We start from the raw sequence: 112,746 nt of genomic DNA on the forward strand, positions 1-112,746 counted from the left end.
GCGATGCAGCGGGCAGACGATGTTGGACTTGGTGTTGCCGCGCCCGCGCAGCATGACCGCCTGGCGGTGGCGGCAGACATTGGAGATCAGCTCGATGCCTTGCTTCCCTTCAGCCGAACGCACCAGCGCACGGCCTTCACCCTCCTGGGGGAGCGCGTAGTGGTCACCCACCTCAGGCACGGCCAGTGCATGGCCGACATAGCGGGGCCCTCGCTGAAAGATGCTGGCCTGTTCACGCTGGAACAGATCGGGATCGAAGTAGGCGCTCACCGGGAGCTGGGTCTGGCTGCGTTGGAGCGCCGAGACAGGGAGGCTCAGGTCGGACATGATCCAGGCGGGTCTTTCAGGCGGGTAGGGGTGCTGCGTCCCTCCGGCGCATCTCGGGAATGCCGAGTCGGCCAGGTTGCGGTGGATGAAGGGGGCGGAGCGCGGGTGGCGTCCGCAAGGGCGGCTCCTCGCACGCGCGCAGCGCGCCAGGAGGTTGGGGATTCTACCCAGGCCGTCGGTCAGGGGCTACAGCCGGGGCTTCGTTGTGCGGCGAGCCCAGGTCGGCTGTCTACAATCGGCGTTTCGCGTTTTGAAATGACAAAGTCTTCCCCCCGCGCCAAGGCTGCCGCATCCGACGGCGGCGAACTCAGCTACGAGCAGGCGCTCGATGAGCTGGAACGTCTGGTGGCGGCCATGGAAGGCCAGCAACTGCCCTTGGACCAGCTGCTGCAGAGCTACCAGCGCGGGTCGGCGCTGCTGGCCTTGTGCCGTGGTCGCCTGCAGGCTGTGGAGCAGCAGGTCAAGCTGCTGGATGGGGCAGAGCTGAAGGCCTGGGAGGGCTCTTGAACATGGAAGCAAAAGACTTCGATCGCTGGGTGGACCAGTCGCTGCTCGCCTTCGAGGCGACGCTGGACGACCTGGTGCCGGCCGGCGCCCCCGCTGGCCTCGGTGAGGCGATGCGCTATGCGTCGCTGGGCGGCGGCAAGCGTTTGCGTCCCTTGCTGGTGCTGGCCAGCTGCGCAGCCGTCAACGGCGACCGCTTCGCGGCGATGCGTGCGGCCTGCGCCGTAGAGCTGATTCACGCTTACTCGCTGGTGCATGACGACATGCCCTGCATGGACAACGATGTGCTGCGTCGGGGCAAGCCGACCACCCATGTCGCGTTCGGCGAGGCCCAGGCCATGCTGGCGGGCGACGCGATGCAGGCGCTGGCCTTCGAGGTGCTGACGCCCGACAGCGGCATCGCCCCGGCCCTGCAGGCGCGGCTGTGCGCGCTGCTGGCGCGTTCGGCCGGTCATGACGGCATGGCCGGTGGCCAGGCCATCGACCTGGCCAGCATCGGCAGGCAGCTGGATGAATGCACCTTGCGTGACATGCATCGGCGCAAGACTGGCGTGCTGCTGCAGGCCAGCGTGGTCATGGGCGCGGCGTGCGGCGACGTGTCGGCCGGCGCCGCGCAGTCGCTGTCGGCCTATGGGGCGGCGCTCGGGCTGGCCTTCCAGGTCGTTGACGACATTCTCGATGTCACGCAGGATTCCGTCGTGCTGGGCAAGACGGCCGGCAAGGATCAGGACGCCAACAAACCCACCTACGTCAGCGTGCTGGGGCTGGAGCCGGCCAAGGGGCTGGCGCAGCAACTGCGCGCCGAGGCCAAGGCGGCGTTGGTGGCCAGCGGGCTGGCCGATGTCAGCCACCTCAGCCTGTTGGCCGACTCGGTCGTCGAGCGTGTGAACTGAAAGGTTTCGCCCCATGGACTACACGCTGCTGAACGGCATTTCCAGCCCGGCCGACCTGCGCCGGCTTCCGCGCACCGAGCTGCAGCGCGTGGCCGACGAGTTGCGCGCCTACGTGCTGGAGAGTGTCTCCAAGACCGGCGGCCACCTGGGGTCCAACCTGGGCACCGTCGAGCTGACGGTGGCGTTGCATTACGTGTTCAACACGCCGGAGGACCGGCTGGTGTGGGACGTCGGCCACCAGACCTATCCGCACAAGGTGCTGACCGGCCGCCGCGACCGCATGCCGACGTTGCGCCAAATCGGCGGCATCAGCGGCTTCCCGCGCCGCGACGAAAGCGAGTACGACACCTTCGGCACCGGGCACTCCTCCACCTCCATCTCGGCGGCGCACGGCATGGCCATGGCGGCCAAGCTCAAGGGCGAGAACCGCAAGGCCGTGGCCATCATCGGCGACGGCTCGATGACGGCCGGCATGGCTTTCGAGGCGCTGAACAACGCCGGCGTGGCCCACGGCGGCTTGCTGGGTGACGTGCTGGTCATCCTGAACGACAACGACATGTCGATCAGCCCGCCGGTCGGTGCGCTGAACAAATACCTGGCGCGCCTCATGAGCGGCAGCTTCTACACGGCGGCCCGCGAGGGCGCCAAGAGCGTGTTGAAGAACACGCCGCTGTACGAGTTCGCGCGCAAGTTCGAGGAACACACCAAGGGCATGGTCGTGCCGGGCACGATCTTCGAGGAGTTCGGCTTCAACTACGTCGGCCCCATCGACGGTCACGACCTCGATACGCTGGTGCCGATGCTGGAGAACCTGCGCGACAAGAAGGGGCCGCAGTTCCTGCACATCGTCACGAAGAAGGGGGCGGGCTACAAGCTGGCCGAGGCTGACCCGGTCAAGTACCACGCCGCGTCGGGCAAGTTCGACCCGGCCGTGGGCTTCGTCAAGCCGGCAACGCCCCCGAAGACGACCTTCACGCAGGTGTTCGGCGAATGGCTGTGCGACATGGCCGAGCAGGACGAGCGGCTGGTCGGCATCACGCCGGCCATGCGCGAGGGCTCCGGCATGGTGGAGTTCCATCAGCGCTTTCCGCAGCGCTATCACGACGTGGGCATCGCCGAGCAGCATTCGGTGACCTTCGCCGCCGGTCTGGCCTGCGAAGGCATCAAGCCGGTCGTCGCCATCTATTCCACCTTCCTGCAGCGCGCCTACGACCAGATGGTTCACGACGTGGCCATCCAGAATTTGCCGGTGCTGTTTGCGCTGGACCGTGCCGGCCTTGTCGGGGCGGATGGCGCCACGCATGCCGGCAACTACGACATCGCCTTCACGCGCTGCATTCCCAACATGGCGGTGCTGACGCCCGCCGACGAGAACGAATGCCGTCAGGCGCTCTACACCGGCTTCATGCATGACGGCCCGGTGACCGTGCGCTACCCGCGTGGTGCGGGCGCGGGCGTCACGCCGGTGAAGGCCATGACGGCCCAGCCCTGGGGCAAGGGCGAGGTGCGCCGCAAAGGGCAGCGCATTGCCATCCTCGCGTTTGGCACGTTGCTGTACCCGTCGTTGGAGGTGGCCGAGCGCCTGGACGCGACGGTGGCCAACATGCGCTTCGTCAAGCCACTGGACGCCGACCTGGTGGCCGAGCTGGCCCGCACGCATGACGCGCTGGTGACCGTCGAGGACGGCTGCGTGATGGGGGGCGCGGGCAGTGCGGTCACCGAGGCGCTGAGCGCCGCCGGCATCAGCATTCCGGTGCTGCAACTGGGTCTGCCCGACGAGTTCGTCGAGCATGGCGACCCGGCCAAGCTGATGAGCCTGTGCGGGCTGGACGCCGCCGGCATCGAGGCCAGCATCGTCAAGCGCTTTGGCGTGAAGCCTAGCGTCGTCCGCGCGGCGAACGAGCGGGGCTGATCGCCTGCACTGTCAGCAAGCAGCGACCGCTATCTTGCCGAGTTGCAGTCAGGCCATCTGACTGGCTCACCGGGAGCGCTTCGGGAAAATGAAGCTCATCACCAGAATCGCGATGCCGCCCAGCAGTACGTAGCGCCCGAGGTCCCTCTCGGCATCGGAAAAGTCTTCCTTGTTGACGTCGTCAAGTGTGTGCGGATCTTCAGGAAGATAGCGAACCGTCAGCACCGCTGGGCCCGATTTGCTTCGCAAAGCCCGACCCAACTCGGTGGAAACGCCGACTTCGTCGCGGATCTCTTGACCGGCTTCGGTCGTGAAACGGATATGGGCGGTGTAGTCGCTGTCCTCGTGGTTTCGCTTCTTTTCCCGCCAATCCAACTTGACGATCTGCGCATCGGCCGTCTTGCCATGTGCGCTTAAGGCAGCTGTCCTCGCCGCATGCTTGTGGCCCAAGAACATAAAGAGGGCGCCGAGGCCGATAAGGCAAACCGCCGCATTGGGGCTGCGAAGAAGTCCGAACATGTGCTTGATCTCCCTGACCGCTGATCAGTCCCTGGCCTGTTATACGGCGCAGGGCTTTGTTTGTCGGCTTGATTGTGCGTCAGTCCTGAAGGGCGGCTAGCAGCGCGCGAACCAGCGGCTGCGCCGGCCGGTGCAGTGGGATCAGCGCGAACACGCGGTAGGGAATCGACACCGACAGCGGGCGCACGACGAGGCTGTCGCTGGCGCAGGCCGCAGCCGTCAGCGGGTTGACGATGGCGACGCCCAGGCCGGCTCGCACTAGTTCGCACACCGCCACTGCGCTGTGGGTCTGCAGCCGCAGCCGGCGCTGCACGCCGGCCGCCTCGAACCGGCCGTCGATCTCGCGGCGGTAGGGGTCGTCCTCGGCCAGGCTGATGAAGTGCTGGCCGGCAAAGTCCTGCAGGTCTAGTCGCGGCCGTGACGTGAGGGCGTGCCCGGCCGGCAGCAAGGCGACTTCGTCGGCCTCCAGCACCGGCTCGACCCGCACGCCTGGCGGTGCCGTCGCCTGCTCGGCCAGCCCGAGGTCGAAGCGCTGTTCGCTCATCCAGCCGTCCAGCAATGGTGGCTCGGCGGGCGTGATCGAGACCTGCGCCGCCGGGTGGTCGGCCAGCAGCGCGCCCAGAGCGCCCGGCAGCAGCGCGTGGCTGAGGGCCGGCAGGCTCAGCACGCTGAGTTCCGTGTCCTCCGATCTACCCAGGGCCTCGGCGCGTTCGATGACGCGGGCCAGGCCCTGGAAGCTGCGCTCCACTTCGTCGAACAAGGCGCGCGCCCGCGCCGTGGCCTTCAGGCGGCCGCGCTCGCGCTCGAACAAGGCGTAGCCGAGGAGTTGCTCCAGGCGGGCAAGGTCGCGGCTGAGCGTCGGCTGCGAGGTGTGCAACAGCGCCGCGGCGGCGGTGACGCTGCCGGCCGTCATGACGGCGCGGAAGACTTCGATGTGGCGGTGCTGGATATCCATATCAAAAATCGATTGTCCGCCGACAAATTGCAATTTGATTGAATGGCTGGCGGCGGGCATGCTGCAAGACATGACCAAGCCCCTGCCGACCGCCCTGACGCCCTCCCGCCTGCAAGCCCTGGCTGCCGAACACGGCACGCCGCTGTGGGTCTACGACGCCGCCACCATCCGCGCCCGTGCCGCGTCGCTGAAGCGTTTCGACGTTGTCCGCTTCGCGCAGAAAGCCTGTTCCAACATCCACGTGCTGAAGCTGCTGCGCGAGGCCGGTGTGAAGGTGGATTCGGTGTCGCGCGGTGAGTTGTTGCGCGCGCTCGCCGCCGGCTACGCGGTAGGCGGCGATGACATCGTCTTCACCGCCGACCTGCTGGACCACGCGACGCTGGCCACCGTCGTCGAGCACCGCATTCCCGTCAACGCCGGCTCCATCGACATGCTGCACCAGCTGGGCACCGCGTCGGCCGGCCACCCGGTCTGGCTGCGCATCAACCCCGGCTTCGGCCACGGCCACAGCCACAAGACCAACACCGGTGGCGAGCACAGCAAGCATGGCATCTGGCACGCCGACCTGCCGGAGGCGCTGGCTGCCATCCGCCAGCACGGGCTGAAGCTCGCCGGCCTGCACATGCACATCGGCTCGGGCGTGGACTACGGCCACCTGGCGCAGGTCGGCCAGGCCATGGTGGGCCTGGTGAAGCAGACCGTCGCGGCCGGCCACGACCTGCACGCCATCTCGGCTGGCGGCGGCCTGTCGATTCCCTACCGCGACGGCGATGCCGGCATCGACGTCGACCACTACTTCGACCTGTGGGACACGGCCCGCCGCGAGGCCGAGGCGCTGGTGGGCCACCAGCTGACGCTGGAACTGGAGCCCGGCCGCTATCTCGTCGCCGAAAGCGCCGTGCTGCTGGCCGAGGTGAGGGCGGTGAAGAACGCGGGCGCCAACCGCTTCGTGCTGGTGGATGCCGGCTTCAACGAATTGATGCGGCCGGCGATGTACGGCAGCTTCCATGCGATGACGCTGTTGCCCCAGGACGGCGTGGCGCGGCCGCTGCGGGAGTCGGTGGTGGCCGGGCCGCTGTGCGAGTCTGGCGACGTGTTCACGCAAGGCGCCGGTGGCGAGGTGCTGACGCGGGCGCTGCCCGACGCGCGCGTCGGCGACCTGCTCGTCATCCACGATGCCGGGGCCTACGGCGCCTCCATGTCCAGCAACTACAACAGCCGACCGCTCGCGGCCGAGGTGCTGGTGGACGGTGAGGCCAGCCGCCTCATCCGCCGCCGCCAGACGGTCGAGGAACTGCTGGCGCTCGAGCGCTGACCGCGCTGCCGCCGCGGGCGGCGCGCGGGGCGGCCATGCCCTCAGCGCCCGCGCGGTGATGCACGGACACGGAGATGCACTAGGCTTGGTGTTGCGGCGTGATGGCGGGGCGGCGGGTGCAGGATGCTGCGGCCCCGCGCCAACGCCGCTTTCGCGTGTGAGGCTGGGTGATGTGGGGCTGTCCTGCGCCGCTGGCCGCCGCCGCGATAGGTTGAATCAATAACGTCGATTTGATAAATGTTTTCAACCGAAAACAGTTCGTCGATATAGTTCTACCCATTCCTTCAACCCGCCCCCTTTGGAGCTCTACATGTCCCTGATCAACAGCCAAGTCCAACCCTTCAAGACCGAAGCCTTCCACAACGGCAAGTTCGTGACCGTCAGCGACGAGACGCTGAAGGGCAAGTGGTCCGTGCTGATCTTCATGCCGGCTGCCTTCACGTTCAACTGCCCGACGGAAGTCGAGGACGCTGCCGACAACTACGCCGAGTTCCAGAAGCTGGGCGCCGAGGTCTACATCATCACGACCGACACGCACTTCTCGCACAAGGTCTGGCATGAAACCTCGCCGGCCGTCGGCAAGGCCAAGTTCCCGCTGGTGGGCGACCCGACCCACACGCTGACCAACGCTTTCGGCGTGCACATCCCCGAAGAAGGCCTGGCGCTGCGCGGCACCTTCATCATCAATCCGGAAGGTCAGATCAAGACCGCCGAAGTGCACTCCAACGAAATCGCCCGTGACGTCAAGGAAACGCTGCGCAAGCTGAAGGCGGCCCAGTACACCGCCGCTCACCCCGGCGAAGTCTGCCCGGCCAAGTGGAACGACGGCGCCAAGACCATCGCCCCGTCGCTGGACCTGGTCGGCAAGATCTGATCCTCGTTCCATGACGAACACCAGGAGCCCGGGAGGGTTCCTGTCTTTCGCAGAGCCAAACCGGTTCTGCTGAAAGGGCCTCCACCCCATCATCGGTGCGGGGACCCTTTCAGCAGTGGCCCGTCTCGCCACGCCTTACTGAAAGGAAGTACCCCATGTTGGATGCCGCACTGAAGACCCAGCTCCAGGGCTACCTGGACCACGTCAAGCTCCCCTTCGAGATTATCGCCTCGCTGGACAACTCGGCCAGCAGCGACGAGATGCGCGAGCTGCTGGAAGAAATCGCCGGCATGAACGACAAGATCTCGTTCCGTGCCGACGGCGTCGACACCCGCACGCCCTCGTTCCTGCTGCGCCGCACGGGCACCGAGCAAAGCCTGCGTTTCGCCGCCATCCCGCTGGGCCATGAGTTCACGTCGCTGGTGCTGGCGCTGCTGTGGACCGGCGGCCACCCGCCCAAGGTCGAGGCCGCGCAGATCGACGCGGTCAAGGCGCTGGAGGTGGATCTCGACTTCGAGATCTACATGAGCCTGACCTGCCACAACTGCCCGGACGTCGTGCAGGCCCTGTCGCTCATGTCGGTGCTCAACCCGCGCATCCGCACGACCGTCATCGACGGCGGCCTGTTCCAGGCGGAGGTGGAAGCGCGCGAGATCATGGCCGTGCCCAGCGTCTACCTGAACGGCGAGCACTTCGTGTCCGGCCGCATCAGCCTGGAAGAGCTGATCGCCAAGCTCGACACCGGTTCGGCCGCGCGTGACGCGAAGAAGCTCGACGCCGAGGAGCCCTACGACATGCTCATCGTCGGCGGCGGCCCGGCGGGCGCGGCGGCGGCCGTGTATGCGGCCCGCAAGGGCATCCGCACCGGCGTCGCGGCCGAGCGCTTCGGCGGCCAGGTCAACGACACCTTGGGCATCGAGAACTACATCTCCGTCTCGATGACCGATGGCCCGAAGTTCGCGGCCGCGCTGGAAGGCCACGTCAAGGACTACAAGGTCGACATCCACAACCTGCAGCGCGCCGAGAAGCTGATCCCGGCCGCGCAGCCCGGTGGCCTCATCGAGGTGGAACTGGCCAACGGCGCCACGCTCAAGGGCAAGACGGTCATCCTGTCGACGGGCGCGCGCTGGCGCAACGTGGGCGTGCCCGGTGAAGCCGAGTACAAGAACAAGGGCGTGGCCTACTGCCCGCACTGCGACGGCCCGCTGTTCAAGGGCAAGCCGGTGGCCGTCATCGGTGGTGGCAACTCGGGCGTCGAGGCCGCCATCGACCTGGCCGGCATCGTCAAGCACGTGACGCTGATCGAGTTCGGCGCCGAACTGCGTGCCGACGCGGTGCTGGTGAAGAAGGCGCGTAGCCTGCCCAACGTCACCATCATCACCAACGCGCAGACGACCGAGTTCACCGGCACCAACGGCAAGCTCGACGGCCTGAACTACACGGACCGCGTCACGGGTGAGGCCAAGCGCGTGGAAGTCGATGGCTGCTTCGTGCAGATCGGCCTGGTGCCCAACACGGAATGGCTGCGCGGCACGGTGGAGCTCAGCAAGCACGGCGAGATCATCGTGGACACCAAGGGCGCGACGTCCGTGCCCGGCGTGTTCGCGGCGGGCGACGTCACGACGGTGCCGTTCAAGCAGATCATCATTGCCGCTGGCGACGGTGCGAAGGCCGCTCTGGGCGCTTTCGATCACCTGATGCGCAGCTGAACGGCCCAGCGCTCGGCCTGCTAGCAGTGGCGGGTCGGGCGGCTCTGGCGGTTGCGCGGGCAGACGGCGGCGCCCTCGGCGGCACTACAGCTTCAGCTGTGCGAGCGCCGCCTGCAGGCCAGCGACGCCGCCGACGCGCTGGTCGTTGATGAAGACCTGCGGCATCTGCCGCACCGCCGGCCCGCACTTCTCATAGAAGGCCAGGCGCTGGGCCTCGTCGTCGATCTTGATCTCCTCGAACGCGAGGCCCTTGGCCTTGAGCAGGCTCTTGACGATGTCGCACTGCGGGCAGGCGGACTTGGAAAAGACGACGATGTTCAGTGGCATGAGGCAATTTTAAAAGAGCCCTTCGGCAGCGGTGGTGCGGGTTGTCATGCGGGCCGGGCGGCGAGGCTGCGCCGCGTCTGCCACAACCCCTCGGCGCTGTAGACGGCCAGCGCGCCCCAGATGCAGCCGAAGGCGACCAGCCGGGATGCGTCCATGGGCTCCCTGAACAGAAACACGCCCAGAAGGAACTGCAGTGACGGCGACACGTACTGGACGATGCCCAGTGTCGCCAGCGGCAGGCGGCGAGCGCCGGCCGCGAACATCAGCAGCGCGCCGGCCGTGAGCGGCCCGGTGCCGATCAGCCAGGCCCAGTCCACCACGGTCTGGCCGGCGAACCCGCCGCCCGTGCCCCAGAACGCGAAGCCGGCCACGCCCAGCGGCGCGAGGATCAGGGTCTCCAGCGACAGACCCTCCAGCGCGCCCAGCGGTGCCGTCTTGCGCATCAGCCCGTAGAAGCCGAAGCTGACCGCCAGCACCAGCGCCACCCAGGGCAGCTGGCCGCCGGCCACCGTCAGCCACAGCACGCCGAACGCCGCCAGCCCCACGGCAAACCACTGTGCCGGCCGCGGCCGCTCGTGCAGCAGCGCAAAGCCCAGCGCCACGTTGACCAGCGGGTTGATGAAGTAGCCCAGGCTGGCGTCGATGACATGCCCGTGGCTCACCGCCCACACATAGACCAGCCAGTTGATGGCGATCAGCGCGGCGGACACGGTGAAGCGACGCCAGGTCGCGGCGCTGACCTGCTTCAGCCACGCGAGGTGCCGCGTCAGCACCAGCACGAGGGCGACGCAGGCCAGCGACCAAAGCGTTCGGTGGGCCACGATCTGCAGCGCCGGGATGGCGGTGATCTGACGGAAATAGAGCGGGAACAGCCCCCAGCTCAGGTAGGCGCCGAGGGCGAAGAGGATGCCGGGGTTCATGGCGCGGATTGTCGTTAAGGGTAAGTCCGGGTGCTCTCGTGGGGGTGTGGACGTCGAATGCGGCCGACCTCAAACGTCGTCCTCGCATGCCGCTCGTCGAGTTCACCCCGCAACTGCACCGCTTCGTCGATGCGCCCGCCTGCCGCTGCGAGGCGACCACACTGCGCGACGCGCTCGAGGCGGCGTTCGCCGCCCAGCCGCGGCTGCGCGGCTACATCGTCGACGAGCAGGGGCATCTGCGCGTGAACGTCGTCGTCTTCATCGACGGCCGGCGGGCACGCGACCTGCGCGGCCTCAGCGACCCGCTAGTGCCCGACAGCCGCATCCACGTCCTGCAAGCATTGTCCGGAGGCTGACACCATGACTGACCGCGCCTGGGCCGCAACCCGCAAAGGCCTGTTCGAACTGCGGCGCCGCCGCACCGGCTGGGAGATCGAACGGCTGAGCTTCGTGGCCGACCCGGTCACCATGCTGCTGCCGCCCGATGCCGCCGGCCACATGCTGGCCGGCCTGAACCTGGGCCATTTCGGCACCAAGCTGCATGCCAGCGACGACGCCGGCCAGACCTGGCGCGAGGTCACGGCACCCAGCTTCCCGCCGCAGCCGGCCGACGCAGCGGGGCCCGAATGGAAGCTGCAGCAGGTGTTCGCGCTGGAGCGCTCGGGCGACGCCATCTGGTGCGGCAGCGTGCCGGGCGGGCTGTTCGTCAGCCGAGATCTGGGCGAGTCCTGGCAGCTCGACGAGACCTTGTGGCGCGACCCGCGGCGCGAGCAGTGGATGGGCGGTGGCAACCCGGCGCCGGCGCTGCATTCCATCTGCCCGCACCCGACGCGGCCGGACGAGTTGCTCGTCGGCGTGTCCTGCGGCGGGGCCTGGCGCACGACGGACGGCGGCCGCACCTGGGGCCTGCGCGCCAGGGGCATGCGGGCCGACTTCATGCCGCCCGACCTCGCCGGCGACGAGAACTCGCAAGACCCCCACCTCATCGCCCGCTGCCGCGCCGTGCCCGAGGTGCTCTGGTGCCAGCATCACTGCGGCATCTACCGGTCCACGGACAACGGCGCAACGTGGGTGCAGACGCAGGCGCAGCCGTCGAGCTTCGGCTTCGCCGTGGCCGCGCATCCCGGTGACCCCGACACGGCCTGGTTCGCGCCGGCGATCAAGGACGAGCGGCGCATTCCCGTCGACGGCGCGTTGTGCGTGACGCGCACGCGTGACGGCGGCCGCTCGTTCGAGGCACTGCGCACCGGGTTGCCGCAGCGCCATTGCTACGACCTCATCTACCGCCACGGCCTGGCCGTGGACGACAGCGGCGAGCGACTGCTCATGGGCTCCACCACCGGCGGGCTGTGGGCCAGCGGCGACGCCGGTGACAGCTGGCAGACCATCTCCTCTCACCTGCCGCCGATCTACGCCGTGAAGTTCGGCTGACTTGCCGCGCGGTGGCCGACTAACATCGCCGCACCAGCATCGAGAGGAGACTCGACATGGGCAACGACGCTTGGGGTGAACGTGGGCGTGTTGAGGGCGGGGCGGCGCGGGCCATCGCGCTTGCGGCGGATCGGCTGATGCTGGTCTGCCTGGGGCTGCACCTGCTGATCGCGCTGGTGCTGGGGCTGTACTTCGGTGGCATCGGCCTGGCGGTCGGGGTGGGCGTGGTGGTCATGGCTGTGGCCGTCGGGCTGCATCTCGGGGCTGGTGGCACCACGCTGTCTGCCAACACGATGGCGGTCGCCGCGATGGCCATGGTGGCGCTGGAGATCCAGCTCGCGCGCGGCATGCTGGAGTTCCACTTCGGCGTCTTCGTCACGCTGGCTTTCCTGCTGACCTACCGGCACTGGGCGCCGGTGCTGACGGGGGCGCTCACCATCGCCGTGCATCACGTGCTGTTCGACCGCCTGCAGGCCGCAGGCGTGGGCGTGTACTGCCTGACGGACCCGGGCTTCTCGCGGGTGCTCATCCATGCCGGCTATGTCGTGGGGCAGACGGCCTTCGAGCTGCTGATCGCCGTGCAGATGCAGCGGCGCCAGGTGGAGCAGGTCGCGCTGGTCAATCTCGTCGAGCACCTGACGGCGCACGAGCGCATCAACCTGGACACCGGCCAGGTCGTGGCTGCCGCCGGCACCGCCGGCTTGCTGCGCGGTGCGGTGGACCGCATCCATGGCGCCGTGCACCAGGTGCAGACCGCCGCGAAGAGCATCGACGGCGCCAGCGCCGAGATCGCCTCGGGCAACCAGGACCTGTCGGTGCGCACCGAGAAGATGGCGGCCAGCCTGCAGTCCACGGCATCGTCGATGGACGCGTTGACGCTGGCGGTGCGGCAGACCGCCGAGTCGGCCCGGCAGGCGCATGGCCTGGCCAGCGGTGCGGCGGGGTCGGCGTCGCGCGGTTCCGGCGTCGTGCAGCAGGTGGTGACGACCATGCAGGCCATCGATGCCAGCGCGGCGCGCATCGCCGACATCACGGGGCTGATCGACTCCATCGCCTTCCAGACCAACATCCTCGCGCTCAACGCGGCGGTGGAAGCCGCCCGCGCCGGCGAGGAGGGGCGCGGCTTCGCCGTCGTGGCCTCCGAGGTGCGCAGCCTCGCGCAGCGCAGCGCGGCGGCGGCGCGTGACATCAAGGGCCTCATCGCGCAGTCCACCGAACAGGTGGCGGCCGGCTCGGGGCTGGTGGCCTCGGCGGGCGAGGCGATGCGCGAGATCGAGGCGGCCGCGCAGCAGGTTGCGGAGCTGATCGGCGACATCGCACGCTCGGCGTCGGAGCAGAGCGAAGGCATCGGCCGCGTGAACCAGGCCGTGGGTCAGCTCGATCAGGTGACGCAGCAGAACGCGGCGTTGGTGGAGCAGTCCGCCGCTGCGGCGGAAAGCCTGCGTGACCAGGCGCAGCGCCTGGCGGACGAGGTTCGTGTGTTCAACACCCGGGCCGCCTGAGCCTATCCGCCGCGCGGGCCGGGCCCGCTCATGAAAATCGTCAGGCCTCGGCGAGCCGCTTGCGGATGCGCTTGAGCGCGGCGGCATCCAGCGTGGGCTCGGGGTAGCTCATCTTCAGCCCGGCGAGCGTGTCGGCGATGACTTGCGACACGATGAGCCGCGCGTTGCGCTTGTCGTCGGCCGGCACGGCGTACCAGGGCGCGTGGGTGCTGCTGGTGGCGGCCAGCATCTCGCCGTAGGCCTTCATGTAGTTGGGCCAGTGCTCGCGTTCGGCGAGGTCATCGGCAGTGAACTTCCAGTTCTTGGCCGGGTCGTCCAGCCGTGCCAGGAAACGCCGGCGCTGCTCCTCGCGGGAGAGGTGCAGGAAGAACTTGATGACCCGCGTGCCGTTGCGGTGCAGGTGCCGCTCCAGCCCATTGATGGATGCGAAGCGCTCGTCCCACAGCTTGGGTGGCCGCGCCGTGGACTTCGGCAGCCCCTGCGCCGCCAGGATCTCGGGATGCACGCGCACGATCAGCACTTCCTCGTAATAGGAGCGGTTGAAGATGCCGATGCGCCCGCGCTCGGGCAGGCATTGCGCGGTGCGCCACAGGAAGTCGTGCTCGAGCTCCTGCGTGCTGGGGTGCTTGAAGCTGAACACCTGGCAGCCCTGGGGGTTCACGCCCGACATCACGTGCTTGATGACGCCGTCCTTGCCCGCCGCATCCATGGCCTGGAAAACCAGCAGCAGCGCGTAGCGGTTGTGGGCGTACAGCAGATCCTGCAGTTCGCTCAGGCGGGTGACTTGCGTTGCCAGTTGGCGTTCGTAGTCGGCGTCGTCGACGTACAGCGGATCGACGGCCGTGGGCCAGTGCTTGAGCTTGACCTTGTGGCCGGGAGCGATGCGAAAGGGCGTGGTGTCGATGGGCATGTCGGGGCCTCCTGCCCGCGAGCGTAGCGGAGCGTCGCAAAGGCGCACCCCTGGCGAACGGCATGGGTGCCGCGTGGTGGCAGACTCGCCGTCTTTGCTCATCGGCGCCCTCCTCCCATGACCCGTTTGCATGCCTTGCTCCTGCTGTTGACGAGCCTCGCCGGCGGCTTCGCCCGCGCGGCCGATGACGACGCACCGGCCGCCAAGTACGAGCCGCGCGAGCACTACACCAAGTACGAGTACCGCGTCGCGGCGCGCGATGGCAAGAAGCTGTTCACGGTGGTGTACATGCCCAAGGACGCAGGGCAGGGCGGCAAGACCTACCCGATGCTGATGACGCGTACGCCCTACAGCTGCGGCCCCTACGGCGTCGATAACTTCGCCGTCCGGCGGCTGGCGCCCAGCGAGGCCTTCCTCAAGGCGGGCTACATCTTCGTCTGCCAGGACGTGCGCGGCCGCTTCATGTCCGAGGGGACCTGGCGCACCATGACGCCGCATCTGGACGTCAAGCGAACGCCGCAGGACGTGGACGAGAGCAGTGACACGCACGACACGGTGCAGTGGCTGCTCGACCACGTGGCGGGCAACAACGGCAAGGTGGGGCTGTGGGGCATCTCCTACCCGGGCTTCTACGCCATCGCGTCGGTGATCGACTCGCACCCGGCCATCAAGGCCGCCTCGCCGCAGGCGCCCATCGCCGACTACTACCAGCGCGATGACGGCTATCACGGCGGGGCGCTGATGCTGGCGCACAACTACGGCTTCTACACGGGTTACCGCCCACAGCAGACGCCCACCGTCGAGCCCAGGAAGTGGCACAGCTTCGACTACCGCGACCGCGACGCCTACAACTACTTCCTCAAGCTCGGCAACCTCGATGCCATTGCGGCGAGCCTGGCCGGCCCGGATGGCAGCCAGCCCGCGCACAACCCGTATTTCGACGAGCTGGTGCAGCATGACAGCTTCGACGACTACTGGCGTTCGCGCCGGCTGCCCGAGCACCTGAAGAACATCCGCGCGGCCGTGCTGACCGTGGGCGGCTGGTACGACGCCGAGGACCTGGCCGGCCCGCTGTCCATCTACCGTGCCGTCGAGCAGCAGAACCCCGGCGTGCCGAACCGGCTCGTCATGGGGCCCTGGGTGCACGGCGGCTGGATGCGCGGCATCGGCCAGCAGCTGGGGGCCATCGGCTTTGACGGCAAGCACAGCGAGTGGTTCCAGAAGCAACTGCTGCTGCCGTTCTTCGAGCAGCACCTTCGCGGCGCCGCCGACGCGAAGATCGCCGAGGCCACCGTGTTCGAGACCGGCACCAACGTCTGGCGCCGCTACGACGCCTGGCCGCCCCGGCAGGCCAAGGTGCAGAGCTTCTACCTGCAGGCCGGCGGCAAGCTGGGCTCTTCAGCGCCCACCGCAGCGGATGCGGCCGACCGTTACGTCAGCGACACCAACCGCCCCGTGCCCTTCATTGCCTACACGGCGCTGGGCATGCCCAAGGACTACATGGTGGGTGACCAGCGCTTCGCCGCCACACGGCCCGACGTGCTGGTCTACGAGACCGAGCCGCTGGAGGACGACCTGACCGTGGCCGGCCCCGTGGGGGTGGAGCTCTTCGTGGCCAGCACCGGCACCGACGCCGATTTCGTCGTCAAGCTCATCGACGTGTGGCCGCAGGACGCTGGGCCGGAGCCGGCGCAGCCGCCGCGCGACAAGGCCGTCGATGTCGAGCCGCCGACGCCCGCGTTCGGCGGCTACCAGCAACTGGTGCGCGGCGACCCGCTGCGCGCGCGCTTTCGCCATGGCTTCGACAAGCCCGAGGCACTGGTGCCCGGCCAGGTCGAGAAGCTGCAGTTCGAGCTGCCGGACCTGAACCACAGCTTCCGCCGCGGCCACCGGCTGATGATCCAGGTGCAGAGCAGCTGGTTCCCGCTGATCGACCGCAACCCGCAGCGCTTCGTGCGCATCCGCAGCGCCAAGCCCGAAGACTTCCAGGTCGCCACGCAAACGGTCTATCGCAGCGGCGCGCAGGCCTCGCGCGTGCAGCTCATGGTCGTCGACCCCGCCCGTGCCGAGCTGCCGCCGGCCAAGTGATCCCCCTGATCTTCTCGAACCGATTGCCCCCACGATGCGCATCCACCTCGCCTGCGGCCTCGCCGCCCTGATGACCCTGACCCCCCTGGCAAGCGCCCTCGCGGCGCCTGCTGACGGTGCTGCCGACGCGCCGCCCAAGTACGAGCCGCGCGAGCACTACACCAAGTACGAGTACCGCATCCCGGCACGCGACGGTAAGAAGCTCTTCACCGCCGTTTACCTGCCCAAGGACCAGAGCAAGCGTTACCCCTTCCTGATGGTGCGCACACCTTACGGTTGCGGGCCGTACGGCGTGGACCGTGGCGAGAGCGTGCGTCATCTGGCGCCGAGCGAGGCCTTCCTGAAGGCGGGCTACATCTTCGTGTGCCAGGACGTGCGCGGCCGCTTCATGTCAGAAGGCAGCTTCGTCGAGATGACGCCGCACAAGGCCGTCAAGACAAGGCCCGCCGACATCGACGAGAGCAGCGATACGCACGACACCGTGCAGTGGCTCATCGACCACGTCGCGGGCAACAATGGCCGCGTCGGCCTCTGGGGCATTTCCTACCCGGGCTTCTACACGGCGGCGTCCATCGTCGATTCGCACCCGGCCATCAAGGCCGCCTCGCCGCAGGCGCCCATCGCCGACCTGTTCATGGGCGACGACAGCTACCACGGCGGTGCGTTCATGCTGGCGGCCAACTTCGGCTTCTACACCTTCTTCAAGCCCCAGCAGACGCCCGTGCTGCCGCCCAAGCAGTGGCCGCAGTTCGACTGGGGCACGCAGGACGGCTACGAGTTCTTCCTGCAGTTCACCAACCTCGACGCGATGTCTGCCCGCATGGCGCGTGACGGCGGGCCGAACCCGTATTTCGACGCCCAGCTCGAGCATGCGAGCTACGACGATTTCTGGAAGCCGCGCGGCCTGACGCCGCACCTGAAGAACATCGGCGCGGCGGTGCTGACGGTCGGCGGCTGGTTCGACGCCGAGGACCTGGCCGGCCCGCTGGCCATCCACCGCGCCATCGGCGCGCAGAGCCCGAAGACGGACAACCGTCTGGTCATGGGCCCGTGGGTGCACGGCGGCTGGGTGGGCGCGCCGGGCCGGCAGCTGGGCCGCGTGCAGTTCCAGCAGCCCACGGCCGAGCAGTTCCAGCGCGACGTGTTGCTGCCGTTCTTCGAGCAGCAGTTGCGTGATGTTGCGCCGGCGACGCCGATCGCCAAGGCCACCGTGTTCGAGACTGGCACCAACGTCTGGCGCCGTTACGACGCCTGGCCGCCCAAGGAAGCCAAGCCCCGCACGCTGTACTTCGCACCCGGCGGCAGGCTCAGCTTCACGCCGCCCTCGGCCGCGCAGCCGGAGTTCGACAGCTGGGTCAGCGACCCGGCCAAGCCCGTGCCTTTCGTCGGCTACACGGCGCTCGGCATGCCGCAGGAATACATGGTAAGCGACCAGCGCTTCGCGTCCACGCGGCCCGATGTGCTGACCTTCCGCAGCGACGTGCTGGAAGAAGACGTGACGGTGGCCGGCCCCATCACCGCGCGCCTGTTCGCCTCCACCTCCGGCACAGACGCGGATTGGGTGGTCAAGCTGATCGACGTCTATCCCAGCGAGTTGGAGGACAGCCCGACGGCCAAGCGCCGAGCGCGCACCGAGGACGTCGAGCCGCAGGAGAGCCCGCTGGCCGGCTACCAGCAACTCGTGCGTGGCGACCCGCTGCGCGGCCGGTTCCGTAAGAGCTTCGAGACGCCGCAGGCCATGGTGCCCGGCCAGGTGGAGGAACTGCGCGTGACGCTGCAAGACGTGAACCACAGCTTCCGGCGCGGCCATCGCATCATGGTGCAGGTGCAGAGCAGCTGGTTCCCGTTGATCGACCGCAATCCGCAGACCTTCGTGCCCATCCGCAGCGCCCGCCCCGAGGATTTCCAGCCGGCGACGCAGAAGCTCTACCGCTGGAAAGGCCAGGCATCGGGCCTGGCGCTGACGGTCATCGAGCCGCGGTGACGCCATCGCGGCGCAGGCCGCGACGGCGGGTGGGTCAAGCCATCACTTCGCGGCGCTGCGCGCGAGGTGCTGGGTGATGCTTTGCATCACCAGCCCCTCCACCGTGGCCTGGCGCAGGCCGAGCTCACGCGAGCCGTTGGCCGTGGTGAACGCGGGGATCTTGGCGTAGCCACAGGTCTGGCCATTGCCGTCACGTTCGGCGGCTGCTTTCACCGTGAGGCTGGTGTCACCGAGCACGGCCACCGGCGCGTCGGCCTGCATCCGTTGGAAGACGCTGCCCTCGTAGCCGGTGCCGTACAGGTAGGCTGACGTCACCGGCGGAGCGCCGGCAGGCGTTGTCCAGCTGAGCGATGCGCTGTCGAGTGCGATGGTCAGCGCGGCGCTGGTCGGCTTGACGTATTGCAGCGCATCGGCCGTCGGTTCAGCCCAAGGGAGCTTGGCCGCGAACTCGGCCGACACGGGCCTGGCGACGGTACGCACGGCGAAGGTGTCGGCTGGCGTGCTGGAGCCGGCCTTGAACACCTCGAACACGTAGCGCGCCAACATCGGGATCGCCGCGAGGTCGACGCCCGGGGCCGGCGCGATCATGTTGGACTTGGCCGTGCTGGGCGTGCCGTCCGCATTGCGGCCGCGCCACTCGTTGTAGAAGTCCGAGCCGGTGTAGGCGGTGCCGTTCTGCGCGACGCCCAGCGTGTAGCGGTTGCTCGTTGCGCTGCTGACCAGGGGCAGCACCGCCGTGCCGGCGGCCGGTGTCGCCGGCAGGCTGCCGTCGTTGGAATAGGTCGCCAGGTAGTCGCTCGTGCCGCAAGCGGAAGAGCGCGCCAGCACGATGCCAGCGTCGGGCAGGCCCGGGCCCTTGACGCGCACGGCGTAGACGGCAGCGCCATTGGGGCCAGCCTGGTTGAACTGCAGGTGGATGCGCGGCGAGTAGGCGTTGAACCAGCCGACGCTCTTGCCGGCATCCGGCCCGCTGGGCGGCGTGTACGGATTGGTGCTGATGTCGGTCGAGCGCAGCATGCGGACGCTGATGCCGGCGTCGTACTTCTGCTGATTGCCTTCGAGTGCCCATCCGGCGGTGAGCTTGCGAGTCGGCTGCACATAGCTGCCGCCGCCTTTGGGGCTCCTGTACGGGAAGCGCACGATGGCGGTGTCGGCGCCGGCATCGGTCTTGAAAAAGCCCAGCACTTCCGGTCGGCCCATCACGGCGCCGTCGGGGATGACGTCATGCAGCTGCTTGCCCCAGTACTGCAGCAGCGTGAAGCCGTTGTGCAGGTAGTTGGTCGTGAAGCCGCTGATCTTGGCGCAGTCGCCCAAAAAGGCGGTGGGGGCTCCGCTGGTGTCGGTGCTCACGCGCTGGGCGGCAGGCAGCGCCAGGCATTTGTTGACGCTCGCCACCCACGGGTCGAAAGCGGTGATGCCGTCGGTGACGGTAGGCGCGGGCAGCGCGGCGGGTGCGGTGGCGCTTGCGTCCTTGACGGTGACCACCGTGCTGCTGGCGGCACCGTCGCCGCCGGTGGCTGCGGGCACGCCCACGACGCGCAGCGTGACGCCGCGCTGGTCGATGGTCGCCTTCACCATGTCCAGCACCTTGTCGGCGCTGCTGGCGCCGTCAGCGGTGAAGGTTGCCGTCAAGGGGTCGTAGCCGGCGGCGCCCAGCGAGGTCGCCACATCCTTGACGATGGTCTTGACCAAGTCCTGGGCCTTCTGCACGCGGGCCGGGTCCAGGGCCTTGAGCTTGTCGGTGCTGGCGAATTCGCCGGGCGTGCTGCCGTCACTGGAGGCGAGCGAGACGATGGCGTCGGTCAACGGCGTGACGTTGGCGTGGCCGGTCGACCCGGCCGCCACGTCGCTGGCGACCAGTGCGCGATAGAGGCGCACCGCTTCGCCGGACGCTGCGGTGGCCGTCACGAGCAGCGGGGCCTTCAGGCCGGTCACGTCGGCCTTGTAGCTGCCGTTGTCGGCGGCGGTGACGGTGACCGTCTTGCCGTTCGCGTCGGCGATGGTGATCTTCGCCTGTGCCAGCGGCGCGCCGTAAGCGGCGGTGCCGTCGAGGAAGGTGCTCGTGGCGACGGGCGGGGCGGTGTTGGGCGAAGAGCTGGCAGGGGCGGGGGTGGTGGTGGTGGTGGAAGCGGGGGTGCTGCTGTCGCCGCCGCCGCCGCAGGCCGCCAAGGTGGCAGCCGCCAGGATGGCCAGTGCCGGGCCATGTCGTTGATTCATCGCGATCTCCCTGAGATGACGTGTTGTTGTGAACGCGATGTTATGTGAGGCGGACGCCACGACTGGCCGTCGACCGATGAGCGTGCGCAGGATGTCACGCCATTTTGGGGTGGCGCGTTGTCAGATGGTTAGCGGCCAGCCTGGTTCCGGCGGCGCTTCCAGCCGCAGTGCCGCGCCGCTCACCGGGTGGGTCAGCTGCAGTTGCCAGGCATGCAGCCACAGCCGGTTCTGGCCGAGGTGGGCCGCGACGGCACGGTTCAGCGGGCCCTTGCCATGCGTGGCGTCGCCCAAAATGGGGTGGGCGATGTGCTTGAGGTGCCGGCGGATCTGGTGGCGACGGCCTTGCAGCGGCTCCACCTCCAGCAGCGCAACCCGTGTGGTCGCAAAGCCAGGCTGCGTGGCGATGGGCCATTCGTGGCGCTGCAGCACGCGCCAGCGTGTCTGTGCGGCCAGCATCACCTGCCCGGCCGACGCCTGCTCCGGGTCGCGGGCCAGCGGGTGGTCGACCAGCCCTGCATCCTCGGCCGGCCAGCCGCGCACCAGCGCCCGATAGCGCTTGTCCATGCCGCCCCGCTCGAACATCGTGCCCAGCCGCGAGGCGACCTCGGCCGATAGCGCGAACAGCAGCACGCCGGAGGTGCCACGGTCCAGCCGGTGCACGGGCCACACCGGCCGGCCGAGCTGGTCGCGCAGGCGTTGCAGCGCGGCCTCATCCTCGTGCGCGGCGAGCTGGGTGCGGTGCACCAGCAGCCCGGCGGGCTTGTCGATGGCGACGAGATGGTCGTCGAGGTGCAGCAGGCGCAAGGTCAAGGCAGGGGGGGGGCGGGCAAACGCGGGCGCTGATGGGGCGGCGAATGATGCCTGAGCCGGTGCGCCGGCGGTGCTGTGCGGCCCGCGCTGTCGCTGTCGTGCCCCGGTTGTCGTCCGTTGCTACCCGGGCCCACGCAAGGCAGAACTGGCATGACGACAGAGGCATCCGCGACGCTGACGAGGCAAGGCCGTTCCCGGGCGGCCTCTGACGTGGACGACGTCCCAGCACAGGCACATGGCGCGCCAGCGAGGTGAAGCCCAACGTCGCGGTGCCCTGGCCGCGCCCGGCGATCGCTCAAACAAACGCGTTGACGATGTTCTCCAGGCGCTCCTGGCGGCCGGAGCGCGGGGCCGGCGAGATGCCTTGCGTGTGGACCAGTGAAGCCAGATCGTCCAGCGATGCGCCGCCGGTGATCTTCTGGCCCAGCTCGCCGTTCCAGCCGGCGTAGCGATCCGCCACGGCCTGCTCCAGCTGGCCGCTCTCGAACAGCGCAGCGGCGGCCAGGAAGGCGCGGGCCATGGTGTCCATGCCGCCGATGTGGCCCTCCAGCTGGTCGATCGGGGCTATGGACTGGCGGCGCACCTTGGCGTCGAAATTGGTGCCGCCGGTGGTGTAGCCGCCGTGGCGAATCATCTCCAGCATGGCGGGGACGAGCTGCACGTGGTTGTTGGGGAACTGGTCGGTGTCCCAGCCCAGCTGTTCGTCGCCACGGTTGGCGTCCAGCGAGCCGAAGATGCCTAAAGCGCAGGCGGTGGCCACTTCGTGCTCGAAGCTGTGGCCCGCCAGCGTGGCGTGGTTCACCTCGATGTTCACCTTGACTTCGTTCTCCAGGCCGTAGGTCTTCAGGAAGCCGTAGACCGTGGCGCTGTCGTAGTCGTACTGGTGCTTGGTGGGCTCTTGCGGCTTGGGCTCGATGAGGATGGTGCCCTTGAAGCCGATCTTGTGCTTGTGCTCGACGACGCTGCTCAGGAAGCGGCCGTACTGCGCCAGCTCGCGCTTGAGGTCGGTGTTGAGCAGCGTCTCGTAGCCCTCGCGGCCGCCCCACAGCACGTAGTTGGCGCCACCCAGGCGGTGCGTCCACTCCAGCACATGCTTCACCTGGGCCGCGGCGTAGGCGTAGACCTCGGGGTCGGGGTTGGTGGCGGCGCCGCTCATGAAGCGCCCGTGGGAGAACAGGTTGGCCGTGCCCCACAGCAGGCCGACCTTGCCGTCCTGCATCTTCCTGGCGGCGGCTTCCAGCAGGCCGTCCAGGATGCGGTTGGACTCGGCCAGCGTGGCGCCCTCAGGGGCCACGTCGCGGTCATGGAAGCACCAGTAGGGCAGGCCCAGCTTGCCGAAGAAGTCGAACGCGGCGTCGAGCTTCAGGTGGGCGGCCTTGATGGGATCGGCCTCGGCGAACCAGGGGCGCTGGAACACGGTGTTGCCGAGGCCGAAGATGTCCTCGCCCTTCCAGCAGAAGTTGTGCCAGTAGCAGACGGCTGGGCGCAGGTGCTCGGCCAGCGTCTTGCCGAGCACGACGCGCTGCGCGTCGTACCAGCGGTAGGCCAGCGGGTTGGTGGAGGAGGGGCCTTCGTACTTGACGGTGGGGAGGTCGGAATAGACGGTGCTCATGGCGGGTCCTTACTGCGGGAGCGGGGTGATGAAGGAGGCGGTGGGCGCGTTAGAGGGTGAGAGGGATTTCGGGCCGCAAGGCGGGCATGCGGATGGCTTCCTCACCCGCTCAGGCCGCGACGGCGCTGAGGCCGGCCTGGCGGCGGCGCTGCGCGAGTTCTTCGGACATGCGCAGCGTGGTCTGCTTGTCGAGCTTGTTGGCCAGCAGGCTCAGCGTGCAGCCGGCGAACAGCAGGCCCACGACCAGGCTGGACGTGACGCGGTAGCCCTCCACGGCGTTGGGCGCCGAGGGCTGGGCCGTGTCGTAGCCGAAGAAGCCGGCCAGCAGCCACAGGAAGCTGGCCGAGCCCAGCGCCAGGCCGGCCTTCAGCGAGAAGCCGATGGTGGCGAACACCATGCCGGTGAAGCGGCGGCCGGTCTGCCACTCGGAGTAGTCGGCCGCGTCGGCGTACATGGCCCACATGACGGCGATGGTCGGCGCGTAGAAGACGGCGCCCAGCATGTGCAGGCCCAGCATGCCCCACACGGCCGTGGGCGGCATCAGGTAGAGCGCGCAGGACTGCAGCGCCGACAGCGCGAAGCCGGTGGCGGCCACGCTGCGCCGCCCGAAGCGCGCCGACAGCCCGGCGGTCAGCATGATGACGACGATGGTCGTGCCGAAGCCGGCCATGTTGACGATGCTGTTGAACACGTCGGCCACGTTGGAGCTGGCGAGCTGGTCGCGCGTGCCGTGGACGATGTAGCCCAGCGCATCGGCCACGCTGCCGGTGCCGGCGGGGTCGGGTGTGGTCAGGCCCAGCGCGGCGACGAAGTCGAACATCGCGGCCTTGTCCACGTAGTGGTGGTAGTAGTTGTAGTGGGCGCCGCCGCGCAGCGACAGCATGCCGAAGTTGAAGACCGTGTAGCAGACCAGCGCCAGCCATGGCGAGTTCTTCAGCAGGTCGCTGAAGTCCTGGCGCGGTGTGGCGTGCACCTCGACGATGGGCTTGATGCGCTCCTTCGTCGTGAAGAAGGTGACGAGGAAGAGCACCAGGCACAGCACGGCCCAGATCGTCATCGTGACCTGCCAGCCGTGCGCGCGGCCATGGCCTTGCGCGAACTTGGCCACCAGCGGCAGCGTGAAGCCGCCGACGATGAACTGCGCGACGTTGACCGACACGAAGCGGTAGGCGTTGAGCTTGGTGCGTTCGTTGAGGTCGCCCGTCATGACGCCGCCCAGCGCCGAGTAGGGCATGTTGTTCATCGAGTAGAGCGTCATCAGCAGCGTGTTGGTGATGCCGGCGTACGCGATGACCATGCCGGTGCTCCAGCCCCAGCTCGGGTCGGGCGTCGTGTAGGCCAGGATCATGACGACCGCCCAGGGCACCGACGTCCACAGCACCCAGGGGCGGAACCGGCCCCAGCGGGTGGTGGTGCGGTCGGCCAGCACGCCCATGACGGGGTCGAAGATGGCGTCCCACAGGCGCGGCCACAGCAGGATGGCCGCCGCCGTGCTGGCGGACAGGCCGAAGACGTCCGTGTAGAAGTTCAGTTGGAACAGCACCATGGACATGAAGACGAAGTTGGCGGCGGCATCACCGCAGCTGTACCCCGCCTTTTCCATGAAGGAAAGTGGTTGGCTCATTTGTCTCCTCGTGTGTCTTGAGGTCGTCGCTGCCCGTTGAGGGTCTGTGCGCGTCAGGGTTTGGCTTCGTAGCTCAGATAGTCGAAGTCTGCCGTCTTGCGGGTGCCGGCCAGGTCCTGGCAGGCGATGCCGATGAAATTGCCCGTGAAGCCGAAGCTGTTCGCGAAGCCGTTCAGGAAGCGCGTGGCGAACTCGTCGCTGAGCATGGCCGTGTCCAGCGCCGGGCCCAGCGGCTGCCAGGGGCTCGGCGCCTGGCGGAACTGGAACTGGTAGGTGGCGTGGCTGAACTCGACGGCCAGGTCCACCGGCCCGGCGGCCAGCGGCACCGGGGCGGCTGGCCCGGCGATCTGGCCGTCGCGGTTGACCGTGAGATAGACGACGCGCCGGCCGCTGTCGGGCTCACACGTGACGTGCAGGTAGGCATGGTTGCGGGTGTTGTAGTAGGCCACCAGGCCGGCCATCTGATGGAAGCTGTCAGGCGCGAAGTCCACGCGGGTTTCGACGCGGCAATTGAAGTGCTGCTGGCGGCGGGCGACGAGGCTTTGGTCGAACAGGCTCATCAGCGACTCGCGGCCCGTCAGCCGCAGGTGGCCCGGCCGCGCCGTCAGCGATGCCCAGCTCTCGTCGAATGGGCGGCGCAGCGAGTTCAGGTGGCCGTTGAGCACCGGGCTGTCGAAGTCGTCGCGTGCGGCCTCGGCCGGGAAGGGGTGGGGCGGCAGGTCGGGCGCGGCGGCCTGCATGCAGGGCTGCTGGCTGGCCTGGCCGCCGGGGGCGACGATTTCGGGCCAATCGTCGTCGCGCCAGCGCAGGCGCTGCAGCGCCGTTTCGCGGCCCAGCGGGCAGTGCAGGCCGGCGTAGCCGTGCTCGGGCTTGTTGTTGGCGGCGTTGGGGCCGCTCCACTCCAGCGGGCGGCCGCACAGATGGGCCATGAACCACTCGCCGCTGGCTGTCTCGACCAGGCTGGCGTGGCCGCTGCGCTGCAGGCCGTCGGTGGGCTTTTGCCAGGCGGTCAGCAGCGGATTGCCGGGCAACGTCTCGTAAGGGCCGTCGAGCTGGCGCGAGCGTGCCAGCGTCACGGCGTGTTCGTAGAAGGTGCCGCCCTCGGCCGTCAGCAGGTAGTACCAGCCGTTGCGCCGGTACAGGTGCGGGCCCTCCACGACACCCAGCTCGGTGCCGCGGTAGATGTTCTTCACGGGGCCGACGAGGCGCTTCGCTGCGTGGTCGTACTGCTGCAGCAGGATGCCGTTGAAGTGGTGTTTGCCGGGCCAGTGCGTCCACTGCTGGTTGAGTAGCCAGTGGCGGCCGTCCTCGTCGTGGAAGAGGCTGGGGTCGAAGCCAGAGCTGTTCAGGTAGACGGGTTCGCTCCAGGGGCCGTCGATGCTGGGCGCCGTGATGAGGTAGTTGTGCGTGTCCTTGAAGGCGCCGATGGTGGAGCGGACATCGGTGTAGATGAGCCAGAACAGCCCTTGCGAATAGCTCAGGCAGGGCGCCCAGACGCCGGCGGAATCGGGGTGGCCGGTCAGGTCGAGCTGGCTGGTGCGCGTGACGGCATAGCTGTGGTGGCGCCAGTGAACGAGGTCGCGCGAGTGGTGGATGCGCACGCCTGGCCACCACTCGAAGGTGGAGGTGGCGATGTAGTAGTCGTCACCGCCGGCACCGGGCACGCGGCAGATGGAGGGGTCGGCGTGGAAGCCCGGCAGGATGGGGTTGGCAATCATCGTGAGGTGAGGCGGTCAGGCGTCGCGTGGGCGCAAGGCGTGTGGGTCTGGGCGGGGCGATCGACAGCGGATGTTGGGTGGTATTGGTAGCGCTAGCGAAGAGATCCCCGGCGCAACTGCTCGCCGCGAATAGGGCGGCGGGTGCACCGCATGAAAGGGTGGAATCAGGAGAAGGCCTCTTGGAAAAAGCCGCCACGCTCAGGGTAGGGCGCGGCTTGTGCGAATGAAATGTAGCGCTACCATTTGGCATCGCGCAAGCCGGGAAATCGCCCATGCAGGCGGGCCGGGCGCCAGGAGATGGAATGAACGACAGGTTTCGAGCGCTGGTGCTGGCCCTGTGCCTGGCGCTGCTGCCGGCGTGGGCGCTGGCCGAGGACGGCCATGAACTCTGGCTGCGCTACCGACCGCTGACCGGCGCGGCGCAGGCCCGCCTGCTGGCCGAGGCGAGAGAGGTCGTGCCGCTCGCGGCGCCGTCGCCGACGCTGCAGGCGGCCGTGCAGGAATTGCGGCGCGGCATTGCCGGGTTGGCGGGCCGCGAGCCGGCGCTCACGTCACGTCTGCGCGCGGGTGCCTTGGTGTTGGTGACGCGCAGCCAGGCGCCGCCCGGGCTGGTGCTGCCCTGGAGCGAGCTGGGGGCGGAGGGCTATGTGCTGCGCCGCGTGCACCTGCGGGGCCAGGCGGTGACAGTCATCGCCGCCAACGGCGATCTGGGCCTGCTGTACGGCAGCTTCGCGTGGCTGCGGGCGGTGCAGACGGGGGCGCACCCCGCTCATGTCGACACGCAGTCGGCGCCTCGCATCGGCCTGCGCCTCTTGAACCACTGGGACAACCTGGATCGCCATGTCGAGCGCGGCTATGCGGGCGCGTCGCTGTGGGACTGGTGGAAGCTGCCGGACATCCTGGACCCGCGTTACGTGGACTACGCGCGCGCCAACGCGTCGCTGGGGCTGAACGGCGCGGTGCTGAACAACGTCAACGCCAAGGCCGACTCGCTGACCGCGCCCTTCATCGCCAAGGCAGCCGCACTCGCGGCCGTGTTCCGCCCGTATGGCGTGCGCGTCTATCTGTCGGCGCGGTTCTCGGCGCCGGTGGAGCTGGGCGGCCTGCCGACGGCCGACCCGCTGGACCCGGCCGTGCGGGCCTGGTGGCAGGTCAAGGCGGACGAGATCTACCGCGCCATGCCGGACTTCGGTGGCTTTCTCGTCAAGGCCAACTCCGAGGGCCAGCCCGGCCCGCAGGACTACGGCCGCAGCCACGCCGATGGCGCCAACATGCTGGCGCAAGCCCTGGCACCACATGGCGGCGTCGTGCTGTGGCGAGCCTTCGTCTATGCGGCCGACGCGAGCGACCGCGCCGGGCAGGCGTTCGCGGAGTTCCAGCCGCTGGACGGTCGCTTCGCGCCCAACGTCATCGTGCAGGTGAAGAACGGCCCCATCGACTTCCAGCCGCGCGAGCCCTTTCACCCGCTGTTCGGTGCCATGCCGCGCACGCCGCTGGCGCTGGAACTGCAGATCACCAAGGAGTACCTCGGCTTCTCCACGCATCTGGTGCACCTCGGCCCGCTGTTCCAGGAGGTGCTGCGCGCCGACACGGGGCAGGGCGGCACGGTGGCACGGGTCGTCGACGGTACCTTGCACGGCCAGCGCGTGACGGCCATCGCGGGTGTGGCCAACACGGGAGCGGACCGCAACTGGTGCGGCTCGCACTTCGACCAGGCCAACTGGTATGCCTTCGGCCGCCTGGCCTGGGACCCCGACCAGGACGCCCGCACCGTCGCTCGCGACTGGGTGGCGCAGACCTTCACCGCGCAGCCAGCGGCGCGCGACGCCATCGTGCAGATGATGCTGGCGTCGCGTGAGGCAGTGGTGGACTACATGACGCCGCTGGGCCTGCACCACCTGATGGCCACCGGGCACCACCACGGCCCCGGCCCCTGGGTCGACGATCTGGCGCGCGCCGACTGGAACCCGACCTACTTCCACCGGGCCGGGCGTGACGGCATCGGCTTCGACCGCACGGCCACGGGCAGCAACGCCGTGGCGCAGTACGCCGCGCCGGTGGCGCAGCGCTGGGCCGACCCGCGCACGACGCCGCCCGAGCTGCTGCTGTGGTTTCACCACCTGCCGTGGGATTACGGCATGCCGTCGGGCCGCACGCTGTGGGCGGAACTCATCGCGCGCTACGACCGTGGCGTCGCGACGGTGGAAGACATGGCGCGGCGCTGGCAGGCGCTGAAGCCTGACGTCGACGCGGAGCGGCATGCCGACGTGGCCGCCCACCTGGCCGTGCAGCTGCGCGAGGCGCGCTGGTGGCGCGATGCTTGCATTGCCTACTTTCAGTCGGTCTCGGGCCTGCCTTTGCCGGCGGGCACGCGACCGCCGGGGCTGGACTTGGCGGCCTACAAAGCTTTGCACTTCGGCTTCGCGCCGGGGCGTTGAACGACAGGGCACGCCATGACCATGATGGACAATGAACAGAGCGGTGGCGCTGCGCGCGCCGGCCGCCTAAGAACAATGAAGATTCGAGGTGCAGATTGAAGCCAAACGTGCGCAAGGGGCGTAGCACCAAGGCCGCAACCATCGCCGATGTGGCCAGTCTGGCGGGGGTTTCGCCGATGACGGTGTCTCGCGTCGTCAACGGCGAACAGAACGTGCGCCACGGCACCCGAGACAAGGTTCAGGCCGCGATCACCGCGTTGAACTACATGCCGAATCAGGCGGCACGCCGGCTGGCGGGCTCCGAGCCCATCCGCATCGGCATGCTCTACATCGACCCGACGGCGGGTTATCTCAACGAGTTCCTCATCGGCCTGCTGAACAAGGCCAGCCTGCGCCATGTGCAACTGGTCGTGCAGCGCTGCGACGCGGCGCGCGCGGGCGAGGAGGCCCCGGTGGCCGAGATGATCGCCAACGGCATCGACGGCCTCATCCTGCCGCCGCCGTTCTGCGACTCGCAGCCGCTGCTCACGCTCGTCGCCGAGACCGACACGCCGGCCGTCGTCGTCTCCAGCGGCGTGCCGCCCGAACAGGTCTGCGCCGTCGGCATCGACGACTACCAGGCCGCCTACGAGATGACGCGCCACCTGTTGACGCTGGGCCACCACCGCCTGGGCTTCATCATCGGCGACCCCTACCAGAGCAGCAGCGCGCGCCGCCTCGCCGGCTTTCGCGCCGCGATGCGCGACGCGGGGCTGAACATCGCCGACGAGGAGGTCGTCGCCCAGGGCATGTTCACCTACCGTTCGGGGCTGGACGCTGCGGAGGGCTTGCTGTCGCAGGAGCAGCGCCCGACGGCCATCTTTGCCAGCAACGACGACATGGCGGCGGCCACCGTGGCCATTGCCCATCGGCTGGGCCTGGATGTGCCCAGCGACCTCACCGTCGTTGGCTTCGACGATGCGCCGCTGGCCACGACAATCTGGCCTGAACTGACCACCGTGCGCCAGCCCATCATGGAGATGGCTGGGGCTGCGGTGGACCTGCTGGTGCGACACATCCGTGCGCGCCGCAGTGGCGAGCCATTGCCCTGCGAGCATGAGCTCAAGGATTTCGAACTGGTCCGACGCCAGTCCGACGCGGCACCCCGTCTTCGCCCGCCCTTGCGCAAGGGCGGCTGACGCGCGACAAAACTTCTATTTCGAGGCCCGACGCCGGGCCACAGACCCTATGGAACAACTGACTGGATTGCATTTCAACCGGCTGCTGCTGACGGGCGCCGCTGGCACCCTGGGGCGCATGCTGCGCCCGCGGCTGAAGCGTTATTGCCAGACGCTGCGCGTCTCGGACATCGCGGCCATGGACCCCGCCGCCGAGGGCGAGGAAGTGGTCGTCGCGCGGCTCGAGGACGAGGCCGCGATGTACGAGCTGCTGCGCGGCGTGGACGCCGTGCTGCACTTCGGCGGCGTCTCCATCGAGAAGCCGTTCAGCACCGTGCTGCCAGCCAACATCGTCGGCGCGTACAACCTGTATGAAGCCGCGCGCCGGCACGGGACGAAGCGCATCATCGTCGCCAGTTCCAACCACGTGACGGGCTTCTATGGCCAGGGCGAGACCATTCCGGCCCATGTCGTGCCGCGCCCCGACAGCTACTACGGCCTGTCCAAGGCGTTCGGCGAGAACCTCGCGCAGTTCTATTTCGACCGTCACGGGCTGGAGACCGTCAGCGTGCGCATCGGCTCCTGCGTGCCCGCGCCCGAAGATCGCCGCCACCTGTCGAGCTGGCTGAGCCACGACGACCTGGAGCGGCTGCTCGTCGCCGCGTTGAGTGCGCCGGTGGTCGGCCACAGCATCGTGTACGGCGTCAGCGATAACCGCACGACCTGGTGGCACAACGACCAGAGCCGGCACGTGGGCTACCGCCCGCAGGACAGTTCCGAGCCGTGGCGTGCGGCCATCGAGGCCAAGCAGCCGCTGGTCAACCCGAAGCGCCCCGAGGCGCGCTACCAGGGCGGCGCCTTCGTCACGCTGGGCCCGTTCCCGTTCGCCGGGCAGGAATGAGCATGAGCCACGAGCGCGGTCCCCGCATCCCCTTCCAGCCTGCGGCGCGGTTGCCCGATGCCGCCTTCGAAATCCTCGCGCCCGAGGGGCGCGAGCTGCGGCTGTTCTCGGCCTGTGTGGAGCAACTCGCCACCGGCCTGCAGTGGGCCGAAGGCCCGGTGTGGTTCGGTGACGGCCGTTATCTGCTGGTGTCTGACATCCCCAATGACCGCATCCTGCGTTGGGACGATTGCAGCGGCGCGGTGAGCGTGTTCCGCCAGCCCAGCGGCAACGCCAACGGCCATGCACGCGATGCGCAGGGCCGGCTGGTCAGCTGCGAGCACCTGGGCCGGCGCGTGACGCGCACGGAGTTCGACGGCCGTGTGACCGTGCTGGCTGACCGTTATGACGGCAAGCCGTTGAACTCGCCCAATGACATCACCTGCGGGCCCGACGGCGGCATCTGGTTCACGGACCCCGACTTCGGTATCCATGGCGACTGGGAAGGTGCGCCGGCGACTCGTGAGCAGCTGCACGGCGTCTACCGGATTGCCCCGGACACCGGTGAGCTCACGCGTGTGCTCGACGACCTCGCCGGCCCCAACGGGCTGGCCTTCACACCCGACGGCAAGCGGCTGCTGGTGGTGGAGAGCCGCGCGCAGCCGCATCGGCTGATCTGGAGCTACGCGGTGGATGGCGCGACGCTCAGCGACAAGCGCCTGCTCATCGACGCGCAAGGGTATGGCGCGCTGGACGGCATCGCGCTGGACACGCAGGGCCGCATCTGGTGTGGCTTCGGCGGTGGTGGCCAGCCGGACGCCGACCCGGCGCAGCTCGACGGCGTGCGCGTCTACAGCGCCGAGGGCAAGCCGTTGGCCCACATCCACCTGCCTGAACGCTGCGCGAACCTGTGCTTCGGCGGCGCCAAGGGCAACCGGCTCTTCATGGCGAGCAGCCACTCGCTGTATGCGCTGTACGTGAACGCGCGGGGCGCCGTGCGGTGACGGACTTGCAGGGCCCGGGCTGGCGGCAGCATCAGCATGCCGCCGCGCGTGGGCCCGGGATGGCCCCGGCTCAGGGCGTGTAGGTGCCGTACACCGTGGTGACGCTGGCGGCTGGCAGGCTCACGCTGCTCAGCGTGGCGCCGGCGCTGAGGCTGCCGGCCGCGGTGAGGCTTTCCGTCGCCGAGGTGCGCCACTGCGCCAGCGACGCGAACGCCGTGGCACCCGAGAGCTTGAGGCTCACCTGCGCGGCGCTGCTGCCCGCATTGATCAGCACCACTGCGATTTCCTGGCTGGCCGGGTTGCGGTAGACGCTGCTGTAGACATTGGTCAGCGGTGAGGTCTCGGCATTCAGGCGCACCCAGCCCGGGCGCACGAAGCGGCTGAACTGGCCCAGCGTGTAGAGGCGCTTGTTCTCGGTGATTTGCGTGCCGGCAGCGTTCAGGTTGACCAGGCTGCCCTTGGTGGGCGAGGACGAACTCGTCCACAGCCACCAGTAGCAGAAGGCATTGACCTCGGCGGTCGTCATGTCGGCGTGCACGGTGCGGGCCCAGACCAGGCCGTCGGTGATGGACGCGTCGTTGCTCGCACCCGAGGACACCTCCGTCATCCACAGCCGCTTGCCCTTGGACTTCGTGGTGGTCAACCACTTGGCGGTGTTGTAGACGGTGTTCATGTCGCTGGCGTACTGGTGGGTGCCGACGATGGACACCAGTGGCGCCAGCGTGCTGTCGTTCAGCGCCGGGGCAATGAGGTCGTCATTGAAGTTCATGCCCTCCGGCGCGATCACCGGCGTGGCCACGCCCTTGGCCGTCCAGGCCTTGGACAGCGATGGCAGGAAGGCGCTGAATTGCGCTGAAGTCCAGGAGGCCGACTCGTAGGTCTTGGGCAGGTAGTTGGGCTCGTTCTGCAGCGAGATCGCCATCAGCGGGTAGCCCATGTTGGCCTTGAAGTTTCGGGCGTAGTCGGCGAGCACATCGGCGTAGTCCTGGTAGTGCGTGGGCGACAGCACGCCGCCGATGTCGGGCCAGGTGGTGATGTTGCCCATCGTGCCGCCGATGGTGTTGCCGTTGGCGGCGTCGTCGATCTTCCAGCGGTCGTACTGGTTGTTGGGCGGGGTCCATGGCGTGCTGAAGCCGCGGATGTCGCTGCTGTAGCTGGCGGCCAGGCCGTACAGCGTCTTGGTGTTCTGCAGGTCCCAGTTGGACCAGTTCAGGTTGAAGCTCTTGTGGCCCGTGCTGTCCAGCGTGTAGGTGTAGCGGCCACTGCTGTCCTTCGCCATGAAGGCGTCGTTGTAGGTGGTGGACTCGCGGAACGGGATGCGGTTGCGGATCAGCGTCAGGCCGATGCCCTCGGTCGGTGAGAACAGCAGCTTCACCAGGCGCGCCCGGGTCGTGACGTCAGAGGGCAGGCCCGTCCAGGCGTTGGAGCCGCCGAAGCCTTCGATGGTCTGCCGCACGAGCGTCGGGTTGACGGTGACCACGCCGGTGCCGCTGGTGATGACTGGTGGCGGCGCCGTCGGCACGAGCACTGCGCCGCTGGGCGTCGGCGCCGGGGTGGGTGCAGGTGTCGGTGCTGGCGTGGGGGCAGGTGTGGGCGCGGGAGTAGGGGCAGGCGTGGGCGCTGGCGTGGGAGCCGGTGTGGGCGCCGGTGTGGGCGCGGGAGTAGGGGCGGGAGTAGGTGCAGGCGTGGGAGCAGGAGTGGGTGCCGGCGTAGGCGCTGGGGTTGGTGCCGGCGCGGTGCTCGCGGCGCAGAAGCCCACCGACTCCAGCGTTGCCTGGGCGGCGAGGGTCTTGTTCCATTCCACGCCGCTGAGCGACAGCGTGCTGCCGCTCTGGCTGTACACCGCGTTCCAGACGTTGTTGACGGTGCCGGGCACGGTCAGCGTGCCGTTCCACACCACGGCCGTGGCGTTGGGGTTCTGCACCTTCACCGTCGCGCAGTAGCCGCCGTTCCACTGGCTGTTGACCTTGTAGCTGAGGCTGACGGGCGTGGCGGCGTGCGTGAGAGTGGCGGTCAGGCCGGCGAGGGCCAGGCCGAAGGTCAGGCGTTTGAGTTGATGCACGGAAGGCCTCCAGGAGGATGGGTTGGCTGCGCCGTGCGCAGCGACAGAGGGGTCTTTCTGGCGTGCCAGTGGGCGTGCTGCTCGTGCTCGACCGGCCGATCCACTTCCGCCGAAATGGGCGGACCTGCAAAGGCAGGCCCCGACATGCGCTGGGCGCGCCAACGGCAGGTCAGCCGCGCCTGGCTTCTGGCCGGTCAAGCCGGTCGGGAAAGCGCCCGGATCATCCCTGCATGTCCACCCGCCTGGCAATGCGGATGTGCGAGCGGCTTGTAACGGTTGTGCGCAGGGCCTGCGGCGCTGAACATCTGCCGCCGAAATCTGCGTTCGGCCTCGATCACGCCGGGTAATTGCTTGCGCCTGACAAACTGGGCCTACCGCGACGGCTGAGCGTGCAGTTGGCCGTCGGCCCCGGCGGGAAACTGGCTCTGCCGGCGCTCAAAAGAAAAGGCCTCGCGTGTGCGAGGCCCGTGCGTGGCGCGCGTCGGGGCGCGCTGAGGGGGGATCAGGCTTGGTCGACGGTCTTGCGGCGGCGCTTGGCCAGCGTCAGGCCACCGAGGGCCAGGCCTGCCAGGGCCAGCGAGCCCGGCTCCGGCACGTTGTTGGTCGGCGGCGCGGCGCCGGCCGGCAGGTCGATGGCGATCAGCACGCAGGACAGGCAGTCGGAGTTCACCGAAGAGCTGATGTTCAGGTTGTTCAGGCCTGGGTTCAGCAGGCTGGTCACGCTGAAGTCACGGATGTCCCACAGGCTGCCGTTGCCCGCGCCGCCCGCGCCTGCCGGCACGGTGCTGCCATCGAACACGGCACCGGCCGGCGCGATGGTCTGGCCATTGCCGATGACGGCGGCGTCAGGGAACTGCTGGCCGTCGGAGACATGGAACTGGGCCGACGCGTTGCCGGCCGTGTAGTCGATGCCAGCAAGCGTGATGTTCCAGCCGTCGGCGTCGTAGGCGTTGTTGATGTTGGAGTCGTTGCCGTTGAACATCACGACGTCACGGTTGTTGGCAGTGTTGCCGTCGTCGTAGAAGACGACCAGCGAGACGCCGTTCACGTCGATGCCGTTGGGCTTGACGAAGTTGTCCAGCGAGTAGGTGCCGTCGCCGGTCACGAGGCTGGTGACGTTGGCGCGGTAGGCAATGCTGTTCGCGAAGCCCCAGCAGTTGTCAGACGAGATACCGAGGAAGGTGCCCGTGATGGCCGTGCCGTTGAACGTCACGTTCGCGTTTGCGGTGGGGGCGGCGGTTGCGGCCGCGTTGCTCGGGCCGTGCCAGAACAGATAGGCCTCGCTGACAGTGCCCGAGCCAGTGCCCGTCACGTCCAGCGAACCGGTGCCCAGGTCGCGCATGCCACCGTAGCCGAAGGACTTGAAGTCGGTGTCATAGACGGTCTTGAACATCGTCAGGTCCGTCGCGGAGGCTGTTCCGGCCATCCCGATCGCCAGCATGGCGCCGACAACGAGGCCTGCAATTCGTGGTGATTTGTTCATCGCTGATATCCAGTTTTGAAATAGCGGGCCAAGCCCGGCGACGCTGGCGAGCACGAGCTGTGCCACCGGATCTTTCTGTTTGATATCAACTGCTTGCGAGATACCCCCAATTCGTTGCGTCTTCAACTGTAAGAAATGTCGACACTTCAGATTTGGGGGGTGAGGCCGCTCCGATGTCGGCTTCAATGGCGACCTTTGCGAAGAACACACACGCACCATTCGTTATGTCTGCAGCTCTGCCCAGAAAAGCCCTGTTGTTATTGCCCGCCCTCTGGCTAACGGCCACGTGCCATGCCGGTCCGGTGGATCAGCGGGGGCGTGTCGGTGTCGCGGCGAGTGCGGTCTCCGACCCACAGGAGGGGCCGCTGGGGCAGGGGTTCGGTGCGCTGCAGAAAGGCCGCTGGGTCGACGCGGAGCGCGATTTCGGCGCCGTGTTGGCGCAGCAGCCCGGGCATCCCCGTGCGCTTGCAGGGCTGGCCCAGGCGCTGCTCAAGCTCAACCGTGCCGAGGAGGCGGGACAGCGGCTCGAGCAGGCCCGCAAGGCCGCGCCCGAAGACCCGGTCGTGATGCTGGCGGCGGCACGCTACGAGGCCTTCCGTGGCCGCGGCGAGGCGGCGATGGCGCTTTATCGGCAGGCGGCGGCCCAGGCGCCGAAGGACGAGACGGCTCACCGTGACATGGGTGACCTGCTGCTCAACCGGCTCAACCGGCCGGCCGAGGCCGTCAAGGCCTACTCGCGTGCCATCGAGCTGGCGTCGCAGGACGGCGCCGCTCGCTTCGGGCTGGCGATGGCCTTGCTGGCGACCGATCGCAAGGCCGAAGCGTTGAAGTCTCTGGCCGAGGCCGAGCGCCTGACGCTGAACGACCCCAATCCTGCCTACATGTCTGGGCGCATCCATGCGTCGGAGAAACGCTTCGACGCGGCGATTGCCGCGATGGGGCGCGCGCTGGAGTGCGCGCCCGCGTTCGTCCCCGCGCTGAGCGATCGGGCTGATCTGCAGGCCGAGGCGGGGCAACCGGCGGCAGCAGTGGCGGACTATGAACGGCTCATGAAGCTGCAACCGGGCAACCCGACGACGCAGCTCAAGCTCGGCATGCTCTACCAGCGCGTCGGCCGGTTTGCCGAGGCGCGCAACGCCTACCTGGCTGCCCTGCAGCGCAATGACCAACTGGCCGTGGCGTACAACAATCTGGCGATGATGGGGCTTCGTCAGGGCAAGGACGAGGCGCAGATCGAGCCCTGGGCGCGCAAGGCTGTGGCATTGGGCGGGGCCGTGCCGCACTTCCACGACACGCTGGGCCAGGTGCTGGCCGCCAAGGGAGACGCCCAGGGGGCGCTCGCGGCGTATCGCGAAGCGGTGAAGCTGGCGCCGGGTGAGCCCGAACTGCAGTTCCACCTGGCCCAGGCCTACGAGGCCGCCGGCCAGCGCGGCGAGGCGAAAGCCGCCTATCAGCGTGCGCTGGCGGCCAAGGGGGGCTTCGAGCAGGCGCCACAGGCACGCCAGCGGTTGCAAGCGCTGCGCTGACCGGACCGGCCCGACGAGACGGCCGCCGGCTCGCGCAGCGGCCGGTCGGCGACGGGGTGGCCCGCCGCTGGCATGTCCATGCGACCGGAAGGCCAGGTCGCACCGGCCTGGCGGACCTGTGCACGCCTATTTTTGTCCGCAGCGCCGGTTCAGCCACTCGACCGGGAAGGCCTCGGCCATGGCCTGGTACCCGGCCAATGACGGGTGCAGGCCGTCGTTGTCGAATTCGCGCCGGAGGTGCGAGGGCCGCGCGGGGTCGCGGGCGAGGGCGTCGAAATCCACGACGCCATCGAAGCGGCCGGGCGTGCGAATCCAGTCGTTCAACGCCTGCCGGTCCGTCTCGTTCTCGGGGGCTGGCCGGTAGTAATCGCTGCCGCCGTAGGGCATGACCGTGGCCGCGAACAGGCAGACACCGCGCTCGCGGGCCTGGCTGGCAAGGGTCGTCAGGCCTTGTTGCAACTCGGCCAGCAGCGCCGCCCGCGAGGCCGGCGTCGTGGCGCGCTGGCGGTGGCTGGTGCCGAGGTCGTTGACTCCTTCCAGCAGCACGACATGTGTGACGCCGCTGCGGGCCAGTGCGTCGCGGTCGAAGCGGGCCATGAGCTTCGGGCCAAGGCCATCCTGCAGGATGCGGTTGCCGCCGATGCCCGTGTTGACGACGGCCGCGGGCCGGCCCAGGGCCGCAAGCCGGCGGGCGAGGGCGTCCGTCCAGCGCTGGTAGCTGCCTGCCGGGACGCCATAGCCGTCGGTGATGGAGTCGCCGATCGCCACCAGCACCGGCTGCGGCGCCGCGCCGCCTACATCCAGTGCAGCGAGCTGCCACCAGCCGTCGCGCGCCACGGCGTCGGGCCAGTCGGTGGCATCGGCGCGGTCCCCCGGCGCTGTCCAGCTGTTGATGCGTGATCCGGGGTGAGCGGTTGCGGCGGCCGGTGCCGAGACGATGTGCATCTGCACGGCGAGGTCGGCCCCGCGCGGCACCGCCAGCGCCACGGGGTCGCTCCAGGCTTCGGCGCCGGGCGGGAGGTTCAGGGCCCGCATGCCATCGAATCTGAGTGTTACAAGGCTACCTTCTCGCAACAGCGGGGTGGCCGGGCCGGCCGGCGCGGCGAGCAGTGCAACGCTGGCCGAACCGAGCTGCAGGGGCTCGCGGCCAAACAGATTGGTGAAGCGCACACGCAGCGTCGTGCCGGCGGCCGTTGCGCGTATCACCTGGCGAAAACTGACGTCGCGCAGGGGGGCTGCCCCAGGGGACGAGGGCTGTTCAAGTTGCGCGCTGCCCCACGCGGCGATCCAGCGCGAGTGGTCGGCTGGCTGCACCGTTGTGGCGCATCCGGCCAGCAGGCTGCAGGCCACGACGGCCGCCGAGCGCAGCAGATGGAGGTTCTTCATCGCCGTGGCGCGCGTGGCGCAAGTAGTTGCAAATGACATCGCCAGGAAACTGCCCCCTAATCCGAGAATACGTTCGGTTAGATGGCCAAAGACAGTGTGTTAACGAACAGCACCAAACAGCGAGGTTATGCCATGTACAGCCAATACCGCCAAAACTATGTTCCCAGCCAGCCGTTGCCGCGCTGGATTCAGCGTCTGATCGCCTGGCTGTGAAGGGCTGGGCGCTGCGCGCCTGGCCGCGTGGCGCATGTCGTTACTGATTGCCTGAGCGCCGCGTCTGCTGGCGCGGCACCGTGCAATCAGGCCGCCTGCAGTTCCGCCGACTCCATGACAGGGCGGCCGGGTGCGGCGAAAGCGGGACCATAGGGCGCCGTGGCGAATTCCTTGTGCAGGCGTTGCAGCAGATCCTCGCGATCGGGCTGCGGTGCGCCGCACGAGGTGCGCGAGGCGATGGCGCGGTCCAGTGCGCCTTCGATGCCGTTGCATTGCACCGAGTAGGACGTGTGGTGCGGTTGGCCCTGGCGATCGGTCCAGGTGGCCACCACGCGCAGCACGGGGCCGCAGCTGCGCATCGCCCATTCGAAGCGGATGCCGGCCGTGCGTGTGCGGCTGCGGCGCATCAGGCGGCCCATGGCGCTGCCGCCGGGCCGGCGCTGCCGCGGTGCTTGCTCATCGCCGGTGGCGGGGGTGGCCGCAGCGTCCGGGGTCACGGCCGGCTGCGTCGGCTCGACGCGGTGCAGGGGCGTGGCTTGGACGGAGGCGGCGAGTTGAGCGTCGAAATCCATGTCAATGACTCCTTGGCAGCGGGTGAAGGTGAAACCTGTCTGCCATGGGCAAGCGGTGTGCCCGCGGCGCGTCAGAGCAGCGGTTCGATGACGCGCGCCAGCCCTTCCAGCAGGCGCTGACCCAGCCCGCGCTGGGCCCAGCGGCGGGCCTCGATCGGCGTGGACGTGGCGAGATCGCGCGAAAACAGGGCCTGCATCTGTTCGCCGAAGTCGTCGCCCAGCACGATGACGTCCATCTCGTTGTTGCCGACGATGCTGCGCCAGTCGAGGTTGCTGGAGCCGACACTGGAGAACACGCCGTCGATGACGGCCGTCTTGGCGTGCATCACCGCGTGGGACATCTCGTGGATCTGCACGCCGGCTTCCAGCAGTTGCGCGTAGCGGGAGCGCGCGGCGTGCAACACCATCGTCACGTCGCTGCGCCCCGGCAGCACCAGGCTGACGGCCACGCCGCGGCGGGCGGCGGCGCACAGCGCGTCGATCAGTTCGGACCCCGGCGCGAAGTACGCCATCGTCAGCTGCACGCTGCGCTGCGACGCGTTGATCGCGTGCAGCAGCGCCGTGTACGTGGGATTGATGCCGTTGGCGGGGTCGCCGGCCACAAGCTTGACGACGCGCTGCCCCGGTGCCGGCACGCGCGGCGCCGGAGCCGTTGGCAGTTCGCCCTTGCAGCCCTGGCGCTCCCAGGACTCGCGAAAGACGGTGGCTAGCGCGGTGACCACCGGCCCGTGCAGCGCTACCTGCGTGTCGCGCCAGCCCTGCCGGTCAGCGTCTTCCGGCGGGCGCTTGCGCCGGGCGCTGCCGAAGGAACCTTCGGCGTAGACGTTGCTCAGGTTGATGCCGCCCGTGAAGGCGACGTCGCTGTCCACCGCCAACATCTTGCGGTGGTTGCGTTGCAGCAGGCCCCAGTGCCCGGGCCGCTCCAGCGGATTGACCGGGTTGAAGGCGCAGACGGCCACGCCGTCGTCGCGCAGCTTGTCGAAAAAGGCGCGCTCGGTGCCCATCGATCCGACGCTGTCGTACATCAGCGCGACGCTCACGCCCGCGCTGGCCTTGGCCTTCAGCAGCTCGGCGACTTCGGCCGCCACACCCTCGTCCTCGACGATGTAGAACTCCACGAGGATGCGGTGTTTGGCGGCGGCGATGGCCGCCTTCATCGCGGCAAACGTGGCCGGGCCGTCGACCAGCAGCCGCGCGGTGTTGCCGCGCAGCAGGCGGTTGTCGCCGTTCTCGGCGAGCACCGCGAGGTGGCGCTCGAACAGCGCTGCGTTGCCTTCCGCGCGCACGCGGGCCAGGTCATGCGCCTCGGCCGCCGCCGAGACCGGGCCGGCATGGCCGACCAGCGTCACGCGGTCCGCCACGGCGGGCGCCGAAGCCGGGGGGGATGGGGACGGTGCGGCGCGCGCAGGCAGCCGGCCGCAGGCGGCTGTCGCCGCGAGCACGCCGAGCGCCAGCAGCAGTCCTAACCACCCGGCGCGTCGCCGGGCGCGTGCTTGGTTCATGTCGAGGGCCAGATCGGTTGGCAGCACCCATCGCTGCAACCCGCAACGAGCAAGCCACGTGCCGATGGGTCAGTGCGGGCGTTGGTCGATGTGCGCAACCGCACCCGGTGGGGCGGGCGGCGGCGTCGCGGGCGCGAGTTCTTCCAGGCTGGCGCCCGGGTCCTCCTCGCCGGCAGCGGAGGTGCTGTCGGCGTCGGCGATGGCGGCATCGTTCGGCGAAGGCGGGGGAGGACGCGGGGTCATCGGAGGGCCCTGAACAAGGCGTGGCGAGCACGGCTGGGAAAAGCTGCTGCAAATCCTGCCGACCGAAGGGCGCGATGCGTCGTTTTGAACGGCACCCGGGCTGACAGTTGCAAACGGCGTGCCGTCCTACGAGCGATCGACCTGCTGGGCGAGAATCCACGCGATCGTTTTCGACGAATCTCTCACCCATGGCCCGCAGCCCCATCGATAGGCTGACAACTTTAGGAACCAACCCCGATGCCCCATGCCCTGGTGGTGGATGACGACCCCGATTCGGCCGCTTCGCTGCGTGCGCTGATCGCGGGCGAGCAGTTCACCGTCTCCGTTGCCCACACGCTGCGCGACGCGCGGCGGCAGATCTCGCTGCAGCAGCCGGACATCATCCTGCTGGACCTGCGCCTGCCCGACGGCAATGGCATGGACCTGCTGGCCGACCCCAAGCTCGTGGCCAATTCCGAGGTGGTGCTGTGCACCGGCCACGCCAACCTCGAAACCTCCATCCAGGCGCTGCGTCTGGGGGCGGCCGACTATCTCATCAAGCCCGTCAACCTCACGCAGCTGCAAGGCGTGCTGTCGCGCATCATGAAGCCGGCGGCGCTGCAGGCCGAGGTGGAAGACCTGACCGCCAACCTGGCGCAGTCGGGTCACTTCGGCCACCTGTGGGGCCGCAGCGCGCCCATGCAGCGCATCTACCAGCAGATCTCGCGCGTGGCGGGCACCAGCGTGTCGGTGTTCATCACCGGCGAGTCGGGCACCGGCAAGGAGGTGGTGGCGCAGACCGTGCACGACCTCAGCCGCCGCCGCAAGCGGCCCTTCCTGGGCGTGAACTGCGGGGCCATCAGCCCCAACCTCATCGAGAGCGAGATCTTCGGCCACGAGAAGGGCAGCTTCACCGGCGCCGAGCGCCAGCACCAGGGCTTCTTCGAGCGCGCCAGCGGCGGCACCCTGTTCCTGGACGAAATCACCGAGATGCCGCTGGAGCTGCAGGTCAAACTGCTGCGCGTGCTGGAAACCGGTCGCTTCATGCGCGTGGGCTCCACGACCAGCCAGGAGACCGACGTGCGCATCATCGCCGCGACGAACCGGCAGCCCTACCAGGCCGTGTCCACCGGCAAGCTGCGCGAGGACCTGCTGTACCGGCTCAACATCTTCCCCATCGACCTGCCCCCCCTGCGCGACCGCGCGGCGGACATCCCGCTGCTGGCCAACCACTTCCTGGCCGGCATCAGCGAGAAGGAAGGGACGGTGCGACGCTTCACGCCGGCCGCGCTGGCGGCGCTTGTGGAATACCCCTGGCCCGGCAATGTGCGCGAACTGCGCAACGCCGTGCAACGCGCCTACGTGATGGCGCAGGACGAATTCGTCGACGAGGCCTGGCTGCCGACGGTGCAGAGTGTCGGCCTCGCATCGGGCTGGGGCTCGATCGACAGCGCAGCGCCCGCGCGCGCGAGGGCACCGGAGCCCGATGCCGTGCCCAGCATCACGCTGCCCATCGGCTCCAGCGTCGCCGAGGCCGAGCGCGCGCTGATGCTCGCGACCTTGCGTCATTTCAACCATCACAAGGAGCGCACGGCCGCCGCGCTCGGCATCAGCCTGAAGACGCTCTACAACCGGCTCAAGGAATACGCGGCCGAAGGGACGGCGACCGACGGGCCGGTGCGCGAGTGAGGCGGGGCCGGCGGCGCGGGTTCGCAGCGTCGCCGGCCACGGCCCACGCCGGCACGTGGCTTGCCGTGAAGCGGCGCTGACCACTTCCTGCAGAGGCCTGACCGTGCGCATCGCCATTGCCCCTCACATCGCTGTCGCTGATTCGCGCATCGCGCGGGGCCGGTCCTTGCCGGCGGCGCCCAATGGGAGCGCGCAGACATGACGCCGGCTTCTTCGACGGCCCGGCGCGCCGTGCCTCAGCCCACCACGCCGCGTGCCTTTGCCTGCCTCTGTGGCCGGCCAGTGTTCTTTCGCAACAGCCAGTGCCTGGCCTGCGGGCGGCCATTGGGTTATGCGGCCGAGCGCGGTGCGCTGCTGGCGCTGGAGCCCGCGCCGCAGCGGGCAGGCAGGGGCGGCTGGCGCGAGGCCGGCCGGCCGGCGCGCGGCGCGCCGCGTTACGCGCGTTGTGCCAATCTCGATTCGGCAGCCGCCTGCAACTGGCTGCTCGGCGCCGACGAGGCGGCTGCCGGCTTCACCTTGTGCCGCTGCTGTCGCCTGACGCGCACGGTACCGGACCTGACCCGGCCGGACGCCGGCCTGTGGTGGTGCCGCATCGAGCAGGCCAAGCGTCGGCTGGTGTCGTCGCTGCTGGGCCTGTCGCTGCCGGTGCGGGCCCAGGCCGAGGTGCCCGACGGGCTGGGTCTGGCGTTCGATCTGTTGATCGCGCCGCCCGAAGGGCCGGGCGTCATCACCGGCCATGCCGACGGCGTCATCACGCTGGACGCTTCCGAAGCCGACGACGCGCGCCGCGAGGCCCGGCGGGACAGCCTGGGTGAGCCTTACCGCACGCTGCTGGGCCATCTGCGTCACGAGATCGGCCATTACTACTGGCAATTGCTGGTGGCGCCGAGCGCGTGGCTGGCGCCGGTGCGCGAGGTCTTTGGCGACGACCGGGAGGACTACGCCGCCGCGCTGCAGCGGCATTACACGCAAGGCCAGCCGCCGGACTGGGGCCAGCGCTTCGTCAGTGCCTATGCGAGCTGCCACCCGTGGGAGGACTGGGCCGAGACCTGGGCGCATTACCTGCACCTGGTGGACACGCTGGACACGGCGCGCAGCTTCGGCCTGGACGGGGAGCGCGTGGAGTTGAGCTATGAGCGCTTCGGCGCCGAGGTGCTGGCCGGCATCCCTGTCGCGGCGCCAGACGACAGCGCGGCGGAGTTTCTTCACCTCATCAACAGCTGGATGGAGCTGACCGGCGTGCTCAACGAGCTGTCGCGCAGCATGGGCGTGGCGGACTTCTATCCCTTCGTGCTGTCAGCGCCCGTCGTGCGCAAGCTCTACTTGGTGCACGGCGTCATCCGCGCCGCGGGCTGAGGCCCGGCATCGGCGCGCAAAGGGGGAGGGCCGCTCCGCCCGTGGGTTGGCAGAGCGGCCCGGGCGCTCGTCAGAGCGCGGCGGCGCGGGCTGCGTCGCGCTGCATGCGCACCTGCAGATGGTTGCGCTTCACGCCCTCGTACTGGCGCTCTACGACCAGGCGCACTTCCGGCGGCAGCGGCTCGTCCAGTGCCTTGCGGTAGCTCTCCAGCGCGCTGTCTTCGCCGCGTTCGGTCTCTTCGAGGATGGCCTTGTCGGTGTAGCCGGCCAGCGTGCCCTTCACGGCCACCCAGCCGCGGTGCAGTGCACCTACCGCCGTGCCGCTGTCCTCGGCCTTGCCGCCCAGTCGTGTCACCAGCTGCTGCAGCTCTGCTGCGGCCTGGCGGCACTCTTCGGCGCGGGCCGTGAAGCTCTGCTTCAGCGCCGGGTCCTGCATGTACTCGGCCGAGGTGCGGAAGCCGTACTCGCCGTCCTTGCTGGTTTCGATGAGGTCGTTCAGCGTGTCGATGATGTCGTCGTTGCTCATGTCGAGGTTCCTTTCAAGGTGGAGAGGTGCTGTGCGACGGCGCCGCAACAGCACGCACCTCCATCAGGGCACATGGCGTGCCCGCCCCATGAACAACCCGTGTCAGTGCGGTCGTGGCGCTCGCGCGGCCCGCCACGCGGCCTGCAGCGCCGCCAGCAGCTCGGCCGGTGCGCAGGGCTTGCGCAACACGGTGAACTCGCCATCGGCGATGGCCGTGTTGCTGAACCCGGTGATCAGCGTCACGGGCAGCCCCGGCCGCAGTTCGCGCAGCCGCCGCGCCAGGGCCACGCCGTCGAGTGCGCCCGGCATGACGATGTCGCTCAGCACGAGGTCCACCGTGGCGCCGGCCTCCAGCAGGCGCAGCGCCGCGTCGGCCTGGCTGGCGCGCAGCACGCGTGCGCCTTGCGCTGCGAGCAGGGCGGTGGTCACGTCGGCCAGCGCTTCCTCGTCCTCCACCAGCAGCACGGTCGCGCCCGCCAGGCCCTGCTCCACGGCGGGTGGTGTGGCGGCTGGCTGGGGCTCGTCGCCTTGCGCTGCCGGCAGCAGCAGCGACACGGTCGTGCCCAGGCCGGGCGTGCTGGCCAGGCGTGCCGTGCCGCCGGCCTGGGTGGCAAAGCCGTAGACCTGGCTCAGCCCCAGGCCGCTGCCCTGGCCCACCGGCTTGGTGGTGAAGAAGGGCTCGAACGCATGGGCGGCCAGGTCAGCCTCCATCCCCACGCCGTCGTCACCCACGGTCAGCAGGACATAGTCGGTGTGTGCAAGTTGCGGCAAACCTTCCATGTCGTCGGCCGTTGCGGGCGCGGCGCGCAGCCGCAGCTCGCCCCCACGGGGCATGGCGTCGTGCGCGTTCAGCGCGAGGTTGAGCAGCGCCAGGTCCAGCTCGCTGGCGTCCACGCGCACGGGGGCGACGTCGGGTGCCACGTGCACCTGGATGTCGATGCGCCGGCCCAGCACGCTGCGCAGCAGCTCCTGCACTTCGGGCAGATAGCGGGCCAGCGACAGCGTCTGCAGGCGCACGCCCGTGCGGTGGCCTGACACGCGCAGCAGGTGCTGCGTGAGCTGGCTGCCTCGGGCGACGGCGCGCTGTGTGGCGCCCAGCGGCGCCTGCAACTCCGCTGCCGCCGCGTGCCGCTGGATGAGATGCATGCTGTTGCTGACGATGCCCAGCAGGTTGTTGAACTCGTGGGCTACACCGCCGGTCAGCCGGCCGAGGGCCTCGACGCGCTGGCTCTGCGCGCCACGCTGCTCCATGACCCGCGTGCGCTCCACGGCCTGGGCCACGCTGCGCTCCAGTTCCGCGCGTGAGCCGGCCATGGTTCGCCCGGCCGTGGCGAGTGCTTCGGCCACCTCGTCGCACTCGACCATGCCCGTCGGGCCGCCGGGCACGTGGCGGCCGGCTTGCAGCGCCTGCGCGGCGGATTTCAGCGTGCGGATGGGGCGCTCGATGCGGCGCGCCACCCACAAGGCGCCCAGCAAGGCCAGCATGCCCAGCGCCAGCGCCCCGACGACGACGCGCACCACCTCGTTAGGCAGGCGGCCGGCGTAGGCGTCCAGCGGCATGGCGGTGACGTAGCTCCAGCCCAGTGGTGAGGTACTGAAGTAGCCTGCGGTCGGCATGCCGTCCAGCGCCACGGCCTGGAAGCTGCCCTCGGTGCCGAGGGCCATGCGCTGGCGCAGCTCGTCTCGCACCGGGCGACCCGCGTAGCTGATGCCGCCGGGCTGCCGCGCGACGACGCGGCCGGCGTTGTCCATCACCGTGCCGATCCAGCCCGGGTTGGCCTGGCTCTGCACGATGCGCTGCAGCTCGGACGGCTGGATGGTGACGACCAGGTTGTAGAGCAGCTGGCCGTCGCGCAGCACCGGCTCCACCCAGGCCGCCGCGAGGTCATCGCCGTGCGGCTCGCCCACCGCACCGGCCGGCCTTGGCAGCGGTTGCAGGGGCAGCATCTGGGCGGTGGCCAGCAGCGTGGCGGGCGCGGCCATCTCCGCCAGCGGCATGCCTTCGGGTTGGCGGGTGCTCAGCAGCAGGCGGCCCGGCGCGCGCAGCTCCACCCAGCCGGCCATGTCCTGCATCACCCGGCGTGCCTGCTGCTCGAAGGCCTGCAGCCGTTCGGGCGGCGGAAGCTCGGTGCCATCCAGCGCCGGGGACTGGGACAGCACGCTGGCGATCGTGGCGCGGCGGGAGAGTTCGCTGTCGACGAGCATGGACAGCGCACGCGCGGTGGCGCGCAGATTGCGGTCATGCGCTTCGCGCTCGGCGGCGTAGGTGCTGCCGATCAGCCAGCTGACGCCCAGCATGCCCGGCAGCAGCACCGACAGGACGAGCAACAAGAGGCGGGAACGGATGGTGACGGGCATCTCGAAACGGAGGGATCGCGCGCGCCGGGCTGGTGGCAGCGATGGCAAATGGGCGAGCGTATCGCCACGGGTGCCATTGGGGAGGGCAGGCATTCGCGCGGACAGACTTTCAGCAGGCAAGTTGCTCAGGTGTAGCGTGCGCGGGCCGGCCGGGCGGCCGGGCGACGCAGCAGTGAGCGAAGTGAGGGAGGGCGCTCGCGCTCCCCTTCCAGGAAGTGCCGCAGCAGCCGCAGACCGCGCACGCGGCGGCAGACGCTGCGCAGCGCGATCAGCAGTGGCACGGCGATCAGCGCGCCGGCGATACCCCACAGCCAGCCCCAGAACATCACCGACAGAAACACCGCCACCGGGCTCAGCGACAGCCGCCGGCCGATGATGAGCGGGCTGACGATGTTGCTCTCGACGGCGTGCACGACGGCGAAGGCCAGCATCGGCGCGAAGATCTGCGCTCCGCTGTCGAAGCTGCTGATGCCGGCCAGCAGCAGCAGGCCCATCACGGCCATCGGGCCGATGTAGGGCACGAAGCACAGCACCGCGACGATGGCACCCCACAGGGTCGGGTTGGGCAGGCCGAGCGTCCACAGCGTGAAGCCCATGATGAGGCCCACCGTGCCATTCACGACACCCACCACGACGAGCCAGCGGCCGATCTCGCGCTGGGCGGCGCGCACACCGCTCAGCAGCAAGGCCCGCTTGCGCTGGCGCGGCACCGCCTCCACCACACGCGACAGCACCCAGTGCTCCGAGGCGAGCAGGAAGTACAGCAGGATGACCGTCGCGCTGGCCGAGAAGACGAAGGCCAGGCTGCGCGTCACGACCAGCCCGGTCAGCGCCACGCCCTCGCTGGCCAGGCGTTCCTTGAGCGGGTCGGCCGGTGTGGCGGACAGCGTCGAGGGGCGTCCGCTGCGGCCCTCTGGCGCGCGCAGCCCGGGGATCGTGGCGCGCAGCGCCTCCACCTGTTCGAGGAGTTGGGAGACGGTTCGCGGCGCAGCCTCCCACCAGGCCGCCGCCGGGCGGGCCAGGCTCATGGCCATCGGCACGGTGCTGCCCAGCAGCGCGAGCACGATGAGCAGTGCCCCCAGCATCTCGGGCACGCCACGTCGGCGCAGCCAGCGTACGGCCGGGGCCAGCGCCAGCGTCAGCAGCACGGCCACCAGCACCGGGGCCAGCAGCGGCCGCGCCTCGCGAACGGCGAACACCAGCGTCAGCGCGAACACGCCACGCAGCGCCCAGCTGCTGCCCGCGATGCGGGCTGCGGTGTGGGTGGTCGTGTCCATCAGCGGGCCGCCGCTCCGACGACGATGTGGTTGCGCACGTCCTTCACGTCTGGAACCCCGCGCGCGAGTTGGCCGGCACGCGCCTTCTCAGCCTCGGTGGCAGCGAAGCCGGCAAGTTGTACGGTGCCCTGTGATGCGGTGACCTGAACGCCCATGGCGTTGACGTCGGCGTCTTCGGCAAAGCGCGCCTTCACGCGCGTGCTGAGGGCGGCGTCGGCGAGGGGCGCGCCCGAGCCGCCTGGGCCGGCGGGCAGGGTACAGCCCGCCGTGACGAGCGCGCCGGCCGTGATGAGCGATGCGAGGAGGATGTTCTTCATGGTGTCTCCCAAGGCGAGGCGCAGCGCTCGCTGACCCATGTAAAGCAAAGCATGTGCCCGACTCACTCGTCATGGCCGGGCGCGCGACATGCCAGGGTGTGCTGGGCGAGCGCGCGTTGCACTGCGGCCGACCGGCAGCGTTTACCGACTTTGCGTCGCAGCCCCCAGGGCGACCGGTAAAAGCTGCAGCCTCGGCTGGTTGCGCACACCCCGTTGTGGCGGGCGCGCCCTGGCGCCACAGCAGTTCCATCGCTCGCTGCCGCTGCGGCACGAAGGTTGCGTTACGTCCCGTTGCATCGCACGCCGGCATGGCGGCGCGAGTCTTTTCAAACGAAATCGAGGAACGCAAGTGGCATCACTGGACATCCGGGTCGCGCATCGCCAGGCGCAGGCCCAGACCTTGTCGCCGCGCCTGCAGCATGCCGTGCGCCTGCTGCAGATGTCATCGCTGGACTTCGCGGCCATGCTGCGCGAGACGCTGGGCCGCAACCCCTTCCTGGAGGTGGAGGAGGGCGAGGACGGCGAGGGCGGGGACGCCGACGCGACGCCCGCCGATTGGGACGACGCGCCGCCGTCGCTGCTGCAGGACGCACTGGCGCCGCAGGCGGCGCCTGCCGACATGTCCGATGTCGACCCCGATGGCGGCTTCGATGGCCCGGCGGCGACGCACGACGACGATGGGGCCCACAGCGACGGCGATCGCGAACTGTGGGCCGCTGACGGCGCCTCGGCCGCGCGCGGCGCCGGTGACGGCGAATTCGGAGCGCTGGACTTGATTGCCGTCGACACACCGCTGAACGAGCACCTGCACCGCCAGCTGAACGTGTTGCCGCTGCCCGCGCGTGACCTGCTGCTGGCGAGGGCCATCGTCGAGTCACTGGATGACGATGGTTATCTGCGCACGCCGCTGGAGGAGTTGCTTGACGTGGCCGAACTGGACCCCGCCGTCGACCTCCAGGAGCTGCAGATTGCCTTGCGGTGCGTGCAGGCCTTGGAGCCGGCCGGCGTGGGCGCGCGCGATGTGGCCGAGTGCCTGCTGCTGCAGCTGCCCACCATCGCCTGCACCGACACCCGCGCATTGGCCCGCGCCATCATCACCGACCACCTGCCCGCGCTCGCAGCGCGCGACACGGCGGGCCTGGCGCGCCGCCTGCGCCAACCGGCGGCACGCGTCGAAGCCGCCTGCGAGCGCATCCGGCGGCTCGACCCGCGGCCCGGCTGGCGCATCGGGTCGTCGCAGGTGCCCTATGTCGTGCCCGATGTCATCGTGCGCAAGGTGCGCGGGCAATGGACCGTGCAGCTCAACCCGGCCGTGGTGCCGCGCGTGCGCATCAACCAGGTCTACGAGCAGCTGTTCCAGCGCCATCGCACGCCGGCCAATGCCGAGCTGGGCGAGCACCTGCAGGAAGCGCGCTGGACCTTGCGCAACGTCGAGCAGCGCTTCTCGACCATCTTGGACGTGGCCGAGGCCATCGTGAAGCGCCAGCAGGCGTTTCTGGACTACGGCCCGATGGCGATGAAGCCGCTGGGCCTGAAGGAGATCGCCGACGAGGTGGGCGTGCACGAAAGCACGGTCTCGCGGGTGACCAACAACAAGTACATGGCCACGCCGGTGGGCGTGCTGGAGCTGAAGTCCTTCTTCAGTCGGGCCATGATCAGCGCCAATGGCAGCGCCTGCTCGGGCACGGCCATCCGCAGCCTCGTCAAGGACATCATCGAGGCCGAGAGCCCGGACGCGCCGCTGTCCGATGCCGAGATCACGCGGCAGCTCGCGCAGCAGGGCCTCGTCGTCGCGCGGCGCACGGTCACCAAGTACCGGCAGATGCTGAAGATTGACGCGGTGGAGCGCCGCCGCCGCGCCGCCTGATGCCTGCAGCGCGGCGCGGGCCTGCGCTCAGTGGGTGGTGACGCGCCAGATGGTGTTGCCCACGTCGTCCGCTACGAGCAGCGCGCCCTGGCGGTCGACGGCCACGCCGACAGGGCGGCCCCGGGCGCGGCCTTGTCCGTCCAGGAAGCCCGTCAGCACGTCGATGGGCAGGCCTTTGGGGTGGCCGTTGTCGAACCCGACGTAGACGACCTTGTAGCCCGCCGCCGGACGGCGGTTCCACGAGCCATGCAGGCCGATGAAGACGCCGCCCGGCGCCGCGCCAGGCAGCGCGCCCGGCACCGGGCTGGCGCCGGCTGCGGCCAGGCCGAGTGCCGCGACATGGGCGCCCAGCGCGTAGTCCGGCGCCAGCGCGCGCGCCACCAGGTCGGGCCGCTGTGGCGTCACGCGCTCGTCCACATGCCCACCCCACCAGCTGTAGGGCCAGCCGTAGAACGCGCCGTCGTGCACGGCGGTCAGGTAGTCGGGCACCAGGTCGCTGCCGAGTTCGTCGCGCTCGTTGGCCACGGTCCACAGCATGGTGGCGGTGCGCGCGCCCGGCCCCGGCAACCAGGCCATGCCGTTGGCATTGCGCAGGCCGGTGGCGAACAGGCGCCGCGCGCCGCTGGCGCGGTCGATCTCCCAGACGGCCGCGCGCCCTTCCTCGGCCTCGATGCCGTTCTCTGCCGCGTTGCTGTTGGAGCCCACGGTGGCGTAGAGCTTGCGCCCGTCGGGGCTGGCGATGAGGTTCTTGGTCCAGTGATGGTTGATGGGGCCGGCCGGCAACTCGGTCAGGCGGCGGCCGGAGCCTTCCAGCTGCGTCTGACCGGGGGTGTAGGGAAATTCGAGCACGGCGTCGGTGTTGGCGACATAGAAGTGGCCACCGGCCACCGCCATGCCGAAAGGCGAGTTCAGCCCTTGGGCGAACACGGCGCGGCGCTCCACCCGGCCGTCACCGTCGGCGTCGCGCAGCAAGGTGATGCGGTTGGCGCTGGGCGCGGTCGCGCCGGCTTTCTTCATGAACAGGCCTTGCACCCAGCCCTTCAGGCCGTGGCCGTCGTCGGGGCGGGGCGGCGCATTAGTTTCGGCGACCAGCACGTCGCCGTTGGGCAGCACGTGCAGCCAGCGTGGGTGATCCAGCCCCGTGGCGTAGGCCTGCACGTGCAGGCCCGGCGCGGCTGTGGGTGCCTCGCCGGCGCGCCAGGGCCGGGGCTCTGCGACATGGACGGTGGGCAGCGCAGATTTGGTTGGCGCCAGCAGCGTGGGCTGCGGGCCGACATCGGCGTTGCTGGGCAGCCGGGAGCTCTCGCCGCAGCCGCCGAGGGCGGCCATCAGCGGCAGGCAAAGAGAAGCGAAGGGCAGGGGGCGGCGAAAGAGGCGGCTCATGCCACCCGCACGGCAAGCGCCGTGCCCACCCCCGCCCCGCGCCGTGTCAGTGGAAGAACAGATAGATGAGAACCAGCACGATGCCGGGAACGCCGAGCAGCCAGGCCAGAAGGTACTTGCCCATGAGGGATCTCCAAAAGTAAGTGGTGATGGCCTCAGCATCGACGCCCGCCCGCCGCCGTCGAAGCAGACGACGCCCGGCGAACGCGTAGGACGCCCGCGCGCAGCGCAGGCCGTAGGACGTGACCCACCGGCCGACGGGGCCGTCTCCGGTGCCGCCGCCTCGCGCATCCACCTAGGCTGACACCTGTCAGTCGGACATCCCGTCGCGACGGCCAACCCAGGAGTGACACATGAACACCGATCAAGTGAAGGGCACCGTGAAGGACATCGCCGGCAAGGCTCAGCGCAAGCTCGGCGAAGCCGTCGGCAGCACCGACCAGCAGGTCAAGGGTGCGCTGAAGCAGGTGGAAGGCAAGGCGCAGAAGGCTGCGGGCGACGTGAAGGAAGTTTTCAAGGACGCCCACGCAAACGTGCGCAAAATCTGATGTTTCCAGCATCAAGGCCGCTGCCCTGCGCGCGGGGCGGCGGCCTTTGCATTTCTAGTCAGTTTTAGGAGCTCCCAGATGACGATTTCCCTGCTTTCCCCCCGTCGCGCCACCATCGCCGCCATCAGCGCGGCCGTGCTGGCCGCCACCACCGGCTGCGCCAACATGAGCGAGCGCCAGCAAGGCACGGCCAAGGGCGCAGGCGTGGGTGCCGTGGCCGGCGCCATCATCGGCTCGGCCACGGGTGGCAGTGCGGGCAAGAGTGCCGTTATCGGCGGTGCGCTCGGCGCGGTGGCCGGCAACCTGTGGTCCAAGCACATGGAAGACAAGCGCAAGGCGCTCGCGCAGGCCAGCCAGGGCACCGGCGTCGAAGTGACGCAGACGGCCGACAACCGGCTCAAGCTCAACGTGCCCAGCGACGTGTCCTTCGACACCGGCCGCGCCGACATCCGCCCGCAGATGCGCCCGGTGCTCGACGAGATCGGCCGCAACCTCGACGCCAATGTGCGCGTGATGGTGGTGGGTCACACCGACAGCACGGGCAGCGACGCCATCAACGACCCGCTGTCGCGCGAACGCGCGGCGGCCGTGCGCGACTACCTGTCCGCTCGTGGCGTGGCGCCTTCGCGCATCAGCACGTCCGGCCGCGGCTCGCATGAGCCGGTGGCCAGCAACGACACCGATCGCGGCCGCGCGGCCAACCGCCGCGTGGAGATCTTCCTGTCGGAGCCGGGTTCGGCTGGTTGATCGGCAGCCGCGCCCCTGCCCGTCGCGGGTCGGGCGCGGCTCGCCATGACCGCAGACGGGCAACCGTCACCAAGGCTGAGAGGTCGGGCCCACGGTGAATTCGCTCACCGTGGTGTCGCCGGGCTGCTCGATGGCAAAGGCGACCACGCCGGCAATTCGTTCCGGCGAAATGCCATGAGCCTTGTACAAGGCGTCCATGCCGGCTGCCGTGCCCTTGTCGCTGATGGTGTTGAGCAACTCGGTATTGATGGCCGCAGGATAGACGGTCGAGGTACGGATGTTGGTGCCCTCCAGCGCGGACTCGATGCGCAGCACTTCCATGAAGTCGCGCACGAACCATTTCGTGCCGCCGTAGACGGCACTGTTCGGATACGCCTTCAGCCCCGCGACCGATGAGGTGGCGATGACCTGGCCCGACTTCTGTGCCATGAAGGTGGGCAGCACGGCCGCGACGCCGTTCAGCACGCCGGTGATGTTGACGCCCACCATGTCGTGCCAGTCGTCGGTCTTCAATGCCGACAGCGGTGCGCTGGGCATGATGCCCGCATTCAGGAAGATCACGTCCACCTTGCCGAAGCTGTCCTTGGCGAGCTTCACGATGGCGTCGTTGTCTGCCTGGCGAGTCACGTCGAGTACCTGATAGACGGCTTCGCCGCCGGCGGCGCGGATGTCGTCAGCGAGCGCCTTCAGGCGATCTTCGCGTCGGGCGCCGAGCACGACCTTCGCGCCTTTCGATGCCAACAGCTTCGCGGTCGCTTCGCCGATGCCGGACGATGCGCCCGTGATGATGATGACTTTGCCTTGCATGCTTCATTGCTCCTGGTGTCTGCCCCTGGATCAGGGGTCGCCGCAAGCGTAGGTGCGCCCAGCGGGTTGAACTAGCCGGTCCCGACCGCATGGGCTTATCGACGCGCCTCATGAGTGCGTGGTGATGCGCGTCGCGATGCGCGTTGTGATGTGCGTTGTGATGTGCGTTGTGATGCGCATGGGGAACGGTTCAGTGGCGCACGGCATGTGCCGGGTGGACTGATGAACATGCCTCATGAGGCCATGCACGGCGCAGCACCTAGTCAGGCCGGCGCCTGCCACGTACCGTCGCACTCCCGACCGTGTCCGTCCTCCCACCATGACCACACTCAAGATCAACGAGCAGGTGCGAAGCACCCATGCTCCCGATGAGATGCCCCTGCTCTGGCTACTGCGCGACGAGCTGTCGTTGACCGGCACCAAGTTCGGCTGCGGCATGGCGCTGTGTGGCGCCTGCACCGTGCATGTCAACGGTCAGGCCGTGCGCGCCTGCCTCACGCCCATCGGGTCGGCGCTCGGGCAGCCGGTTCATACCATCGAACACATGCACAACGACAAGGTGGGCCGGGTGGTGCAGCAGGCCTGGGTGGATCTGAACGTGGCCCAGTGCGGCTACTGTCAGGCAGGCCAGATCATGAGCGCCGTCGCGCTGCTCAAGGCCAGCCCGAAGCCCACCGACCGCCAGATCGACGATGGCATGAGCGGCAACCTGTGCCGCTGCGGCACCTACCCGCGCATCCGCGCCGCCATCCAACTGGCCGCACGCCGCCTTGCCGGAGACAACGCATGAATCACGCGGATGCCTTGATGTTGCGCCGCCGCTTCCTGCAGGCATCGGCAGCGCCCTTCGCGCTCGTCATCGGCCTGGACGCCCCGGCGCAGGCCGCTGCCCCGCAGAAGTACGGCGCCGACTCCATGCCGGGCGGCACCGTGGACAGCCCGCAGGTCTTCGTATCGATTGACGCCGATGGCGTCGTCACCATCGTGGCCCACCGGGCCGAGATGGGCACGGGCGTGCGGACCAGCCTGCCCATGGTGGTGGCCGACGAGCTGGAAGCGCGCTGGGACCGGGTTCGCGTGGTGCAGGCACCGGCGGACGAGGCCCGCTTCGGCAACCAGAACGTCGACGGCTCGCGCAGCGTTCGCCACTTCTTTGCACCGATGCGCCGGGTCGGCGCTGCGGCGCGCCAGATGCTGGAAGCGGCTGCAGCCGCGCGCTGGGCCGTGCCCGTCGCCGAGGTCAAGGCGGTACAGCACGAGGTGGTGCACACCCCCAGCGGGCGGCGCCTGGGGTATGGCGAGCTCGCCGCCGAGGCGGCCAGGCAACCCGTGCCGGGCCGTGAGCAACTGCGGCTGAAGAAGCCCGCAGACTGGCGCTACATCGGCAAAGGCAAGACGACCGGCGTGGATCAGGTCGCCATCACGCGTGGCCAGGCCACATTCGGCATGGACGCGGTGCTGCCTGGCATGGTGTTCGCCGTCGTGGCGCGCCCGCCCGTCGTCGGCGGCAAGGTCAAGCAGGCCGATACGGCGGCGGCGCTGAAGGTGCCGGGCGTCATCAAGGTCGTAGAGATCCCCGGCTTCCAGGGTGCGCCGGTGTTTCAGCCTCTGGGCGGCATCGCGGTGGTCGCACGCAACACCTGGGCCGCCATGCAAGGGCGTGCGGCCCTGAATGCGCAGTGGGAGGATGGGCCCAACGGCAGTTACGACTCCGCAGCCTTCCGCCGCGAGCAGGAGCAGGCCGTCAAGTCGCCGGGGACGGTGTATCGCAACAACGGGGACGCGCCCCAGGTGATTGGCGACGCGCCGGCCGAACGCCGCCTGTCGGCCGACTACTTCGTGCCGCACCTGGCGCACGCCACGATGGAGCCGCCGGTGGCGACAGCCCTGGTCACCGACCAGGGCTGTGAAGTCTGGGCCTCCACGCAGAATCCGCAGGCCGCGCTGGACGGCGTGGCAGCGACGCTGAAGCTCCAGCCCGCCCAGGTGAAGGTGAACGTGCTGCTGCTGGGCGGCGGCTTCGGCCGCAAGTCCAAGCCCGACTATGTGAGTGAGGCCGCGATCGTCGCGAACGCCATGCGCGGCACGCCGGTGAAGCTGGTGTGGACGCGCGAGGACGACATCCACCACGGCTACTACCACGCAGTCTCACTGGACCACCTCGAAGCCGCCGTGAAGGCGGACGGCTTGCCAGAGGCCTGGTTGCATCGGACGGCGGCCCCCACCATCACCTCGCTCTTTGCGCCGGGGTCGAAGGCCGCGGCGCCGTTCGAGACGGGCATGTCCGCCACGAACATGCCGTTCGCCGTGCCCAACGTCCGCGTGGAGCGCGCCGAGGTGGCGGCTCACGCCCGCATCGGCTGGTTCCGTTCGGTGGCCAACATCCCCCATGTCTTCGCCACGCAGAGCTTTGTCGGCGAGCTGGCACATCGGGCCAGGCAGGACCCGCTGAAGTACGCGCTGATGCTGCTGGGCCCGGATCGCAAGATCGACCCCACCACGCTCTCCGATGTCTTCAACTACTCGGAGTCCCCGGTCGACTACCCCATCGACACCGGCCGCATGCGTGCCGTCATCGAGGCGGCCGCCCGCGGGGCCCGCTGGGGGCGCAAGCTGCCCCAGGGCCATGGCTTGGGGCTCGCCTTCGCCTACAGCTTCGTCAGCTACACCGCCACGGTGGTCGAGGTGGCGGTGAGCCGCAAGGGCGAGTTGGCCATCGTCGCCGTTGACATGGCGCTGGACTGCGGCCCGCAGGTCAACCCCGAGCGGATTCGCGCGCAGATGGAAGGGGGAGCGGTCATGGGGCTCTCGCTTGCGTTGAGCGGCGAAATCACCTTCGAGAACGGCCGTGTTCAGCAGAGCAACTTCCATGACTACGAAGTGCTGCGCCACGCCCAGTCACCTCGCGTCATCCGAACCCATCTGGTGGGGGGCGACGCGAGCCTGCCGCCGGGCGGTGTGGGGGAGCCGCCGGTGCCGCCGGTTGCGCCGGCCTTGACGAACGCGATCTTCGCGGCCACCGGCAAGCGCATCCGGTCGCTGCCGGTACGCGATCAGCTCGGCAAGCCACGCGCCTGAGGTCTCGACCGTGGGGGCCATCCGGACCTTCCGCGGTCGCTGTCGTCCCCGTCGAGTGCCGCTGCAGCTCGTGGGCTTCGGCCGGCGTCGCTGAGGCCCCAGGCACGGCGGCGCCCATCGCGCCCGCCGCGGCGCCAACCGTCGACAGCTGCCCGCCTTGGCACGAGTTCTCGGCGGGCAGGCCGGCGATGCATGCAGCAGGGAGCGCCGCCCTGTTGAAGATGGGGTCAGGCGCAATCGCTGGGATGCCGAAGGGCGTCGATCACGACCTGCAGTGCCCGTGAACTGGCTCGCCGGCTGGGGTAGTAGGCGTGGAAGCCGGGGAACGTGGGGCAGCAGTCCGGCATGACGGCGTGCAGACGCCCGGCGGCCAGGTCGTCGGCCACCAACTCGAGCGGGACGAAGGCCAGGCCCGCCCCGCTGCGGGCGGCGGCGACCATCTGGTAGACGCCGTTGAAGGTGGCCCGCCCGCGCACCCGCGCCTGCACGGCCTTGCCAGCCTGCTGAAGTTCCCAGGCATAGATGCCCCCGCTCGACGTCAGGCGCAAGCAGATGCAGTCGTGGGCCAGCAGGTCCTGCAGCGTGCGCGGGCGCCCGTGTGCGGCGAGGTAGTCCGGGTGGGCCACGATGGCCATCGGCACGTCCGGGCTGATGCGCACCGCCACCATGTCCTGGTCGACCTGGTCACCGTGACGTACGCCGATGTCGTAGCGGTCAGCGACGATGTCGGAGAGCCCGTAGTCCACGTTCAACTCGATGCTCAACCCAGGGTGCTGGGCCAGCAGCGGATGAAGCCGGGGCCACAGATAGTGGTCCACCGTGAAGTCCGTCGCCGTGATTCGGATGGCGCCCACCACCTGGTCCTTCAATGAGCGCACCTCGCGCAACTCGGCCTCGATCTCGGCAAAGCGCGGCGTGATGGTCCTCAGCAGGCGCTCGCCCGCTTCGGTCGGCGCCACGCTGCGCGTGGTTCTCGTCAACAGCCGCACGCCGATGCGGGCCTCCAGCGCGCGCATCGCGTGGCTGAGCGCCGATTGCGACATGCCCAGCTGCGCGGCCGCGCGGGTGAAACTGCGCTCCCGCGCGACCGCGATGAAGTAGACGAGGTCTTGAAAGCCATCTCTCATGGTGCGTCTGCGACGGTTCGCTCGGGCGTGGCACGGAGGCGTCGACGCGATGCGGCCATGGCGGTTGCAGCGAGCAGCAGCGTCGAGCCCCCCAGGAACGTGGCCTCGACCGATCCATGGTCGAGCAGCATGCCGCCGAGGCCCGCGCCGGCCATGATGGCGAGCTGGATGGCCGCCACCATCAGGCCACCGCCGGCTTCTGGTTCATCCTGGACTTCCTGCGCCAGCCAGTTGAACCAGGCCACGGGCAGCGCCGCGTTGAGGGCGCCCCACACCGCCAGGCCACCGGCCGTCAGCCACACGAGGGGCGCCAGTTCGATCAGGCTCGCCGTCACGATGGCCAGCATCAGTGGGCAGGCCCAGAGCAGCTGGTCCAGGCGCCGGGCCAGCAAGGCCGTCGCACCCGACGTGCCGACGAACCCGGCGGCGCCCAGGGCGAGCAGCAGCAAGGACAGTTCGGTGGCCGAAGCGTGGGTGCGCGTCTCGAGGAAGGGCCGGAAATAGGTGAAGGCGGCGAACGCCCCTGCAAAGGTCAGCATCGACGCGATCATCGCAGCGCGCACATGCGGGCGGTTCAGCAGCGCCAGCATCCGGGACGGCGCAATGGCGCGCGAAGCCGGCATCTTCGGCAGCGACACGGCCTGCCAGAGCAGGGTCAGCAGGCCCAGGGGTACTAGTCCAGCGAATCGGTGAAATCGGTGGTGCGCAGGAGGCAAGCCGGGCTGGCGGCAAGGCGCAGCGCGCAGCCAAGGCTGGCCGCCTTGGCAAGCGCTGCAACGACGCGGCCGGCCCGGCCTGCCCCCTGCCCGAAGGGTGAGTCCCTGGCCAGCCGCACTCCGCGTTGCAAGCGCTTGCCGGGTGCCTACACGCCCGCACGCTTGCGCCTTGATTGCGGTTGGCCAGGGGCTCACGCACCACCGATTTCACTGATCCGCTGGACTAGCAGCCAGAACACGCCGCGCCAGCCCATCATGTGGCCCAGATACGTGCCGGCGGGGGCGGCCAGCGCCGTCGCCGCCGCATTGCCCATGTACATGACGCCCAGCGCACGCGGTACTTGTGGCGCCGACACCAGTTGCATGATGGTGGCGGTGGCCAGCGACCAGAAGCCGCCAATCGTGATGCCGAGCAGCGCGCGGGCCACCATCAGCATGCTGAAGCTGGGCGCGTGCGCGATCAGGGCGAGCGAGGCGACCATCACGCCGGTCAGCGTGATCAGCACATGCCGACGGTCGAAGCGGCTGGCGACGGTTGCCACGATGAGGCTGGTCGCGACCGCGAAAAGCCCTGAGATGGCGATGGCCTGGCCGGCCATGCCTTCGGTGGCGTGCAGGTCCGACGCAATCGGCGTGAGCAGGCTCACCGGCATGAATTCCGAGGCAATCAGCATGGCGACGCAAAGCGTCATGGAGCCCACGGCGCTCCAGGCATTGCCCTTGGGCGCGGGGGAGGTGTCGGTCGACGGTGTGTGCGGAGTCACGGCGGACAAAGATGAGCCCGGCCCGGCGGCCGGGATGCCGCAGGCAGGATGGAGGTCGATGGAAGCGTTCGCGGCACGCGGCGCGGAGCCGCAATGCGGGGCGACGGCGTGAGCGGCGTCGCGCAGAAGTCCGGCACTTTAGGGACGGTGACCACGCAGCACTAGCCGGCACACCGCGCATGGCGCTATGAACTGGACTCATCAATCCGCGGTGGTGAGCCAGGCGCCGCGCGTGATTCATGAGTCGTTCACATGGGGCGCGCCGGCCAGGCCGTCTCGTCTGGGCGGGTCACGCCGCCTGCAGTTCCTGCATCGCCTGCGCGAACCCGTGCACGGTTCGCGCCACTCATTGGCTGCCGCAGACAAGCAATCACACGAATCAGTCTTCCGGGTGTTGTGGGCTGAAGGTGCTGATCATCTCGATGAGTTGCCGGCAAGCCTGCCGCTCCACCGGTGTGAGATGCGGGTTCCAGCAGTCCATGAGCAGGATGATGCGCGTGCGCTCGGAGTGGTTCCAGGCTTCGTGCTCATAGGTGTCGTCGAACATCAGCAGTTCGCCTTCACGCCAGGCGCGTGCTTCGATGCCGCACACGTTCAGCGCGCAGTCCTGCGGCACCTCCAGCGGCAGGTGCGTCACCAGGCGGGCATTGGTGACGCCGTAGTGGGGCTTGATGACGGTTCGTGGCCGCAGCACGGAGAAGCATATTTCGGGCGCCTGCTCCCGGATGCGGCACAGATCGATCGACTCAAGCAATGCGCTGGTTTTGGGGCAGCGGGCGTGGTTCTCGTCGTAGCGCTTGCCCCGACGATAGAAGAAGAAGGCCTGCCAGCTTGGCGTGGGCGAGTCACCGCCCAGGTAGTTGCTCATCGACTGGCCGGCGGCGGGCTTGATGAACTCCGGCAACGCGGCGTCCTCGCGCACGACCCGCAAGGCCTCGTCTCGAATCTGTGCAAACGCGCCCTGAAGCGAGCGAGCCCAGGGGTTCAGGCCTGGGTCCTGGTAGGGGGCGTCCGGCAAGTCGGGCACGTAGAAGAATCGCGGGCGCTGCCGAGGATGGGGCGGGCGCAGGTCGATCTCCTTCAGGTAGCCGCGCAATGCCTGGTCAATGCGCGCGAGCGCGGCTCCCCCGTGCTCGGTGCGCAGATCCTCGTACGCGCCGAAAAACAGCTCGCGCCGGCCCGCGCGGACGCGTTGCGCAGCATCTGCCACGGCGGCGATCAGGTGGCGCGGCGTGGTGGATTCGTCGAGCCATTGGCCCGCCTGCTGCGCGCGCGTGATGGCCTGATGCGCGGCACGCAGGCTGCCGTGCGCATCTCCCAGGCGGCTTCGGGCCGTGCTGAGAAGCAGCCAGGCCAGTGGCGCGTCAGGGGCGTGCCGTGTTGCGCCTTCGAGCAGGCGCACGGCCTCTGGCAGTCGCCCCGACGTGGCGAGCAAGGAGGACAGCATCGCAACGACATCTTCGTGTGCCGGGTGGCTGGCCACCGCTGCTCGAAGCGCGCGCTCCGCATCGTCCCGGCGCTGCTCGTCGAGCGCGATGCGTGCAAGGCCGGCCGCCGCGTCGGGGTGGTCGGGCTGGGCGTCCAGGATCTGGCTGTAGAGGAGGCGGGCGCGCTGCGTGGCGCCGGCTTGATGCAGATCCAGCGCCTCCTGGAGCGACTGAGCAAGGCCCTGTGCGGTGGTGTTTGACATGAATACGGCGCTCTGTGGCGCGTGAAAGGCGGTGCTGTCGCCCATGAAAAAGCCCCTCGCCGGGTGGGGAGGGGCTTGTCGAAACGAGGCGTGAAGCAGCCTCTAGATCAAGGGGCTCAGAACTGCACCGTGCCGTTCAGGTACCAGGTGCGGCCGCGCGGGTCGTACAGGTTGGCGTCGTAACCCACCTGCTGGCCGCCGGTCGTGTTCAGCACGAACGGAGGCGCCTTGTCGCCGAGGTTCAGCACGCCGCCGCTCAGGCTCATGGTCTTGTTGATGTTCCAGGTGGTCTGCCAGTCGAAGGTGTAGTAGGCCTTGGCGCGCAGGCGCACCACGGCCGCCGGATTGACGACGTTGCCCGCGGCATCCAGCTCCTGAACCTCGGTCTCGGCGTCGTGGTAGCCCGACTTGAAGTTCATGCCGAGCGTGTGCTCCCAGGCGCCCATCGCCACGGTGTTGCGCCACGAACCCTTCCAGCGGAAGGCCATGCTGCCCGTCGTGTTGTCGCCCAGGTTGCTGAAGTAGTCACCGTTCTGCTCGTACTGGAAGCGCGAGCGCAGCATGTAGGTCGCCTGGATCTGCGACGTGACCTTGCCGAAGCCGAACTTCTCGCGGAAGGTGGCGTCCAGGTCCAGGCCCGACTTGAACAACTTGCCCAGGTTGAGGTTGTCGTTCTTGAACGCGAGGTAGGTGGCGCCGGTGGCAATGTCCTTCTGCGTGGACCATGATCCTGCGTATTTCAGCGGGTTCTTGAACACCGTTTCTTCGTCCAGTTGGCCGAACGCGTCGCGGATGCCGACCCACCAGTAGTCCAGGCCCACCGAGATGGAGCGAGTGGGTTCCATGCGGAAACCCAGCGTGGCCTGCTTGGAACGTTCCGCCTTCAGGTCGGGATTGCCGCTGGCCAGCACGTCATATTGCTTCTTGCCAGGCTGGCACTGTGCACTCAGGCTGGTGGCGATCTGTTGCAGCGCTGCCGTGCAGGTGTAGGGGTCTTCCGTCACGCCGTAAGACTGGAGCGCGGCGTTGACTTGCGGCACGCTGGGCGCGTGGAAACCGGTGCCCACGGAGCCGCGCAGCAGGAAGGTCTTGGTGGGCGTGAAGCGGAAGCTCAGCTTGCCGGTGGAGGCGCCGCCGAAGTCCGAGAAGCGGTCATAACGGACGTCGCCTGTCAGGTCCAGGCCCTTGACCACGGGGACGTTGACTTCGCTGAACACACCCCAGGAATTGCGCTTGGCGGTGTAGGGCACCATGGCGGCCGCATCGCCGAAGCGCTGGTTGCACTCGAGGCCCTTGGCCGGGTCGCACAGCGTGCCGGTGACCGGGTCGGACAGCAGGCCTTGTGCGAACAGGCTGGGCTTGGATTCGAACTTCTCCTTGTTGAAGTTCGAGCCGACCGCCAGCGTCACTTCGCCAGCCGGCAACGTGGCGATGGCCGTCGAGGCCTGAGTCTGGATGGTGTCCAGAGTGGCCGCGCCGCCGTCCCAGTAGCCCTTGTAGGCGATGCTGTCGAGCGCCTTCTGGCCGTCAGCGGACTGTTGACCGCTCAGGACGAACGGATCGATCAAGCCCGAGGAGGTCAGCTTCGACAGTGCGAGGGCGCCCGGGTAGCCGGAGATATTGCCCTTCACGTCCGACTTGGAGTGCGTGTAGGTGGCGGAGTAGTCGATCGTGCCGAACGTGCCGCGCGAGCCGATGGCGATGTCGAGGAACTTGGCCTTGTCCTCGTTCGTGCGCCAGCCCAGGTCGTTCACACGGTAGTAGGCGGTCGTGTCTTGGGTGATGCCCAGCGGCGCCAGGTACTGGTTGAACAGTGCCGAGCCGGCCGTGACGGGAACGCCACCAGGCACCGGAGCAATGCGCGACGTCTGCTTGGTCTGCGACATCAGCACATCGGCGAACAGGTCGTGCGTGCCAACGCGGGCCGTGGCCGAGGTCATCAGCGAGTCGCGCTTGCGAACCGGGTAGATTTCCAGCGTGCTGACGTAGTCGAAGCCGCAGTAGTCGTCGCTACCGTCCGTGACGCGGAAGGTGTTCGTGGGGCACGAGCCGTTCTTGATCAGGTAGGGGCTGATGAGGTTGCCGTTGTCATCGACCACGTTGGCCGGGATCGAGCTGGCCGAGGAGTTCTGCGAGCGGTAGGTCTTGCCACCTTCCGAGAAGAGCAGGTTGCCGGTCGAGGCATAGGACCGCGACGTTGCCTTCAGCGCCGTGCGCTCGTCGTGCCCGTAAGTGACGCCGATGTTATAGCCGTCGGTGTCGAGGTTGCCGAAGCCGGCGCTGATGCTTGCGCGCTTTTCCTTGGCGCCGTCCTTGGGCGTGGAGACGCCGACCGTGATGCTTGCGCCCTGGTAGTCACGCTTGGTGATGAAGTTCACCACGCCGGCGATGGCGTCGGAGCCGTACAGCGCGGAGGCGCCGTCAGTCAGCACTTCCACGCGCTCGATGGCGGAGACGGGGATGCCGTTCAGGTCGAAGCCAGCCGCGAAGCCGGTCAGCGTTTGGCCGCCGAATTGCGACAGGCGGTGGCCGTTCAGCAGCACCAGCGTGCGGGTTTCGCCGACGTCGTGGATCGACACGCCGGAGAAGCCGAACGTGCTGCCACCGACCGAGCCGGCCTCGGGCGTGCCGCCCTGAACCGTGGACAGGCGCTGCAGCAGGTCGACCGTGCTGGTGGCACCGGTCTTGGCGATGTCATCCTTCTTGAGGACCATCACCGGCAGCGCGCCCTCGGCGTCGATGCGGCGGATGGCGGAGCCGGTGATTTCGACGCGCTCCAGCGTTTGCGTCGAGGCGTCTTGTGCGTAAGCGGCCGAGGTGGCCAGGCCGGAAACCAGGATGGCGGAAATTGAGACTGCCAGCTTGGTGCGCGAGTGAGGGGTGTGCATTTCTACTCCAGAAAACATTGACGGACAGATGGCCCGTCAACAGCTCAGCCTAAAACTACGCACCCGTTCGGGGCACTGGCTGGCGGTCAAATTCTGCTGGGGGGTAGAAACACCAGGTGACTAGGGAAACTACTTATCTTTGGTGTGTTGCACTTCTGGTGCGCTCATCTATTCGCTAGCGCGTTGATTTGGAACGAAGTTTCGTTCCCGTGCACCGCCGCTGTGCGCCGCAACCGATGCAATTCACCAAATATATAAACTGCTTAACATATATTAACTTTGCAGAAATATATGTAACGACAATTTGGGTGAATGAATTGGCTTTTGCCGCATTCCGGTGCCACAGGGGATTGATTGACGCGAAAGGCCCGTGCGGCGCACCAGAATGGAATGCAATTTGCCGATAAATTGCAAAATTAGTTTGCTTGGACCCCGCCAAACAAGCCTGTCGCGAAGCTTGCAGTCAGTGACCGAGCTTGCGCGACAGCGACAGGGCGGCCTGGCGCAGCGTTTGAGCCAGGGTGCCGTCGAGGGCGGTGTCGAAATTGGCGCTGGGGCCGATGGCGGTGATCGTCAGGGCCAGGTGGTTTGCCGCGTCGAACACGGGGGCGGCCGCCGCGCTGATACCGGGCAGCACGCTGTCGCGTGAGGTGGCCAGCCCGGCTTGGCGCACCGCTTCAAGCGTCGCGTCGTCGGGCAGCGGTTCGCCCAGCGCGGCGGCATCGGCCATTCGCCAGGCGGAGAAGAGTCGCCCCGAGGCCGTGCCCGCGAGGCTCATCACCGTGCCATGGCGCATGCTGATGTGCACGGGTGTCGGGCCTTCGGCGACGCGAACGATCGTCGGGCCGCGTGTGCCCCAGACGGCGATGGCCACGGTGTGGCCCAGTTGCCGGGCGAGTTCCTCGATGACGGGCGTTGCCAGCCGCACCGGGTCGTATTGCTGCAGGCTGATGAGGCCCAGTTGCAGCGCCAGCGGCCCCAGGCCGTAAGGCCCGCTGCCACCGTCCTGCTCAACCAGGCCCAGCTTGATGAAGCTCACCAGGTAGGGGTGGGCCTTGGCGGGCGTCATGCCGGCGTTGCGGGCCAGGTCCTTCAAGGCCATGGGGCGGCCCTGGTGGGCCAGGGCCAGCAGCAACTGGCCGCCAACCTCGATGCTCTGGATGCCCCGCGGCTCGCGGGGCGTGCTGCCGTCCGTCATGCGGAAAATTCTATATTGCTGAATCCGTTCGCAATGAGTAAATTTGGTGCCCATATGGGCACGACCGAACTGATTACCGAACTGACGTACCTCACCGGCTTTGGCAACCAGCACAGCAGCGAGGCCGTGGCGGGCGCCTTGCCGATCGGGCGCAACAGCCCGCAGCGCGCACCGCATGGGCTGTATGCAGAGCTGTTGTCCGGCAGCGCGTTCACCGCACCGCGTGCCGCCAACCAGCGGACCTGGCTGTACCGGCGGCGGCCTTCGGTCGTCGTTGGCGGCTATGCGCCGTTGGCTCACGCGGGGTGGAAGACCGGCGCGGCGCAGGGCGAGCACGCGCCGCCCGACCCGCTGCGTTGGGGCCCCTGGCTGGCGGCGACCGAAGGCGATTTCGTCGACGGGCTGCGCAGCTACGCCGTCAACGGCGAGCCGGGCCTCGGCGGCATGGCAGCCTTGGCCTATGCCGCCACGCGCGACATGGGCCGGCGCGCCCTCGTCAACGCCGACGCGGAGATGCTGATCGTGCCGCAGCAGGGGCGGCTGCGGCTGACGACGGAGCTGGGGCGGCTCGATGTCGCGCCCGGCATGATCGCCCTCGTGCCGCGGGGCCTGGCTTTCAAGGTCGATCTGCTGGACGGCAGCGCGCGTGGCTATGTCTGCGAGAACCACGGCGCGGCCTTCCGGCTGCCAGAGCTCGGGCCCATCGGTTCCAACGGCCTGGCCAACCCACGCGATTTCGAGGCGCCGGTGGCCTGGTTCGATGGGGCGGCCGGCGAGTACGAGGTCGTCAAGCGCTACGGTGGCCGGCTGTGGCGCGCCACGCAGGGCCACAGCCCGTTCAACGTCGTCGCCTGGCACGGCAACCTGGCGCCCTACCGCTGGGACACGGCGCGCTTCATGGCGATCAACACCGTCAGCTTCGACCACCCGGACCCCAGCATCTTCACGGTGCTGACCAGCCCCAGCGACACGCCGGGCTGGGCCAACGTGGACTTCGTGATCTTCCCGCCGCGCTGGATGGTGGCCGAGGACACCTTCCGCCCGCCCTGGTACCACCGCAATGTCATGAGCGAGTTCATGGGCCTGGTGCTGGGGCAGTACGACGCCAAGCCCGAGGGCTTCAAGCCGGGCGGCGCCAGCCTGCACAACAGCTATGTGCCGCATGGCCCCGACAGCGAGGCCTTCGACAAGGCCAGCGGTGCCCACCTCCAACCTCACAAACTCGACCACACCCTGGCCTTCATGTTCGAGACCCGCTGGCCGCTCCTGCCTACCGCCTGGGCGTTGAGCGACGCGCCACTGGAGACGAGCTACGCCGATTGCTGGCAGGGCCTGAAAGACGACTTCAACGCATGACCACCCTCGACCACACCCACGACGCCGCCGCCCGCTCCTGGGTTGCCGCCGCCAACGACCCCGCCACGGACTTCCCGCTGCAGAACCTGCCGTTCTGTGCCTTTCGCAGCCTCGGCTCGCTGGAGCCGTTTCGCGTTGGCGTCGGCATTGGCGACCAGATCCTGGATCTGTCGGGCTGGGGCATCACGGACATGAATGCGCTGATGGCGCGCCGGGGCACCGAGCGCCGCGCGCTGCGCCACCGCTTGTTCGACACGCTGAAGGAAGGCGCGCCTGCCGTGGCGCTGCTGCCGCAGGCCCATGCCGAATTCACGCGGCCCTGCCGCATCGGCGACTACACCGACTTCTACACGGGCATCCACCACGCCCGCGCCGTTGGCCGGCTGTTCCGGCCGGACAACCCGCTGCTGCCCAACTACCAGTGGGTGCCCATCGGCTACCACGGCCGTGCGTCGTCCGTCGTCGTCAGTGGCACGCCGCTGCGGCGCCCGCGGGGGCAGGTCAAGCCGCCAGATGCCGACGCGCCCGTCTTCAAGGCCAGTGCCCGCATCGACTGCGAGCTGGAGCTGGGCTTGTTCGTGGGCCCGGGCAATGCGCTGGGTGAGCCGTTTGGCATCGACGAGGCCGACGAGCATGCCTTCGGCCTGACGCTGCTCAACGATTGGTCCGCGCGCGACATCCAGCCCTGGGAATACCAGCCGCTCGGCCCCTTCCTGGCCAAGAGCTTCGGCACCACCATCTCGCCCTGGATCGTGACGATGGAGGCGCTGGCGCCTTTCCGCCTGCCGTTCACCCGGCCCGAGGGCGACCCCCAGCCCTTGCCCTATCTGGATTCGCCCACGCACCGCGCGCAGGCCGCGTTCGACATCGAGCTGGAAATCTGGCTGCGGACGCCCGCCATGGCCGCGCCGGTGCGGCTGTCGCGTTCCAACCTGCGCCACGCCTACTGGTCGCTCGCGCAGATGCTCACCCATCACGCCAGCAACGGCTGCAACCTGCAGCCGGGCGACTTGCTCGGTACCGGCACCATCAGCGGCCCTCAGCCCGAGGAGGCGGGGTCGCTGCTGGAGCTGACGGCCGGCGGCAAGCAGCCGCTCACGCTGCCCAACGGCGAGCAGCGCACCTTCTTGCTGGATGGCGACGAGCTGGGGCTGCGGGCGTATGCCGAGAAGCCGGGGTTTCGGCGCGTCGGCTTCGGCGCCTGCGACGGGCGCATCCTGCCGGCGCTCTGATCCCAAGCGCCGCGCTGACTCAATGCGGGGCAGGGCGTCTCATGCCGGTGCGCTGAGCCGTTCGGGCGGGATGCTTGTGGTGCGTGCGCACTGAGTGAGGGCGGATTTTGCGGCGCGCGATGCCGCCAAAGCGGTGTGGCGCGGCGTGATGAAGTGCGCGCGCCTGGCACGGGGCTTGCGCTGCAGGGGACTGGCTACCCCTCATACCCACTACGGAGGTTTCCTGATGCTTCGTCGTTCCGCCCTCGCCCTGGCCGCTGCCGCCAGCCTGTTCGCGCCTGCTGCCTTCGCTGCGGACACCATCAAGGTTGGTGTGCTGCACTCGTTGTCCGGCACCATGGCCATTTCCGAGACCGTGCTCAAGGACACGGTGCTGATGGCCATCGATGAGATCAACGCCAAGGGCGGTCTGCTCGGCAAGAAGCTGGAGCCGGTGGTGGTGGACCCGGCGTCCAACTGGCCGCTGTTCGCCGAGAAGGCCAAGCAGCTCATCTCGCAGGACAAGGTGGCCGTCGTGTTCGGCTGCTGGACGTCGGTCAGCCGCAAGAGCGTGCTGCCGGTGTTCGAGCAGACCAACTCGCTGCTGTTCTACCCCGTGCAATACGAGGGTGAGGAACTGAGCAAGAACGTGTTCTACACGGGTGCGGCCCCCAACCAGCAGGCCATTCCCGCCGTGGAATACCTGATGAGCAAGGACGGCGGCGGCGCCAAGCGCTTCGTGCTGCTGGGCACCGACTACGTCTACCCGCGCACCACCAACAAGATCCTCCGCGCCTTCCTGCACAGCAAGGGCATCAAGGACGAGGACATCATGGAGGACTACACGCCCTTCGGCCACGCGGACTATCAAAGCATCATCGCCAAGATCAAGAAGTTCTCTTCCGAGGGCAAGAAGACCGCCGTCGTGTCGACGATCAACGGCGACTCCAACGTGCCCTTCTACAAGGAGCTGGGCAACCAGGGCCTGAAGGCGACGGACGTGCCGGTGGTGGCCTTCTCCGTGGGTGAGGAAGAGCTGCGCGGCGTGGACACCAAGCCGCTGCAGGGCCACCTGGCCGCGTGGAACTACTTCATGTCCATCAAGGGCCCGGCCAACGACGCCTTCATCAAGAAGTGGAGCGACTACGCCAAGGCCAAGGGCATTGCCGGCCACAAGGACAAGCCGCTGACCAACGACCCGATGGAAGCCACCTACATCGGCATCAACATGTGGGCGCAAGCCGTCAAGAAGGCCGGCAGCACCGACACCGACAAGGTCATCGCCGCCATGGCCGGCCAGACCTTCACGGCGCCGTCGGGCATCACGTCCACGATGGACCCGAAGAACCACCACCTGCACAAGTCGGTCTTCATCGGCGAGGTGAAGGCGGACGGCCAGTTCAACGTGGTGTGGAAGACGCCCGGCCCGGTCAAGGCCCAGCCGTGGAGCCCCTACATCCCCGAGAACAAGGGTAAGAAGGACGAGCCGGCGAAATAAGACCCCCCGAGGCGCCAAGGCGCCTCCCCCCAGGGGGCGCCGCCAGTGGCCTGGCAAAGCCAGTTCCACGGCGGCTGCTTGAGGAGCGCGCGTGCGTTCGCACGGCGCTGGTCCGTTCGCTTGGATCTTCATGATCAAACGACTTCTTCTGGGATGCCTGTTCGCGTTTTGCGGCTTGTCGGCCTGGGCCTTGGCGCCGGAGCTGGCGTCGCGCATCGCGGCGGGCGAGAGTGATGACCGCGTCGCGGCGCTGCAGCAGGCGCTGGCGGCGGGTGACGAGTCACTGGGGCCTTTCCTGCGTGCGCTGCAGGACGGCCGCGTGCGGGTCAAGGGCGGGCAGGCGCTGGTCATTGCCGAGGGCGCGGTGGCGCCGGCCGATGCCGAGGAGCCCATGCTCAACAACCGCATGCGCCGCGAGATCGAGAGCGCGCTGGCGGGGCTGGACCTGCTGTCCCGCGACCGTGACGTTCGCGCCCGGGCGCTGGCCACGCTGCGCGACGATGCCGATGCCGCCAAGCTGTCGCTGTTCGAGCGGGCGTTGGCCGCAGAGAGCGACGCCGGGCTGCGCGAGCAGCTCAAGGCGCTGGTGGCCGGCGCCAAGCTGTCCTCGGCCGATCCCGGCCAGCGTCGCGCGGCGGCCGGTGAACTGGCCGGCAGTGCCGACCCCGCCACACGCGCGCTGCTGCTGGAGAAGCTCGGCAGCGAAACCGACCCCGGCGCCAAGGCCGCCATGCAAAAGGCCGTGGCCGACATCGGCGACCGCCTGGCTTGGGGCGAGCGTGCCCAGTTGCTGTTCTCCGGCCTGAGCCTGGGTTCCGTGCTGCTGCTGGTGGCGTTGGGCCTGGCCATCACCTACGGCCTGATGGGCGTCATCAACATGGCCCATGGTGAGCTGTTGATGGTGGGCGCCTACGCCACCTACAGCGTGCAGCAGGCCTTTCGCACCTGGGCGCCTGCCGCCTTCGATTACTACCTGTGGCTGGCCTTGCCTGCCAGCTTTCTGGCCGCCGCGCTGGTCGGCGCGGCGATGGAGCGCAGCGTGATCCGCTGGCTCTACGGCCGGCCGCTGGAAACGCTGCTGGCGACCTGGGGCATTTCCCTCGTGCTCATGCAGGCCGTGCGCACGCTGTTCGGCGCGCAGAACGTGGCCGTCGAGAACCCGGCCTGGCTGTCGGGGGGCTGGGCCTTGCTGCCCAACCTGACGCTGCCCTACAACCGCCTCGCCATCCTCGCCTTCGCGGCGCTCGTGCTCATTGGCATGGCCGCGCTGCTGGCCAAGACACGCCTCGGGCTGATGGTGCGCGGCGTCACGCAGAACCGCCGCATGGCGGCCTGCGTGGGCGTCAACACCGCCAAGGTCGACACCCTGGCCTTCGCACTGGGCTCGGGCATCGCGGGGCTGGCCGGCTGCGCGCTGAGCCAGATCGGCAACGTCGGCCCCGACCTGGGCCAGAGCTACATCGTCGACGCCTTCATGGTGGTCGTGCTGGGTGGTGTGGGCCAGCTGGCCGGCACGGTCTACGCCGCGCTGGGCCTGGGTGTGCTGTCCAAGCTGCTGGAAGGCTGGCAGGGCGCCGTGCTCGCCAAGATCGCGCTGCTGCTGCTGCTCGTGCTGGTCATCCAGAAAAAGCCGCAAGGCCTGTTCGCCCTCAAGGGCCGGAGCGTCGAATGAAGAAGGCGCTGCTCATCGCCCTCGCGGCCCTGGTGCTGCTCGTGCCGCTGCTTCACCTGGCCTTTCCGCCGGGGCATGCGCTGCACCTGAGCGAGTTCTACGTCGGGCTGCTCGGCAAGTTCCTGTGTTTCGCCATCTGCGCGCTGGCGCTGGACCTGATCTGGGGTTTCGGCGGCATCCTGTCGCTGGGCCACGGACTGTTCTTTGCGCTCGGTGGCTACGGCATGGGCATGTACCTGATGCGCCAGATCGGCCGCGACGGGCAGTACCAGTCGGACCTGCCGGACTTCATGGTCTTCCTGAACTGGAAGGAGCTGCCCTGGCACTGGGCGCTCAGCGACTCGCTGGTCGCGCAGGTCATCCTCGCGCTGGCCGTGCCGGGGCTGCTGGCCGCGGTGTTCGGCTACTTTGCCTTCCGCTCGCGCATCCAGGGCGTGTACTTCTCCATCATCACGCAGGCGCTGACCGTGGCCGCCATGCTGCTGTTCTTCCGCAACGAGACGGGCTTTGGCGGCAACAACGGCTTCACCGACTTCAAGCGCATTGCCGGCCTGGCCATCACGTCGCCGGGCATGAAGGTCGGTCTGTGCATCGCCAGCGGCGTGGCGCTGATCGGCTGCTACCTGCTGGCGCGCTGGCTCACGCAAAGCCGCTGGGGCCGCATCCTTCAGGCCATCCGCGACGCCGAAGGGCGCGTGCGGTTTCTCGGTTATGACCCCGTGGCCTACAAGCTCAGCGCCTACGTCATCTCCGCCATGATGTGCGGGCTGGCCGGCATGCTCTACGTGCCGCAGGTGGGCATCATCAACCCGGGCGAGATGAGCCCGGCAGCCAGTATCGAGATGGCGATCTGGGCGGCCGTCGGTGGCCGCGGCACCTTGATCGGCCCGGTGTTCGGCGCCTTCTTCGTCAACGGCACCAAGTCGGTGTTCACGGCCGTCTGGCCCGAGGGCTGGCTCTACATCCTCGGTGGGCTCTTCATCGCCGTGACGCTGTTCCTGCCGCAAGGCCTGATGGGGCTGGCGAAGAGGTTCAAGAAATGACTCCAGAGCTTCTCGAAGCCGGCGCCGAGGCGCACTCGCGCGCGCTGACCCGCATCGCCACGGCCGGCGAGCCCATCTTCAACCAGGGCGTGGCGCTTTACGTCGAAGACCTCAAGGTCGCTTTCGACGGCTTCCAGGCGCTGGGCGGCCTGAGCTTCACCATCGGCGTGGGCGAACTGCGCTGCGTCATCGGCCCCAACGGTGCCGGCAAGACGACGACGATGGACTGCATCACCGGCAAGACCCGGCCCGACAGCGGCCGCGTCTTCTTCGGCAGCAACCTCGACCTGCGCCAGATGAACGAGGCAGCCATCGCCCGCGCAGGCATCGGCCGCAAGTTCCAGAAGCCCACGGTGTTCGAGGCATTGACCGTGGCCGAGAACCTGGAGCTGGCCCTGGCCGGCGACCGCCGTGCCCGCTTTGCGATGCGCGCGAAGCTCAGCGGCGCGCAGCGCGACCGGCTCGGCGAGCTGCTGAAGACCGTGCACCTCGCCGACGAGCGCGAACGCGTCGCCGGCCTGCTGAGCCACGGCCAGAAGCAGTGGCTGGAGATCGGCATGCTGCTGGCGCAAGACCCCAAGTTGCTGCTGCTGGACGAGCCCGTCGCCGGCATGACTGACGAAGAGACCGAGCGCACGGCCGAGCTGTTCCTGAGCCTGGAAGGCCAGCACTCGCTGGTGGTCGTCGAGCATGACATGAGCTTCGTCGCGACGCTGGCCGGCGCGCACCGCACGGTGACCGTGCTGCATGAAGGCAAGACGCTGGCCGAGGGAACGATGGCCGCCGTTCAATCGGATGAAAAAGTGATTGAGGTGTACCTTGGCCGATGAGGACAGCCCACCCCGTACCGGCTGCGCCGGCCCCCTCAAGGGGGCACTCACGGCTGCCCGGCAGAGCCGGATCCGCGTGAATCGCTTGATGTGGGCGGCGCTGCGCCGGCCATGCCGATCTTCGGAGCCTGACCGTGTCCATCCTTGAAGTTGCAGACCTGCACAAGCACTACGGCGGCTCGCACATCCTGCGCGGCCTGGGCTTTGAGCTGAAGCCGGGCGAGATCACGGTCGTCATGGGCCGCAACGGCGTCGGCAAGACCACGCTGCTGAAAAGCCTGATGGGCGTCGTGCCCGTCACGTCCGGCAGCATCACGCTGGCCGGCGAGGGCATCGACAAGCTCAAGACCCACCAGCGCGTGCGTGCCGGTCTCGGCTACGTGCCGCAGGGCCGCGAGATCTTCGGGCGGCTGACGGTCATGGAGAACCTGCAGATGGGGCTGGCCAGCCAGCCCGCCGGCACGCCGCTGCCCAAGGAGTTGTTTGAACTGTTCCCCGTGCTCGACAAGATGCGCGGCCGCCGCGGCGGCGACCTGTCCGGCGGCCAGCAGCAGCAACTCGCCATCGCCCGCGCGCTGGCGCCCGGCCCGAAGGTGCTGCTGCTGGACGAGCCGACGGAAGGCATCCAGCCCAACGTCATCCAGGACATCGGCCGCGTCATCCAGCACCTGGCCCACGACAAGGGCCTGTGCGTCGTGCTGGTCGAGCAGTACTACGACTTCTGCGAGGAACTGGCCGACCAGTACCTGCTGATGCAGCGCGGCGAGATCGTCATGCGCGGTCGCGGGGTCGACATGAAGGCGGATGGAGTGAGGGAGCGACTGGCGATTTGAAGCATCATTCAGCCGTATGCCGAACTGCTACTTTGACGTCGAGACGATCCTGACTGATGGTTTGATCATCGGCCGCAACGAGTACCAGGACATTCCTGTTGGCACCGTCTTCACTGCCTTGCGCAAGTCGAAGCTTGTCGGGGAAATGCCAAACCTCCAGCCGTTCGATTTGGGCGAACTCGCCAACGTGAATCTTCGACTCTTGGAAGTCCAGTGGTATCGCCGCCATCTGGACTTCATCCCTCGCGGGCATACGGCGGGATTGCGTCTCTCAGGAGACGGTATTTCGCTTCTGGCAGAGGCATTGGCGGAACGCGGAGAGCGAGAAAGTGTGAAGCTGCAGTGTTCTTTGTAGTGACTACTCTGCGCAGGCTGCCTCCAACCACAACACCGCAAACCACCCATTCTCATCCGTCCACACCTTGCCCGGTCTGAACCCCGCTCGGGCGGCCAGCGCCTGGAAGCCGTCGACGGTGTACTTGTGCGAGTGCTCCGTGTGCAGCGTCTCGCCCTCGTTGAAGCCGTAGGTCTCGCCGCCCAGCCGCAGCGCCAGCGGCCTTCTCGCCTGCAGGTGCATCTCGATGCGGCAGTAGGCGGGGTTGTAGAAGGCCAGGTGCGCGAAGCCATCGGCCGGGAACTCGGCGCCCAGCTCGTCGCGCGCGCGGGTCAGCACGTTCAGGTTGAAGGCCGCCGTGACGCCGGCCGCATCGTTGTAGGCCGCGTGCAGCACGTCGTGATCCTTCACGAGGTCGATGCCGATCAGCAGGCCGCCGCCGGCCAACTCGTTCGCGGCCAGGCGCAGGAAGGCGTCGGCCTCGGCGGGCGTGAAGTTGCCGATGCTGGAGCCCGGGAAGAAGCCGACGCGGCGTGTGCCGGCCGAGCAGGGCGGCAACGTGTGTGGCCGGGTGAAGTCGGCCACCAGTGGCTGGATGGCGAGGCCGGGGTAGTCGGCCGCCAGACCGTCGCAGGCGGCCAGCAGGTGGGGGCCGGAAATGTCCACCGGCACGAACTGCACGGCATCAAGCGGCATGGCGTCCAGCAGCAGCCGCACCTTGCGCAACGCCCCGGCGCCGTATTCGACGAGCTGCACCTGCGGGCCGAACTGGGCCGCCATGTCGCGGGCGTGCGTCTGCAGCAGCGCGAGCTCGGTGCGGGTGGGGTAGTACTCCGGCAGCTCGCAGATTTGCTCGAAGAGCCGGGAACCGGTCTCATCGTAGAAGTACTTGGGCGAGATGGCCTTGGGCGAGCGGCTCAGCGCCGCGTGCAGGTCGGCAGCGAACTGCTCGTTCTCGGCCGAAGCCCGGGGCTGGCGCCAATCAAGTCCTGGTTTCATCGTGCAAGCCTCACACCGCTGAATTGCCAGCGCGCTGCTGGCGGGAAGAAGTTCCGGTAACTCGGCCGTGCATGGCCTGCCGGCGTGGCCAGGCTGCCGCCGCGCAGCACCTGCTGGCCGACCATGAACTTGCCGTTGTACTCACCGACCGCGCCCGGTGCGGCCTTGAAGCCGGGGTAGGGCGCGTAGCTGGAGCGCGTCCATTGCCAGGCCTGATCCGCGGCCTGCGCAAAGCCCGGCAAACCGCGGGCTGCTTCCCACTCGAACTCGGTGGGCAGCCGCGCGCCGGCCCATTCGGCAAACGCGCAGGCCTCGTAGAAGCTCAGCTGCATGACCGGTGCCTGCGGGTCGAGCGGCTGCACGCCGTGCAGGCCGAAGATGCTGCCGTCCTCCAGCCAATAAAGAGGCCGCTGCGAGCCCTGCGCCTGCACCGCGGCCCAGCCGTCGGATAGCCACAGCAGTGGCTCGCGGTAGCCGCCGGAGGCGATGAAGTCGGCGTACTCGCCGCAGGTGACGAGGCGGTTGCTGATCTGGAACGGCGCGAGCAGCGCGGCATGGCGCGGGCCTTCGTTGTCGAAGGCGAAGCCGTCGCTGGCATGGCCGATGTCGACGATGCCGCCGGGGTGCGGCAGCCAGGCCTGCTCGGGCGCTTCGGCCTTCAGAGGTGCAGCCGCGTCGTAGACCGGCAGCAGCGGGTTGCACGAGAAGGCGTGCAGGATGTCGGTCAGCAGCAGCTCCTGGTGCTGCTGTTCATGGTGGCAGCCCAGCTCGATCAGCGCGGAGACACCGGGCGAGGCGTGCGCAAGCAGGTCGGCCAGCGCGGCGTCGACATGGGCGCGGTAGGCTTTGACCTCGGCCAGCGACGGCCGGCTCAGCAGGCCGCGCTGCGGGCGCGCGTGGCGTGGGCCCAGGCTCTCGTAATACGAATTGAAGAGCCGCGGCCAGCGGTCGTCGAAGCTGCGGTAGCCGCTCAGGTGCGGGGCCAGCACCAGGGTTTCGAAGAACCAGGTGGTGTGCGCCAGATGCCATTTGGCCGGGCTGGCATCGGGCATGGACTGCAGTTGCGCATCCTCGTCCGTCAGCGGCGCGGCCAGGGCCAGCGTGCGGGCACGGGTGGTGCGGAGCAGGTCCGGCAGCAGAGTGATCGACATGGGTCGGCACCGTATCGCAATCTGCTGCCAACGGTATGTCAGTGCAGATGCACTGACTGTAGGACGGGCGCTAGTCCCTTCGCGCCAGCACGGTGGCCGGCCATGCCGCCAGCAAGCCCACGACGATGCCGACAGCGTCGGCCACCACGTCGTGCCAGTCCGCGCTACGGGGCGGCAGGAAGCTCTGCGCGATCTCGATGCCGATGCCGTAGGCCAGCAGCACCGCGAAAAGCACGCGCCACTGCGGCGGCTGCGGCCAGAACGCCCAGACTGCGGTGAAGGCCAGCGACGCAAAGGCCAGCGCGTGGTTGGCCTTGTCCCAGCCGGTGTCGACGGTCTTGGGCGGCGCACCCGAGAGCGCCAGCCAGCTGGCCACGGCGAGCAGCACGGTGAACACATAGCGCCACATCTGGCGACGCTCGGGAGCGGTGAAGAGGGACAGCAGCGTTTTCATGGCGGAGGCATTGTGGCTTGCACGGTGGGCGGCGTCGGGTTTGCCGCGTGACTGCTTTGTGTAGCGCGTTCGCCCGGTGTGGCGTGGGCGCGGCAGAGGGAAATCCTGGCAGCCACACACGGGCTGCGCAGTTACATTTGCCGTGTCGTTGGATGGGGGTAAATCAATGAATAACAGCGTGTGGCTGCCGATGTTGGGCGGCCTGGTGTTTGGGAGCATGCTGACCGGGGGCGGGGCGTACGGTTGGCTGACGGCCCGACTGAAGCGCGAGGAGCAGCGCCGGCAGCAAATGGAGCAGGCGCGGCAGTTTTCGGCGCAGCAGCTGACGCAGGCGCGCAGGCAGGTCGAGCAGTTGCAGCGCGACAACCATGAACTGCGTCAGGCCGCGCGGCCCGCGCCGAGCCCGGTGGCCGAGCCTGCCGAAGCGCCGGACGCTGTGCAGGAGGCGAGGCTTCTGGCGGAGGCCATGCTGGATGGCGCGGAGCCGTTGGAACGCATCATGGACTTCAAGGATACGGAAGTGATGCCACGCAGCTGACGCTGCACCGCACGGCCTTGTCACTGCCGGGACAAGGGGGCGTCACGGGCGCTGCCTAGAATCGAACGGTCGTTCTATTTTCTGGGTCGGCTGCTGGAGACGCGGCACGACCCGTCAACCGAGGTCGTGCCCATGACAGCTCACTACGAAGTTCGCGGCGCCATCGCCGTGATCACGCTCGACAACCCCCCGGTCAACGGCCTGGGGTTCGCCACCCGCGCGGCCGTCGCCGCTGGCGTGGAGCGTGCCGAGGCCGACCCGGCCATCACGGCCCTGGTCATCACCGGGGCCGGCAAGGCGTTTTCCGGCGGCGCGGACATCAAGGAATTCGGCTCGCCCAAGGCCTTGGCCGAGCCCAATTTGCTGAGCCTGATCGCGCTGGTGGAGAACTGCAGCAAGCCCATCGTGGCGGCCATCCACTCGGTGTGCATGGGGGGCGGGCTGGAACTGTCGCTGGGCTGCCACTACCGTGTGGCGCAGAGCGGCACCAAGGTCGCGTTGCCGGAGGTGAAGCTGGGCTTGCTGCCGGGCGCCGGTGGCACGCAGCGCCTGCCGCGCGCTTTGGGCGTGGAGCCTGCGCTGAACATGATCGTCAGCGGTGAGCCCGTCGAGGCGCAGATGCTGGCCCTGGTTCCGGGGCAGAAGCTGTTCGACAAGGTCGTGGATGCCGACGTCGTCGACGCCGCCGTCAAGTTCGCTGAAGAGGTCTGCGAGAAGCGGCCGCTGCCCAAGGTGCGCGACCTCAAGGCTCGTCACCCCAACGCCGAGGCTTACTTCCAGTTCGCCCGCAACATGGTGGGCGGCATGAGCAAGAACTTCCCCGCACCGCTGCGCTGCCTGGAGGCTGTGGCCGGCGCCGTGAACCTGAAGTTCGACGACGGCATGCGCGCCGAGCGCGAAGGCTTCGCGGCGCTGATGCAGACGCCCGAGTCCAAGGCGCTGCGCCACCTGTTCTTCGCCGAGCGCGTGGCCTCGAAGATTGCCGACGTGCCCGAGGACACGCCGCTGCGCACCATCGCCAAGGTGGGCGTCATCGGCGCCGGCACCATGGGCGGCGGCATCGCGATGAACTTCCTGAACGCCGGCATCCCGGTGACGATCCTGGAGACCCAGCAGGAAGCGCTGGATCGCGGCGTCGCGACGATCAAGAAGAACTACGAAGCCCAGGTCAAGAAGGGCAAGCTGAAGGAAGACAAGTACGCACAACGCATGGCGCTGCTGTCGACCACGCTGAGTTATGACGCGCTGAAGGACTGCGACCTCATCATCGAGGCGGTGTTCGAGGAGATCGGCGTCAAGGAGGCGGTGTTCAAGCAGCTGGACGACATCGCCAAGCCGGGTGCCATCCTGGCCTCCAACACGTCGACGCTGGACGTCGACAAGATTGCGTCGTTCACGAAGCGCCCGCAGGACGTGGTGGGCATGCACTTCTTCAGCCCGGCCAACGTGATGAAGCTGCTGGAGGTCGTGCGCGGCAAGGCCACGGCCAAGGACGTGCTGGCCACGGTGATGGCGGTGGGCAAGAAGATCAAGAAGACGGCGGTCGTGTCCGGCGTCTGCGACGGCTTCATCGGCAACCGCATGATCGAGCAGTACAGCCGCCAGGCCGGCTTTCTGCTGGATGAAGGCTGCAGCCCGCAGCAGGTGGACAAGGCCGTCGAGAAGTTCGGCTTCGCGATGGGCCCGTTCCGCATGGGCGATCTGGCCGGCAACGACATCGGCTGGGCCATCCGCAAGCGTCGCTACGTCGACAAGCCCGGCATGAAGTACTCGGCCAGCGCCGATCGCCTGTGCGAGCTGGGCCGCTTCGGCCAGAAGACGGGTGCGGGCTGGTACGACTATCAGCCCGGCAAGCGCGACGCGATCCCGTCGCCGGTGGTCGACGAGATGCTGGCCAAACACCGCGAGGCCATCGGCGCGAAGCAGCGAGACATCAGCGACGACGAGATCGTGCACCGCCTGGTGTTGGCGCTCGTCAACGAGGCGGCGCACCTGCTGGAAGAGGGCATCGCCCAGCGCGCGTCCGACGTCGACATGGTCTACCTGACCGGCTACGGCTTCCCGATGTGGCGCGGCGGCCCGATGTGCTACGCCGACACGCTGGGCCTCTTCAACGTCGTGCAGGCGATGAAGCGCTTTGCGAAGAACCCGATGGACGACGGCGCGTTCTGGACGCCGGCACCGCTGCTGGCCCGCCTGGTGGCGGAAGGCAAGAGCTTCACTTGATCGCAGCGCGACTGACAAGGAACAAGACATGAGCAACGCATTGATCGTCTCCACCGCCCGCACGCCGCTGACCAAGAGCTGGAAGGGCGCGTTCAACATGACCCATGGCGCCACGCTGGGCGGCCATGCCGTCAAGGCCGCCGTCGAGCGGGCCGGCATCGAGGCCGGCGCCATCGAAGACGTGCTGATGGGCTGCGCCAACCCCGAGGGCGCCACCGGCGCCAACATCGCGCGCCAGATCGCGCTGCGCGCAGGCCTGCCGGTCACGGTGAGCGGCGTCACCATCAACCGCTTCTGCTCCAGCGGCCTGCAGACCATCGCGATGGCGGCGCAGCGCATCATCGCGGGCGAGGGCGATGTCTACATCGCCGGTGGTGTGGAGAGCATCTCCTGCGTGCAGCAGGAAATGAACAAGCACATGCTGACGGACCCGGCGCTGCTGAAGATCAAGCCCGAGATCTACTGGAGCATGCTGCAGACCGCCGAGAACGTGGCCAAGCGCTACAACATCTCGCGCGAGCGCATGGACCATTACGGCGCAGGCAGCCAGCAGAAGGCCTGCGCCGCCCAAGCCGCCGGCAAGTTCGCTGACGAGATGATCGCGGTGACCACGACCATGGGCGTGGCCGACAAGGTGATGGGGCTGATGTCCAAGGAAGTCACCGTCAGCGCCGACGAAGGCTTGCGCGAGGGCACCACCTTCGAGGGCATCAAGGACCTGCGCACGGCGCTGCCCGGCGGTGTCATCAGCGCCGGCAATGCCAGCCAGTTCAGCGACGGCGCGGGCGCCTGCGCCCTCGTCAGCGAGCAGTACGCCTCCACGCACAACCTGAAGCCGCTGGGTCGCTTCCTCGGCTTTGCCGTCGCCGGCTGCGAGCCCGACGAGATGGGCATCGGCCCCGTGTTCGCGGTCCCGAAGGTGCTGAAGAAGCTGGGCCTGACGGTGGCCGATATCGACCTGTGGGAACTGAACGAAGCCTTCGCCGTGCAGGTGCTGTACTGCGCCGACACGCTGGGCATCCCGATGGATTGCCTCAACGTCAACGGCGGTGCGATTGCCGTGGGCCACCCCTACGGCGTGTCGGGCCAGCGCCTGACGGGCCATGCTCTGATCGAGGGCAAGCGCCGTGGCGCGAAGCGGGTCTGCGTGACCATGTGCATCGGCGGCGGCATGGGTGCGGCCGGCGTCTTCGAAGTGATCTAGCCCACCCCCTACCGGCTTCGCCGTGCCAAGGCCAGAGGCCTTGGCGTTCGGCAGGCACAACGAGTCCTCAGGACTCCTTGTGTCCAGCCTCCCCCCCCTCAAGGGGGCGAGCCGCGCAGCCCGGTAAAGCCGGATCTGCGGGCTCTGCTGGATGAGTCGGCGGGGCTTGGCCCTGCCTCAATGATGAGGGAGTGCGCATGCGCGAGACCCTGGATTTCCTGCTGTTCGACTGGCTCAAGGCCGGCGAACTCACATCACGTGAGCGCTTCGCCGAGCACTCGGCCGAGACCTTCTCCGCCGTGCTGGACACCTGCGAACGCATCGCCCGCGAGAAGTTCGCGCCGTACAACCGCCTGGCCGACACGCAGGAGCCGCATTTCGATGGCGAGCGCGTGCACCTGCCGCAGGCCACGCACGACGCGACGAGGGCCTATGCCGAGTCCGGCATGCTCGCGGCGGCGCAGGACTACGACGCAGGCGGCATGCAGCTGCCCTGCGTCATCGAGATGGCCGGCAACGCCTTCTTCAGCAAGGCCAGCGTGGCGCTGGGCGGCTACGCGATGCTCACCTCCGGCAACGCCAGCCTGCTGATGGCGCACGGCACGCCGCTGCAGCGCGCGGTGTTCGCCAAGAACGAGTTCGCCGGCCGCTGGTTCGGCACCATGTGCCTCTCCGAGCCGCAGGCGGGGTCGTCGCTGTCCGACATCACGACCCGGGCGGAGTTGGAGGACGAGGCCGATGCTTTGGGCCCGTGCTACCGGCTGACCGGGCACAAGATGTGGATCTCTGGCGGTGACCACGAGATCACCGAGAACATCGTGCACCTGGTGCTGGCCAAGATCCCCGGGCCCGACGGCAAGCTCATTGCGGGCACCAAGGGCATTTCGCTGTTCATCGTGCCGAAGTGGCTGGTGAACGCGAATGCCGAGCTGACCGGCGAGCGCAACGACGTGACGCTGGCCGGGCTGAACCACAAGCTGGGCTACCGCGGCACCACCAACTGCCTGCTGAACTTCGGCGAAGGCCGCTTCACGCCGGGTGGTCGCAAGGGCGCCATCGGCTATCTCGTCGGCAGGCCCGGCGACGGCCTGCGCGCCATGTTCCACATGATGAACGAGGCGCGTATCGGTGTTGGACTTGGCGCTGTGATGCTGGGTTATGCGGGCTACGAGGCCTCGCTGGAGTACGCCAAGCAGCGCCCGCAGGGGCGGCCCATGACCGCCGCCGGCAAAGACGCCGCCAGCCCGCAGCGGCCCATCATTGAGCACGCCGACGTGCGCCGCATGCTGCTGGCGCAGAAGAGCTATGTGGAAGGCGGTTTGGCGCTGGAGTTGTACTGCGCCCGCCTCGTCGACGAACTCCAGACCGGCGAGGACAAGGCGCAAGCGCAGGCGCTGTTGGACGTGCTGATCCCCATCGCCAAGAGCTGGCCCAGCGAGTGGTGTCTGGAGTCCAACTCGCTGGCTATCCAGGTGCTGGGCGGCTATGGCTACACGCGCGACTTTCCCGTCGAGCAGCTGTGGCGCGACCAGCGGCTGAACATGATCCACGAGGGTACGCACGGCATCCAGGCGCTGGACCTGCTGGGCCGCAAGGTCGTGCAGCAGGGTGGCGCCTCGCTGGCTGCGCTGGCGGCACGCGTTCAGCGGACCATCGAGCGCGCCATCCAGACCGACTGGGCGCCGCAGGCCAACCAGCTCGCCGCAGCGCTGGCCCAGGTCGGCGGCGCGACGAAGAAGGCGTGGAGTACCGGCCAGCCCGAGGACGCGCTCGCCAACGCCGTGCCCTATATGCAGGCCTTCGGCCACACCGTGCTGGCCTGGCTGTGGCTGGACGTGGCGCTGGCGGTGTGCGATGACAGCGACTTCGCCCAGGGCAAGCGCGCCGCGGCCCGCTATTTCTTCGCCTACGAGCTGCCCAAGATCGGCGCCTGGCTGGACGTCGTCGCGCGCCGCGAGCCGCTGTGCCGCGACATGAAAGCCGAGTACTTTTGAAGCTGTGAACGGACCCCGCACAGCCGCTCATCCCGCCGCAACGCCGCCACTCGGCGTTGCAAGTGCTCGCCGTAGTCCCTGCGACGGCTCCGCTTTGCGCCTTGATTGGCGCCCCCGCGACGGTCTGCTCGGCCGCGCGCGATTCATTCACAGCTTCAGAGGAGACACACCATGAGCACCAAAGTCCAAGACCTCTTCGACCTCAGCGGCCAGGTGGCCCTGGTCACCGGCGGTTCGCGGGGCCTGGGCCTGCAGATCGCCGAGGCGCTGGGTGAAGCCGGCGCCAAGGTCATGCTGACCTCGCGCAAGGCGGCCGACCTGGAGGCCGCCGTGGCCCATCTGCAGGACCGCGGCATCGACGCGCGGTGGATCGCGGCCGACGCGGCCCGGCCCGAGGAGGCGCAGCGCGTGGTGGCCGAGACGATGGAGCGCCTGGGCCAGATCGACATCCTCGTCAACAACGCCGGCGCCACCTGGGGCGCGCCGGCCGAGGAGCACCCCATCGCGGCCTGGGACAAGGTCATGGACCTCAACATCCGCAGCCTGTTCGTCTTCGCGCAGGCCGTGGCCCAGGCCAGCATGATCCCGCGCCGGTCGGGCCGCATCATCAACGTCGCGTCCATCGCCGGGCTGTCGGGCAACTCGGGCGCGATGAAGACCATCGCCTACAACACCAGCAAGGGCGCGGCCGTGAACTTCACGCGCGCGCTGGCCGGCGAGTGGGGCGCCTATGGCATCACCGTCAACGCGCTGGCGCCGGGCTTCTTCCCGAGCAAGATGACGCAGGGCCTGCTGGCGGCGGTGGGCGCCGAGAAGATGGCCGCGCACGCGCCGCTGAACCGCCTGGGCGACGATGACGACCTGAAGGGCGCCGCGCTGCTGTTCGCGTCGCGTGCGGGCAAGCACATCACCGGGCAGGTGCTGGCCATCGACGGCGGCGTCAGCGCCGTTCATGGACACTGACGGGATGGACTTCCCCATCCCCATTCCCTTCGTCCAGCAACTGGGCTTCGAGCTGCACGCCCTCGGCGACGGCGAGGCCGAACTGCGGCTGACCGTGGCCGAGCAGCACCTGAACTCCTGGCGCGTGGCGCACGGCGGCGTCGTCATGACGCTGCTGGACGTGGCCATGGCCCACGCGGCGCGCAGCGTGAACCGCCACCTGCCCGACCTCGGCCCGGGCGTCGTCACCGTCGAGATGAAGACCAGCTTCATGCGGCCCGGCGAAGGGCGGCTGCGCGCCGTCGGTCGGGTGCTGCATCGCTCCACGACCATGGCCTTCTGCGAGGGCTCGCTCATCGGCGCGGACGACCAGCTCTGCGCGCATGCCACCGGCACCTTCAAATACCTGCGCGCGCTGCCGGCCGGCCGGCAACTCAAGGCGCTGGGCGGCGAGGGCGACTGAGCCGCAAGCCCCTGCTCGCTCACGGGTTTGAGCGATATTTCTGAAACGGCGTTCCACTAACGGGCACAATGGCGCCCGCGCCTGCACCTCCCTGCCGGGGTGCGCGGTGGCCAGGTGGACACCGGACCATGCCGTCCGCTGCCATCGGCCCGACGGCCCGCGCACGAAGCCCTGTGGCCCGCGCCGCGCCGCTTTCGCCACCCATCCGCCTCGACCCGAAAGCCACTGCCATGAAGATCGCCCTCATCATCGAGAACAGCCAAGCCGCCAAGTCGGAGATCGTCCACACCGCGCTGAAGTCGGTCGTGGAGCCGCTGGGCCACAGCGTGCACCACTACGGCATGTACACGCCGGAAGACAAGGCCTCGCTCACCTATGTGATGAACGGCCTGCTGGCCGGCATCCTGCTCAATTCCAAGGCGGCCGACTTCGTCGTCACCGGTTGCGGCACGGGCATGGGTTCCATGCTGGCTGCCAACAGCATGCCCGGCGTGTTCTGCGGCCTCGTCATCGACCCGACCGACGCCTTCCTGTTCGGCCAGATCAACGACGGCAACGCCATCTCCATGCCTTACTCCAAGGGCTTCGGCTGGGCCGCCGAGCTGAACCTGCAGGACTGCTACCGCAAGCTGTTCGAGAACGAGCGCGGCGCCGGCTACCCCAAGGAGCGCGCCGCCATCATGGCCAAGAACCGCGGCATCCTGAAGGACCTGAAGGCAGCCTCCTGCAAGGACATGCTGACGGTGCTGAAGACTGTTGACCAGGACCTGCTGAAGGCCGCCGTGGCGGGCGAGAAGTTCCAGGAGCTGTTCTTCACGAACTGCCAGGACGACGCCATCGCTGCCCACATCAAGTCGGTGCTGTAAGCCCCTCGCCCGGCCCGCCGCGCTGAACGCGGGCGGTCTGGGCGGGACCGCTCTCCGACCAGTGGCCGGAGAGCTTCGGCAGGCACATCGCCGGACGGGCCGGCTTGGGAGCGGCTCGGCGCTCGGCCCGCGCAATTCACTACGCCGTTGCGCCGTATGACCGTCTCGCGGGCTGCGAGACTGTCGCGATGTCTGTTTCTGCCCCTCACCTCACGCTGCGCACGCTGACGCGTGGCGATGGCCTGCTGGGCCTGCGGCCGCGTGGCGCCTTGGGCCCTCGCGGCGAGCAGGTGACGGTGGCCACGCTGGCGCGGCGCGATGCCGACGCCGAGCAAATTCTCCTGAAGCAGGGCCTGATCGCCCTCGACCCCGCGCTGCTGCAGTGGCGCGGCGCGCCGCTGGCCTTGGGCGGTGAGTCCCTGTGGACGCTGGTGCAGGAAGAGTTCTTCGGCGACTTCCATGCCGAGGCCGTTCCTGAGCTGCAGGCGCTGGGCTGGCAGGTCGCCACCGAGCCCGGCTTTGCCCACCACAGCCAGTTCGTCAGCGGCTGGAAGCTGGGCCTGGCGGACGAGGGCGCCGATGCCGCACCCAAGCCCAGCCGCCGCGTCGAGGGCCTGGCGCTGGAGCGCCGCACCGGCGCCTGGCTGGTCAGCCTCGGCATGGAGGTGGACGGCAAGGAGCTCGACCTCGCGCCGCTGATCGCCAACCTGCTGCGGCGCGACAAGCGCTGGCTGGACGCGTGGGCCATCGCGGCCATCGAAGACGACACCCTCGTGTCACTGCGGGCGCCGGGCGGCAAGCGCTATCACGCCGTTGCCGCGCCGCTGAAGGCCATGATGCTGGCGCTGCTGGACTTGCTCAAGCCGGCCGAACTGGAGAAGGGCAAGCCGCTCAGGCTCAACGCCTGGGACGCCGACCGGCTGCGCGTCATCGAGGACGAATCGCCGGGCCGTTGGCAGATCCACGGCGACGCCGGTCTGAAGGCGATGGGGCAGCGCCTGCTGGCGGCCGGCGCACCGGCCGCCGTCGCGCAGCCGCCGGGCCTCGGCCTCGCGCTGCGGCCCTACCAGCTGCACGGCCTGGCCTGGCTGCAGCATCTGCGCGAGCACCGGCTCGCCGGCATCCTGGCCGACGACATGGGCCTGGGCAAGACGGCCCAGACGCTCGCCCACCTGTGGGTGGAGAAACAGGCCGGGCGGCTGGACCGGCCGGCGCTCGTCATCGTGCCGACCTCGCTGCTCTTCAACTGGCAGCAAGAGGCCGCGCGCATCGCGCCGGGGCTGCGGCTGCTGACCTGGCATGGCACAGACCGCGCCGACGCGGACCTGGCCGGTGCCGACGTCGTGCTGAGCACCTACAACCTCGTCTGGCGTGACCTGCGCCGGCTGTCGGCCCAGCCCTGGCATCTGCTCATCCTCGACGAAGCCCAGGCCGTCAAGAACGCGCAGGCCCGCGCGGCGCGCGCGCTGCGGCGGCTGGACGCCCGCCACCACCTCGCGCTGACCGGCACGCCGCTGGAGAACCACCTCGGCGAGCTGTGGGCCCTGTTCGACCTGCTGATGCCCGGCTTCCTGGGCGATTCGCGCACGTTCGCGCGGCACTGGCGCAAGCCCATCGAGGTCAACCGCGACGGCGCGCGCGCACGCCTGCTGGCGGCGCGCGTGCGGCCCTTCATCCTGCGCCGGCTCAAGACCGAAGTCGCGACGGAGCTGCCGCCGCTGACCGAGCTGGTCAGGCGCGTCACGCTGGCGGGCCAGCAAAAGCAGCTCTACGAGAGCGTGCGCGTGGCGGCCGACCACATGGTGCGCCGCATCCTGCAGCGCGACGGTTTCACGCCCACCAGCCTCATCAGCGTGCTCGACGCGATGCTCAAGCTGCGCCAGGTCTGCTGCGACCCGCGCCTGCTCAAGGGCGTGGAGATGGCGCCGCACACCGAGCGCGCCAAGCTCGCCTGGCTGCGCGAGCACCTGCCGGACTTCGTGGCCCAGGGCCGGCGGCTGCTGGTGTTCTCCCAGTTCACCGAGATGCTGGACCTCATCGCCGCGGAACTCGCCGCGCTCGGGCTGCCGCATCTGAGCCTCACCGGCGCCACCCCGGCGGCCCAGCGCGGCAGCGTCGTCGCGCGCTTCCAGGCGCGACAGGAGCCCATCCTGCTGGCCAGCCTCAAGGCCGGCGGCGTGGGCCTGAACCTGACGGCGGCGGACACCGTCATCCACGTCGACCCCTGGTGGAACCCGGCCGTGCAAGCCCAGGCCAGCGCCCGCGCCCACCGCATCGGGCAAGACCAGCCGGTGTTCATCTACCAACTCGTCGCGCAGGGCAGCATCGAGGAGCGCATGCTGGAACTGCAGGCCCGCAAACAAGCCCTCGCCGACGGCCTGCTGGGCCACGACGACGGCAGCCTGCTGGCCAAGTTCAGCGAACAGGAGTTGGGGTTGCTGCTGGTGCCGCTGGAGGACTGACTGAACGGCGTTGCCGCCGCTGCGGTGCCGAGTCAGCTGTGTGGCGTTCCAGATGCCGCGCAGGCGGCAACGCAGGAGCCAGAAACAACAAAGCCCAGCGTTGCTGGGCTTTGTGTGACTTGATCTGGTGCCGGCAAGAGGAGTCGAACCCCCGACCTTCGCATTACGAATGCGCTGCTCTACCAACTGAGCTATGCCGGCTGTGACTGTTAAGTCAGCCTAAGAGTATAGCGCTTAATTTGCGTCCTGGTGATAAGCCGTGATGCGATCGACTTCATTTTTTGAGCCGAGCACCACCGCGACGCGCTCGTGCAGCTTCGTCGGCTTCAATCCCATGATGCGTTCGGTGCCGTTGGTCGAGGCGCCGCCGGCCTGTTCGATGAGGAAAGACATCGGGTTGGCTTCATACAGCAGGCGCAGCTTGCCGGGCTTGTCGGGTTCGCGTTGGTCCCAGGGGTAGAGGAACACGCCGCCGCGCGTGAGGATGCGGTGCACGTCGGCCACCATGCTGGCCACCCAGCGCATGTTGAAGTCCTTACCGCGCGGGCCGGTGGAGCCGGCCAGGCAGTCGTCGATGTAGCGCTTCACGGGCGGCGCCCAGTGGCGCATGTTGGACATGTTGATCGCGAATTCCTTCGTGTCCTCGGGAATCTTGATCTGGTCTTGCGTCAGCACCCAGGAGCCGGTCTCGCGGTCCAGCGTGAAAGCGGCCACGCCGTCGCCGACCGTCAGCACCAGCATGCTTTGCGGGCCGTAGATGCAGTAGCCGGCGGCGGCCTGCTGCTTGCCGGGCTGCAGGAAGTCTTCCTCCGCCACGCCGCGTGCGTGGCCCACCTTGCGCAGCACGCTGAAGATGGTGCCGATGCTGACGTTGACGTCGATGTTGGACGAGCCGTCGAGCGGGTCGAACAGCAGCAGGTATTCGCCCTGGGGGTAGCGGTTGGGCACGACGTAGATGCCGTCCATCTCCTCGCTGGCCATGGCCGCGAGGTGGCCGCCCCATTCGTTGGCCTCGATCAGCACCTCGTTGGCGATGATGTCGAGCTTCTTCTGCACCTCGCCCTGCACGTTCTCGCTGCCGGCGGTGCCGAGCACGTCACCGAGGGCGCCCTTGTTGACGGCGATGGCGATGCGCTTGCAGGCGCGGGCGACGATCTCGATCAGCAGGCGCAGTTCCTGCGGAATGTGGCCGTGCTCGCGTTGCTGTTCGATCAGGTATTGCGTCAGGCTGGTCTGGCGGGACATACGGCTTAGGCTCCAGAGGCGAGGGCGCGTTCGACGATTTCTCGAACGTCGGAGGACAGGTCGGGCTTGGCCGCGACCCGGGCGATGGCTTCACGTGCGGCGCTGCGATAGGGCTCGGCCAGCACGGCCCAGCGGTCCATCGCGCGGGCGACGCGGCTGGCGAGCTGCGGGTTGATGGCGTCGATGGCCAGCACCTGCTCGGCCCAGAACACATAGCCCGCGGCGTCGGCGCGGTGGAAGGCGGCCGGGTTGAACATGCACAGGCTGGCCAGCAGGCTGCGCGCGCGGTTGGGGTTCTTCAGCGTGAAGTCGGCGTGCTTGGCCAGTGCCTTCACGCGGGCGAACACGCGGCCGTTGGCCTCGGGCGCGCGCGCTTGCAGTGCGAACCACTTGTCGATGACGAGGGCGTCGTCCTTGAACAGCGCATGGAAGCGCTCCAGCGCGGGCGTGGCGAGTTCGGCGCCGGCATTGACCAGCGCGGCCAGTGCGCCGAGACGGTCCGTCATGTTGGACGCGTCCTTGAAGCGCTGGTAGGCCTTGCCGGGCCAGACGGTGTCGCCGGTGGCTTGGGCGTCCAGCACGAGCATGGACAGCGCCAGGTTGGCCAGCGCGCGCTTGCCGGAGGACACGGGGTCGGGCGTGTAGCCGCCCTTGACCTGGTGGGCTTCGAAGGCGGCGGCCCAATCGGCCCGCAGCGCGCTGGCGAGCTGCTGCTGGGCGGCGACGACGGCCGCGTGGATGGCCTGCGGGTCGACCACATGGAGCTGCTCGGCGATATAGGCCTCGCCGGGCAGTGTCAGCGCGAGTTCCTTGAACGCCGGGTCCAGGTCGGGGTGGTTCAGCACGCCACGCATGGCGTCGATGAAGGCGTTGCTGAGCACCAGGGGCTGGCCGTCGCGCAGCGCGTGCAGGATGCGGTTCAGCGCCAGGCGCTGGCCGGCTTCCCAGCGGTTGAAGGGGTCGCTGTCGTGGCGCATGAGCACGAGCAGGCCCGCGTCGGACAGGCCATCGTCCAGCACCACCGGCGCCGAGAAGCCGCGCAGCAGCGACGGCACGGGTTCGCTGTCGATGTTCTCGAACACAAAGGTCTGTTCGGCCTGGTCCAGCACCAGCACCTGTTCGGTGTCGCCGGCAGCGTTCAGGGCCAGCGCGTGGCCGTGGCGATCCAGCAGGCCCATGACGATGGGCACCACCTGCGGCAGCTTGGTGGCCTGGCCGGGCGTGGCCGGGGTCGTCTGCGACAGGCGCAGCGTGAAGGTGCGCGCGGCGCTGTCGTGCTCGCCGTGGGCGGTCACGCGCGGCGTGCCGGCCTGGGCATACCAGCGCTTGAAGGCGTCCAGGTGCGTGGCGAGCACGGAGCCGGGGTTGGCGTCGGCGATGGCTGCGGCGAAGTCGTCGCAGGTGACGGCCTGGCCGTCGTGGCGCTCGAAGTACAGCTTCATGCCGGCCTCGAAGCCCTGGCGGCCGACCAGCGTCTGGTACATCCGCACGACCTCGGCGCCCTTTTCGTAGACGGTGGCCGTGTAGAAGTTGTTGATCTCGCTGTAGCTGTCCGGGCGCACCGGGTGGGCCATGGCGCCGCTGTCCTCGGGGAACTGCATGGCGCGCAGCTGGCGCACGTCCTGGATGCGGCAGACGGCGCGGGCCGACGGCGTGCCGGCCATGTCCATCGAGAACTCCTGGTCGCGGAAGACCGTCAGGCCTTCCTTCAGCGACAGCTGGAACCAGTCGCGGCAGGTCACGCGGTTGCCGGTCCAGTTGTGGAAGTACTCGTGTGCGACGATGGACTCGATGCGCGCGAAGTCGACGTCAGTCGCCGTGGCGGGCGAGGCGAGCAGGGCGCTGGTGTTGAAGATGTTCAGGCCCTTGTTCTCCATGGCGCCCATGTTGAAGTCGGACACGCCGACCACCATGAAGCGCTCCAGGTCCAGCGGCAGGCCGAAGCGGGCTTCGTCCCACACCATGGAGGCGATGAGGCTGTTCATCGCGTGTTCGGTCTTCTCCAGGTCGCCGCGGCGGACGAACACCTGCAGCAGGTGGTCCTTGCCGGCGCGGGTGCGCACGCGCTGCTCGCGCGCCACCAGGTCGCCCGCCACGACGGCGAACAGATAGCTGGGTTTGGGGAAGGGGTCATGCCAGACGGCGAAGTGGCGACCGTTGTCCAGCGTGCCGCTGTCCTGCAGGTTGCCGTTGGCCAGCAGGATGGGGTACTTGGCCTTGTCGGCGCGCAGCGTGACCGTGTAGACGGCCATCACGTCCGGCCGGTCCAGGAAGTAGGTGATGCGGCGGAAGCCCTCGGCCTCGCACTGCGTGAAGAAGCTGCCGCCCGACGTGTAGAGGCCCGACAGCGCGGTGTTCTTGTCGGGGCAGGTGGTGTTGCGGATCTCCAGCGCGAAATCGGCATCGGGCGCGCTCTCGATGACGAGCTCCTGCCCCTCCTGGCGGAACGACACGCTGCTGCCGTCGATCAGCACGCGCAGCAGGTTCAGCTCCTCGCCGTGCAGGCGCAGCGGGCCGTGCGGCACGGCGCGGTTGCGCTCGACCTGCATCTTGCTGGTGACCAGGGTCTTGGCCGGGTCGAGGTCGAAGGTCAGGTCGACCTTGCGGATCCAGAACGCCGGTTGCTGGTAGTCCAGTCGCTGGATCAGGGGGGCGGTGCCTTCACGCATGAGGGGCTTCCTTGTGGGAGGGGTTCGGTGGAGGGCGCCCGGCCTCGCGGCGACGGTCGGGCGCGCCGCGTCGGGGTCAGACGCCTTGCTTGAGGGACTCGGTGATGAACGGGTCGAGGTCGCCGTCCAGCACCTTCTGCGTGGCCGAGGTCTCGTAGTTCGTGCGCAGGTCCTTGATGCGGCTCTGGTCCAGCACATAGCTGCGAATCTGGTGACCCCAGCCGACGTCGGTCTTGGTGTCTTCCAGCTTCTGCTGCTCTTCCATGCGCTTCTTCATCTCATGGTCGTACAGCCGCGAGCGCAGGCGGCGCCAGGCGACGTCGCGGTTGCTGTGCTGGCTGCGGCCGTCCTGGCATTGCACGACGATGCCGGTCGGGATGTGCGTCAGGCGCACGGCCGAGTCGGTCTTGTTGATGTGCTGGCCGCCGGCGCCGCTGGCGCGAAAGGTGTCGGTGCGGACGTCCGCCGGGTTGATGTCGATCTCGATGGAGTCGTCGACCTCGGGGTAGACGAACAGCGACGCGAACGACGTGTGGCGGCCACCGGAGGAGTCGAACGGCGACTTGCGCACCAGGCGGTGCACGCCGGTCTCGGTGCGCAGCAGGCCGAAGGCGTACTCGCCTTCCACCTTGATGGTGGCGCTCTTGATGCCGGCCACGTCGCCCGGCGTCTCGTCTTCCATCGTCGTCTTGAAGCCCTTGCGCTCGCAGTACTTGAGGTACTGGCGCAGCAGCATGCCGGCCCAGTCGCAGGCCTCGGTGCCGCCGGCGCCGGCCTGGATGTCGATGAAGCAGTTGCTCGGGTCGGCCGGGTTGTTGAACATGCGGCGGAACTCGAGCTCCTCGATCTTCTCGCTGAGCTTGCCGGCGTCTTCCTCGATGGCCAGCATGCCGGCCTCGTCGCCTTCCTCGCGGCTCATCTCGAACAGCTCGGTGTTGTCGGCCAGCGCGGTGGTCAGCATCGTGATCGTGTCGACCACGGCTTCCAGCGTGCGCTTTTCCTTGCCCAGTTCCTGCGCGCGCTTGGGCTCATCCCAGACCTTGGGGTTCTCCAGCGCGGCGTTGACCTCGTTCAGTCGCAGTGCTTTGCGATCGAAGTCAAAGATACCCCCTTAGCGCGTCGGTGCGCGCTGAGAGGTCGGCAAGCGTGTTGCCGATTTGGTTGATGTGTTCGATGTCCATGACAGTCGTTGTGCTTCAAGCGAAACGGAGATTTTCCCTCAAGAGGACGACTCGCCCTTGCGGCACCGGCGCCGGGTTGCCGAATAGGGGCTGCGCGCCGCGCCAGAATGACGCCATGAGTGCCGCTTCCCCTGACGACTACTGGCGCCGCACGCGGCGCCTGACGGTGGTGCTGCTGCTGGCCTGGGCGGTCGTCGCCTTCGGGCCGGTGGTGTTCGCGCGCGAGCTCAGCGTGGAGGTGTTCGGCTGGCCGCTGGCCTTCTGGCTGGCTTCGCAGGGGGCCTTGCTGGGGTTCTGCGCCATCGTCATCGTCTATGCCTGGCGCATGCGCCGGCTGGACAAGGCGGGTGGCGCCGACGAGCCCGGCTGAATCGCGCCGGGCCGTGTTGAACGGCGCCGCCGTCAGCGCGGCTTGAGCGCCTCTTCCATGCGGCGCGTCTCGGCCTCGCCGAAATGCTGGGCATAGCGCTGCCGCATCCAGCCGCTGCGAACCATCTCGTCGAGCTGCTTTTCCAGCAGCGCCAGCGTGCGCGCTGCCACGGCCTGGCGGTTGACGTACAGGCCCAGCATCTGCGGGCGCGCTTCGGGTTCGTCGACGACGACCAGGTCGGCCGGCAGCGCGCCGTCACGGCGCAGCTTCAGGTAGACGGCGTTGGGCATCAGCGCGGCCTGCACGCGGCGGGCCGACAGCTTGGCGGCAAGGTTGGCGAAGTCGGTGGAGTACTCGGCGCGCCGGATCGCCAGCAGTTGCTCCAGATGGGCGTCGATGCGCTCGCTGGTGCGGATGCCGCGCACCACGCCCAGCGTCAGCTCCGGCCGGCGGATGATGTCGGCCAGCCCTTGCAGCCCGGCTGCGGCCTCGGGCACGACGAGTAGGTCGTGCTTGGTGTAGCCATAGGGCAGGTAGGCGCCCACGCGGTCGCGCGCCGCCGTGCGCAGCATGGACGTGATGATGTCCACCGTGCCGTGGTCGAAGTCCATCAGCGCCCGCGCGCGGGGCAGGAAGACGAGATCGAAGTTGCAGCCAGTGCGGGCCTGCAGTTCAGCGATGAGGTCGGGCATGAGCCCGCGGATCTGCCCCTGCTCGACGTAGCTGCCCAGCCCGAGGTCCGACAGCGCGACTTTCAGCGGGCGGCCGCACTGCGCCTGGGCGGTGCCCAGGCAGCACAGCGTGATCAGTGCCAGCAGCCAGTGGCGTCGGTGCGGGGGCGCGGGAGTCCGGGAGGAGAGCGCAGGCATGCGCGGATTTTGCCGATGGTTCGGCAGAAATGATTTGTCGCTGTTGGATTCTGGCAGTGCGGCCGGTCAGGCGAGGAACAGCTCCAGGCGCGCGGCCAGGGCGGCGGGCTGGTCGTGGTGGAGCATGTGGCCGGCGTCGGGCAGCACGCTGCGCTCCAGCCGGGGCACCTGCGCCAGGCGGGCCTCGAAGTCCTCGCGCGGATAGCGGCTGCCCCAGAAGCGGGCGAGCTGGTCGTCGCTGCCCTCGACCCACAGCGTCGGCGCGGCGATGCGCTGCCAGCAGGCCAGCACCTCGGCCTTGCGGTACAGCACGGGGTTGGCGAGCTTGTGGGCCGGGTCGGCGTTGAGCACGAAGCCGTCGGTGGTCTCTCGCGCCCAGTGCCCGGCCAGCCAGGCGGCCTTGTCGGGCGGCAGCCGCGGGTTGTTGCGGCGCAGCCGCTCGGCCACGTCGGCCAGCGCGGCGTAGGGGCGCAGCGTCGGTGGGTCCTTCAGTTCGTCGAGCCAGCGGGCCAGTCGCTCGGGCGCTGCGGCTGGTGAGACGTCGGGCAGCCCGAAGCCCTCGAGGTTGACGAGGCGGCGCACGCGGTGCGGCCGCACGCCCGCGTAGCTCATCGCCACGTTGCCGCCCATGCTGTGGCCCAGCAGGTCGACGGCGGCGTCGGGGCTGAGGTGGTCAAGCAGCGCGTCGAGATCGGCGAGGTAGTCGGGGAACCAATAGCTGTCGGCTCGAGAGGTGTCGCTCAGGCCGAAGCCGCGCCAGTCCAGCGCGATGACCTCGCGCGGCTCGCGCAGCGCATCGATGACGAACTGGAACGACGCGCCGACGTCCATCCAGCCGTGCACCATCACGAGCGGCGCCTGCCCCGGCCGGGGTGCGCCCCAGCGCAGCAGGTGGTGCCGCAGGCCGCGCAGCGTCAGGAACTCGTCGCGATGCGGGCGAAGCGGGGCGTAGACATCGGGCATATCCGCACTGTAGGCGACGGGCATCCACCGACAATGCCGCCATGCCCGCACCTCGATCCGCCATCCGCACGGCCGAGCCGCGCGACCTGAACGCCATCGTCCAGCTGATCAGCGAGCTCGCCGAGTTCGAGAACCTGACGCATCTGCTGGAGGTGACGCCCGATCGCCTGGCGCCGCATCTGTTCGGCGACGCGCCGGCCGCCGAGTGCCTGGTGGGCGAGGCGGATGGCGAGGTGGTCGCGTTCGCGCTGTTCTACAAGAACTTCTCGACCTTCCTGTCCAAGCCCGGCCTGTACCTGGAAGACCTCTATGTGCGCCCGGCGCATCGCCGCAGCGGCCTGGGCCGCGCGCTCATCGTCGAGCTGGCTCGGCTGGCCTGCGAACGTGGCTACGGCCGGTTCGACTGGACGGTGCTGGACTGGAACGAGGATGCCATCCACTTCTACGAGAAACTGGGTGCCGAGGTGCTGCCCGACTGGCGCATCTGCCGCCTGGCCGGCGACGCATTGCAGCGTTATGCCGATGGCGAGCGGCCGAGCATGTGGTCGCCTTCGGTCTGGCTGGGGTTGTGAGCGCAGGGGCTGCCGGCCCCGGTCTCGACGACCCCGATGCACCACCCCCACCGCGGCGTGCACCAGCGCTCAGCGGTGTTCACCAAGTTGCGGCGTGGCCTGGCCGGCCTTTGCTTGCTGGAGGCCAACACTGCGGGCTAGCCCTGAGCGCGGCACGGGGCAGGGTGGCTAGCATCGGCGCCCCTTCCCTAACTCTGGTTCCTCATGGCGGTTGATCGATACCCGCAACTGCACGCCGACTTTCGCTGGAAGGTTCCCGAAGACTTCAACATCGCCGAGGCCTGCTGCGGCCGCTGGGCCCGCGAGACGCCGAAGGCCACTGCCATCTATTTCGACAGCGAGAGCGGCTGCCGCTCCGTCTACAGCTATGCGCAGCTGCAGCGCGCCGCCAACCGGCTGTCCAACGCGCTGTTCAGCCAAGGGGTGCGGCGTGGCCACCGCGTCGCGATCGTGCTGCCCCAGCGCTTCGAGACCGTCGTCGCGCACATCGCCGCTCAGCAGTTGGGGGCCGTGGCCATGCCGCTGTCCGTGCTGCTGGGCCCCGACGCGCTAGCGCATCGGCTGCAGGACAGCGGGGCGGTGCTGGCCATTGCCGCCCGCGAGGTGCTACCCGCGTTGCGCGAGGCCAAGGCCTGCTGCCCGGCGCTGCGGCGCGTGCTGGTGGTGGGCGACGGCCCGGTGGCCGCCGATGAAATGGCCTGGATGGAGGCGCTGCAGGCAGAGGAGGCGCGCTTCAAGCCCGTCGCGACGCAGCCGGGCGACCCGGCCTTTCTGCTCTACACCAGCGGCACCACCGGTGCGCCCAAGGGTGCGCTGATCCCGCAGCGGGCGCTCATCGGCAACCTCAGCGGCTTCGTCGCCAGCCAGGACTGGTTCGGCTTCGACCCCTTTCCCGACGCCACGCAGACGGCCAGGCCTTCGTCCCCGGGGAAGAGGGCGCGGGAGATCGCGGGCGGCGATGAAGGGCCATGGCACAGCAAAGGGCTCCCGAAGACGGACGCCGTTTTCTGGAGCCCCGCCGACTGGGCCTGGACCGGCGGGTTGATGGACGCCCTGCTGCCCACGCTGTACTTCGGTCGGCCCATCGTCGCGTGGCAGGGCCGGTTCTCGGCCGCCAAGGCCTTCGAGCTGATGGCCGCCTACGGCGTCACGCACGCCTTCCTGTTCCCGACCGCGCTCAAGGCCATGATGAAGGCCGAGCCCCGCCCCAAGCGCCACGGCCTGAAGCTGCGCGCGCTGATGAGCGCGGGTGAGGCGGTGGGCGATGCGGTGTTCGGCTGGTGCCGCGACGCCTTGGGCGTGCCGGTCAACGAGATGTTCGGCCAGACCGAGATGAACTACGTCGTCGGCAACTGCCAGGCCCTATGGCCGGCCAAGCCCGGCAGCATGGGCCGCGCCTACCCGGGCCACCGTGTGGCCGTCATCGACGACACCGGCCGCGAGTGCGCGCCGGGTGAGATCGGCGAAGTGGCCGTGCACGCTCGCGACCGCCACGGCGAGCCCGACCCGGTGTTCTTCCTCGGCTACTGGAACAACGACGCGGCGACACGCGCCAAGTTCACCGGCGACCCCGCAGACAGCTGGTGCCGCACCGGCGACCTCGCCCGCATGGACGCCGACGGCACGCTCTGGTACGAAGGCCGCGCCGACGACGTCTTCAAGAGCGCGGGCTACCGCATCGGCCCGGGCGAGATCGAGAACTGCCTGCTCAAGCACCCGGCCGTCGCCAACGCGGCTGTCGTGCCCAAGCCCGACGCCGAGCGCGGCGCGCTGGTCAAGGCCTATGTCGTGCTAGCCGAGGGGTATGTCGGCGACGCGGCGCTGGTCGCGGCACTGCAGGCCCACGTCAAGGCGCGGCTGGCGCCTTACGAGTACCCCAAGGAAGTCGAGTTCATCGCCGCGCTGCCGATGACGACCACCGGCAAAGTGCAGCGGCGGGTGTTGCGTCTGCAGGAGCAGGCGCGGCATGGGCAGGGTCAAACGGCGCAGCCGGGTTGACCTCTCAACGGCCTGTCGCCAGCATGAACCTTGAAGAGGAGGCGTGGCCGAGGTTGAACGGAAAACGGCAGGTCTCGGCCAGGAGCGGCCGCTGACGACTGACTGCTTCATGGCGCCCTGGACCTGTAGCTCGCGCTCATGTTGTCGAGTTGGACGTCGCCATGGCCGAGTCGACCCGATGCGACGATCTGAGCCAGGGTTCTCCGTGTGAGCCACGGAGCACTAGCAGTGGCAACATCCATGGCCCGCATGGCAGCTACTGCGCGGGTTGCCGTTGTAGGCAGCGCCGCCCTGTGGGCTAAGACGCATTAGGCCCACAACACCCCATCGAGACTGAAACGATGTCGAAGATTTATCGCACTGTCTCTCACGTTGCCGGATACACCGGCATGCCCCAGTTCGAGATCAAAGGCGCAAAGATCTATCGGACTGTTTCGCACGTCGACGGGTACGCCGGCATGCCGCAGTACGAAATTAAGGGCAACAGAATCTACCGGACGGTCTCAAACGTGGATGGCTACGTTGGAATGCCCCAGTACGAGATTAAGGGCCGCACGGTCTCGCACGTCGATGGCTACGCTGGTATGCCGCAGTTCGAGATCAAGGGCTAGAAGGAGCGGTAATGCCTAATACGCCCAGCAAACAGCCTCCGGTGCGCTTTGCACGCGTCCAGCCGCCGCTCGCGTTCGACAATGGGCGGTAGATTAATATTCTCGAATGCTAACGTTGCAACAGTGCGAGAGCCGCGGATGAATGACGAGAACGTCGATATATATTGTCCGAAGTGTGAGTGGAAACCTCGCGCCGAAGATCGCTGGTGTTGCGTCCCGTCCTGCGGGACGGTTTGGAATACTTTCTGGACTCGCGCCGTGTGCCCGGGCTGCGGGGTCAAATGGCCAATCACAGCCTGTTTAAGTTGCGGGCAATACTCGCCACATGAGGCTTGGTATCACTACAAGCAGCCTGAGGGTGTCGTTGAAGGCGAGGCGCAGCATGCTGCCTAACCTGAATTTCCAGGTGGCGGCTAACAGCGCGGCTGAACGCAATCGGTAGGCGCCAGAGAAATGCCAGCACGCCATCCGCTGTTTGAAGAAGTGGAGTCACTGCAGAATCTGCTGGTCAGTCACGCGACCGGAGGCGCTGAGGATGAGGCCGAGTTCACGCGACTGCGTCAAGTCGTATTGGCTGAACCGTCTGTTGATGCCATTGCGCCGCGCTTCATCCGTACCTGTCGCAGCCTCGGGCAGTTTTGGCAGTTCATCAAGAACAAGTTCGGCACGTACGCCGAGCGTCGCAAGTATCTTTGGGACGAGTTTCGCCCCATGCTGGAGCTTCTTGAGAAGGGCGGCACGGCGCCATCTGACCTGGTGGTCAGTACTTCGCTTGAAAAATTTGACGCCGCGCACGTACAAGCCGCTTGGTCCAAGGCTCTGGATCGCCGAGCCTCCGATCCCGAGGGAGCAATCACAATCGCGCGGACACTCTTGGAATCGGTCTGCAAGCACATCCTAGAAGAAGCCGAGGTGCCGTACGACGACAGCCCGGACATAAGCAAGTTGTACAAGCAAACGGCCGAACTTCTGAAGTTGGCTCCCTCGCAGCACACGGAGGGCGTGTTCAAGCAGATTTTGGGCGGCTGCACGGCGGTCGTTGAAGGACTGGGCGCCTTGCGGAATCGCCTTAGCGACTCACATGGCAAGGGCAAGGCCGGCGTAAAGCCAGCTGCGCGGCATGCGGAGTTGGCTGTCAATCTGGCTGGCGCTCTTGCGGTGTATTTACTCGCTACAAAGGCCACGCGGGATGAAACTGCTGCCTAGCCTGCTATTCCGGCGAAGATCCCATGGCGGCCTTTTAATTAAAAAGTTATGCGCCTACCAAATCAGTGGAGGCCGCAACATGACTGAACTCACTGAACTATCTGGAGAGCAGATCAGGAAAGAGGTCCTCGCGAAGCTTGACGAGTACAAGAATTGGAGCTTGCTTGAGCAGTACGCAATATTCATGGGTAAGGCTCAAATCCTGGAGTTCGGGCTTAAAGGATTGCTCGCTCGCAAATTCAACGTACCACTTGAAGATTTGGAGCTGTGGACGCTTGGAAGAACCAAGAACGAGCTTCGGCAGAGAGGACTTCGGCCCGATTTCATTAGGTTCTTGGATGGCGTCGTTGATCACCGGAACAACATGGCACATGAGTTCCTCGTCAACACCGAGATTGCCCGTTTGACAGATAGCCAACTTCAGCGAACGAAAGCTCTACGGTGGTTTGGCTCAAGCACTCTACGAGATTGAGCAAATAATCATCCTTCACGATTGGTGTGAAGAGAATGACGGTTGGCTGCCAAGCACTTAACTATTCGTTCTGGCACACCCACGGCTCATCGTTTACGTCAAACCCTCAACGGCCGCTTTGGCACCGCGAGATCGCCTTAGGCGAGGACCGCTCCGGGTCGAGAGCCGTCCTTGACGCTATCCGCTGCCCTTGCTTAGGTGGGGTCGGCGTGAACCAGGCGCGCACAGCGCGGTGGCAGCCCCGGCAAACCCCGTCTCCCACGTCCAGGAGCACCACCCCCTACCTGCTCGTCGCCAACCCCTGCGCCGCCGCCCAGGCACTGATGTCGTCGCGGCGGATGGCTGCGGCCATCAGGCCGGGGAAGGCGTCGGGCGTGCAGGCGAATGACGGCACGCCCAGGGCGGCGAGCTTGGCGGCGAGCTGGTGGTCGTAGGCGGGGGCGCCTTCATCGCTGAGCGCCAGCAGCGCGACGAACTGCACGCCGCTTTCCACCAGCTCGGCGGCGCGCTTGAGCAAGCCGGCTTCGACGCCGCCCTCGTACAGGTCGGAGATCAGCACGAGGATGGTGTTGCGCGGCTCGCGGATGATGGACTGGCAGTAGCCCACCGCGCCGTTGATGTCGGTGCCGCCGCCCAGCTGCACGCCGAACAGCAGCTCCACCGGGTCGTCCAGCTGCTCGGTCATGTCGACCACCGCCGTGTCGAAGACCACCAGCTTGGTGGCCACCGCTGGCAGTGAGGCCATCACGGCGCCGAAGATGCTGGAGTAGACGACCGAGTTGGCCATGGAGCCGCTCTGGTCGATGCACAGCACCACCTCGCGTTGCGGCCGGCGCGCCTTGCGGCCGTAGCCGATCAGCTGTTGCGGCACGACGGTGCGGTGGTCGGGCTGCCAGTGGCGCAGGTTGGCGCGGATGGTGCGGTGCCAGTCGATCTCGGCATGGCGCGGCCGGCGGTTGCGCTGGCTGCGGTCCAGCGCGCCGCTGATGGCCGAGCGCAGCGGCTCGTCCAGCCGCTTCATCAGCTCGTCGACGACCTGCTTCACGACCAGCCGCGCCGTGTCCTTGGTGCCGGCCGGGATCACGCGTGACAAGGCCATCAGCTGCGCGACGAGGTGCACGTCGGGCTGCACGGCGTTGAGCATCTCGGGCTGCAGCAGCATGTCGCGCAGGTTCAGGCGCTGCAGCGCGTCGTGCTGCATGACCTGCACGACGGGGCTGGGGAAGTATTTGCGGATGTCGCCCAGCCAGCGGGCCACGCTGGGCGCCGAGCCGCCGCGGCCGCCGCGCCGGTCCTTGGACTGCAGGCCGCCGGGGCCTTGCGCGTCATACAGCGCCGTCAGCGCCTGGTCCATCTCCTGCGCGGTGCCGTTCAGTGCGCCGCAGCTGGCTTCGGCCTCGCTGCCCAGCACCAGGCGCCAGCGGCGCAGGCGTTCGGTGTCGTCTTGGCTCATTGGTGCACCCTTCGCGCTGTCCCGCCAGGCGGGAGTTGAGCCCCTTCGGGCGGCCGTGCGGGGCTCATGGCTGCAGCTCCAACAGGTGCCGCAGCAGCGGCAAGGGCAGCACGGCGCGGGCGTCGTCCCAGTCGGCCGTGCCGGTGAACTGTGCCGTCACGGCGCCGCGCGCGGCACGTGTGCCGAGGTCGCGGCGCTCGCCGGCGGCGAAGTGCGAGAAGCTGCGCCGCACCAGCGGCAGCACGGCGATGAAATGCTCCTCGCTCAAGGCCGCCAGCCACTCGTCGACGAGCCGCCAGACGGCGTCGTCATGCAGCAGCACGACGGCGTTGCGGTTCAGGAAGCCGTCGAGCCAGGCGGCGGCGTCGGCAGCCGGGGCGCCGGTGGAGAGGTGCAGCGACAGCTGCTGCGCCACTTGCTCGCCATCCCAGACGGCCGCATCCAGCAGCAGCCGCGTGGCCAGCCCGCGCAGCAGCTCGTGTGCGGTCGGCAGGCCGGCCAGTTGGGCCAGGGCCTGGCGCCAGGCGGCGCTCTGCGCCTCGCCGTCGCGCAGGCCCACGGCGGCGTGGGCGGCCAGCAGGTGCTCGCGCAGCGCCTCGGCGGCGGTGTCGTCCAGCGCCGTGCCGGCGAGCGGCAGCGCGATGGCCGCGCGCACGATCAGGCCGTCCAGCAGATGGCCCACCATGGCGGCGTCGGTCTGGCGCACATTGCCGTAGCGGAACACATTGGCCAGCGGCGGCAGCGCGGCCAGTAGCTGGGCGGCGTCCCCGGTCAGCGCAGCGCGGTTTTCAAGCGCCTGCGTGGCGGCGGCAACGGCGCCTTCCAGGTCGGCCAGCAGCACGCGGTCCACCAGCGCGGCCAGGCCGGCCAGCTTCTCGATCTCGGCGCAGCGCTCGACGGCCCGCGCCGTGGCCGCCTGCGCCACCGTCTGGCCCCAGCGGCTGGCCTCGATGAGGCGCAGCGCGAACTCGGGCTGCCATTGCAGCGTCCACACCTCGTGGAAGCTGCCGCGGGAGGAGCGGCCCAGTTGGGCGATCGTGCCCCACGGCAGGTCCAGCAGCTGCAGCCGGTGCAGCAGATGGCTGCGCGCCAGGTCGTTGGGTTGGCGCAGGTCCAGGTCCAGCGTCTTCTGCAAGGCCTCGGCCTTCAGGCGCAGGCTTTTCTGTGTGGCCTCCAGGTCGCGCTGCAGCGGCACGGTGGGCACGTCGGCCGGCACATGGCCGAAGCGGTCGCCGACGACCAGGGCATCGGCCACGAAGCGCAGCACTGCCTCGTCGCCCATCGTCAGCACCGTGCGCGTGGCCTCGTGCAGTTCGTCGAGGCCCGGCGCCGGGCGGCCGCGCAGCGCGGCCAGCGTGTCGGCCAGGCGGGCGGCTTCGATGAGGTGGGCGGAGGAGCAGTCCAGGTCGCGCGCGCGCATCAGCGCGGCCACGCGCGCCAGCCAGCCGATGGCGCGCGGCCGGTCGCCGGCCGTGCTGGCCCACAGGTGCTCGTACCAGCCGGGCGACGCGATGCCGGCGCCGTAGCCGCTGGCGCGCGTCAGGTGGCGATACGTCCACGGCACCCAGGTGCAGGCGATCTTGAGCTTCTTGGCCTGGCCGGCCTGCGCCTCCTTCAGCAACGCGGTGTCGGCCTTGGCGGTCACGTCGGCCTGCAGCGCGGGCAGGTGCCAGGCGCCGCAGACGACGGCGATGCGCTCGAGGCCTTCCTTCTTGGCCGCGCGCAGGCATTGGCGCATGTGGGCCTCGCGCAGCAGGTCGTGGGCGTCGTCCTCGCCGACCTCCGCCCGCAACGCCGTCATGGCCTCGGCGATGGCGGCGAACAGTTCTTCGCCGTCGCCGCGCTCTTCCACCTGATCGTTCCACCAGGCCTCGCCGTCGGCATAACCGGCAGCTTCGGCGAGCCGGGTCAGTGGGTCGGCGCGCAGCGGGGCCTCGTCATCGCGCTCGCGGCCCAGCGACAGCGCGATGGGCAGGTCGATGAAGCGCGCCGGCACGTTGGCAGCCGCCGCCCAGCGCAGCGCCTGCCATTCGGGCGAGAACTCGGCGAAGGGGTGATAGACGGCGCGGCCGGGCTCGTCGGGCGCGTAGCTCAGCAGCGCGACGGGCGGCGTCATGCCCTCGTGCAGCACCGCGCCCACCAGCGCGTCGGCCTCGGGCGGGCCTTCGATGAGCACACAGTCGGGCTTCAGCGCCTCCAGCGCGCGCACGAGACTGCGCGCGCAGCCCGGGCCGTGGTGGCGGATGCCGAAGAAGTGGAAGGGGGCCACGTCAGAGTTCGCGGAAGGCGCGGTAAAGATCCTTCCAGTCGCTGCGTTCCTTGACGACCGTCTCCAGGTATTCCGTCCACACCGCCTGGTCCTGCACCGGGTCTTTGACGACCGCGCCGATCAGGCCGGCGGCCATGTCGGCGGGGCGCAGCACGCCGTCGCCGAAGTGGCCGGCCAGCGCCATGCCGCTGTTGATGACGGAGATGGCCTCGGCGGTGGACAGCGTGGACGTGGGCGACTTGATGCGCGTCTTGCCGTCTTCGGTCTGGCCGCTGCGCAGCTCGCGGAAGATCTGCACGACGCGCTGCACCTCCTTCAGCGCCGGCGGCTCGGCCGGCAACTCCAGCGAACGGCCCATCTCGGCGACGCGCTTGGTGACGATGGCGATTTCGTCTGCGGCGCTGCCCGGCACCGGCAGCACCACCGTGTTGAAGCGGCGCTTCAGCGCGGCGGACAGTTCGTTGACGCCCTTGTCGCGGTTGTTGGCCGTGGCGATGACGCTGAAGCCGCGCACGGCCTGCACCTCGCTGCCCAGTTCGGGGATGGGCAGCGTCTTCTCGCTCAGCACGGTGATGAGGCTGTCCTGCACGTCGGCTGGGATGCGCGTCAGCTCCTCGACGCGGCAGATCTTGCCCGCGCGCATGGACTGCATCAGCGGGCTGGGCACCAGCGCGTTTTCCGACGGGCCGTGTGCCAGCAGTTGCGCGTAGTTCCAGCCGTAGCGCAGCTGCTCTTCGCTCGTGCCGGCCGTGCCCTGGATGAGCCGTGTCGAGTCGCCGCTGATGGCCGCGGCCAGGTGCTCGGACACCCAGGACTTGGCTGTGCCCGGCACGCCGTACAGCAGCAGCGCGCGGTCGGTGGCCAGCGTGGCGACGGCGATCTCCATCAGCCGGGCATCCCCGATGTACTTGGCGCTGACCTCGAAGCCGCTGTCCAGCCGCCCGCCCATCAGGTAGCGCACGACGGCCCAGGGCGACAGCTCCCAGTTGGCCGGGCGCTGGCGGGTGTCGGCGCGCTTCAGTTCGGCCAGTTCCTCGGCGAACTGGGTTTCGGCGTGCTGGCGCAGAACGGTGGCGGCGGTCATGGGGTCGTCCTCGTCGTCGGGATCAGGGTGAGCAGCGCGCGGCGCGTGCTGACGATGCGGTCCACCGTGAGCAGCGCCTCGGCGCAGGAAGGGGTTTCGTCGGCGCGGCGTGGCAGCGTAGCCAGCAGCGCCAGGCTGTCGGCATGGGCCGCGCAGGCGAACTCGGTCAGCAGGCCGCGCAGGCCGTAGTCGTTGTTCAGGTCGCCGTTGCCGACGCGTGCGTGCAGCGTGCGGGCCAGCAACGCAGACAGCTCGGCCGACAGCGTCTGGCCCGGCGCGCAGGCGGCGAGCGCCTGCACCAGCGTGCTGGCGGCGAGGGCCGGGTCGCGCGCGTCGCGCAGCAGGTGGCGGTCGCGGCGGGCCGGTGTGAGCAGCGCCAGCACGCGGGCCGGGCTCTCGCGCATCGCAGGCGGCCAGCGGTCCAGCAGCGCGTCGCACCAGTCGTCGTCGGGCGCGGCGAACAGCACGTCGGCCCAGCCGCGCACGAGGGCTTCGGCCCAGTCGGTGCCGCTCCCCCAAGCCAGCAGCTCGGCGGCCGTCATGCCGGTGTGCGCGCACCACCAGCCCAGCGGCACCTGGCGCACGAGCTGATACAGCCACCAGGCGCGCTCGCCCAGCGACTCCTTCTCGGGGCGCGGCGTGTCGAGCTGGTCGGCCTTGGCGTCGGCCGGCACCGCCGTGGGGGCGTCCAGCACCCAGCGCTTGCGCAGCAGGCCGCGCTCCTGCGTCAGCAGCAGCGTGAGGCGCGCGGCGGCGCGTTGTGGGTGGGCGGCGGCGGGCAGGCGCAGCAGCAGTTGCAGCGCGGCCTGGCGCACCTCGCGGCTGCGGTCGGTGCGCAGCGTGTCCAGCAGCGCTTCGTCGTCGTCGCTCAATGCTGTGGCCAGCACGGCGACGAGATCGGCGCGCTCGCGGGCCGGCAGGTCGGGCAGCGCGGCCTGCAGGCGTTCGCGGGCAGCGGTGGCGTTGTCGAGCCGCGCCTGCACGAGCCAGGCGCGGCGCTGCTCCAGCGTGCCGTCGGTCCAGGTCGCGTCGTGCTGCTCGGTGGCCGTGGTGCCGGCCGCGTAAGCCCAGTCGGCGCGCTGGGCGGCCAGCCACAGGCCGCGTTCGCCCAGGGCGTCCAGCTGCGGCGCGCGCAGCGCGACGGAGCGCCGCCCCACCTCCAGCGCGAGCGGTAGCAGCGGCGCCGGCAGGCGCAGGCCGGCCTGGCCGGTGCGCAGCAGTGCGTCGTGCTGCAGGCGCGCCGGGCCTTCGCGCAGCACCCAGGCCACGGCGTCCAGCGCGCTGCCGGCGGGGATGGGGGCGCGCGTGTCGTCTGGCGCCGCGGGCGGCAGGGCTTCGGCCCAGACCGGGCCTTGCGCTCCGGCGAGTGAGCAGGTGGCGATGACCGCCGCCGCCCGCAGCAGCCCGGTGGCCGGGTTGGCGGCGGCCGCAGCGGCCTGGCGGGCCAGCCCGCCGATGTCGCTGTCTGGCAGCGGCCAGGGGCCGGGCTGGCGGTCGGTGCCCACCGTGGCGGCGGGCAGCAGGGCAGACCAGCTCATGACGCACTCCTCAACCACAGCGGCGCGCCGTCGCCGGCCCAGGCGGTCAGCGGCGCAAAGGCCTGGCCGTCCCATTCGCCGGCCAGGTCCAGCGGCCGGCCGCCGGACAGGGCCAGCAGCGTCCAGGTGTCGGCGTCGCTCAACGACACGGGTAGCGCCCGGCCGTCCACAACAACGCGCAGGCGTTCGGCGTGGCGCAGCGGCAGTGCGCCGCGCAGCACGACGGGGTGCAGGCTCGCCCACGGGCAGCCGGCCACACGCTGGGCCACGGCCAGCCATTCCTCACGGGCCGTGGGGGCGGGCCAGCGCGCCGGTCCGGCGGCGGTGGGGGTGTCCAGCGGCAGGGCGCGCAGCTCGCTGCCGCTCGGAAAGAAGGCCAGCGTCGCGTCGACCGCCGCGCCGGTCAGCCAGGATTGCTCGAAGCCGCGGCCGCCGAAGGCGTGGTCGAGCAGCCAGGCGCGGCGGCCGCTGCGCTCGCCGTGCAGCCACACGCGGCGCTCCATGAGGCGGTCGTCGCGCTCCTCGAGCGCGCAGCCCAGCACGGTCCAGCGGTCGGTCTCGCGCGGGCCGTGGGCCAGCACCTCGTCGCGGTCCATCGGCCAGCTGGCGACGACGCGCAGGTCGCCCTGCTGCGCCGGCGTGAGCTGCTCACGGCGGGCCAGCGCCTCGCAGGCCAGCTGCAGCAGGCCCAGGCGCAGCAGCGTCTGCTCGGGCCAGTCGGCACCGCGGCGCACGCCGGCCGCGGCGGCCTGGATGCGCTGGCCCAGGCCTGGTGCCTGGGCGTCCACCATGCGGCGCGCGATCGTGGCCCAGCCTTGCAGCGCGGTGTCGTCGAGCGCGCCGAGGCCGCGTGCGATCTGGTCGGCCAGCCAGCGCTGCAGGTCTTGCGCGGCGGTCTCGATGCGTTGCCAGCGCTGGGCCTCGCGCTTGTCGGCGGCGGCCGGGTCGGCGGGCGGCGCGTCGGCGGCGCGGGCCTGCTTTTCGGCCTGTTTCTCCGCTTGCTTCTCGGCCTTCTCGGCGCGGCCGGTCAGCCACTCGGTGACCCACGCGGGCGCGTCGCTCGCGGCAAAGCTGGCCGGCTGCTGTGCCCGCATCAGCAGCAGCGCGAGGCCATGCTTGCAGGGGAACTTGCGGCTGGGGCAGGAGCAGCGGAAGGCCGGGCCGGCGAGGTCTACCTGCGTCTGGTAGGGCTTGGAACCGCTGCCTTGGCATTCGCCCCAGACGGCGGCGTCGTTGGCGCCGAGCAGCGGCCATTGGGCCGGCCGCACCAGGCCGTGCGCGGCCTTGGCCGAGGCCGCGTCTGGCGCAAGCGCGAGCACGGCTTCCGAGGTCAGCGGGCTGCTGGCCGACATGTGTTCGATTCCCCCCAGGAACTTTCTTGTGCGCGCAGTCTATGTCAGCTGGAGGCCGCTCACTTGCAGGGATAGGGCTTGCCCACCATCGAGATGGTGCTCGGTGCGACGCTGCTGTTGAACGCGTTGTTGTCGGAAATGCGCGAGCGGAAGATCTCCACGCAGGTGTTGCCGCGGCGCATGACGGTGCGGTATTCGCCCTGGGCGCCGATGGACTGCGAATGGTTGTCCACGCGCTCCTCCACCCAGGCACCGGCGCCGCCGGTGGCGTCGGCGATCTTGTCTTCCAGCGTTGGCTTGGGCGTGTTGCTGCGCGGGTCGCTCAAGGCCGGGTTGCGTGCGGCGGCCGATGACGCGGCATAGCCCGGCGGCAGCGTCAGGCGCAGCGCCGTACGTGGCGGCTCGGCGCCGGGGGCGGGGGGCGGCGGGGCGGCCGGCGCCGCAGGGGGCGCGGGCGATGTGGGCAGCGGTGTGGTGGTGGCCGGGGTGTCGGGTGTGGCCGCCGGCTGCGGCGCTGGCGCTGCTGGCGGGCGTGGTGCTGATCTTTCGGGCGCGGGGCTGCGCGGCAATGGCTGCGGGCGTGGCGGTGTGGGCAGGATGATGCGCATCGACACCGAACGTCGCTCGCCGGTGTCGGGCGCGCGCGGTGCCTGCTGCTGCAACAACACCGCCAGCAGCGCCAGATGCAGCGCCGCCACCAGGACGCGCGCGAGCCAGCGGTGCTGCATGGGGTCAGAACTTGATGCTGAGCTTGGTGTCGGCCGGCGGCACGAGCCGGGCCGCCTCGGGCCAGTTCTCCTGGCCGTTCAGCAGCGTGCAGGGGCGACCGGCTTCACCTTTCTTGGTCTCGGGGTCGCGCTCGCCAACAGCACGCGGCAGGGTCAGGCCCATCAACTGGCCGTTCTCGCGCCACTCCAGCTCCCAGGTCGGCGTGGCCGAGCAGATGCGCACCGCCTCGACGCGCGGGAACAGCCAGCGCAGATAAAAGGGCAGCAGCTCCTCGCGCAGCGTGTGGGCCACGCGCAGGGCCTGGCGCACCTTGGCCAGCGTCAGTTCCTCGGGCTTCATGTTGAGCTCGATGCTGCCGCGCACGGCCAGCTTGCCCTTGGGCACGTTGGTGGCGAGGTCGGCCGTCTTGGCCTCGGCCTCCGGCAGGATGGGCAGATCGAAGCCGCCTTCGGCGCCGATGGGGATCGGGTAGTCGGCGTCGTCGCTGGCCACGGCCAGGCGGATGTCGGCCAGCGCGAGCTGGGTCTTCTTGGTGTCCACCTTGAAGTCCATGCGGTAGACGCCCTCGCCATAACGCTTCATCTTGCTGAGCAGCGTGTTGATGCGCGCATAGGGCAGGGCGCTACCGTCGCGCTTGAGCTCGGTGCGCACGGGCGGCAGCACTTCGGTCTGCGCCAGGGCAGACAGGGTGGCGGACTGCAGCAGGAGGATGAGGAAGAGGTGTCGCATCGGGCTTTGGGGTCAGTGTTTGCATTTGCCGCGCGCTTCGGCCATCAGCCAGAACGGCAGGCTCAGCAGGCCACCGCCACCACCGAGGAACTCGCCCTTGAGGCAGTCGGTCGTGCCGGCTTGCTGGATCTCGCGGCCCAGGCGCGCGTGGGCGGTTTCGCGGCCGGAGTCCTGGGAGGCCGAGGCGGCCCGCTCGGACAGCAGCGGCTGGCGGCCGGCCTCGCGGATGGCGCGCCGTGTCGCGTCGGTCTGTAGCAGGCTGATGCGTGGGGTCTCGGAAGTGGGAGGTGCTTCGGCGACGGGCGCGTCGGTGGTCGGGGGTGCTGTGTCGATCGGTGGCGCAGACGGGTCGTCCCGGCGCTGTTGGCGCTGTTGGCGATTGCTCCGCGGAGTCGGCGTCGTCGCGGCGTCGGCCGGCCGGCGCGTTGGCTTCGCCTGCGGTGGCGGCGGCAGGATCAGCCGCACGGTGCTGGTTGCGGCTGGGCTGTGGTCGGACGGGTGTTGCCGCGGCGCGATGAGCAGCAGCGAGCCATGAGCCGCCACGATCAGCAGCCACAGTGCATGGCGGCGCTCAAGTCGCATGCCGTCCGTCCTCCGGCTCGGGGCCGGGCTCCCAGGTGAGCAGGTCGCCGGGCTGGCACTGCAGTACGTCGCAGATGCGCGAGAGCGTGTCGAAGCGCACGCCGCGCACCTTGCCGCTCTTCAGCAAGGACAGGTTGGCCTCGGTGATGCCCACGCGCTCGGCCAGTTCGCGCGAGCGCATCTTGCGCCGCGCGAGCATGACGTCGAGCGTGACGACGATGGGCATGTCAGCGGTACCGCAACGCCGGCAGGCGGCGGGCTTTCGGGCCGAGCGCCGGGCCGCTCACGAGCCGGCCCGTCATGGCGATGTGCTCGCGGCTCGATGCCGCGGGCATCGCCGCCCCCTCGCGGGACCGGCCAACCTTATCCTTCGGCGAGGGGCTCATACGAACTCGGCGTTCTCGTCGGCGACGCGGGCGGCTTCGTGCAGCACCTGCGCCAGCGCCAGCAGCAGCAGGCCGAACAGCAGCGCGAGGTAGTGGTCGGAGGACAGGCCGAACCACAGCCGGCGCTGCCCCGGCGGGTTGCCCCAGGTCAGCGCCAGGATGGCCAGCGTGTGGCTCAGCGGCTGCGCGGCCGCCAGCGTGCACAGGCCCAGGCCCAGGTGGCGCAGATGCCGCGCCGGCCGCCGGGTCAGCAGCTCGCCCTGCGCGAAGCAGCCGAACAGCGACCACATATGCCACAGCGCGAACAGACTGGCGCTCGTGGGCAGCATCATGGCCGCCAGGCCCCACAGGCGTGGCCCGACGTCGAGCTGAACGGTGTCGAGGTTCCAGGTCTGGCCCGCCACTTCCGCGACCCATTCGGGCTGCGCCCAGAACATGAAGGGCAGCGCCCCGATGACGACGACCCCCAGCAGGCACAGCGACCGCACGACCCACGCCAGGCGGCGAATGCGCCGCAGGCTGTCGGAGGGAACGGAGTCGGGCATGGGGATCTCGGTGTGGCTGAAAAACTTACTGTAAAACAATAATTCATTGCCGCAGAACAGAATCTCTGCCGGTGAGGGCGTGGCAGCGGCATGAGCCGTCCGCACGCATCCAAAATGCGCCCATGAGCAAAAAGAGCAGTCATGTCAGCGAGACCCCGGCCACGCAGGCGCTCAGGCGCGCGGGCATCGAGTTCACCGAACATGTCTACGACTATGTGGACCATGGCGGCACCGCCGAGTCGTCCCGGCAGCTGGGCGTGGACGAGCATGCCGTCGTGAAGACGTTGGTCATGCAGGACGAAAAGGCCGAGCCGCTGATCGTGCTGATGCACGGCGACCGCACGGTCAGCCTGAAGGAGCTGGCGCGACAGATCCCGTGCAAGAAGGTCGAGCCCTGCAAGCCGGAGGTGGCGCAGCGGCACAGCGGCTACCAGGTCGGCGGCACGTCGCCGTTCGGCGTGCGCAAGGCGATGCCTGTGTTCGTCGAGGCGAGCATCCTGGCGCTGGAGAAGATCTGCATCAACGGCGGGCGGCGCGGCTATCTCGTCGGCATCGCGCCCCAGGTGCTGACCGAGCTGCTGGGAGCGCGGCCGGTGACATGCGCCAACTGAAGGCTGTGGTGTGCCGCATGCTGGCCGCTGCGCGCAGTGCCTGGTTGCCGGTTTTGAGGCAGGAGGCGGACGGCGTCTATCAACCGCTGCCGCCGCCTGGGCTGTCGCTCGCGCTGTTGGGCGCGGCCATGGTGGCGAGCGTGCTGCTGGTGCTGGGCCGGGGTGGGGCGTGGATGAGTTTGAGTGTGGCCGCGGGCCTGGCGCTCGGGTTCGCGCTGCGAACGCTGCTGGCGTGGCGCCGCCATGGCGCCCGTGGGCGCCCGCTGGTGCGGCTGGCCGACGGTGTACTGACGATCCGGCACACCGGCCAGGATGTCACCGTGCCCTTGCTGCCGCTGGTCCACCTCGTCGTCTACGGCCCGGCCGGCCACCGGACCTACCGCTTTGTCGGGGCTGACGGCCACTGGCAGGAAGTCCGGCCGCAATGGTCTGCGCCCTCGGAGGCCGCCGTGATCGCCTCCCTGCAGGGCGCGCTGGGCGAACGCGTCATCGTGGAAACCCCGCAAACCGCCTTCGAGCAAGCTCGTGGCGACGGGCCCTACTTCGGCAGTTGAGCGGTGTTTGAGCGGTAGTTGAGCGGCGATGGCGCACCAATCGGTGAGTGCGCGACGCCCGGCCGGCGCGACGCGCGAGCTGGCTGACAATCACGCCCCATGGAAACGCTTCTCCCCCTGCTCGCCGCCGTCATCGGCTACCTGATCGGCTCGCTCTCCTTCGCCGTCATCGTCAGTCGCGCCATGGGCCTGTCCGACCCGCGCTCCTATGGTTCCGGCAACCCCGGCGCCACGAATGTGCTGCGCTCGGGCAACAAGGTCGCGGCCGTGCTGACGCTGGTGTTCGACGCACTCAAGGGCTATCTGCCGGTGCTGGCCGTCAACCTCTGGGGCGCTCGCTACGGCCTGGGCGAGGGCGCGGCCGCCCTGGTGGGGCTGGGTGCCTTCCTCGGCCACCTGTGGCCGGTGTTCTTCAAGTTCGAAGGCGGCAAGGGCGTGGCCACGGCCGCCGGTGTCATCTTTGGCCTGAACCCGCTGCTGGGTGTGGCGACGCTGGCCACCTGGGGCGCGGTGGCCTGGGTCAGCCGCTATTCGTCGCTGGCCGCCATCGTCGCGGCCGCGCTCGCGCCGATGTATCAGTTGCTCATTTGGGAAGCCGGAGCGACGGCGCTGGCCCTCATCATCATGGGCTTGCTGCTCGTGTGGCGCCATCAGGCCAACATCCAGAAGCTGATGGCCGGCACCGAAAGCAAGCTGGGCCAGAAGGCGGCGGGTGCCGCGCCGGCGCCCGGCACCAGCAAGAAGCATCCGCACGGCACGGGCCCAAAGCCAGCCGGGCATTCGCATCACCATCCCGCACGAAAGAAGTGACTCCATGAGCAACCCCATCGACCGCTACGACGTCGGCCCCCGCATGTCCGAGATGGCCGTCTACAACGGCGTGGCCTACCTCGCCGGCCAGGTGGCCGAGGACGGCAGCCAGGGCATCGAGGGCCAGACGGCCCAGGTGCTGGCCGCCATCGACAAGCTGCTGGCCCGTGCGGGCTCCGACAAGTCGCGCATCCTGCGCGCCCAGATCTTCCTCGTCGACCTGGCGGACTTCGCCGCGATGAACGGCGTGTGGGAGAAGTGGGTCGCGGCCGGCCACACGCCGCCGCGCGCCACCGTGCAGGCCGCGCTGGCTCGGCCGGAGTGGAAGATCGAGATCGTTGTGACGGCGGCCGTCTGAGGCCCAGCCCAGTGATCCAGAAAGGCACGTGACGGCCTTGCGCAGGGCGAATGATCGCGGCTCAGTCCGCTGCGGTGGGCTGCGTTGCCATGCGTGCGGTGTGCTGTAGTGTTGCGGAACTGCCCCGATTCCGGGCTCGTGTTGCGCTCCACCTCGCGGCTGAGCGTGCTGGCGCTGCGGTTCAACGTCTTGGCAATGTCTCTGAGGCTGTATCCCTGCTGTTGCAGGCTCGCCAGCGCGACTCGCTCTTCAGGCTGAAGTTGTCGGCTAGTGTGCTAGCGTGCTACCCGTACCTATGCGAGGTTGCGAAGAAGGTTTTGAAACATTGCTCACTTCTTCTCGACGGCCGTGATGACTATTTGGCGTGCTTCATTGTCATCACTCCCGCGGCGCACCGTAAGCGTCACTTGCTGGCCTGCTTGCAGCTGTAGTTGCTGGGCAAGCTCACTGGCCTTGGCGCCGCGCACCTCGCGGCCGTAGATTGCCAGGATCGTGTCGCCTTGTTTGAGGCCAGCCCGTTCGGCCGGACTGCCGGACGTGGTTGATTCGATCAAAACTTTCTCGATCTTCCTGTCGAAGATG

The 112,746-nt window shown here is 68.8% G+C and carries 98 protein-coding genes, 1 tRNA gene and 1 pseudogene (2 of these 100 cut by a window edge); 49 read left to right on the plus strand and 51 right to left on the minus strand.

Going from position 1 to position 112,746, the window contains the following annotated elements; genetic code table 11:
• Positions 1 to 327, minus strand: partial view of an aromatic ring-hydroxylating oxygenase subunit alpha gene (locus ACG00X_RS01505; RefSeq protein WP_394486158.1) — the start only. Its footprint begins 807 nt before the window's first position; 327 of the gene's 1,134 nt are visible here — the first part of the coding sequence; its start codon is at positions 325 to 327; the stop codon falls past the left edge of the window.
• 255 nt (positions 328 to 582) lie between these two features.
• Between ACG00X_RS01505 and xseB the strand changes: the two genes are divergently transcribed.
• The 3 genes from xseB to dxs are packed head-to-tail and all read left to right on the plus strand — an operon-like array spanning position 583 to position 3,636.
• Entirely contained in the window at positions 583 to 834 is a 252-nt protein-coding gene (gene xseB, locus ACG00X_RS01510; protein ID WP_394486159.1) for an exodeoxyribonuclease VII small subunit, read from the plus strand.
• A 2-nt stretch (positions 835 to 836) separates the two neighbouring features.
• Complete coding sequence (locus ACG00X_RS01515) at positions 837 to 1,724, plus strand: polyprenyl synthetase family protein (RefSeq protein ID WP_394486160.1); 888 nt, start codon at positions 837 to 839, stop codon at positions 1,722 to 1,724.
• Between the two features lie 13 nt (positions 1,725 to 1,737).
• Positions 1,738 to 3,636: a 1-deoxy-D-xylulose-5-phosphate synthase gene (gene dxs, locus ACG00X_RS01520; protein WP_394486161.1), complete on the plus strand. Its 1,899-nt coding sequence runs from the start codon at positions 1,738 to 1,740 to the stop codon at positions 3,634 to 3,636.
• Positions 3,637 to 3,702: 66 nt separating this feature from the next.
• Here dxs and ACG00X_RS01525 read toward each other — a convergent pair whose 3' ends face one another.
• Positions 3,703 to 4,155, minus strand: a complete 453-nt coding sequence (locus ACG00X_RS01525; protein ID WP_394486162.1) for a DUF3592 domain-containing protein — start codon at positions 4,153 to 4,155, stop codon at positions 3,703 to 3,705.
• Between the two features lie 79 nt (positions 4,156 to 4,234).
• Positions 4,235 to 5,110 carry a LysR family transcriptional regulator gene (locus tag ACG00X_RS01530; protein WP_394486163.1) on the minus strand — a complete coding sequence of 292 codons (876 nt, stop codon included), beginning with the start codon at positions 5,108 to 5,110 and terminating at the stop codon, positions 4,235 to 4,237.
• 70 nt (positions 5,111 to 5,180) lie between these two features.
• Between ACG00X_RS01530 and lysA the strand changes: the two genes are divergently transcribed.
• The 3 genes from lysA (at position 5,181) to ahpF (ending at position 9,008) form a co-directional block, all read left to right on the plus strand.
• On the plus strand, positions 5,181 to 6,425 hold the full coding sequence (gene lysA, locus ACG00X_RS01535) for a diaminopimelate decarboxylase (RefSeq protein ID WP_394486164.1): 1,245 nt from the start codon (positions 5,181 to 5,183) through the stop codon (positions 6,423 to 6,425).
• A gap of 310 nt (positions 6,426 to 6,735) precedes the next feature.
• Positions 6,736 to 7,299, plus strand: a complete 564-nt coding sequence (gene ahpC / locus ACG00X_RS01540) for an alkyl hydroperoxide reductase subunit C (protein ID WP_394486165.1) — start codon at positions 6,736 to 6,738, stop codon at positions 7,297 to 7,299.
• Between the two features lie 155 nt (positions 7,300 to 7,454).
• Positions 7,455 to 9,008, plus strand: coding sequence for an alkyl hydroperoxide reductase subunit F (gene ahpF, locus ACG00X_RS01545; RefSeq protein WP_394486166.1), 1,554 nt, complete (start codon positions 7,455 to 7,457; stop codon positions 9,006 to 9,008).
• 84 nt (positions 9,009 to 9,092) lie between these two features.
• Here the strand turns inward: ahpF and ACG00X_RS01550 are convergent, their stop codons facing one another.
• Both ACG00X_RS01550 and rarD read right to left on the minus strand, forming a co-directional pair.
• Positions 9,093 to 9,335 carry a glutaredoxin family protein gene (locus ACG00X_RS01550; RefSeq protein WP_394486167.1) on the minus strand — a complete coding sequence of 81 codons (243 nt, stop codon included), beginning with the start codon at positions 9,333 to 9,335 and terminating at the stop codon, positions 9,093 to 9,095.
• A 44-nt stretch (positions 9,336 to 9,379) separates the two neighbouring features.
• Positions 9,380 to 10,255 (minus strand): EamA family transporter RarD, encoded by an 876-nt coding sequence (gene rarD, locus ACG00X_RS01555; protein WP_394486168.1) that lies wholly within the window; start codon positions 10,253 to 10,255, stop codon positions 9,380 to 9,382.
• A gap of 86 nt (positions 10,256 to 10,341) precedes the next feature.
• On the opposite strand from rarD, the gene ACG00X_RS01560 reads away from it, so the two are divergent.
• From ACG00X_RS01560 to ACG00X_RS01570, 3 genes are read left to right on the plus strand one after another with little or no spacing between them, the layout of a single operon-like run.
• Positions 10,342 to 10,611 (plus strand): MoaD/ThiS family protein, encoded by a 270-nt coding sequence (locus ACG00X_RS01560; RefSeq protein ID WP_394486169.1) that lies wholly within the window; start codon positions 10,342 to 10,344, stop codon positions 10,609 to 10,611.
• 4 nt (positions 10,612 to 10,615) lie between these two features.
• On the plus strand, positions 10,616 to 11,686 hold the full coding sequence (locus tag ACG00X_RS01565; RefSeq protein ID WP_394486170.1) for a WD40/YVTN/BNR-like repeat-containing protein: 1,071 nt from the start codon (positions 10,616 to 10,618) through the stop codon (positions 11,684 to 11,686).
• 56 nt (positions 11,687 to 11,742) lie between these two features.
• Entirely contained in the window at positions 11,743 to 13,188 is a 1,446-nt protein-coding gene (locus tag ACG00X_RS01570) for a methyl-accepting chemotaxis protein (protein WP_394486171.1), read from the plus strand.
• A 40-nt stretch (positions 13,189 to 13,228) separates the two neighbouring features.
• On the opposite strand, the gene ACG00X_RS01575 is transcribed toward ACG00X_RS01570, so the two are convergent.
• Complete coding sequence (locus ACG00X_RS01575; RefSeq protein WP_394486172.1) at positions 13,229 to 14,098, minus strand: ADP-polyphosphate phosphotransferase; 870 nt, start codon at positions 14,096 to 14,098, stop codon at positions 13,229 to 13,231.
• Between the two features lie 117 nt (positions 14,099 to 14,215).
• On the opposite strand from ACG00X_RS01575, the gene ACG00X_RS01580 reads away from it, so the two are divergent.
• The gene (locus ACG00X_RS01580) at positions 14,216 to 16,186 is read left to right on the plus strand and encodes a CocE/NonD family hydrolase (protein ID WP_394486173.1); all 1,971 of its coding nucleotides are present in this window, start codon (positions 14,216 to 14,218) and stop codon (positions 16,184 to 16,186) included.
• Between the two features lie 70 nt (positions 16,187 to 16,256).
• On the plus strand, positions 16,257 to 18,170 hold the full coding sequence (locus ACG00X_RS01585) for a CocE/NonD family hydrolase (protein ID WP_394486174.1): 1,914 nt from the start codon (positions 16,257 to 16,259) through the stop codon (positions 18,168 to 18,170).
• Between the two features lie 42 nt (positions 18,171 to 18,212).
• On the opposite strand, the gene ACG00X_RS24205 is transcribed toward ACG00X_RS01585, so the two are convergent.
• The 5 genes from ACG00X_RS24205 to ACG00X_RS01610 form a co-directional block, all read right to left on the minus strand.
• Positions 18,213 to 20,387 carry a hypothetical protein gene (locus ACG00X_RS24205; protein ID WP_474102793.1) on the minus strand — a complete coding sequence of 725 codons (2,175 nt, stop codon included), beginning with the start codon at positions 20,385 to 20,387 and terminating at the stop codon, positions 18,213 to 18,215.
• A gap of 120 nt (positions 20,388 to 20,507) precedes the next feature.
• Positions 20,508 to 21,197: a pseudouridine synthase gene (locus ACG00X_RS01595; RefSeq protein ID WP_394486175.1), complete on the minus strand. Its 690-nt coding sequence runs from the start codon at positions 21,195 to 21,197 to the stop codon at positions 20,508 to 20,510.
• A gap of 295 nt (positions 21,198 to 21,492) precedes the next feature.
• Complete coding sequence (xylA, locus tag ACG00X_RS01600; RefSeq protein ID WP_394486176.1) at positions 21,493 to 22,809, minus strand: xylose isomerase; 1,317 nt, start codon at positions 22,807 to 22,809, stop codon at positions 21,493 to 21,495.
• A 109-nt stretch (positions 22,810 to 22,918) separates the two neighbouring features.
• Positions 22,919 to 24,433 carry an MFS transporter gene (locus tag ACG00X_RS01605; RefSeq protein ID WP_394486177.1) on the minus strand — a complete coding sequence of 505 codons (1,515 nt, stop codon included), beginning with the start codon at positions 24,431 to 24,433 and terminating at the stop codon, positions 22,919 to 22,921.
• Between the two features lie 53 nt (positions 24,434 to 24,486).
• Positions 24,487 to 26,151 carry a glycoside hydrolase family 43 protein gene (locus ACG00X_RS01610; RefSeq protein ID WP_394486178.1) on the minus strand — a complete coding sequence of 555 codons (1,665 nt, stop codon included), beginning with the start codon at positions 26,149 to 26,151 and terminating at the stop codon, positions 24,487 to 24,489.
• Between the two features lie 302 nt (positions 26,152 to 26,453).
• Between ACG00X_RS01610 and ACG00X_RS01615 the strand changes: the two genes are divergently transcribed.
• The 4 genes from ACG00X_RS01615 to ACG00X_RS01630 all read left to right on the plus strand — a co-directional run bounded on the left by ACG00X_RS01615 (position 26,454) and on the right by ACG00X_RS01630 (position 31,630).
• On the plus strand, positions 26,454 to 28,589 hold the full coding sequence (locus ACG00X_RS01615; RefSeq protein WP_394486179.1) for an alpha-glucuronidase family glycosyl hydrolase: 2,136 nt from the start codon (positions 26,454 to 26,456) through the stop codon (positions 28,587 to 28,589).
• Between the two features lie 149 nt (positions 28,590 to 28,738).
• On the plus strand, positions 28,739 to 29,767 hold the full coding sequence (locus ACG00X_RS01620) for a LacI family DNA-binding transcriptional regulator (RefSeq protein ID WP_394486356.1): 1,029 nt from the start codon (positions 28,739 to 28,741) through the stop codon (positions 29,765 to 29,767).
• Positions 29,768 to 29,816: 49 nt separating this feature from the next.
• Positions 29,817 to 30,647: an NAD-dependent epimerase/dehydratase family protein gene (locus tag ACG00X_RS01625; protein ID WP_394486180.1), complete on the plus strand. Its 831-nt coding sequence runs from the start codon at positions 29,817 to 29,819 to the stop codon at positions 30,645 to 30,647.
• On the plus strand, positions 30,644 to 31,630 hold the full coding sequence (locus tag ACG00X_RS01630) for an SMP-30/gluconolactonase/LRE family protein (protein WP_394486181.1): 987 nt from the start codon (positions 30,644 to 30,646) through the stop codon (positions 31,628 to 31,630). The genes ACG00X_RS01625 and ACG00X_RS01630 overlap by 4 nt, the downstream gene beginning before the upstream one ends.
• Before the next feature lie 70 nt (positions 31,631 to 31,700).
• Here ACG00X_RS01630 and ACG00X_RS01635 read toward each other — a convergent pair whose 3' ends face one another.
• Together ACG00X_RS01635 and ACG00X_RS01640 are read right to left on the minus strand one after the other, a co-directional pair.
• Positions 31,701 to 33,692 (minus strand): cellulose binding domain-containing protein, encoded by a 1,992-nt coding sequence (locus tag ACG00X_RS01635; protein WP_394486182.1) that lies wholly within the window; start codon positions 33,690 to 33,692, stop codon positions 31,701 to 31,703.
• Between the two features lie 502 nt (positions 33,693 to 34,194).
• Positions 34,195 to 35,085, minus strand: a complete 891-nt coding sequence (locus ACG00X_RS01640) for a PEP-CTERM sorting domain-containing protein (protein ID WP_394486183.1) — start codon at positions 35,083 to 35,085, stop codon at positions 34,195 to 34,197.
• A gap of 344 nt (positions 35,086 to 35,429) precedes the next feature.
• Here ACG00X_RS01640 and ACG00X_RS01645 point away from each other — a divergent pair, with 344 nt between their 5' ends.
• Positions 35,430 to 36,701, plus strand: coding sequence for a tetratricopeptide repeat protein (locus tag ACG00X_RS01645; RefSeq protein WP_394486184.1), 1,272 nt, complete (start codon positions 35,430 to 35,432; stop codon positions 36,699 to 36,701).
• Between the two features lie 126 nt (positions 36,702 to 36,827).
• On the opposite strand, the gene ACG00X_RS01650 is transcribed toward ACG00X_RS01645, so the two are convergent.
• The 4 genes from ACG00X_RS01650 to ACG00X_RS01665 form a co-directional block, all read right to left on the minus strand.
• Positions 36,828 to 38,087: an SGNH/GDSL hydrolase family protein gene (locus ACG00X_RS01650; RefSeq protein WP_394486185.1), complete on the minus strand. Its 1,260-nt coding sequence runs from the start codon at positions 38,085 to 38,087 to the stop codon at positions 36,828 to 36,830.
• 299 nt (positions 38,088 to 38,386) lie between these two features.
• Positions 38,387 to 38,872, minus strand: coding sequence for a hypothetical protein (locus ACG00X_RS01655; protein ID WP_394486186.1), 486 nt, complete (start codon positions 38,870 to 38,872; stop codon positions 38,387 to 38,389).
• Positions 38,873 to 38,943: 71 nt separating this feature from the next.
• Complete coding sequence (locus ACG00X_RS01660) at positions 38,944 to 40,374, minus strand: phospholipase D-like domain-containing protein (RefSeq protein ID WP_394486187.1); 1,431 nt, start codon at positions 40,372 to 40,374, stop codon at positions 38,944 to 38,946.
• 69 nt (positions 40,375 to 40,443) lie between these two features.
• Positions 40,444 to 40,617: a hypothetical protein gene (locus ACG00X_RS01665; protein WP_394486188.1), complete on the minus strand. Its 174-nt coding sequence runs from the start codon at positions 40,615 to 40,617 to the stop codon at positions 40,444 to 40,446.
• Between the two features lie 237 nt (positions 40,618 to 40,854).
• Here ACG00X_RS01665 and ACG00X_RS01670 point away from each other — a divergent pair, with 237 nt between their 5' ends.
• Both ACG00X_RS01670 and ACG00X_RS01675 read left to right on the plus strand, forming a co-directional pair.
• Positions 40,855 to 42,285, plus strand: a complete 1,431-nt coding sequence (locus ACG00X_RS01670) for a sigma-54-dependent transcriptional regulator (RefSeq protein ID WP_394486189.1) — start codon at positions 40,855 to 40,857, stop codon at positions 42,283 to 42,285.
• A 198-nt stretch (positions 42,286 to 42,483) separates the two neighbouring features.
• Positions 42,484 to 43,641, plus strand: coding sequence for a zinc-binding metallopeptidase family protein (locus ACG00X_RS01675; protein ID WP_394486190.1), 1,158 nt, complete (start codon positions 42,484 to 42,486; stop codon positions 43,639 to 43,641).
• 70 nt (positions 43,642 to 43,711) lie between these two features.
• Here the strand turns inward: ACG00X_RS01675 and ACG00X_RS01680 are convergent, their stop codons facing one another.
• From ACG00X_RS01680 to ACG00X_RS01695, 4 genes are all read right to left on the minus strand, one after another.
• A complete protein-coding gene (locus tag ACG00X_RS01680; protein ID WP_394486191.1) occupies positions 43,712 to 44,167 on the minus strand; it encodes a PA2169 family four-helix-bundle protein in 456 nt (151 codons plus the stop codon).
• 102 nt (positions 44,168 to 44,269) lie between these two features.
• Positions 44,270 to 46,525, minus strand: coding sequence for a response regulator (locus ACG00X_RS01685; RefSeq protein ID WP_394486192.1), 2,256 nt, complete (start codon positions 46,523 to 46,525; stop codon positions 44,270 to 44,272).
• A gap of 125 nt (positions 46,526 to 46,650) precedes the next feature.
• A complete protein-coding gene (locus ACG00X_RS01690; RefSeq protein ID WP_394486193.1) occupies positions 46,651 to 47,802 on the minus strand; it encodes an AI-2E family transporter in 1,152 nt (383 codons plus the stop codon).
• Positions 47,802 to 48,119 carry a BON domain-containing protein gene (locus ACG00X_RS01695; RefSeq protein ID WP_394486194.1) on the minus strand — a complete coding sequence of 106 codons (318 nt, stop codon included), beginning with the start codon at positions 48,117 to 48,119 and terminating at the stop codon, positions 47,802 to 47,804. The genes ACG00X_RS01690 and ACG00X_RS01695 overlap by 1 nt, the downstream gene beginning before the upstream one ends.
• A 349-nt stretch (positions 48,120 to 48,468) precedes the next feature.
• Here ACG00X_RS01695 and rpoN point away from each other — a divergent pair, with 349 nt between their 5' ends.
• Complete coding sequence (gene rpoN / locus ACG00X_RS01700; RefSeq protein WP_394486195.1) at positions 48,469 to 49,986, plus strand: RNA polymerase factor sigma-54; 1,518 nt, start codon at positions 48,469 to 48,471, stop codon at positions 49,984 to 49,986.
• 27 nt (positions 49,987 to 50,013) lie between these two features.
• Here the strand turns inward: rpoN and ACG00X_RS01705 are convergent, their stop codons facing one another.
• Both ACG00X_RS01705 and ACG00X_RS01710 read right to left on the minus strand, forming a co-directional pair.
• On the minus strand, positions 50,014 to 51,369 hold the full coding sequence (locus ACG00X_RS01705) for a PQQ-dependent sugar dehydrogenase (RefSeq protein WP_394486196.1): 1,356 nt from the start codon (positions 51,367 to 51,369) through the stop codon (positions 50,014 to 50,016).
• Between the two features lie 46 nt (positions 51,370 to 51,415).
• Positions 51,416 to 51,664, minus strand: a complete 249-nt coding sequence (locus ACG00X_RS01710; protein ID WP_394486197.1) for a hypothetical protein — start codon at positions 51,662 to 51,664, stop codon at positions 51,416 to 51,418.
• 58 nt (positions 51,665 to 51,722) lie between these two features.
• On the opposite strand from ACG00X_RS01710, the gene ACG00X_RS01715 reads away from it, so the two are divergent.
• A complete protein-coding gene (locus ACG00X_RS01715) occupies positions 51,723 to 51,917 on the plus strand; it encodes a CsbD family protein (protein ID WP_394486198.1) in 195 nt (64 codons plus the stop codon).
• Between the two features lie 78 nt (positions 51,918 to 51,995).
• Complete coding sequence (locus tag ACG00X_RS01720) at positions 51,996 to 52,664, plus strand: YiaD family glycine zipper/OmpA-like lipoprotein (RefSeq protein WP_394486199.1); 669 nt, start codon at positions 51,996 to 51,998, stop codon at positions 52,662 to 52,664.
• A 66-nt stretch (positions 52,665 to 52,730) separates the two neighbouring features.
• On the opposite strand, the gene ACG00X_RS01725 is transcribed toward ACG00X_RS01720, so the two are convergent.
• Complete coding sequence (locus ACG00X_RS01725; protein WP_394486200.1) at positions 52,731 to 53,471, minus strand: SDR family oxidoreductase; 741 nt, start codon at positions 53,469 to 53,471, stop codon at positions 52,731 to 52,733.
• Positions 53,472 to 53,790: 319 nt separating this feature from the next.
• Between ACG00X_RS01725 and ACG00X_RS01730 the strand changes: the two genes are divergently transcribed.
• Together ACG00X_RS01730 and ACG00X_RS01735 are read left to right on the plus strand one after the other, a co-directional pair.
• Entirely contained in the window at positions 53,791 to 54,261 is a 471-nt protein-coding gene (locus ACG00X_RS01730) for a (2Fe-2S)-binding protein (RefSeq protein WP_394486201.1), read from the plus strand.
• Complete coding sequence (locus tag ACG00X_RS01735; RefSeq protein WP_394486202.1) at positions 54,258 to 56,549, plus strand: xanthine dehydrogenase family protein molybdopterin-binding subunit; 2,292 nt, start codon at positions 54,258 to 54,260, stop codon at positions 56,547 to 56,549. Before ACG00X_RS01730 ends, ACG00X_RS01735 begins: the two co-directional genes overlap by 4 nt.
• Positions 56,550 to 56,776: 227 nt before the next feature.
• Here the strand turns inward: ACG00X_RS01735 and ACG00X_RS01740 are convergent, their stop codons facing one another.
• The 6 genes from ACG00X_RS01740 to ACG00X_RS01765 form a co-directional block, all read right to left on the minus strand.
• Positions 56,777 to 57,676, minus strand: a complete 900-nt coding sequence (locus ACG00X_RS01740; protein ID WP_394486203.1) for a LysR family transcriptional regulator — start codon at positions 57,674 to 57,676, stop codon at positions 56,777 to 56,779.
• Entirely contained in the window at positions 57,673 to 58,266 is a 594-nt protein-coding gene (locus tag ACG00X_RS01745) for an MFS transporter (RefSeq protein WP_394486204.1), read from the minus strand. Before ACG00X_RS01745 ends, ACG00X_RS01740 begins: the two co-directional genes overlap by 4 nt.
• A gap of 317 nt (positions 58,267 to 58,583) precedes the next feature.
• On the minus strand, positions 58,584 to 59,156 hold the full coding sequence (locus ACG00X_RS01750) for an MFS transporter (protein WP_394486205.1): 573 nt from the start codon (positions 59,154 to 59,156) through the stop codon (positions 58,584 to 58,586).
• Positions 59,157 to 59,535: 379 nt separating this feature from the next.
• Entirely contained in the window at positions 59,536 to 60,891 is a 1,356-nt protein-coding gene (locus ACG00X_RS01755; protein ID WP_394486206.1) for an aspartyl/asparaginyl beta-hydroxylase domain-containing protein, read from the minus strand.
• 71 nt (positions 60,892 to 60,962) lie between these two features.
• Positions 60,963 to 63,734 carry a TonB-dependent receptor plug domain-containing protein gene (locus ACG00X_RS01760; RefSeq protein WP_394486207.1) on the minus strand — a complete coding sequence of 924 codons (2,772 nt, stop codon included), beginning with the start codon at positions 63,732 to 63,734 and terminating at the stop codon, positions 60,963 to 60,965.
• A 463-nt stretch (positions 63,735 to 64,197) separates the two neighbouring features.
• A complete protein-coding gene (locus ACG00X_RS01765) occupies positions 64,198 to 64,932 on the minus strand; it encodes an IclR family transcriptional regulator (RefSeq protein WP_394486208.1) in 735 nt (244 codons plus the stop codon).
• Positions 64,933 to 64,965: 33 nt separating this feature from the next.
• Between ACG00X_RS01765 and hmgA the strand changes: the two genes are divergently transcribed.
• From hmgA to ACG00X_RS01805, 8 genes are all read left to right on the plus strand, one after another.
• Complete coding sequence (gene hmgA, locus ACG00X_RS01770) at positions 64,966 to 66,288, plus strand: homogentisate 1,2-dioxygenase (protein ID WP_394486209.1); 1,323 nt, start codon at positions 64,966 to 64,968, stop codon at positions 66,286 to 66,288.
• Complete coding sequence (fahA, locus tag ACG00X_RS01775) at positions 66,285 to 67,520, plus strand: fumarylacetoacetase (RefSeq protein ID WP_394486210.1); 1,236 nt, start codon at positions 66,285 to 66,287, stop codon at positions 67,518 to 67,520. Before hmgA ends, fahA begins: the two co-directional genes overlap by 4 nt.
• Before the next feature lie 226 nt (positions 67,521 to 67,746).
• Positions 67,747 to 68,997, plus strand: coding sequence for an urea ABC transporter substrate-binding protein (urtA, locus tag ACG00X_RS01780; protein ID WP_394486211.1), 1,251 nt, complete (start codon positions 67,747 to 67,749; stop codon positions 68,995 to 68,997).
• Positions 68,998 to 69,127: 130 nt separating this feature from the next.
• Entirely contained in the window at positions 69,128 to 70,669 is a 1,542-nt protein-coding gene (urtB, locus tag ACG00X_RS01785) for an urea ABC transporter permease subunit UrtB (RefSeq protein ID WP_394486212.1), read from the plus strand.
• On the plus strand, positions 70,666 to 71,712 hold the full coding sequence (gene urtC / locus ACG00X_RS01790) for an urea ABC transporter permease subunit UrtC (RefSeq protein WP_394486213.1): 1,047 nt from the start codon (positions 70,666 to 70,668) through the stop codon (positions 71,710 to 71,712). The genes urtB and urtC overlap by 4 nt, the downstream gene beginning before the upstream one ends.
• Entirely contained in the window at positions 71,709 to 72,542 is an 834-nt protein-coding gene (urtD, locus tag ACG00X_RS01795) for an urea ABC transporter ATP-binding protein UrtD (RefSeq protein WP_394486214.1), read from the plus strand. Before urtC ends, urtD begins: the two co-directional genes overlap by 4 nt.
• Positions 72,543 to 72,682: 140 nt before the next feature.
• Positions 72,683 to 73,375, plus strand: coding sequence for an urea ABC transporter ATP-binding subunit UrtE (gene urtE / locus ACG00X_RS01800; protein ID WP_394486357.1), 693 nt, complete (start codon positions 72,683 to 72,685; stop codon positions 73,373 to 73,375).
• Between the two features lie 16 nt (positions 73,376 to 73,391).
• On the plus strand, positions 73,392 to 73,730 hold the full coding sequence (locus tag ACG00X_RS01805; RefSeq protein ID WP_394486215.1) for a hypothetical protein: 339 nt from the start codon (positions 73,392 to 73,394) through the stop codon (positions 73,728 to 73,730).
• Positions 73,731 to 73,733: 3 nt separating this feature from the next.
• Here the strand turns inward: ACG00X_RS01805 and egtD are convergent, their stop codons facing one another.
• From egtD to ACG00X_RS01820, 3 genes are all read right to left on the minus strand, one after another.
• A complete protein-coding gene (gene egtD / locus ACG00X_RS01810) occupies positions 73,734 to 74,708 on the minus strand; it encodes an L-histidine N(alpha)-methyltransferase (protein WP_394486216.1) in 975 nt (324 codons plus the stop codon).
• Positions 74,705 to 75,859: an ergothioneine biosynthesis protein EgtB gene (gene egtB / locus ACG00X_RS01815; RefSeq protein ID WP_394486217.1), complete on the minus strand. Its 1,155-nt coding sequence runs from the start codon at positions 75,857 to 75,859 to the stop codon at positions 74,705 to 74,707. The genes egtD and egtB overlap by 4 nt, the downstream gene beginning before the upstream one ends.
• Before the next feature lie 70 nt (positions 75,860 to 75,929).
• A complete protein-coding gene (locus tag ACG00X_RS01820) occupies positions 75,930 to 76,313 on the minus strand; it encodes a VanZ family protein (protein WP_394486218.1) in 384 nt (127 codons plus the stop codon).
• Positions 76,314 to 76,479: 166 nt separating this feature from the next.
• Here ACG00X_RS01820 and ACG00X_RS01825 point away from each other — a divergent pair, with 166 nt between their 5' ends.
• The 8 genes from ACG00X_RS01825 (at position 76,480) to ACG00X_RS01860 (ending at position 87,008) form a co-directional block, all read left to right on the plus strand.
• Positions 76,480 to 76,851 (plus strand): HlyD family secretion protein, encoded by a 372-nt coding sequence (locus ACG00X_RS01825; RefSeq protein ID WP_394486219.1) that lies wholly within the window; start codon positions 76,480 to 76,482, stop codon positions 76,849 to 76,851.
• A 132-nt stretch (positions 76,852 to 76,983) separates the two neighbouring features.
• Positions 76,984 to 79,077: a 3-hydroxyacyl-CoA dehydrogenase NAD-binding domain-containing protein gene (locus ACG00X_RS01830; protein WP_394486220.1), complete on the plus strand. Its 2,094-nt coding sequence runs from the start codon at positions 76,984 to 76,986 to the stop codon at positions 79,075 to 79,077.
• Between the two features lie 28 nt (positions 79,078 to 79,105).
• Complete coding sequence (locus tag ACG00X_RS01835) at positions 79,106 to 80,281, plus strand: acetyl-CoA C-acyltransferase (protein ID WP_394486221.1); 1,176 nt, start codon at positions 79,106 to 79,108, stop codon at positions 80,279 to 80,281.
• Positions 80,282 to 80,478: 197 nt separating this feature from the next.
• Positions 80,479 to 82,275 (plus strand): acyl-CoA dehydrogenase, encoded by a 1,797-nt coding sequence (locus ACG00X_RS01840; protein WP_394486222.1) that lies wholly within the window; start codon positions 80,479 to 80,481, stop codon positions 82,273 to 82,275.
• A 171-nt stretch (positions 82,276 to 82,446) separates the two neighbouring features.
• Positions 82,447 to 83,238, plus strand: a complete 792-nt coding sequence (locus tag ACG00X_RS01845; RefSeq protein WP_394486223.1) for an SDR family oxidoreductase — start codon at positions 82,447 to 82,449, stop codon at positions 83,236 to 83,238.
• Positions 83,228 to 83,680 (plus strand): PaaI family thioesterase, encoded by a 453-nt coding sequence (locus tag ACG00X_RS01850; protein WP_394486224.1) that lies wholly within the window; start codon positions 83,228 to 83,230, stop codon positions 83,678 to 83,680. Before ACG00X_RS01845 ends, ACG00X_RS01850 begins: the two co-directional genes overlap by 11 nt.
• A gap of 230 nt (positions 83,681 to 83,910) precedes the next feature.
• Positions 83,911 to 84,546 (plus strand): RpiB/LacA/LacB family sugar-phosphate isomerase, encoded by a 636-nt coding sequence (locus tag ACG00X_RS01855; protein ID WP_394486225.1) that lies wholly within the window; start codon positions 83,911 to 83,913, stop codon positions 84,544 to 84,546.
• Between the two features lie 188 nt (positions 84,547 to 84,734).
• Positions 84,735 to 87,008 carry a DEAD/DEAH box helicase gene (locus ACG00X_RS01860; protein WP_394486226.1) on the plus strand — a complete coding sequence of 758 codons (2,274 nt, stop codon included), beginning with the start codon at positions 84,735 to 84,737 and terminating at the stop codon, positions 87,006 to 87,008.
• Positions 87,009 to 87,133: 125 nt separating this feature from the next.
• On the opposite strand, the gene ACG00X_RS01865 is transcribed toward ACG00X_RS01860, so the two are convergent.
• From ACG00X_RS01865 to prfB, 4 genes are all read right to left on the minus strand, one after another.
• A tRNA-Thr gene (locus ACG00X_RS01865) sits at positions 87,134 to 87,209 on the minus strand.
• Between the two features lie 33 nt (positions 87,210 to 87,242).
• On the minus strand, positions 87,243 to 88,253 hold the full coding sequence (locus ACG00X_RS01870) for a class 1 fructose-bisphosphatase (RefSeq protein ID WP_394486227.1): 1,011 nt from the start codon (positions 88,251 to 88,253) through the stop codon (positions 87,243 to 87,245).
• A gap of 5 nt (positions 88,254 to 88,258) precedes the next feature.
• Complete coding sequence (gene pepN, locus ACG00X_RS01875) at positions 88,259 to 90,922, minus strand: aminopeptidase N (protein WP_394486228.1); 2,664 nt, start codon at positions 90,920 to 90,922, stop codon at positions 88,259 to 88,261.
• Between the two features lie 76 nt (positions 90,923 to 90,998).
• Positions 90,999 to 92,103, minus strand: a protein-coding gene (gene prfB, locus ACG00X_RS01880) for a peptide chain release factor 2 (protein WP_394486229.1) whose coding sequence is annotated in 2 segments (ribosomal slippage) — positions 90,999 to 92,021 and positions 92,023 to 92,103 — 1,104 coding nt in all. Because the reading frame shifts where the segments join, the coding sequence is not laid out codon by codon here.
• 115 nt (positions 92,104 to 92,218) lie between these two features.
• Between prfB and ACG00X_RS01885 the strand changes: the two genes are divergently transcribed.
• On the plus strand, positions 92,219 to 92,473 hold the full coding sequence (locus tag ACG00X_RS01885) for a DUF4212 domain-containing protein (protein ID WP_394486230.1): 255 nt from the start codon (positions 92,219 to 92,221) through the stop codon (positions 92,471 to 92,473).
• Between the two features lie 32 nt (positions 92,474 to 92,505).
• On the opposite strand, the gene ACG00X_RS01890 is transcribed toward ACG00X_RS01885, so the two are convergent.
• Both ACG00X_RS01890 and ACG00X_RS01895 read right to left on the minus strand, forming a co-directional pair.
• Positions 92,506 to 93,342 (minus strand): substrate-binding periplasmic protein, encoded by an 837-nt coding sequence (locus ACG00X_RS01890; RefSeq protein ID WP_394486231.1) that lies wholly within the window; start codon positions 93,340 to 93,342, stop codon positions 92,506 to 92,508.
• A gap of 66 nt (positions 93,343 to 93,408) precedes the next feature.
• A complete protein-coding gene (locus ACG00X_RS01895) occupies positions 93,409 to 94,305 on the minus strand; it encodes an alpha/beta fold hydrolase (protein ID WP_394486232.1) in 897 nt (298 codons plus the stop codon).
• A gap of 41 nt (positions 94,306 to 94,346) precedes the next feature.
• Between ACG00X_RS01895 and ACG00X_RS01900 the strand changes: the two genes are divergently transcribed.
• The 5 genes from ACG00X_RS01900 (at position 94,347) to ACG00X_RS01920 (ending at position 99,164) form a co-directional block, all read left to right on the plus strand.
• On the plus strand, positions 94,347 to 94,877 hold the full coding sequence (locus tag ACG00X_RS01900; protein WP_394486233.1) for a GNAT family N-acetyltransferase: 531 nt from the start codon (positions 94,347 to 94,349) through the stop codon (positions 94,875 to 94,877).
• A gap of 204 nt (positions 94,878 to 95,081) precedes the next feature.
• A complete protein-coding gene (locus ACG00X_RS01905; RefSeq protein ID WP_394486234.1) occupies positions 95,082 to 96,875 on the plus strand; it encodes an acetate--CoA ligase in 1,794 nt (597 codons plus the stop codon).
• 341 nt (positions 96,876 to 97,216) lie between these two features.
• Positions 97,217 to 97,486 carry a hypothetical protein gene (locus tag ACG00X_RS01910; protein WP_394486235.1) on the plus strand — a complete coding sequence of 90 codons (270 nt, stop codon included), beginning with the start codon at positions 97,217 to 97,219 and terminating at the stop codon, positions 97,484 to 97,486.
• Positions 97,487 to 97,939: 453 nt separating this feature from the next.
• Positions 97,940 to 98,692 carry an abortive infection family protein gene (locus tag ACG00X_RS01915; RefSeq protein ID WP_394486236.1) on the plus strand — a complete coding sequence of 251 codons (753 nt, stop codon included), beginning with the start codon at positions 97,940 to 97,942 and terminating at the stop codon, positions 98,690 to 98,692.
• 79 nt (positions 98,693 to 98,771) lie between these two features.
• Positions 98,772 to 99,164, plus strand: a complete 393-nt coding sequence (locus tag ACG00X_RS01920) for a hypothetical protein (protein ID WP_394486237.1) — start codon at positions 98,772 to 98,774, stop codon at positions 99,162 to 99,164.
• A 280-nt stretch (positions 99,165 to 99,444) separates the two neighbouring features.
• Here ACG00X_RS01920 and ACG00X_RS01925 read toward each other — a convergent pair whose 3' ends face one another.
• From ACG00X_RS01925 to ACG00X_RS01970, 10 genes are all read right to left on the minus strand, one after another.
• The gene (locus ACG00X_RS01925) at positions 99,445 to 100,617 is read right to left on the minus strand and encodes a VWA domain-containing protein (RefSeq protein ID WP_394486238.1); all 1,173 of its coding nucleotides are present in this window, start codon (positions 100,615 to 100,617) and stop codon (positions 99,445 to 99,447) included.
• Between the two features lie 64 nt (positions 100,618 to 100,681).
• On the minus strand, positions 100,682 to 102,886 hold the full coding sequence (locus ACG00X_RS01930; RefSeq protein ID WP_394486239.1) for a DUF5682 family protein: 2,205 nt from the start codon (positions 102,884 to 102,886) through the stop codon (positions 100,682 to 100,684).
• Position 102,887: 1 nt separating this feature from the next.
• A complete protein-coding gene (locus tag ACG00X_RS01935; RefSeq protein WP_394486240.1) occupies positions 102,888 to 103,970 on the minus strand; it encodes an ATP-binding protein in 1,083 nt (360 codons plus the stop codon).
• A complete protein-coding gene (locus ACG00X_RS01940; RefSeq protein WP_394486241.1) occupies positions 103,967 to 105,508 on the minus strand; it encodes a DUF5691 domain-containing protein in 1,542 nt (513 codons plus the stop codon). Before ACG00X_RS01940 ends, ACG00X_RS01935 begins: the two co-directional genes overlap by 4 nt.
• Positions 105,505 to 106,860 (minus strand): SWIM zinc finger family protein, encoded by a 1,356-nt coding sequence (locus tag ACG00X_RS01945; protein ID WP_394486242.1) that lies wholly within the window; start codon positions 106,858 to 106,860, stop codon positions 105,505 to 105,507. Before ACG00X_RS01945 ends, ACG00X_RS01940 begins: the two co-directional genes overlap by 4 nt.
• A gap of 59 nt (positions 106,861 to 106,919) precedes the next feature.
• Positions 106,920 to 107,588: a hypothetical protein gene (locus ACG00X_RS01950; protein WP_394486243.1), complete on the minus strand. Its 669-nt coding sequence runs from the start codon at positions 107,586 to 107,588 to the stop codon at positions 106,920 to 106,922.
• Between the two features lie 4 nt (positions 107,589 to 107,592).
• Positions 107,593 to 108,318 carry a hypothetical protein gene (locus ACG00X_RS01955; protein WP_394486244.1) on the minus strand — a complete coding sequence of 242 codons (726 nt, stop codon included), beginning with the start codon at positions 108,316 to 108,318 and terminating at the stop codon, positions 107,593 to 107,595.
• A gap of 12 nt (positions 108,319 to 108,330) precedes the next feature.
• Positions 108,331 to 108,900: a hypothetical protein gene (locus tag ACG00X_RS01960; protein ID WP_394486245.1), complete on the minus strand. Its 570-nt coding sequence runs from the start codon at positions 108,898 to 108,900 to the stop codon at positions 108,331 to 108,333.
• Positions 108,890 to 109,126 carry a helix-turn-helix domain-containing protein gene (locus ACG00X_RS01965; protein WP_394486246.1) on the minus strand — a complete coding sequence of 79 codons (237 nt, stop codon included), beginning with the start codon at positions 109,124 to 109,126 and terminating at the stop codon, positions 108,890 to 108,892. The genes ACG00X_RS01960 and ACG00X_RS01965 overlap by 11 nt, the downstream gene beginning before the upstream one ends.
• Before the next feature lie 156 nt (positions 109,127 to 109,282).
• The gene (locus ACG00X_RS01970; protein WP_394486247.1) at positions 109,283 to 109,831 is read right to left on the minus strand and encodes a DUF2975 domain-containing protein; all 549 of its coding nucleotides are present in this window, start codon (positions 109,829 to 109,831) and stop codon (positions 109,283 to 109,285) included.
• Between the two features lie 122 nt (positions 109,832 to 109,953).
• On the opposite strand from ACG00X_RS01970, the gene ybaK reads away from it, so the two are divergent.
• The 4 genes from ybaK to ACG00X_RS01990 all read left to right on the plus strand — a co-directional run bounded on the left by ybaK (position 109,954) and on the right by ACG00X_RS01990 (position 112,164).
• Positions 109,954 to 110,442 carry a Cys-tRNA(Pro) deacylase gene (ybaK, locus tag ACG00X_RS01975; protein WP_394486248.1) on the plus strand — a complete coding sequence of 163 codons (489 nt, stop codon included), beginning with the start codon at positions 109,954 to 109,956 and terminating at the stop codon, positions 110,440 to 110,442.
• Positions 110,430 to 110,996, plus strand: a complete 567-nt coding sequence (locus ACG00X_RS01980; RefSeq protein ID WP_394486249.1) for a hypothetical protein — start codon at positions 110,430 to 110,432, stop codon at positions 110,994 to 110,996. Before ybaK ends, ACG00X_RS01980 begins: the two co-directional genes overlap by 13 nt.
• Positions 110,997 to 111,095: 99 nt before the next feature.
• Positions 111,096 to 111,806 (plus strand): glycerol-3-phosphate 1-O-acyltransferase PlsY, encoded by a 711-nt coding sequence (gene plsY / locus ACG00X_RS01985; RefSeq protein WP_394486250.1) that lies wholly within the window; start codon positions 111,096 to 111,098, stop codon positions 111,804 to 111,806.
• Positions 111,807 to 111,810: 4 nt separating this feature from the next.
• Positions 111,811 to 112,164, plus strand: coding sequence for a RidA family protein (locus tag ACG00X_RS01990; protein WP_394486251.1), 354 nt, complete (start codon positions 111,811 to 111,813; stop codon positions 112,162 to 112,164).
• Between the two features lie 152 nt (positions 112,165 to 112,316).
• Here ACG00X_RS01990 and ACG00X_RS01995 read toward each other — a convergent pair.
• Positions 112,317 to 112,418, minus strand: a pseudogene (locus ACG00X_RS01995) (helix-turn-helix domain-containing protein); the annotation flags it as partial.
• A 75-nt stretch (positions 112,419 to 112,493) separates the two neighbouring features.
• Positions 112,494 to 112,746 carry the 3' portion of a PDZ domain-containing protein gene (locus tag ACG00X_RS02000; RefSeq protein WP_394486252.1) on the minus strand. It continues 104 nt past the right edge of the window, so the window shows 253 of its 357 coding nt (coding positions 105-357); its start codon lies off the right edge, out of view; its stop codon occupies positions 112,494 to 112,496.

Origin of the sequence: Pelomonas nitida (assembly GCF_043555975.1) — a bacterium.
GTDB classification, from domain to species: domain Bacteria; phylum Pseudomonadota; class Gammaproteobacteria; order Burkholderiales; family Burkholderiaceae_C; genus Pelomonas; species Pelomonas nitida.

Coding starts and splice junctions, on each gene's coding strand:
- xseB (WP_394486159.1), top strand. CDS start 583: ATGACAAAGTCTTCCCCCCGCGCCAAGGCTGCCGCATCCGACGGCGGC.
- ACG00X_RS01515 (WP_394486160.1), top strand. CDS start 837: ATGGAAGCAAAAGACTTCGATCGCTGGGTGGACCAGTCGCTGCTCGCC.
- dxs (WP_394486161.1), top strand. CDS start 1,738: ATGGACTACACGCTGCTGAACGGCATTTCCAGCCCGGCCGACCTGCGC.
- ACG00X_RS01525 (WP_394486162.1), bottom strand. CDS start 4,155: ATGTTCGGACTTCTTCGCAGCCCCAATGCGGCGGTTTGCCTTATCGGC.
- ACG00X_RS01530 (WP_394486163.1), bottom strand. CDS start 5,110: ATGGATATCCAGCACCGCCACATCGAAGTCTTCCGCGCCGTCATGACG.
- lysA (WP_394486164.1), top strand. CDS start 5,181: ATGACCAAGCCCCTGCCGACCGCCCTGACGCCCTCCCGCCTGCAAGCC.
- ahpC (WP_394486165.1), top strand. CDS start 6,736: ATGTCCCTGATCAACAGCCAAGTCCAACCCTTCAAGACCGAAGCCTTC.
- ahpF (WP_394486166.1), top strand. CDS start 7,455: ATGTTGGATGCCGCACTGAAGACCCAGCTCCAGGGCTACCTGGACCAC.
- ACG00X_RS01550 (WP_394486167.1), bottom strand. CDS start 9,335: ATGCCACTGAACATCGTCGTCTTTTCCAAGTCCGCCTGCCCGCAGTGC.
- rarD (WP_394486168.1), bottom strand. CDS start 10,255: ATGAACCCCGGCATCCTCTTCGCCCTCGGCGCCTACCTGAGCTGGGGG.
- ACG00X_RS01560 (WP_394486169.1), top strand. CDS start 10,342: ATGCCGCTCGTCGAGTTCACCCCGCAACTGCACCGCTTCGTCGATGCG.
- ACG00X_RS01565 (WP_394486170.1), top strand. CDS start 10,616: ATGACTGACCGCGCCTGGGCCGCAACCCGCAAAGGCCTGTTCGAACTG.
- ACG00X_RS01570 (WP_394486171.1), top strand. CDS start 11,743: ATGGGCAACGACGCTTGGGGTGAACGTGGGCGTGTTGAGGGCGGGGCG.
- ACG00X_RS01575 (WP_394486172.1), bottom strand. CDS start 14,098: ATGCCCATCGACACCACGCCCTTTCGCATCGCTCCCGGCCACAAGGTC.
- ACG00X_RS01580 (WP_394486173.1), top strand. CDS start 14,216: ATGACCCGTTTGCATGCCTTGCTCCTGCTGTTGACGAGCCTCGCCGGC.
- ACG00X_RS01585 (WP_394486174.1), top strand. CDS start 16,257: ATGACCCTGACCCCCCTGGCAAGCGCCCTCGCGGCGCCTGCTGACGGT.
- ACG00X_RS24205 (WP_474102793.1), bottom strand. CDS start 20,387: ATGAATCAACGACATGGCCCGGCACTGGCCATCCTGGCGGCTGCCACC.
- xylA (WP_394486176.1), bottom strand. CDS start 22,809: ATGAGCACCGTCTATTCCGACCTCCCCACCGTCAAGTACGAAGGCCCC.
- ACG00X_RS01605 (WP_394486177.1), bottom strand. CDS start 24,433: ATGAGCCAACCACTTTCCTTCATGGAAAAGGCGGGGTACAGCTGCGGT.
- ACG00X_RS01610 (WP_394486178.1), bottom strand. CDS start 26,151: ATGATTGCCAACCCCATCCTGCCGGGCTTCCACGCCGACCCCTCCATC.
- ACG00X_RS01615 (WP_394486179.1), top strand. CDS start 26,454: ATGAACGACAGGTTTCGAGCGCTGGTGCTGGCCCTGTGCCTGGCGCTG.
- ACG00X_RS01625 (WP_394486180.1), top strand. CDS start 29,817: ATGGAACAACTGACTGGATTGCATTTCAACCGGCTGCTGCTGACGGGC.
- ACG00X_RS01630 (WP_394486181.1), top strand. CDS start 30,644: ATGAGCATGAGCCACGAGCGCGGTCCCCGCATCCCCTTCCAGCCTGCG.
- ACG00X_RS01640 (WP_394486183.1), bottom strand. CDS start 35,085: ATGTTCAAGACCGTCTATGACACCGACTTCAAGTCCTTCGGCTACGGT.
- ACG00X_RS01650 (WP_394486185.1), bottom strand. CDS start 38,087: ATGAAGAACCTCCATCTGCTGCGCTCGGCGGCCGTCGTGGCCTGCAGC.
- ACG00X_RS01655 (WP_394486186.1), bottom strand. CDS start 38,872: ATGGATTTCGACGCTCAACTCGCCGCCTCCGTCCAAGCCACGCCCCTG.
- ACG00X_RS01660 (WP_394486187.1), bottom strand. CDS start 40,374: ATGAACCAAGCACGCGCCCGGCGACGCGCCGGGTGGTTAGGACTGCTG.
- ACG00X_RS01665 (WP_394486188.1), bottom strand. CDS start 40,617: ATGACCCCGCGTCCTCCCCCGCCTTCGCCGAACGATGCCGCCATCGCC.
- ACG00X_RS01670 (WP_394486189.1), top strand. CDS start 40,855: ATGCCCCATGCCCTGGTGGTGGATGACGACCCCGATTCGGCCGCTTCG.
- ACG00X_RS01675 (WP_394486190.1), top strand. CDS start 42,484: ATGACGCCGGCTTCTTCGACGGCCCGGCGCGCCGTGCCTCAGCCCACC.
- ACG00X_RS01680 (WP_394486191.1), bottom strand. CDS start 44,167: ATGAGCAACGACGACATCATCGACACGCTGAACGACCTCATCGAAACC.
- ACG00X_RS01685 (WP_394486192.1), bottom strand. CDS start 46,525: ATGCCCGTCACCATCCGTTCCCGCCTCTTGTTGCTCGTCCTGTCGGTG.
- ACG00X_RS01690 (WP_394486193.1), bottom strand. CDS start 47,802: ATGGACACGACCACCCACACCGCAGCCCGCATCGCGGGCAGCAGCTGG.
- ACG00X_RS01695 (WP_394486194.1), bottom strand. CDS start 48,119: ATGAAGAACATCCTCCTCGCATCGCTCATCACGGCCGGCGCGCTCGTC.
- ACG00X_RS01705 (WP_394486196.1), bottom strand. CDS start 51,369: ATGAGCCGCCTCTTTCGCCGCCCCCTGCCCTTCGCTTCTCTTTGCCTG.
- ACG00X_RS01715 (WP_394486198.1), top strand. CDS start 51,723: ATGAACACCGATCAAGTGAAGGGCACCGTGAAGGACATCGCCGGCAAG.
- ACG00X_RS01720 (WP_394486199.1), top strand. CDS start 51,996: ATGACGATTTCCCTGCTTTCCCCCCGTCGCGCCACCATCGCCGCCATC.
- ACG00X_RS01725 (WP_394486200.1), bottom strand. CDS start 53,471: ATGCAAGGCAAAGTCATCATCATCACGGGCGCATCGTCCGGCATCGGC.
- ACG00X_RS01730 (WP_394486201.1), top strand. CDS start 53,791: ATGACCACACTCAAGATCAACGAGCAGGTGCGAAGCACCCATGCTCCC.
- ACG00X_RS01735 (WP_394486202.1), top strand. CDS start 54,258: ATGAATCACGCGGATGCCTTGATGTTGCGCCGCCGCTTCCTGCAGGCA.
- ACG00X_RS01740 (WP_394486203.1), bottom strand. CDS start 57,676: ATGAGAGATGGCTTTCAAGACCTCGTCTACTTCATCGCGGTCGCGCGG.
- ACG00X_RS01745 (WP_394486204.1), bottom strand. CDS start 58,266: ATGCTGGCGCTGCTGAACCGCCCGCATGTGCGCGCTGCGATGATCGCG.
- ACG00X_RS01755 (WP_394486206.1), bottom strand. CDS start 60,891: ATGGGCGACAGCACCGCCTTTCACGCGCCACAGAGCGCCGTATTCATG.
- ACG00X_RS01760 (WP_394486207.1), bottom strand. CDS start 63,734: ATGCACACCCCTCACTCGCGCACCAAGCTGGCAGTCTCAATTTCCGCC.
- ACG00X_RS01765 (WP_394486208.1), bottom strand. CDS start 64,932: ATGACGGACGGCAGCACGCCCCGCGAGCCGCGGGGCATCCAGAGCATC.
- hmgA (WP_394486209.1), top strand. CDS start 64,966: ATGAGTAAATTTGGTGCCCATATGGGCACGACCGAACTGATTACCGAA.
- fahA (WP_394486210.1), top strand. CDS start 66,285: ATGACCACCCTCGACCACACCCACGACGCCGCCGCCCGCTCCTGGGTT.
- urtA (WP_394486211.1), top strand. CDS start 67,747: ATGCTTCGTCGTTCCGCCCTCGCCCTGGCCGCTGCCGCCAGCCTGTTC.
- urtB (WP_394486212.1), top strand. CDS start 69,128: ATGATCAAACGACTTCTTCTGGGATGCCTGTTCGCGTTTTGCGGCTTG.
- urtC (WP_394486213.1), top strand. CDS start 70,666: ATGAAGAAGGCGCTGCTCATCGCCCTCGCGGCCCTGGTGCTGCTCGTG.
- urtD (WP_394486214.1), top strand. CDS start 71,709: ATGACTCCAGAGCTTCTCGAAGCCGGCGCCGAGGCGCACTCGCGCGCG.
- ACG00X_RS01805 (WP_394486215.1), top strand. CDS start 73,392: ATGCCGAACTGCTACTTTGACGTCGAGACGATCCTGACTGATGGTTTG.
- egtD (WP_394486216.1), bottom strand. CDS start 74,708: ATGAAACCAGGACTTGATTGGCGCCAGCCCCGGGCTTCGGCCGAGAAC.
- egtB (WP_394486217.1), bottom strand. CDS start 75,859: ATGTCGATCACTCTGCTGCCGGACCTGCTCCGCACCACCCGTGCCCGC.
- ACG00X_RS01820 (WP_394486218.1), bottom strand. CDS start 76,313: ATGAAAACGCTGCTGTCCCTCTTCACCGCTCCCGAGCGTCGCCAGATG.
- ACG00X_RS01825 (WP_394486219.1), top strand. CDS start 76,480: ATGAATAACAGCGTGTGGCTGCCGATGTTGGGCGGCCTGGTGTTTGGG.
- ACG00X_RS01830 (WP_394486220.1), top strand. CDS start 76,984: ATGACAGCTCACTACGAAGTTCGCGGCGCCATCGCCGTGATCACGCTC.
- ACG00X_RS01835 (WP_394486221.1), top strand. CDS start 79,106: ATGAGCAACGCATTGATCGTCTCCACCGCCCGCACGCCGCTGACCAAG.
- ACG00X_RS01840 (WP_394486222.1), top strand. CDS start 80,479: ATGCGCGAGACCCTGGATTTCCTGCTGTTCGACTGGCTCAAGGCCGGC.
- ACG00X_RS01845 (WP_394486223.1), top strand. CDS start 82,447: ATGAGCACCAAAGTCCAAGACCTCTTCGACCTCAGCGGCCAGGTGGCC.
- ACG00X_RS01850 (WP_394486224.1), top strand. CDS start 83,228: ATGGACACTGACGGGATGGACTTCCCCATCCCCATTCCCTTCGTCCAG.
- ACG00X_RS01855 (WP_394486225.1), top strand. CDS start 83,911: ATGAAGATCGCCCTCATCATCGAGAACAGCCAAGCCGCCAAGTCGGAG.
- ACG00X_RS01860 (WP_394486226.1), top strand. CDS start 84,735: ATGTCTGTTTCTGCCCCTCACCTCACGCTGCGCACGCTGACGCGTGGC.
- ACG00X_RS01870 (WP_394486227.1), bottom strand. CDS start 88,253: ATGTCCCGCCAGACCAGCCTGACGCAATACCTGATCGAACAGCAACGC.
- pepN (WP_394486228.1), bottom strand. CDS start 90,922: ATGCGTGAAGGCACCGCCCCCCTGATCCAGCGACTGGACTACCAGCAA.
- ACG00X_RS01885 (WP_394486230.1), top strand. CDS start 92,219: ATGAGTGCCGCTTCCCCTGACGACTACTGGCGCCGCACGCGGCGCCTG.
- ACG00X_RS01890 (WP_394486231.1), bottom strand. CDS start 93,342: ATGCCTGCGCTCTCCTCCCGGACTCCCGCGCCCCCGCACCGACGCCAC.
- ACG00X_RS01895 (WP_394486232.1), bottom strand. CDS start 94,305: ATGCCCGATGTCTACGCCCCGCTTCGCCCGCATCGCGACGAGTTCCTG.
- ACG00X_RS01900 (WP_394486233.1), top strand. CDS start 94,347: ATGCCCGCACCTCGATCCGCCATCCGCACGGCCGAGCCGCGCGACCTG.
- ACG00X_RS01905 (WP_394486234.1), top strand. CDS start 95,082: ATGGCGGTTGATCGATACCCGCAACTGCACGCCGACTTTCGCTGGAAG.
- ACG00X_RS01910 (WP_394486235.1), top strand. CDS start 97,217: ATGTCGAAGATTTATCGCACTGTCTCTCACGTTGCCGGATACACCGGC.
- ACG00X_RS01915 (WP_394486236.1), top strand. CDS start 97,940: ATGCCAGCACGCCATCCGCTGTTTGAAGAAGTGGAGTCACTGCAGAAT.
- ACG00X_RS01920 (WP_394486237.1), top strand. CDS start 98,772: ATGACTGAACTCACTGAACTATCTGGAGAGCAGATCAGGAAAGAGGTC.
- ACG00X_RS01925 (WP_394486238.1), bottom strand. CDS start 100,617: ATGAGCCAAGACGACACCGAACGCCTGCGCCGCTGGCGCCTGGTGCTG.
- ACG00X_RS01935 (WP_394486240.1), bottom strand. CDS start 103,970: ATGACCGCCGCCACCGTTCTGCGCCAGCACGCCGAAACCCAGTTCGCC.
- ACG00X_RS01940 (WP_394486241.1), bottom strand. CDS start 105,508: ATGAGCTGGTCTGCCCTGCTGCCCGCCGCCACGGTGGGCACCGACCGC.
- ACG00X_RS01945 (WP_394486242.1), bottom strand. CDS start 106,860: ATGTCGGCCAGCAGCCCGCTGACCTCGGAAGCCGTGCTCGCGCTTGCG.
- ACG00X_RS01950 (WP_394486243.1), bottom strand. CDS start 107,588: ATGCAGCACCGCTGGCTCGCGCGCGTCCTGGTGGCGGCGCTGCATCTG.
- ACG00X_RS01955 (WP_394486244.1), bottom strand. CDS start 108,318: ATGCGACACCTCTTCCTCATCCTCCTGCTGCAGTCCGCCACCCTGTCT.
- ACG00X_RS01960 (WP_394486245.1), bottom strand. CDS start 108,900: ATGCGACTTGAGCGCCGCCATGCACTGTGGCTGCTGATCGTGGCGGCT.
- ACG00X_RS01965 (WP_394486246.1), bottom strand. CDS start 109,126: ATGCCCATCGTCGTCACGCTCGACGTCATGCTCGCGCGGCGCAAGATG.
- ACG00X_RS01970 (WP_394486247.1), bottom strand. CDS start 109,831: ATGCCCGACTCCGTTCCCTCCGACAGCCTGCGGCGCATTCGCCGCCTG.
- ybaK (WP_394486248.1), top strand. CDS start 109,954: ATGAGCAAAAAGAGCAGTCATGTCAGCGAGACCCCGGCCACGCAGGCG.
- ACG00X_RS01980 (WP_394486249.1), top strand. CDS start 110,430: ATGCGCCAACTGAAGGCTGTGGTGTGCCGCATGCTGGCCGCTGCGCGC.
- plsY (WP_394486250.1), top strand. CDS start 111,096: ATGGAAACGCTTCTCCCCCTGCTCGCCGCCGTCATCGGCTACCTGATC.
- ACG00X_RS01990 (WP_394486251.1), top strand. CDS start 111,811: ATGAGCAACCCCATCGACCGCTACGACGTCGGCCCCCGCATGTCCGAG.